Origin of the sequence: Photobacterium sp. NCIMB 13483, assembly GCF_003025475.1 — a bacterium.
Taxonomy (GTDB): Bacteria; Pseudomonadota; Gammaproteobacteria; order Enterobacterales; family Vibrionaceae; genus Photobacterium; species Photobacterium piscicola.
Genome location: NZ_PYLV01000013.1, coordinates 1 through 115,343, shown reverse-complemented (window position 1 = coordinate 115,343; position 115,343 = coordinate 1). Strand labels below are relative to the sequence as shown.

General features: G+C 41.1%; 97 protein-coding genes, 3 tRNA genes and 1 riboswitch (1 of these 101 running past the window's edge). Of the genes, 55 read left to right on the top strand and 45 right to left on the bottom strand.

Translation table 11 applies throughout. The features are described 5' to 3' along the window. Together cadA and C9I86_RS11985 are read left to right on the top strand one after the other, a co-directional pair. A protein-coding gene (gene cadA, locus C9I86_RS11990; RefSeq protein ID WP_080158539.1) for a lysine decarboxylase crosses the window boundary here: on the top strand, window positions 1–1,288 show its 3' portion. The gene continues 845 nt to the left of window position 1, outside the view; 1,288 of the gene's 2,133 nt are visible here — the last part of the coding sequence; the start codon falls outside the window, past its left edge; it ends in the stop codon at window positions 1,286–1,288. Window positions 1,289–1,425: 137 nt separating this feature from the next. Then, complete coding sequence (locus C9I86_RS11985; protein WP_107276444.1) at window positions 1,426–2,118, top strand: 2'-5' RNA ligase family protein; 693 nt, start codon at window positions 1,426–1,428, stop codon at window positions 2,116–2,118. 74 nt (window positions 2,119–2,192) lie between these two features. On the opposite strand, the gene C9I86_RS11980 is transcribed toward C9I86_RS11985, so the two are convergent. Then, window positions 2,193–3,056: a PA4780 family RIO1-like protein kinase gene (locus tag C9I86_RS11980; RefSeq protein ID WP_080158541.1), complete on the bottom strand. Its 864-nt coding sequence runs from the start codon at window positions 3,054–3,056 to the stop codon at window positions 2,193–2,195. A 296-nt stretch (window positions 3,057–3,352) separates the two neighbouring features. On the opposite strand from C9I86_RS11980, the gene C9I86_RS11975 reads away from it, so the two are divergent. Next, window positions 3,353–4,675 carry a porin gene (locus C9I86_RS11975; RefSeq protein ID WP_107276443.1) on the top strand — a complete coding sequence of 441 codons (1,323 nt, stop codon included), beginning with the start codon at window positions 3,353–3,355 and terminating at the stop codon, window positions 4,673–4,675. Window positions 4,676–4,899: 224 nt separating this feature from the next. Here C9I86_RS11975 and C9I86_RS11970 read toward each other — a convergent pair. Further along, window positions 4,900–4,984: transfer RNA gene (locus C9I86_RS11970), tRNA-Leu, on the bottom strand. 241 nt (window positions 4,985–5,225) lie between these two features. Here C9I86_RS11970 and C9I86_RS11965 point away from each other — a divergent pair. Beyond that, window positions 5,226–5,717 carry an RDD family protein gene (locus C9I86_RS11965; protein WP_080158543.1) on the top strand — a complete coding sequence of 164 codons (492 nt, stop codon included), beginning with the start codon at window positions 5,226–5,228 and terminating at the stop codon, window positions 5,715–5,717. Between the two features lie 64 nt (window positions 5,718–5,781). On the opposite strand, the gene lptG is transcribed toward C9I86_RS11965, so the two are convergent. Then, the gene (gene lptG, locus C9I86_RS11960) at window positions 5,782–6,855 is read right to left on the bottom strand and encodes an LPS export ABC transporter permease LptG (RefSeq protein ID WP_080158544.1); all 1,074 of its coding nucleotides are present in this window, start codon (window positions 6,853–6,855) and stop codon (window positions 5,782–5,784) included. Further along, window positions 6,855–7,955 carry an LPS export ABC transporter permease LptF gene (gene lptF, locus C9I86_RS11955; protein WP_045036400.1) on the bottom strand — a complete coding sequence of 367 codons (1,101 nt, stop codon included), beginning with the start codon at window positions 7,953–7,955 and terminating at the stop codon, window positions 6,855–6,857. The genes lptG and lptF overlap by 1 nt, the downstream gene beginning before the upstream one ends. A 194-nt stretch (window positions 7,956–8,149) precedes the next feature. On the opposite strand from lptF, the gene pepA reads away from it, so the two are divergent. The 5 genes from pepA (at window position 8,150) to C9I86_RS11930 (ending at window position 14,675) form a co-directional block, all read left to right on the top strand. Then, window positions 8,150–9,658 (top strand): leucyl aminopeptidase, encoded by a 1,509-nt coding sequence (gene pepA, locus C9I86_RS11950; RefSeq protein ID WP_080158545.1) that lies wholly within the window; start codon window positions 8,150–8,152, stop codon window positions 9,656–9,658. Between the two features lie 48 nt (window positions 9,659–9,706). Then, a complete protein-coding gene (locus C9I86_RS11945) occupies window positions 9,707–10,162 on the top strand; it encodes a DNA polymerase III subunit chi (protein WP_107276442.1) in 456 nt (151 codons plus the stop codon). Window positions 10,163–10,195: 33 nt separating this feature from the next. Then, on the top strand, window positions 10,196–13,057 hold the full coding sequence (locus C9I86_RS11940) for a valine--tRNA ligase (RefSeq protein ID WP_107276441.1): 2,862 nt from the start codon (window positions 10,196–10,198) through the stop codon (window positions 13,055–13,057). Between the two features lie 215 nt (window positions 13,058–13,272). Further along, window positions 13,273–13,686: a DUF2061 domain-containing protein gene (locus tag C9I86_RS11935; RefSeq protein WP_107276440.1), complete on the top strand. Its 414-nt coding sequence runs from the start codon at window positions 13,273–13,275 to the stop codon at window positions 13,684–13,686. Between the two features lie 83 nt (window positions 13,687–13,769). Beyond that, on the top strand, window positions 13,770–14,675 hold the full coding sequence (locus C9I86_RS11930) for a bifunctional helix-turn-helix transcriptional regulator/GNAT family N-acetyltransferase (protein WP_107276439.1): 906 nt from the start codon (window positions 13,770–13,772) through the stop codon (window positions 14,673–14,675). A 56-nt stretch (window positions 14,676–14,731) separates the two neighbouring features. On the opposite strand, the gene C9I86_RS11925 is transcribed toward C9I86_RS11930, so the two are convergent. Continuing rightward, window positions 14,732–17,167 (bottom strand): glycoside hydrolase family 2 protein, encoded by a 2,436-nt coding sequence (locus tag C9I86_RS11925; RefSeq protein WP_107276438.1) that lies wholly within the window; start codon window positions 17,165–17,167, stop codon window positions 14,732–14,734. Window positions 17,168–17,369: 202 nt separating this feature from the next. After that, on the bottom strand, window positions 17,370–17,768 hold the full coding sequence (rraB, locus tag C9I86_RS11920) for a ribonuclease E inhibitor RraB (protein ID WP_080158551.1): 399 nt from the start codon (window positions 17,766–17,768) through the stop codon (window positions 17,370–17,372). 541 nt (window positions 17,769–18,309) lie between these two features. Between rraB and C9I86_RS11915 the strand changes: the two genes are divergently transcribed. The 8 genes from C9I86_RS11915 (at window position 18,310) to C9I86_RS11880 (ending at window position 26,957) form a co-directional block, all read left to right on the top strand. Then, on the top strand, window positions 18,310–19,758 hold the full coding sequence (locus C9I86_RS11915; RefSeq protein ID WP_107276437.1) for a YfcC family protein: 1,449 nt from the start codon (window positions 18,310–18,312) through the stop codon (window positions 19,756–19,758). Between the two features lie 732 nt (window positions 19,759–20,490). Next, window positions 20,491–21,711, top strand: a complete 1,221-nt coding sequence (gene arcA / locus C9I86_RS11910; protein ID WP_107276436.1) for an arginine deiminase — start codon at window positions 20,491–20,493, stop codon at window positions 21,709–21,711. 62 nt (window positions 21,712–21,773) lie between these two features. After that, complete coding sequence (gene arcC, locus C9I86_RS11905; protein WP_107276435.1) at window positions 21,774–22,688, top strand: carbamate kinase; 915 nt, start codon at window positions 21,774–21,776, stop codon at window positions 22,686–22,688. A 125-nt stretch (window positions 22,689–22,813) separates the two neighbouring features. Beyond that, complete coding sequence (locus C9I86_RS11900) at window positions 22,814–23,824, top strand: ornithine carbamoyltransferase (protein ID WP_080158555.1); 1,011 nt, start codon at window positions 22,814–22,816, stop codon at window positions 23,822–23,824. 430 nt (window positions 23,825–24,254) lie between these two features. Then, window positions 24,255–25,184, top strand: a complete 930-nt coding sequence (gene pyrB / locus C9I86_RS11895) for an aspartate carbamoyltransferase (RefSeq protein ID WP_080158556.1) — start codon at window positions 24,255–24,257, stop codon at window positions 25,182–25,184. 15 nt (window positions 25,185–25,199) lie between these two features. After that, on the top strand, window positions 25,200–25,667 hold the full coding sequence (pyrI, locus tag C9I86_RS11890) for an aspartate carbamoyltransferase regulatory subunit (protein ID WP_080158557.1): 468 nt from the start codon (window positions 25,200–25,202) through the stop codon (window positions 25,665–25,667). A gap of 307 nt (window positions 25,668–25,974) precedes the next feature. After that, the gene (locus C9I86_RS11885) at window positions 25,975–26,460 is read left to right on the top strand and encodes an arginine repressor (RefSeq protein ID WP_080158558.1); all 486 of its coding nucleotides are present in this window, start codon (window positions 25,975–25,977) and stop codon (window positions 26,458–26,460) included. 110 nt (window positions 26,461–26,570) lie between these two features. Then, a complete protein-coding gene (locus C9I86_RS11880) occupies window positions 26,571–26,957 on the top strand; it encodes a Rid family detoxifying hydrolase (RefSeq protein WP_107276434.1) in 387 nt (128 codons plus the stop codon). A gap of 55 nt (window positions 26,958–27,012) precedes the next feature. Here the strand turns inward: C9I86_RS11880 and idi are convergent, their stop codons facing one another. The 8 genes from idi to nudF form a co-directional block, all read right to left on the bottom strand. Then, the gene (idi, locus tag C9I86_RS11875) at window positions 27,013–27,546 is read right to left on the bottom strand and encodes an isopentenyl-diphosphate Delta-isomerase (protein ID WP_107276433.1); all 534 of its coding nucleotides are present in this window, start codon (window positions 27,544–27,546) and stop codon (window positions 27,013–27,015) included. A gap of 149 nt (window positions 27,547–27,695) precedes the next feature. Then, on the bottom strand, window positions 27,696–28,421 hold the full coding sequence (locus C9I86_RS11870) for a 1-acylglycerol-3-phosphate O-acyltransferase (RefSeq protein ID WP_107276432.1): 726 nt from the start codon (window positions 28,419–28,421) through the stop codon (window positions 27,696–27,698). A 164-nt stretch (window positions 28,422–28,585) separates the two neighbouring features. Continuing rightward, entirely contained in the window at window positions 28,586–30,865 is a 2,280-nt protein-coding gene (parC, locus tag C9I86_RS11865; protein ID WP_107276431.1) for a DNA topoisomerase IV subunit A, read from the bottom strand. An 80-nt stretch (window positions 30,866–30,945) separates the two neighbouring features. Next, window positions 30,946–32,829: a DNA topoisomerase IV subunit B gene (parE, locus tag C9I86_RS11860; RefSeq protein ID WP_107276430.1), complete on the bottom strand. Its 1,884-nt coding sequence runs from the start codon at window positions 32,827–32,829 to the stop codon at window positions 30,946–30,948. Between the two features lie 215 nt (window positions 32,830–33,044). Then, on the bottom strand, window positions 33,045–33,623 hold the full coding sequence (gene yqiA, locus C9I86_RS11855; protein WP_107276429.1) for an esterase YqiA: 579 nt from the start codon (window positions 33,621–33,623) through the stop codon (window positions 33,045–33,047). After that, window positions 33,623–34,447, bottom strand: coding sequence for a 3',5'-cyclic-AMP phosphodiesterase (gene cpdA, locus C9I86_RS11850; RefSeq protein WP_107276428.1), 825 nt, complete (start codon window positions 34,445–34,447; stop codon window positions 33,623–33,625). Before cpdA ends, yqiA begins: the two co-directional genes overlap by 1 nt. A gap of 40 nt (window positions 34,448–34,487) precedes the next feature. Then, window positions 34,488–34,916, bottom strand: a complete 429-nt coding sequence (locus C9I86_RS11845) for a DUF1249 family protein (RefSeq protein WP_080158566.1) — start codon at window positions 34,914–34,916, stop codon at window positions 34,488–34,490. 32 nt (window positions 34,917–34,948) lie between these two features. Further along, window positions 34,949–35,584 (bottom strand): ADP-ribose diphosphatase, encoded by a 636-nt coding sequence (gene nudF / locus C9I86_RS11840; RefSeq protein WP_080158567.1) that lies wholly within the window; start codon window positions 35,582–35,584, stop codon window positions 34,949–34,951. A 319-nt stretch (window positions 35,585–35,903) separates the two neighbouring features. On the opposite strand from nudF, the gene tolC reads away from it, so the two are divergent. Then, on the top strand, window positions 35,904–37,202 hold the full coding sequence (gene tolC, locus C9I86_RS11835) for an outer membrane channel protein TolC (RefSeq protein WP_080158568.1): 1,299 nt from the start codon (window positions 35,904–35,906) through the stop codon (window positions 37,200–37,202). Window positions 37,203–37,270: 68 nt separating this feature from the next. Here the strand turns inward: tolC and hldE are convergent, their stop codons facing one another. The 4 genes from hldE to C9I86_RS11815 form a co-directional block, all read right to left on the bottom strand. After that, window positions 37,271–38,701, bottom strand: coding sequence for a bifunctional D-glycero-beta-D-manno-heptose-7-phosphate kinase/D-glycero-beta-D-manno-heptose 1-phosphate adenylyltransferase HldE (gene hldE / locus C9I86_RS11830; protein ID WP_080158569.1), 1,431 nt, complete (start codon window positions 38,699–38,701; stop codon window positions 37,271–37,273). A gap of 71 nt (window positions 38,702–38,772) precedes the next feature. Continuing rightward, window positions 38,773–41,661 carry a bifunctional [glutamate--ammonia ligase]-adenylyl-L-tyrosine phosphorylase/[glutamate--ammonia-ligase] adenylyltransferase gene (gene glnE, locus C9I86_RS11825; RefSeq protein WP_107276427.1) on the bottom strand — a complete coding sequence of 963 codons (2,889 nt, stop codon included), beginning with the start codon at window positions 41,659–41,661 and terminating at the stop codon, window positions 38,773–38,775. A 111-nt stretch (window positions 41,662–41,772) separates the two neighbouring features. Beyond that, window positions 41,773–43,365: a methyl-accepting chemotaxis protein gene (locus C9I86_RS11820; RefSeq protein ID WP_107276426.1), complete on the bottom strand. Its 1,593-nt coding sequence runs from the start codon at window positions 43,363–43,365 to the stop codon at window positions 41,773–41,775. A 263-nt stretch (window positions 43,366–43,628) separates the two neighbouring features. Then, window positions 43,629–45,143: an inorganic triphosphatase gene (locus tag C9I86_RS11815; protein WP_107276425.1), complete on the bottom strand. Its 1,515-nt coding sequence runs from the start codon at window positions 45,141–45,143 to the stop codon at window positions 43,629–43,631. Window positions 45,144–45,328: 185 nt separating this feature from the next. Between C9I86_RS11815 and C9I86_RS11810 the strand changes: the two genes are divergently transcribed. From C9I86_RS11810 to C9I86_RS11800, 3 genes are all read left to right on the top strand, one after another. After that, the gene (locus tag C9I86_RS11810) at window positions 45,329–46,009 is read left to right on the top strand and encodes a TIGR00153 family protein (RefSeq protein WP_045027941.1); all 681 of its coding nucleotides are present in this window, start codon (window positions 45,329–45,331) and stop codon (window positions 46,007–46,009) included. A 31-nt stretch (window positions 46,010–46,040) separates the two neighbouring features. Then, complete coding sequence (locus tag C9I86_RS11805) at window positions 46,041–47,306, top strand: inorganic phosphate transporter (protein WP_080158573.1); 1,266 nt, start codon at window positions 46,041–46,043, stop codon at window positions 47,304–47,306. 113 nt (window positions 47,307–47,419) lie between these two features. After that, entirely contained in the window at window positions 47,420–48,031 is a 612-nt protein-coding gene (locus C9I86_RS11800; RefSeq protein WP_107276424.1) for a TIGR04211 family SH3 domain-containing protein, read from the top strand. A 94-nt stretch (window positions 48,032–48,125) separates the two neighbouring features. Here the strand turns inward: C9I86_RS11800 and C9I86_RS11795 are convergent, their stop codons facing one another. Continuing rightward, window positions 48,126–49,088 carry a general secretion pathway protein GspB gene (locus C9I86_RS11795; RefSeq protein WP_080158575.1) on the bottom strand — a complete coding sequence of 321 codons (963 nt, stop codon included), beginning with the start codon at window positions 49,086–49,088 and terminating at the stop codon, window positions 48,126–48,128. Beyond that, on the bottom strand, window positions 49,088–50,704 hold the full coding sequence (locus C9I86_RS11790) for an AAA family ATPase (RefSeq protein WP_199190785.1): 1,617 nt from the start codon (window positions 50,702–50,704) through the stop codon (window positions 49,088–49,090). Before C9I86_RS11790 ends, C9I86_RS11795 begins: the two co-directional genes overlap by 1 nt. A 244-nt stretch (window positions 50,705–50,948) precedes the next feature. Here C9I86_RS11790 and C9I86_RS11785 point away from each other — a divergent pair, with 244 nt between their 5' ends. Next, on the top strand, window positions 50,949–52,178 hold the full coding sequence (locus tag C9I86_RS11785; RefSeq protein ID WP_107276423.1) for a multifunctional CCA addition/repair protein: 1,230 nt from the start codon (window positions 50,949–50,951) through the stop codon (window positions 52,176–52,178). A gap of 60 nt (window positions 52,179–52,238) precedes the next feature. Here C9I86_RS11785 and C9I86_RS11780 read toward each other — a convergent pair whose 3' ends face one another. From C9I86_RS11780 to folB, 3 genes are read right to left on the bottom strand one after another with little or no spacing between them, the layout of a single operon-like run. Then, on the bottom strand, window positions 52,239–53,042 hold the full coding sequence (locus tag C9I86_RS11780; protein ID WP_080158577.1) for an undecaprenyl-diphosphate phosphatase: 804 nt from the start codon (window positions 53,040–53,042) through the stop codon (window positions 52,239–52,241). Window positions 53,043–53,085: 43 nt separating this feature from the next. Beyond that, on the bottom strand, window positions 53,086–53,559 hold the full coding sequence (gene folK, locus C9I86_RS11775) for a 2-amino-4-hydroxy-6-hydroxymethyldihydropteridine diphosphokinase (protein WP_080158578.1): 474 nt from the start codon (window positions 53,557–53,559) through the stop codon (window positions 53,086–53,088). After that, window positions 53,559–53,912, bottom strand: coding sequence for a dihydroneopterin aldolase (folB, locus tag C9I86_RS11770; RefSeq protein ID WP_080158579.1), 354 nt, complete (start codon window positions 53,910–53,912; stop codon window positions 53,559–53,561). Before folB ends, folK begins: the two co-directional genes overlap by 1 nt. Window positions 53,913–54,163: 251 nt before the next feature. On the opposite strand from folB, the gene plsY reads away from it, so the two are divergent. Next, the gene (gene plsY / locus C9I86_RS11765; RefSeq protein ID WP_080158580.1) at window positions 54,164–54,778 is read left to right on the top strand and encodes a glycerol-3-phosphate 1-O-acyltransferase PlsY; all 615 of its coding nucleotides are present in this window, start codon (window positions 54,164–54,166) and stop codon (window positions 54,776–54,778) included. 74 nt (window positions 54,779–54,852) lie between these two features. On the opposite strand, the gene tsaD is transcribed toward plsY, so the two are convergent. Beyond that, window positions 54,853–55,869, bottom strand: coding sequence for a tRNA (adenosine(37)-N6)-threonylcarbamoyltransferase complex transferase subunit TsaD (gene tsaD, locus C9I86_RS11760; protein ID WP_107276422.1), 1,017 nt, complete (start codon window positions 55,867–55,869; stop codon window positions 54,853–54,855). Between the two features lie 249 nt (window positions 55,870–56,118). On the opposite strand from tsaD, the gene rpsU reads away from it, so the two are divergent. The 7 genes from rpsU (at window position 56,119) to C9I86_RS11725 (ending at window position 63,830) form a co-directional block, all read left to right on the top strand. Next, window positions 56,119–56,334: a 30S ribosomal protein S21 gene (gene rpsU / locus C9I86_RS11755; RefSeq protein WP_005301411.1), complete on the top strand. Its 216-nt coding sequence runs from the start codon at window positions 56,119–56,121 to the stop codon at window positions 56,332–56,334. Between the two features lie 31 nt (window positions 56,335–56,365). Further along, window positions 56,366–56,809, top strand: coding sequence for a GatB/YqeY domain-containing protein (locus C9I86_RS11750; RefSeq protein WP_107276421.1), 444 nt, complete (start codon window positions 56,366–56,368; stop codon window positions 56,807–56,809). Between the two features lie 129 nt (window positions 56,810–56,938). Further along, window positions 56,939–58,696 carry a DNA primase gene (gene dnaG, locus C9I86_RS11745; protein ID WP_107276420.1) on the top strand — a complete coding sequence of 586 codons (1,758 nt, stop codon included), beginning with the start codon at window positions 56,939–56,941 and terminating at the stop codon, window positions 58,694–58,696. Between the two features lie 92 nt (window positions 58,697–58,788). Continuing rightward, window positions 58,789–60,648: an RNA polymerase sigma factor RpoD gene (gene rpoD, locus C9I86_RS11740; RefSeq protein WP_080158584.1), complete on the top strand. Its 1,860-nt coding sequence runs from the start codon at window positions 58,789–58,791 to the stop codon at window positions 60,646–60,648. Window positions 60,649–60,829: 181 nt separating this feature from the next. Beyond that, window positions 60,830–60,905: transfer RNA gene (locus C9I86_RS11735), tRNA-Ile, on the top strand. Between the two features lie 510 nt (window positions 60,906–61,415). Continuing rightward, a complete protein-coding gene (pykF, locus tag C9I86_RS11730) occupies window positions 61,416–62,828 on the top strand; it encodes a pyruvate kinase PykF (protein ID WP_080158585.1) in 1,413 nt (470 codons plus the stop codon). Window positions 62,829–63,206: 378 nt separating this feature from the next. After that, a complete protein-coding gene (locus tag C9I86_RS11725) occupies window positions 63,207–63,830 on the top strand; it encodes an FCD domain-containing protein (RefSeq protein WP_080158586.1) in 624 nt (207 codons plus the stop codon). 74 nt (window positions 63,831–63,904) lie between these two features. Here C9I86_RS11725 and ilvN read toward each other — a convergent pair whose 3' ends face one another. The 4 genes from ilvN to leuO all read right to left on the bottom strand — a co-directional run bounded on the left by ilvN (window position 63,905) and on the right by leuO (window position 69,603). Beyond that, window positions 63,905–64,402 (bottom strand): acetolactate synthase small subunit, encoded by a 498-nt coding sequence (gene ilvN / locus C9I86_RS11720; protein ID WP_080158587.1) that lies wholly within the window; start codon window positions 64,400–64,402, stop codon window positions 63,905–63,907. Then, window positions 64,402–66,120, bottom strand: a complete 1,719-nt coding sequence (locus tag C9I86_RS11715; protein ID WP_080158588.1) for an acetolactate synthase 3 large subunit — start codon at window positions 66,118–66,120, stop codon at window positions 64,402–64,404. Before C9I86_RS11715 ends, ilvN begins: the two co-directional genes overlap by 1 nt. A gap of 330 nt (window positions 66,121–66,450) precedes the next feature. After that, window positions 66,451–68,274, bottom strand: a complete 1,824-nt coding sequence (locus C9I86_RS11710) for a long-chain fatty acid--CoA ligase (RefSeq protein ID WP_080158589.1) — start codon at window positions 68,272–68,274, stop codon at window positions 66,451–66,453. Window positions 68,275–68,643: 369 nt separating this feature from the next. Beyond that, window positions 68,644–69,603, bottom strand: coding sequence for a transcriptional regulator LeuO (gene leuO / locus C9I86_RS11705; protein WP_080158590.1), 960 nt, complete (start codon window positions 69,601–69,603; stop codon window positions 68,644–68,646). An 865-nt stretch (window positions 69,604–70,468) separates the two neighbouring features. On the opposite strand from leuO, the gene leuA reads away from it, so the two are divergent. The 8 genes from leuA (at window position 70,469) to thiQ (ending at window position 79,718) form a co-directional block, all read left to right on the top strand. Further along, the gene (gene leuA / locus C9I86_RS11700) at window positions 70,469–72,010 is read left to right on the top strand and encodes a 2-isopropylmalate synthase (protein ID WP_107276419.1); all 1,542 of its coding nucleotides are present in this window, start codon (window positions 70,469–70,471) and stop codon (window positions 72,008–72,010) included. A 58-nt stretch (window positions 72,011–72,068) separates the two neighbouring features. Then, window positions 72,069–73,157 (top strand): 3-isopropylmalate dehydrogenase, encoded by a 1,089-nt coding sequence (gene leuB / locus C9I86_RS11695; protein WP_107276418.1) that lies wholly within the window; start codon window positions 72,069–72,071, stop codon window positions 73,155–73,157. 26 nt (window positions 73,158–73,183) lie between these two features. Further along, window positions 73,184–74,611: a 3-isopropylmalate dehydratase large subunit gene (leuC, locus tag C9I86_RS11690; protein ID WP_107276417.1), complete on the top strand. Its 1,428-nt coding sequence runs from the start codon at window positions 73,184–73,186 to the stop codon at window positions 74,609–74,611. 13 nt (window positions 74,612–74,624) lie between these two features. Beyond that, window positions 74,625–75,227, top strand: a complete 603-nt coding sequence (leuD, locus tag C9I86_RS11685) for a 3-isopropylmalate dehydratase small subunit (protein ID WP_107276416.1) — start codon at window positions 74,625–74,627, stop codon at window positions 75,225–75,227. 121 nt (window positions 75,228–75,348) lie between these two features. Further along, on the top strand, window positions 75,349–76,131 hold the full coding sequence (locus C9I86_RS11680) for a DUF547 domain-containing protein (RefSeq protein ID WP_107276415.1): 783 nt from the start codon (window positions 75,349–75,351) through the stop codon (window positions 76,129–76,131). 28 nt (window positions 76,132–76,159) lie between these two features. After that, window positions 76,160–76,276, top strand: a riboswitch (TPP riboswitch). A 108-nt stretch (window positions 76,277–76,384) separates the two neighbouring features. Next, a complete protein-coding gene (gene thiB, locus C9I86_RS11675) occupies window positions 76,385–77,383 on the top strand; it encodes a thiamine ABC transporter substrate binding subunit (RefSeq protein WP_107276414.1) in 999 nt (332 codons plus the stop codon). A gap of 12 nt (window positions 77,384–77,395) precedes the next feature. Next, on the top strand, window positions 77,396–79,003 hold the full coding sequence (gene thiP, locus C9I86_RS11670; protein WP_080158596.1) for a thiamine/thiamine pyrophosphate ABC transporter permease ThiP: 1,608 nt from the start codon (window positions 77,396–77,398) through the stop codon (window positions 79,001–79,003). Next, a complete protein-coding gene (gene thiQ / locus C9I86_RS11665; RefSeq protein WP_107276413.1) occupies window positions 78,996–79,718 on the top strand; it encodes a thiamine ABC transporter ATP-binding protein in 723 nt (240 codons plus the stop codon). The genes thiP and thiQ overlap by 8 nt, the downstream gene beginning before the upstream one ends. Window positions 79,719–79,795: 77 nt before the next feature. On the opposite strand, the gene C9I86_RS11660 is transcribed toward thiQ, so the two are convergent. Further along, a complete protein-coding gene (locus C9I86_RS11660; RefSeq protein ID WP_080158598.1) occupies window positions 79,796–81,172 on the bottom strand; it encodes a PhoH family protein in 1,377 nt (458 codons plus the stop codon). Window positions 81,173–81,514: 342 nt separating this feature from the next. Here C9I86_RS11660 and rapA point away from each other — a divergent pair, with 342 nt between their 5' ends. The 3 genes from rapA (at window position 81,515) to C9I86_RS11645 (ending at window position 86,313) form a co-directional block, all read left to right on the top strand. Further along, a complete protein-coding gene (gene rapA, locus C9I86_RS11655; RefSeq protein ID WP_107276412.1) occupies window positions 81,515–84,436 on the top strand; it encodes an RNA polymerase-associated protein RapA in 2,922 nt (973 codons plus the stop codon). Window positions 84,437–84,594: 158 nt separating this feature from the next. Beyond that, on the top strand, window positions 84,595–85,293 hold the full coding sequence (gene rluA / locus C9I86_RS11650) for a bifunctional tRNA pseudouridine(32) synthase/23S rRNA pseudouridine(746) synthase RluA (protein ID WP_107276448.1): 699 nt from the start codon (window positions 84,595–84,597) through the stop codon (window positions 85,291–85,293). Window positions 85,294–85,359: 66 nt separating this feature from the next. Beyond that, window positions 85,360–86,313, top strand: coding sequence for a D-2-hydroxyacid dehydrogenase (locus C9I86_RS11645; protein WP_107276411.1), 954 nt, complete (start codon window positions 85,360–85,362; stop codon window positions 86,311–86,313). Window positions 86,314–86,400: 87 nt separating this feature from the next. On the opposite strand, the gene djlA is transcribed toward C9I86_RS11645, so the two are convergent. Further along, window positions 86,401–87,255, bottom strand: a complete 855-nt coding sequence (djlA, locus tag C9I86_RS11640; protein ID WP_080158601.1) for a co-chaperone DjlA — start codon at window positions 87,253–87,255, stop codon at window positions 86,401–86,403. Window positions 87,256–87,425: 170 nt separating this feature from the next. Between djlA and lptD the strand changes: the two genes are divergently transcribed. The 6 genes from lptD to C9I86_RS11610 all read left to right on the top strand — a co-directional run bounded on the left by lptD (window position 87,426) and on the right by C9I86_RS11610 (window position 94,388). Further along, window positions 87,426–89,825 carry an LPS assembly protein LptD gene (gene lptD, locus C9I86_RS11635; RefSeq protein WP_107276410.1) on the top strand — a complete coding sequence of 800 codons (2,400 nt, stop codon included), beginning with the start codon at window positions 87,426–87,428 and terminating at the stop codon, window positions 89,823–89,825. 47 nt (window positions 89,826–89,872) lie between these two features. Beyond that, complete coding sequence (surA, locus tag C9I86_RS11630) at window positions 89,873–91,180, top strand: peptidylprolyl isomerase SurA (RefSeq protein ID WP_107276447.1); 1,308 nt, start codon at window positions 89,873–89,875, stop codon at window positions 91,178–91,180. 10 nt (window positions 91,181–91,190) lie between these two features. Beyond that, window positions 91,191–92,183 carry a 4-hydroxythreonine-4-phosphate dehydrogenase PdxA gene (gene pdxA / locus C9I86_RS11625; RefSeq protein ID WP_080158627.1) on the top strand — a complete coding sequence of 331 codons (993 nt, stop codon included), beginning with the start codon at window positions 91,191–91,193 and terminating at the stop codon, window positions 92,181–92,183. Continuing rightward, on the top strand, window positions 92,180–93,001 hold the full coding sequence (rsmA, locus tag C9I86_RS11620; RefSeq protein WP_080158603.1) for a 16S rRNA (adenine(1518)-N(6)/adenine(1519)-N(6))-dimethyltransferase RsmA: 822 nt from the start codon (window positions 92,180–92,182) through the stop codon (window positions 92,999–93,001). The genes pdxA and rsmA overlap by 4 nt, the downstream gene beginning before the upstream one ends. Before the next feature lie 101 nt (window positions 93,002–93,102). After that, window positions 93,103–93,519, top strand: coding sequence for a Co2+/Mg2+ efflux protein ApaG (apaG, locus tag C9I86_RS11615; protein WP_369925598.1), 417 nt, complete (start codon window positions 93,103–93,105; stop codon window positions 93,517–93,519). A 50-nt stretch (window positions 93,520–93,569) separates the two neighbouring features. Beyond that, entirely contained in the window at window positions 93,570–94,388 is an 819-nt protein-coding gene (locus C9I86_RS11610; RefSeq protein WP_107276409.1) for a symmetrical bis(5'-nucleosyl)-tetraphosphatase, read from the top strand. A 65-nt stretch (window positions 94,389–94,453) separates the two neighbouring features. Here C9I86_RS11610 and folA read toward each other — a convergent pair whose 3' ends face one another. The 7 genes from folA to rplU form a co-directional block, all read right to left on the bottom strand. Next, complete coding sequence (folA, locus tag C9I86_RS11605) at window positions 94,454–94,939, bottom strand: type 3 dihydrofolate reductase (protein ID WP_107276408.1); 486 nt, start codon at window positions 94,937–94,939, stop codon at window positions 94,454–94,456. 51 nt (window positions 94,940–94,990) lie between these two features. After that, entirely contained in the window at window positions 94,991–95,455 is a 465-nt protein-coding gene (locus C9I86_RS11600) for a threonine/serine exporter family protein (RefSeq protein ID WP_107276407.1), read from the bottom strand. After that, complete coding sequence (locus C9I86_RS11595; RefSeq protein ID WP_107276446.1) at window positions 95,452–96,243, bottom strand: threonine/serine exporter ThrE family protein; 792 nt, start codon at window positions 96,241–96,243, stop codon at window positions 95,452–95,454. Before C9I86_RS11595 ends, C9I86_RS11600 begins: the two co-directional genes overlap by 4 nt. 141 nt (window positions 96,244–96,384) lie before the next feature. After that, entirely contained in the window at window positions 96,385–97,557 is a 1,173-nt protein-coding gene (gene cgtA, locus C9I86_RS11590; protein ID WP_080158608.1) for an Obg family GTPase CgtA, read from the bottom strand. Window positions 97,558–97,644: 87 nt separating this feature from the next. After that, the gene (locus C9I86_RS11585; protein WP_080158609.1) at window positions 97,645–98,571 is read right to left on the bottom strand and encodes a DMT family transporter; all 927 of its coding nucleotides are present in this window, start codon (window positions 98,569–98,571) and stop codon (window positions 97,645–97,647) included. A 67-nt stretch (window positions 98,572–98,638) separates the two neighbouring features. Then, window positions 98,639–98,896, bottom strand: a complete 258-nt coding sequence (gene rpmA / locus C9I86_RS11580) for a 50S ribosomal protein L27 (RefSeq protein ID WP_036796188.1) — start codon at window positions 98,894–98,896, stop codon at window positions 98,639–98,641. 18 nt (window positions 98,897–98,914) lie between these two features. Then, the gene (rplU, locus tag C9I86_RS11575; RefSeq protein WP_005369904.1) at window positions 98,915–99,226 is read right to left on the bottom strand and encodes a 50S ribosomal protein L21; all 312 of its coding nucleotides are present in this window, start codon (window positions 99,224–99,226) and stop codon (window positions 98,915–98,917) included. A 278-nt stretch (window positions 99,227–99,504) separates the two neighbouring features. Here rplU and ispB point away from each other — a divergent pair, with 278 nt between their 5' ends. Both ispB and C9I86_RS11565 read left to right on the top strand, forming a co-directional pair. Further along, window positions 99,505–100,476 (top strand): octaprenyl diphosphate synthase, encoded by a 972-nt coding sequence (ispB, locus tag C9I86_RS11570; RefSeq protein ID WP_080158610.1) that lies wholly within the window; start codon window positions 99,505–99,507, stop codon window positions 100,474–100,476. A 144-nt stretch (window positions 100,477–100,620) separates the two neighbouring features. Beyond that, window positions 100,621–100,812, top strand: a complete 192-nt coding sequence (locus tag C9I86_RS11565; protein ID WP_045038638.1) for a hypothetical protein — start codon at window positions 100,621–100,623, stop codon at window positions 100,810–100,812. A gap of 89 nt (window positions 100,813–100,901) precedes the next feature. On the opposite strand, the gene mdh is transcribed toward C9I86_RS11565, so the two are convergent. Then, window positions 100,902–101,840: a malate dehydrogenase gene (gene mdh / locus C9I86_RS11560; protein ID WP_080158611.1), complete on the bottom strand. Its 939-nt coding sequence runs from the start codon at window positions 101,838–101,840 to the stop codon at window positions 100,902–100,904. Window positions 101,841–102,234: 394 nt separating this feature from the next. Here mdh and argR point away from each other — a divergent pair, with 394 nt between their 5' ends. Further along, window positions 102,235–102,705, top strand: a complete 471-nt coding sequence (argR, locus tag C9I86_RS11555) for a transcriptional regulator ArgR (protein WP_080158612.1) — start codon at window positions 102,235–102,237, stop codon at window positions 102,703–102,705. Window positions 102,706–102,820: 115 nt separating this feature from the next. On the opposite strand, the gene C9I86_RS11550 is transcribed toward argR, so the two are convergent. Together C9I86_RS11550 and mpl are read right to left on the bottom strand one after the other, a co-directional pair. Beyond that, window positions 102,821–103,435 (bottom strand): flavin prenyltransferase UbiX, encoded by a 615-nt coding sequence (locus tag C9I86_RS11550; protein WP_107276406.1) that lies wholly within the window; start codon window positions 103,433–103,435, stop codon window positions 102,821–102,823. Window positions 103,436–103,446: 11 nt separating this feature from the next. Next, entirely contained in the window at window positions 103,447–104,802 is a 1,356-nt protein-coding gene (mpl, locus tag C9I86_RS11545) for a UDP-N-acetylmuramate:L-alanyl-gamma-D-glutamyl-meso-diaminopimelate ligase (protein WP_080158614.1), read from the bottom strand. Window positions 104,803–104,998: 196 nt separating this feature from the next. Here mpl and fbp point away from each other — a divergent pair, with 196 nt between their 5' ends. Beyond that, window positions 104,999–106,012: a class 1 fructose-bisphosphatase gene (gene fbp, locus C9I86_RS11540; RefSeq protein ID WP_107276405.1), complete on the top strand. Its 1,014-nt coding sequence runs from the start codon at window positions 104,999–105,001 to the stop codon at window positions 106,010–106,012. Here the strand turns inward: fbp and C9I86_RS20345 are convergent. Beyond that, complete coding sequence (locus C9I86_RS20345) at window positions 105,991–106,125, bottom strand: hypothetical protein (RefSeq protein WP_255418384.1); 135 nt, start codon at window positions 106,123–106,125, stop codon at window positions 105,991–105,993. The genes fbp and C9I86_RS20345 overlap by 22 nt on opposite strands. 48 nt (window positions 106,126–106,173) lie before the next feature. On the opposite strand from C9I86_RS20345, the gene ppa reads away from it, so the two are divergent. Together ppa and C9I86_RS11530 are read left to right on the top strand one after the other, a co-directional pair. Continuing rightward, window positions 106,174–106,695, top strand: coding sequence for an inorganic diphosphatase (gene ppa / locus C9I86_RS11535; RefSeq protein WP_107276404.1), 522 nt, complete (start codon window positions 106,174–106,176; stop codon window positions 106,693–106,695). A gap of 17 nt (window positions 106,696–106,712) precedes the next feature. Next, entirely contained in the window at window positions 106,713–107,093 is a 381-nt protein-coding gene (locus C9I86_RS11530; protein ID WP_107276403.1) for a rhodanese-like domain-containing protein, read from the top strand. 80 nt (window positions 107,094–107,173) lie between these two features. Here C9I86_RS11530 and C9I86_RS11525 read toward each other — a convergent pair whose 3' ends face one another. The 3 genes from C9I86_RS11525 to C9I86_RS11515 all read right to left on the bottom strand — a co-directional run bounded on the left by C9I86_RS11525 (window position 107,174) and on the right by C9I86_RS11515 (window position 113,316). Next, window positions 107,174–110,932: a translocation/assembly module TamB domain-containing protein gene (locus tag C9I86_RS11525; protein ID WP_107276402.1), complete on the bottom strand. Its 3,759-nt coding sequence runs from the start codon at window positions 110,930–110,932 to the stop codon at window positions 107,174–107,176. Continuing rightward, the gene (locus C9I86_RS11520) at window positions 110,929–112,653 is read right to left on the bottom strand and encodes an autotransporter assembly complex family protein (protein ID WP_080158619.1); all 1,725 of its coding nucleotides are present in this window, start codon (window positions 112,651–112,653) and stop codon (window positions 110,929–110,931) included. The genes C9I86_RS11525 and C9I86_RS11520 overlap by 4 nt, the downstream gene beginning before the upstream one ends. Before the next feature lie 453 nt (window positions 112,654–113,106). Next, window positions 113,107–113,316: a DUF1107 domain-containing protein gene (locus C9I86_RS11515; RefSeq protein ID WP_107276401.1), complete on the bottom strand. Its 210-nt coding sequence runs from the start codon at window positions 113,314–113,316 to the stop codon at window positions 113,107–113,109. Window positions 113,317–113,487: 171 nt separating this feature from the next. On the opposite strand from C9I86_RS11515, the gene C9I86_RS11510 reads away from it, so the two are divergent. Both C9I86_RS11510 and C9I86_RS11505 read left to right on the top strand, forming a co-directional pair. Beyond that, window positions 113,488–114,039 carry a YtfJ family protein gene (locus C9I86_RS11510; RefSeq protein ID WP_199190783.1) on the top strand — a complete coding sequence of 184 codons (552 nt, stop codon included), beginning with the start codon at window positions 113,488–113,490 and terminating at the stop codon, window positions 114,037–114,039. A gap of 76 nt (window positions 114,040–114,115) precedes the next feature. Beyond that, the gene (locus tag C9I86_RS11505; RefSeq protein ID WP_107276399.1) at window positions 114,116–114,955 is read left to right on the top strand and encodes a TIGR03899 family protein; all 840 of its coding nucleotides are present in this window, start codon (window positions 114,116–114,118) and stop codon (window positions 114,953–114,955) included. Between the two features lie 306 nt (window positions 114,956–115,261). Here the strand turns inward: C9I86_RS11505 and C9I86_RS11500 are convergent. Further along, window positions 115,262–115,338, bottom strand: a tRNA-Asp gene (locus tag C9I86_RS11500). Window positions 115,339–115,343: the final 5 nt, after the last annotated feature.

Sequence of the window (115,343 nt, the reverse complement as noted above, 5' to 3'; positions counted from 1 at the left end):
TGAAGTGATTGCTGAAAAAGTGGCTAACACTCCTGGTGCAACTAAACCTGGCTATGCGGTTATTACAAACTCAACTTATGACGGTTTGTTCTATAACACCCAATTTATCAAAGAATCATTGGATACTAAGTTTATTCACTTTGACAGTGCTTGGGTGCCTTACACTAACTTTAACCCTATTTACGAAGGTAAGTGTGGTATGAGTGGTGAAGCAATGCCGGGTAAAGTGTTCTATGAAACCCAATCAACCCATAAATTATTAGCGGCATTCTCACAAGCATCAATGATCCATGTAAAAGGCCAATTAGAAGAAGAATCTTTCAACGAAGCCTTTATGATGCATACTTCAACCTCACCACAATACGGTATTGTGGCGTCAGCTGAAATTTCTGCAGCAATGATGCACGGCAACGCTGGTCGTCGTTTAATTCAAGACTCTATTGATCGCGCAATTCGTTTCCGTAAAGAAATCAAAAAACTACGCTCAGAATGTGACGGTTGGTTCTTTGATGTATGGCAACCTGAGAACATCGATACCACTGAATGTTGGAACCTAAAGCCCAATGAAAAATGGCATGGCTTCAAGAATATCGATGAAGATCATATGTTCCTTGATCCAATCAAGATCACCCTACTAACACCGGGAATGAACGAAGATGGTGAGCTGTTAACATCAGGTATTCCAGCGTCTATCGTAGCTAAGTTCCTTGATCAACACGGTATTGTCGTAGAAAAAACGGGTCCATACAGCCTATTATTCTTGTTCTCTATCGGTATAGATAAGCCAAAAGCAATGCAACTATTGCGTGCACTTACTGAGTTTAAACGTGGTTATGATCGTAATATGACCATCAAGTCATTCTTACCATCACTATTTAAAGAAGATCCTCAATTCTACGCTAATATGCGTGTCCAAGATCTGGCTCAAAGTATTCACGATCTAACAGTGAAATACCAATTACCAGAGCTAATGTACAAAGCATTTGATGTGCTACCAGAAATGAAGATGACACCACATGCTGCATGGCAACAAGAGTTACGTGGTGAAGTGCGTGAAATACCATTATCTGAAATGGTAAACGAAATCAGTGCCAATATGATCTTACCTTATCCTCCAGGTGTGCCTGTAGTACTTCCTGGTGAAATGGTAACAGAGCAATCTCGCCCAGTATTAGATTTCCTTGAAATGCTATGTGAAATTGGTAATCACTTCCCAGGCTTTGAAACTGACATTCACGGTGTTTACAACGTTGATGGTGTTTACAAAGTAAAAGTGATCAAACAATAATATCGATTATTGATACGACGATTATTAAGGCATGCTTTGAGCATGCCTTTTTTGATTATTTTGTTATCACTCTAACAAAAATGCACGCCAAAAAGGTATAAAGTGTCATATCACTGACTTTAAAGCAGAACATTGAAATGTTTAAAAAACATCTGTTAGCCTTAGTATGTATCTGTATTAGCCCTGCCGTTATTGCTAACCCCTCAGTACCACAGCCATCAAACACTATTAGCTATAACTTGTTTCTCATTCCTAATCATACCGTTGATAAAACCGTATCGACCATCAGTAACCAACTTAAACAACAGCAATTAGCATCACTTTATAGCCAAGGCTTTCTGCCACATATCACGCTTTATTTAACTGAATACCCAACTAATAATCTCAACTCACTCAAACAACAAGCGCAACAACTGGCAAACCAATGGCACCGTTTTGATTTAACGCTGGATCATATTCAACGGACAAAAGGAAATTGGTTAATGCTGGATGTTAACAATACACCTGAGTTACAACGATTAGCCGATACCGCAGCAATAATGGCGGCCCCACTTCGAACCATGGATCCAAAAATTCCGACATGGGTAAGCCACTATCCTGAAAAATTAGCTGCATTTCAGCGCTATGGCAGTCCAAATGTATTTACTAATTTTGAACCACATATCACCTTATTAGCACAATCTGATCCGCATAAACTGACCCAATTTATGACAAATTATGGTGATCAGTTTCAACCCGTGCATTTTAAAGCACTCGGCATTGGTATCGCCGCGGTTAATAGTAACGGCCAAGCTAAAGCGGTGATTGCAAGTTACTCATTTCCTAAATAGCAGCCATAAAAAAGCTTCAATCGTTAATTGAAGCTTTTTTAATAACAATATTAAACAGTAAACAAAGATAGTGATTACTCACATTCTTCTTCATTGGTATCCATCAATCGAGCTCGGCGTAACTCAGCCTCTGCCATCACAGCATTAATTTCAGCCATTAAGCCATCAATATCAGCATCCATTTCACTTTCAATAAATACACCCGTTAATTCAGTATCAGGATTGAGAGTGCCAGCCTGAAACAATGCCCACATTTCTTTCGCATATTGCGTTTCAAGTAATTCAGGTGCGTATTGGCCATAATAATGCGCCATATTATTTACATCACGCTCAAGCATCCATTTCGCATTATTATTTGCTGAAGCATCTACGGCTTGAGGTAAATCGATAATCACAGGACCTTGACCATCAACAAGCACATTAAATTCAGATAAATCACCGTGAATAATACCAATACATAACATACGGGTGATGTAATTAATCATCACCGCATGATCGCGTAAAGCTTGTTCTTTCGTTAGCGTAATATCATTTAAGCGAGGCGCAACAGCACCATCGGCATCAGTGATCAATTCCATTAACAACACACCGTCAAAACAACCGTAAGGAATAGGTGCGCGTACATCCGCTTTTAGTAATAAAGACAAAGCATCAACTTCAGCTTGTTGCCATACTTTTTCTTGCTCATCTCTACCAAACTTTGAGCCTTTTTCCATCGCGCGAGCACGACGACTATTACGTACCTTACGCCCCTCACGGTAAGTTACCGCTTTCTTAAAGCTGCGTTGATCAATTTCTTTATAGACTTTAGCACAACAAATTTTGCCACCACTGCGAACAACATACACAGAGGCTTCTTTACCGCTCATCAGTTGAGATAAAACGTCATCAATAAGACCATCTTCAACTAGGGGTTGTAATCGTGGAGGAATCTTCATTACACCTACATTTACCAGTAACTAGGAATATACCTGTTTATAATATCGCATTATCGCTAGCTAAAATTTTTTAACAAGTCTTGCGCAAAAGGATTTGTTAATAAACTGACCGCCCACCAGCCAACAACAGTAAATATACGTCACAAAAAAAACATTATTAGCCATTAAAAACAACAACATAAAATTCCATTCTTCAATATAGATTTAGGTTTCAACGACTCGCATTATTAGTGTCAATAAAAAGCTAGCAATTGATAGTCACTAATTAAAAAATAACAATAATAATGAGATCTTATATGAAGAAATGCTTGGCTACGCAAAAAACATTACTCTCCATCGCTATCATTGGAGCAGTAACACTTTCCCCGTTAGCAATTGCTAACACCACACCTCAACATGGCTTTATTAACGGCTCATCACTTAATACAAAACTCATCAGTGATACTCGTGTTCGTAGCAATAATACTCACCCTAACTCTGATTTTCATAGTCGATTAAATTATTCATCTTATAACGCTATCGTTGATTTTAATTCAGGCTATTACAATCAATTTATAGGCGTCGATGTTGCTGGTTATTTAGCAGGAGATATCTATAACAATAGTCTTCAAAATGATAATGATGAATATTTATCAAATGAGATCTCATTATCAAATAACCAAGATTGGGGCGCAGGTGATGGCCCACATTTCAAGCTTTATACTGCTGCGGTTAAATTTCAATACCACGATATTTTTAAGGGTAAGGTCGGCTTAATTCAATCAACGAGTAATGGTACTGTGGGTAACGTCTGGTCATTTGTTCCAGGTACTTATCGCGGTTTAGAAGTTAACGCCTATATTGGTAGTGGCAAGTTAACCTATTTTTGGGCTGATAAATACACTGCGCCTTGGTTACTGAGTGAAGATGATTATATTGGCTGGGCAAACACTAAATGGAATTACTTGCATTCAATAGGCTATGCGAATCAATTCGGTAACTTTAGCTACAACCTTGGTATAGGCCAAGCTATGGATGTGCATTATAGCGACAGTAATCGTAGTGTTAATCCAATATCTTATAAATTCTATACCCAGTATATTGTTAATAGCCAAATAATATTAGCCGCTGATTTTTATGGTGTTAAGGATAAAGTTAAATATAACGGCTTAGGATATATGAGTGGTTTATCTCTAAATATTAATCAAGGCCGCTGGGGCTGGTTATCACAGTTAAGGTACGCTAATAGCCATAACGACATTGAGATTGTGCCACGTACCATCTATACCTATGCGATGAATAATGGTAGCTGGTCGCAATTTTGGGATGCATTATCTGATTGGAACCAATCAGGTGAAACATCATTGTATAACCGCTTATCGTTTAATGCAGGCAATGGCTGGAATTACTACATGGGTGTAGGATATGGCTCAGGAATGGATCAAACTAAAGTCGGCTATAGCAGTGAAGCCGCGGTCAACGGTACGATTGGATACACCTTACAGCAAAGCACATTAAAAGGCAGTGTGGTACAGCTACACACTACATGGTTAACTCGTGATGAAGTTAAATCAGCGACAGTCGGTAAAGATGAAACTGATGTCCGCTTACAAGTCATCATTCCCTATACTGTGTTTTAACAACAAAGATCACTGACATTTAGCCTCAACATCAAGTTGAGGCTTTTGATGAGCTATCACTATAGTGATTACCAAATATAACTAATGGTAAAAAATAACAAGGGGGACTTAAACCCGCTTTCCTTTGATTGATGACAAGGTGAAAAGCGAACTTAAGAAAGTTGGAATAACCATGAGGCAAAAAAAAAGCCTCAATCTTACGATTAAGGCTTTTCTCTGAAATTTGGTGCCCGAGGACGGACTTGAACCGTCACTCCCGAAGGAAACGGATTTTGAATCCGTCGTGTATACCAATTTCACCACTCGGGCTTATGGCGGCTATTATACGTATATCGTATTGATGCGCAAGCGTTAATCCATACAATTTACTATATTAAATGTTAAGCGTTGGTTTTTTGATCCAATATTAATTTATTGATGATAATCAGACCGAAATCAATATGAGTATTAATATATTTTGTAGCAATTTTGTACATTCATTCGCATTTAATTTACTGCTACACTGCCGACAACAAGGACTTGCCCAACCATTATTGATACTGGAACCATCATGCAGAAAAAGAAACAGCTACAAACTACCGTTTCACACCAATATCCTAGTTTATTACGTCGTTTAGGGGCTTGGTTCTACGATACGCTTATCGTCACTGCTATTTTAATGGTTGCAGGCGCACTGGCAATGGCCATTGTTGCCACTTTACTCGCGGTGGGTGTGCTCACTTTAGGTGACTACCAAGATGCCAGTGCTTATTTGATGTCGAATCCTACAGCAAGCATGTTATATAGCGCTTACCTTGCTATCGTTATTATTGGTTTTTATAGCTACTTTTGGACTCAAGCAGGACAAACATTGGGAATGCGAGCATGGAAACTAAAACTTCAAAATGAAGATGGTTCTCATATTAAAATTACTCAAGCTTTTATTCGTATTGCAACATCAGCATTTGGTTTAGGTAACTTACTTGCCTTTAATAATAAGCGCCGTTCAATGCAAGATATTATGGCGGAATGTGAAATGGTCGTAACTGAAAAAGTGCACTAATACATCATCAGTCTTAATAAAAATCAGTAATAAAAAAGGAGCCCTTAGGCTCCTTTTTTAATCACTATAATTTACGTCGAAGTAAATAAATCGTAATAGCTAAAAACACCAGACTAGGCGCAAGAGCACCAATAACAGGGGGTAAGTTATAGACTAAGCTCATCGGGCCAAAGACTTCATTGGAAATATAAAATGCAAATCCAAAGATAACCCCAGATAACACGCGCGCTCCCATCGTCACCGAGCGTAACGGCCCAAAGACAAATGACAATGCTAGCAACATCATTACTCCAATGGAGACAGGTTGCAGTGCTTTACGCCAAAAGGCGAGTTCATAACGCATTGCATCTTGCTTAGATTCTTTTAAATAACCCACATAATCATATAACCCAGACAGTGATAGCTCTTCTGGTTTTACCGTAACCACCGCTAACTTATCAGGGGTTAATGTTGTATCCCATTTCTTAGTATCATAATGAGTATTGGTAATCTGCGCCTTGTTAGTCATATCCGTTACCGTCACATTATGCATCGTCCAGCCAAGCTTCACGTCATAAGTTGCCGTTTTTGCAGATAACACATCCAACAGTTTATCTTGGTTATTAAATTGCCAAATATTGACCACATCGATTTGGTTTTTATCATGCACACGACCAAGATAAATAAAATCATTATCATCTTTTGCCCACACACCACTTTGAACCGATAGCATACTACCGCCACTGATCCATAAAGCTCGCAACTCACGCGCTGACTTTTGCGCTTGCGGTGCGCCCCATTGCCCAAGTAACGTCACAATGATCATTAACGGCACTGCGGTTTTTAAGGTTGATAAACCAATATCTAACTTAGAAAAGCCTGCCGCTTGCATCACCACCAGCTCAGAGCTTGATGCCAACATACCTAGACCAATCAAAGCGCCAAGTAATACCGCCATCGGGAAAAATGTTACGATATCTTGTGGCATGGATAACAACACAAAATACAATGCTTTCAGTAAATCATAACTGCCTTGACCGACTTTACGTAGCTGCTCAACATATTTAATGATGGCAGAGAGTCCGACGAGAGTTGATAAGGTTAATGCCGATGTTGCAATAATAGTTCGGCCAATATACCAGTCGAGAATTTTAAACATTAACCACGTCTCCGTAATTTATCTTTGAGGCGTCGAATCGGTAAACTATCCCAGCTATTTAAAGCGATTGCGATCAATAACGCGCCAATATTAATCGGCCACATTCCCATCCAACCAGGAATAAAACCATCTTCAATCGCAGATTTTGCTGATGATATTGCTAAGAAATACGCTAAATAAATTAATACCGCAGGCGCTAATTTAGCAAAACGTCCCTGACGAGGGTTAACCGCAGATAATGGCACCACAATCATAACTAATAGTGGAATACATAAAATTAACGATAATCGCCATTGCAATTCAGCAGTTGCCGCTAAACTTGGATCTTTTAATAACTCAGCGGTCGTTTTCGCTTCCCAATCACGAGAGCCTTGTTTCACTTTACGCTGACCAATTAACGCTTGGTAATTATCAAACTGTGTAATGGCATAATTAAGTTTAGTAGGCACACCTTCATAACGGGTACCTTGCTGTAAGTCTAACATTTGACGACCGTCAGCTTGTTCGGTGACAAAACCACGATCAGCCACCATTACACTCGGTTGTAATGAATCTTGCGCTTTTAATTGGGCAATAAACACTTTATGTAATTTGGAACCTTTATCGGTAATGTCATTAACAAATACCACCCCTGAGCCATTAGGTGCCATTTGGAATGTTCCTTTGACCAGCATATTTAAACCCGGATCAGCCTTAGCTTGATCGGTAATCTGTTCAATTTTATTTTGAGCCCACGGCGCAACCCATAATGCATTGGCGGTGGCTATCGAGCCGGTAATTAAAGCTAAAGCTAATGCGGCACGAATAAGAAATTTATTTCCCATGCCTGTGGCGCTCATTACGGTAATTTCACTTTCAGCGTACAAACGGCCAAATGTAAGTAAAATACCAATATATAAACTCAGTGGTAACATCAGCAATGCCATTGCCGGAATAGAAAGCCCCATTAAAGTCACAATCAGATCGCTCGGAATCGAACCATCCGTCGCTTGTGCTAAAATGCGAATGAACTTTTGGCTAATAAAGACAAGAAAAAGCACAAAAAGTACTGCTAATTGGCTTTTTACTGTCTCTCTCGTCAAATACCTAACAATAATCACGCGTTATATTCCCATAGAAAACTTGTTTTTTTGATGGAATCACTATAGTTTTTGGTTAAATTAGTTATTTTTTTATCTTTCGGCTGAATGTAAGTCCGCGCTTTAAGCCTATACCGAAATCTCGGCAGAGCAAGCAAGTGTGGTATTATCTAACATTTAGCGTTAATTGTCTTTATAGGATGTTAGGAGTACGCATGGAGTTCAGTGTCAAAAGCGGTAGCCCCGAAAAACAGCGCAGTGCGTGTATTGTCGTGGGCGTATTTGAACCACGTCGCCTCTCTCCAATCGCGGAACAGCTAGACAAAATTAGTGATGGCTATATTAGCTCATTATTACGTCGTGGTGACCTTGAAGGTAAACCAGGACAGATGTTGTTATTACACCATGTTCCCAACGTATTGTCAGAACGAGTACTACTTGTTGGTTGTGGTAAAGAGCGTGAACTTGACGAACGCCAATACAAACAAATCATCAAGAAAACCATTAGCACCTTAAATGAAACTGGCTCAATGGAAGCGGTATGTTTCCTAACCGAGCTACATGTTAAAGGTCGCGATACCTACTGGAAAGTACGTCAAGCAGTAGAAACGACTAAAGATAGCCTTTATACCTTTAACCAGTTTAAAAGTAACAAGCCAGAGACGCGCCGTCCACTACGCAAGTTAGTTTTTAATGTACCCACTCGCCGTGAGCTTTCTTTGGGCGAACGTGCGATTGCACATGGTCTTGCTATTTCATCGGGTGTTAAAGCCAGTAAAGACCTTGGTAATATGCCACCTAACGTTGCCAATCCTGCTTATTTAGCCTCACAGGCACGTCGTTTAGCTGATGATTTTGAAACAGTAAGTACCAAAATTATTGGTGAGCAAGAAATGGCAACTTTAGGTATGACATCATACCTTGCTGTTGGTCAAGGCTCTAAAAACGAAGCCATGATGTCAGTTATTGAATACAAAGGCCATCCTGATCCTGAAACCAAACCCATTGTTCTTGTGGGTAAAGGTTTAACTTTTGATTCAGGTGGTATTTCTATCAAACCTGGCGCACAAATGGATGAGATGAAGTACGACATGTGTGGTGCTGCATCTGTATTTGGTACCATGAAGGCACTGGCAAAACTGAATCTACCGATTAATGTTGTTGGTGTACTGGCGGGTTGTGAAAATATGCCCGGTGGTAACGCTTATCGCCCCGGTGATATTTTAACCACCATGTCAGGTCAGACGGTTGAAGTGCTAAATACCGATGCCGAAGGTCGATTGGTATTATGTGATGCATTAACTTACGTTGAGCGTTTTGAGCCTGAATGTGTGGTTGATGTAGCCACATTAACGGGCGCATGTGTGGTGGCGCTTGGTCATCATATTAGTGGCTTAATGGGTAACCATAATCCATTAGCGCATGAGTTAATTAATGCCTCAGAACAAGCAGGCGATCGTGCTTGGCGTCTACCGATGAGTGATGAGTACCAAGAGCAAATTGCCAGTCCATTTGCAGATATGGCGAACTTAGGCTCACCAGGTGCTGGTACCATTACGGCGGGTTGTTTCTTGTCGCGTTTTACCAAGAAATACAACTGGGCTCACCTTGATATTGCAGGCACAGCTTGGAAAGGCGGTGCTGCAAAAGGCTCAACTGGACGTCCTGTGCCATTGTTGGTCCAATTCCTTCTCAATCGAGCAGGCCAAGAGATTGTCGAATAAGACATTCAGAAAAGGGCCATTGGCCCTTTTCTTTTAGGACATTAATTTATGACTCATGCTACGTTTTATATATTAGATGATAAGCAAGATGGCGCTGATAGTGATTTTCAGTGGCATTTTGCTTGTCGTTGCGCAGCCATGAGTTACCGTCAAGGATTACGTGTTTACTTACTTGCAGCAGATAAACAACAAGCAGAACAAATAGATGAATATCTATGGCAACAAGATCCCGACAACTTTATCCCTCACAATTTACTTGGAGAAGGGCCAAGAGGCGGATCGCCGGTTGAGATTGGTTGGCCCGGTTTACGTTATAGCGGACACCGCGCAGTATTAATTAATTTAGCCGAAATTGTCGCAAATTTTGCGGTTAGCTTTGCACAAGTGGTAGACTTTGTCCCTTGCGATGAAACGCTCAAACAGCAAGCGCGCGAGCGTTACAAGGCTTATCGCCTTGCTGGCATTCAAATTACGACTGCCAATGCTGTTACTGAGACGCCTTAATTCCACATAGAATAGAATCCTTCTAAGAGCGCTATGGAAAAGACATACAACCCACAATCAATTGAACAAGCGCTTTATCAGCGCTGGGAAGAGGCTGGTTACTTTAAGCCTCATGGTGATACATCTAAAGATGCTTACAGCATTATGATCCCGCCACCAAACGTCACAGGCAGCCTACACATGGGCCACGCGTTCCAGGATACCATTATGGATACCCTGATCCGTTGTGAGCGTATGAAAGGTAAAAACACCCTATGGCAGGTTGGTACTGACCACGCAGGTATTGCTACCCAAATGGTTGTGGAGCGTAAGATCGCTGCTGAAGAAGGCAAAACTAAACATGACTACGGTCGTGATGCTTTCATCGATAAGATCTGGGAATGGAAAAACGAATCTGGTGGCACTATCACCAAACAGCTTCGTCGCCTTGGCGCATCTGTAGACTGGGATCGTGAGCGCTTCACGATGGATGATGGTCTATCAAATGCAGTTCAAGAAGTTTTCGTTCGCCTTTACCAAGAAGATCTACTTTACCGTGGTAAGCGTCTGGTTAACTGGGATCCAAAACTACACACAGCAATCTCTGACATCGAAGTTGAAAACAAAGATGTTAAAGGTCACATGTGGCACTTCCGTTACCCACTTGCTGATGGCGTACAAACAGCAGATGGTAAAGACTACATTGTGGTAGCAACAACCCGTCCAGAAACCATGCTGGGTGATACAGGTGTTGCGGTAAACCCTGAAGATCCACGTTATAAAGATCTGATCGGCAAAGAAATCATTCTACCTATCGTTGGCCGTCGCATCCCTATTTTAGGTGATGAGCATGCGGACATGGATAAAGGTACGGGTTGTGTAAAAATCACCCCAGCACACGATTTCAACGACTACGAAGTAGGCAAGCGTCATAGCCTACCGATGATCAACATCCTAACCTTTAATGCTGATATTCGTGATGCGGCTGAAGTCTTCACCACTAACGGCGAAGAAAGTGATGTTTACAGCACTGAAATCCCTGCGAAATACCAAGGTATGGAGCGTTTTGCAGCCCGTAAAGCTATCGTTGCTGAATTTGACGAGCTCGGCCTGTTAGAAGAAATTAAAGATCATGATCTAACCATTCCTTATGGCGATCGTGGTGGCGTGGTTATTGAACCAATGCTAACAGCACAATGGTATGTTCGCGCAGCACCATTAGCGGAACCTGCGATTAAAGCCGTTGAAAATGGCGATATCCAATTTGTTCCTAAGCAGTACGAAAACATGTACTACTCATGGATGCGTGACATTCAAGATTGGTGTATTTCACGTCAGTTGTGGTGGGGTCACCGTATTCCAGCTTGGTACGATAACGACGGTAATGTTTATGTTGGTCGTAACGAAGCTGAAGTACGTGAAAAACATAACCTTGCTCCAGTTGTGGTACTAAACCAAGACAACGACGTACTTGATACATGGTTCTCTTCAGCACTATGGACATTTGGTACTCAAGGCTGGCCAGAAAACACCGCTGATCTTCAAACCTTCCACCCATCTGATGTGTTGGTAACTGGTTTTGATATCATCTTCTTCTGGGTTGCACGTATGATCATGATGACCATGCACTTCTGTAAAGATGAAGACGGCAAAGCACAAGTACCATTTAAAACTGTTTACGTAACCGGTCTTATCCGTGACGAAAACGGCGATAAAATGTCTAAGTCTAAGGGTAACGTAATCGACCCTATCGACATGATCGACGGTATTGATCTTGAGTCTCTAGTAGAGAAGCGTTGTGGCAACATGATGCAACCACAACTTGCAGCGAAGATTGAAAAAGCCACTCGTAAGACATTTGAAGCAGGTATTGAACCATACGGTACCGATGCGCTACGTTTCACTCTTGCTGCTATGGCCTCTACTGGCCGTGACATCAACTGGGACATGAAGCGTCTTGAAGGTTACCGTAACTTCTGTAACAAGCTATGGAACGCAAGCCGTTACGTACTGATGAACACAGAAGATCAAGATTGTGGTTTCGCAGCAGGTAGCGAGCTTGAATACTCAGTTGCTGATAAGTGGATTGAATCACAATTCCAACTAGCGGCAAAAGAATTCAATACCCATATTGATAACTTCCGTCTCGACATGGCAGCAGGTGTACTTTATGAGTTCATCTGGAACCAATTCTGTGACTGGTACTTAGAGCTAACAAAACCTGTTCTATGGAAAGGCACTGAAGCACAACAACGTGCAACGCGTCATACGCTAATCACAGTACTTGAGAAGACATTACGTCTTGCGCACCCAGTTCTTCCTTACATCACTGAATCAATCTGGCAGAGCGTTAAGCCGCTGGTTGACGGTGTTGAAGGTGAAACTATCATGAACCAGGCATTGCCTCAGTTTGATGAAGCGCAATTTGATAAAGCAGCAATCACTGACATTGAGTTTGTTAAAGCGTTTATCACGAGTATTCGTAACCTACGTGCTGAATATGATATCGCGCCAAGCAAGCCATTATCAGTCATGCTAAAAGTCGCTGATGCTGCTGATGCAACACGCGTTGAAGCCAACCTTACTGTACTGAAATCTCTAGCAAAACTAGAAGAAGTGAAAGTATTGGCTGACGGTGAAGCCACCCCAGCTTGTGCAACAGCACTTGTGGGTAAATCTGAATTGATGATCCCAATGGCGGGTCTGATCGATAAAGACGCTGAACTAGCACGTTTAGATAAAGAAATCGCGAAAATGGAAGGCGAAATCAAACGCACTTCTGGCAAGCTAAGCAACGAAGGTTTTGTTGCTAAAGCGCCTGAAATCGTGATCACTAAAGAGCGTGAAAAGCTAGCGGGTTACGAAGAAACACTGGTTAAACTGACTGAGCAAAAAGCAACGATTGCTGCGCTATAACTTATTGTTTACTGACTAAATAAAAAACCGACGCTTTGACGTCGGTTTTTTTATTTCCCTCAACTGCACAATTCCCCCTTCATTTTAAAAACACGGCTCGCTTAGAAATACAGGCAAATGATAGCTTTTATCTATTGGTGATATATAAAATACCAAATTTACCTATTGAAGTAGGTTTGTAATACTCATTACATCAAATTAATGAGATTGACCTTATGAAAAAGACTCTCAGTTTTGCCATTATCCATTTTACCGTTGCTTTTAGTGTGGCATTCCTATTAACGGGCAATCTTTTGATCGGTGGCCTGATTGCTTTAATAGAACCCATGGTTAATACCGTTGCCTTCTACTTCCACGAAAAAGTATGGCAAACTAAAAAGCTCATTCAAACCCAATATTCTTCTCCAAGTAAAAAGACAATCAGTTTCGCTATATTGCATTTTAGTGTCGCTTTTACAGTGGTGTATTTATTAACGGGAGATATTCTTATTGGTAGCACCATGGCAATGATCGAGCCAACAATCAATACCTTGGCTTATTATCTGCACGAACGAGTATGGCAAAAAAAGCAGCATCATCAAAATGCGCCTCAGCAATTAATGTCAATGATGGTGTGTTTGCACCATTAATATCATAATAAGATCCTTATCACTGTTTTTGTTGTTAACCGCAACTATTATTTAGTTGCGGTTAACAACAACAAGGATATGTTATGCAACCTCAACAATTACGCCAACTTTCTCGACACTTAGTACGCCAACTAGGCATGCTTAATAACCAATGTGGTACCTTTGCATTAACCCCAGTGCAAGCTCATACCTTAATTGAACTAGAACAAGGTCCATGTAGCGTTAATCAAATGGCGATACTTTTAAAAGTTGATAAATCAAATGCCAGTCGTAATCTCGCGATGCTACTGAATCAAGATTTAATCACCACGATCTCTCATCCAACCGATCGTCGTAGCCAATTATCACAACTAACAACAACAGGACATCAAGTACTACAACAACTACATCATCAACTTAATCTCAATAGCCAGCAGATTTTAGAACAACTTGATGATGATGAAATACAGTGTTTAGCGAAAAGTTTACATCGTTACTCTCGTGCAATCACAGCGACAGAACAACAACAACAGTATAATGTTCGTAGTATTACGCCATTAGATAACGCTGCCATTGCAACAATTATTCGTAACGTATCAATGGAATATGGTCTTACAAGTGATAAAGGCTATGGTTTTAGTGATCCAACCCTCGATAATATGGCAGAAATATACCAGCCCGAGATGAACTATTATTGGGTTATAGAAAAAGACCATCATATTTTAGGTGGTGGCGGTATAGCGGCACTTGCAGGTCAAGATGGTTGGTGTGAATTGCAGAAAATGTATTTCTTACCAGAACTGCGAGGAAAGGGATTTGCAAGAAAAATAGCTGTACAAGCATTAAAATTTGCACGTCAACAAGGCTATAAAGGCTGTTATCTAGAAACAACTGCAGTGCTTAAAGAAGCGGTAGATTTATATCTATCTCTAGGCTTTGTTGAAATACCGCAACGAATGGGTAACACCGGCCATGGTGGCTGCGAAATTAAAATGATCAAAACATTCTAAAAGTACCCCTGCTTGTTAATGCTATTCAATAACAGGCAGGGGTAATTTCACTGTGACTAATAACTTTGTTTTAGATGGTAGACACGTAACCCTTGCGCCACTTCATCATAGCTTGCTGAGCCAATGTATTTAATTTGACGCTGGTGTTCCGGTACCAGAGTGAAACTTGAGTCTTCAAATCGACCTTCACCCTCAAATTCCAAATGCACAAAGAAAGCGGGCTTACTGCTACTTAGCATTACCACGATATCATTATTGTGCTCTGCAACTTCAAACCGTAAATCAGGACAAGCTAACTCACAGTATTTAGGCCGCGCTGGAAACCACGTGTTTTCAATTAATTGTTGGCCACTATGTAAATGTACATGGAAAAAACCGTCTTGTTCATGGCCGTCTAAATCTTCATTTAGCCATTCCCATACCACTTTAGTTGAGTCAGCTTCTAAATATTGAGAAATGGGCTCACGATAAAGAATTTCCCCTTCCCAACTTTGCCATACCACTTCGCCTTTTAACTCGGTATTTTTACGGCCATCATTAACGAGGTGTAATTTAAGCCCTTGTTGATCACGAGTAAACGTGGCGATTTGCGGCGCAAAGAAGCGCCGCGCATGGTAATGCAATTGTTTCCAACGGCCGCTGTATTCTAATGATGACCATGAGCTCACAGGCCAACAATCATTTAATTGCCAAAACAACATTCCACGGTTAATCGGTTTTTGAGTACGCCAATATTCAGCCGCTGTTTTCACCGCCAATGCCTGTTGCACTTGCGATAAATACAGCATATTGACAAAACCATTTGGAAACCGGAAATAGCGGGTAAACATCTCGGTAATAACCGAATTACCATGGCTACTTTTCTGATGATTTTCAAAACTTGGCGAGCTTATATTCCAATCTTGCTCAGGTAAGAAACTCTTTATCGTTGGCAATGATGGCCAAGATTGAAATCCAAATTCCGAGCAAAAACGTGGCGTTACTTGCAAATAAGTATCAAACTCTTTACCGCTATCCCACACATCCCAACAGTGCATGTCACCCCGTAGAGGATCATGGTGCCATGTATCGATAATATCTAATTCACCATTACATGGTGAACTCGCCCAAAAACGACGTGATGGATCTTCACGTTCAACCACCTCAGCTAAGGTACGATTGAGACGATCGTAATTAAGCAGATGCTTCTCACGATATTGACGCGATTCAGGATCACGATTAATCGCCCCTAGCACTTCATTATCACCGCACCACAACGCTAAACTTGGATGATCTTTTAAACGTCGAACTTGATATTCAACTTCTTGTTCAACTTCTGCAATAAAATCAGGGGTTGATGGGTACAGCGCATTAGCAAACATCAAATCTTGCCAAACAAGCAGCCCCAATTCATCACAGATATTATAAAAAATGTCTTTTTCATACATGCCACCGCCCCACACTCGCAGCATGTTCATGTTGGCCGCTGCGGCATCAGTTAATAAACTACGGTAACGCTGTTCACTCATTCGCGCAGGCATCGCATCCAGAGGGATCCAATTTGCACCACGAGCTGAAATCGGCACATCATTGACCATCACCACCATACTTTGGCCGTGATCATCATCTTCAGTAACTAATTCTAACTTGCGTAAGCCAATTTGCTTGGTAATAGCAACCCCATCAGCTTCTAAAGCTAATTTATATAACCGTTGCTTACCGTAGCCTGCAGGCCACCAATGACGGGGATTATCAATACGGAAAATAACACTGGCTTTGGTTGCTTCACGATCAAGCGTTAGACAAAAGGTTTGTCCATCAAAAGTAACCGACGCATTAGCCAGTCCTTTTTCAGAGACAACTTCATAATGTAAAGTGACCGCTAACTCACACTCTTGTTGGTGCCATTTCTGCTTGGTTGCTAAATGGCTAATGCGTACATGCTCAATCGGCTGCAATACAATATCGCCATAAACACCCAATACAGATAAACAAATACTCCAATCCCAACCACTGTGAAATTGAGGTTTACGCAACGTATTCATGAATGGAATTTGATTATTCCCTTCTGCCCACGGTACTGGGAATGGCAGTTTATCTGCACGACTTTTAGCTTCTAAATCCGCACGATGTAGCACAATTTCAATACGGTTAGTACCGACTTGCAAACAGCTTAATACATCCACCTTATGGCGCATGAACATATTTGTAAAATCAGCAACGGTATGACCATTAATGCGAATCTCAGCTACCGTATCAAGCTGATTTAATACCAAGTCCATGGCATTACACGTCAGTTGTTCGGCCGTTAATTCAAAGTGGCGGCTGACAATCCAGTCGCACTCACCGACCCACTGAACTTTTTTTTCATTGGTTGCCCAATATGGATCAGGGATCTCTTCGGCTGCATATAATGCCGAATGAACATCACCCGGCAAATCAATATGAAGGTCTTGAATTGCAGGACGTTGAATACACGCAAGCAACCACTGGCCATTAAGTGAGATTGTCATCAATCACTCCAATACTGAAGCTATTCAGTATGATTTAAATTTGTGAGGATAAACGGAAAGATTTACACGCGTCGTGATTACAGACAGTGATCACGGGTAAATTTCTATCATATCGTGAATATCAAAATTTGATATCACCGCCAAAAAGTAGAAAAAGCCAGCAAAATGCCGGCTTTTTAGAACAGAGTGGTATTATGACGACTTATTCTTCGTCTTCGCTCTCTTCTTCATCATCTTCGTCAGATTCGAAGTAGGTACCCCAACCGTCATAATCAATGCTGTGTTTTTCAGCTAGTTTGATGAGCTTTTCAGCTTGCTCATCAATAAGATCAGCATTTAGAGCTGACTCCATAACTGCATCAAAACATACAACCTTGCCACCGCCATCTTCAGGATCAAGCTCTAGCTCTTCTGCTTCTAAAACATTAAAACCAAGTTTAAATGCTTCAACCGCTGCAGCTTCTAGTTCTTCAAATGTGTCTGCAGAGAAGTGGTGCTCAATAGTGTAAAGCGCCTCTGGCTCACTGCCATCTTCAAGTAGTGCGGCGATAATTTCGCGCGTTTCTTCTTTTTGCTCTGCAATCAATTCTGCGTAAGACATGGTATCACTCCACCTATGGAATAAATTTGCTGGCAAATATCGCATGGTTTGCACTCAATTACCATATGTTACGCATCCCCCAAGCCTAAATTGATCTTAATCAAGCGTTGATGAATTAACGTTAAACCACTAAATACTCATTGTAATGCATAATATTCCATGCTTATTTCAACATTCATTCAACAATAGCCGCAGCATCAGCCCTTATCCGCCTTTCGTATATTTATTATTCGCATAGCCACCCATTTTTTTTACACTAATATCCCTCATCGAAAAATCATGCCCTGATGCATTAATATTGATGCAAAAAAACTGTGAACAATCGTTGAGTTAGTAACTATATTCCGCTTTAGAATCATGAAGTCCCAAGACCAAATGAGATTGTTTATTAGCGACTTACACCTTATATACTCAGCAACACCCGTTTTGAATAAATTACGTTTATTGTTTGTTCCCTTATTTATCCATAAGTGCTTCTTTATCACTCATGCAGACAAACACACCTTATGGTTATCATTAACCGACGGTGCAGGAGATAACCATGACGACACATACAGAAATTAAACCCGAAAAGAAAAGCTTTTTTTCTCAATTAAAATTCCCATCGGCCTACACCATTTTATTTACGCTTATTGCTTTAGTTGCCGCGCTGACATGGGTTGTACCAGCTGGTCAATATGATCGTGAAATGAATGTAGATCTTGGCAAAGAAGTTCCCATTACAGGTACCTATAAGCCCGTTGATAGTAATCCTCAGGGCGTTATTGATGTCTTACTTGCTCCTATCGATGGCTTCTATAACCATGAGTCTTATGAAGCCGCAGCCATTGATGTGTCATTATTCATTTTAATTATTGGTGGTTTTTTAGGGTTAGTGACAAAAACAGGAGCCATTGATGCAGGTATTGAGCGCGTCACGGCCCGCCTGCATGGTAAAGAAGAATTAATGATCCCGATTCTGATGGGTCTGTTTGCCGCTGGCGGCACCATTTATGGTATGGCAGAAGAATCATTACCTTTTTATACCTTATTAGTTCCGGTAATGATGGCGGCACGGTTTGATCCTCTTGTCGCTGCGGCAACTGTATTACTGGGGGCTGGCATTGGAACATTGGGCTCGACGATAAACCCATTTGCAACAGTTATTGCTTCTAATGCGGCAGGCATACCGTTCACTGATGGCATTATGTTACGGATTATTATTCTAACGGTTGGCTGGTTAATCTGTGTTGGTTACGTCATGCGCTATGCAAAAATGGTGCGCGAAGATAAAACAAAATCAATTGTGTATGACCAATATGAACAAAATAAAGCGCATTTTTTAAGTAATCAATCTGACCAAATGCTGGAATTCACCACCACCCGTAAAATTATTCTGGCGATTTTTGGACTCTCGTTTGCAGTAATGATTTACGGCGTTGCTGTTGCTGGTTGGTGGATGCCACAAATATCTGCCATGTTCCTTGGTGCCTCGATTCTGATTGGCTTTGTATCACGAATGAGCGAGGAAGATTTTTCAACCAGCTTTATTGATGGGGCGCGAGATCTGCTTGGCGTGGCGTTAATTATCGGTATTGCGCGTGGTATTGTGGTGATCATGGATCGCGGCATGATCACAGATACCATTCTAAACTCAGCCGAGCACATCGTCACCGGCCTCTCAGCGGTGGTATTTATCAATGTGATGTATATATTAGAAATACTACTGTCATTTTTAGTGCCATCAACTTCAGGGTTGGCAGTACTCACCATGCCGATTATGGCGCCATTGGCTGATTTTTCAGGGGTCGGACGAGAGCTCGTTGTAACGGCTTACCAATCTGCGTCAGGTGTAGTGAATTTAGTTACTCCCACGTCTGCTGTAGTAATGGGAGGGCTTGCGATTGCACGCGTACCTTATGTTCGATGGTTAAAGTGGGTCGCACCATTATTAGGTATTATTATTGTATTTACGATGGTGGTATTAAGTATTGGCGTAATATTAGTGTAGATCTTTAATTTCCCCATCAAATCATTTTAAATAATTAAAACCGCCCTTGGGCGGTTTTTTATTTTTCAGTCTAAATAGAATTAGATTTTTTTATTATCATTTAATTTATCACTATACTTGTTGTTAATATTTTTATTATTCCTTACGTCCTACTCTTATCTCTACTCTATAACTCTATAACTCTATAACTCTATAACTCTATAACTCTATAACTCTATAACTCTATAACTCTATAACTCTATAACTCTATAATACATATTTAAATAAAAAAAATAACATTAAACTAGTTTAATAAATAATGAATCAGCATCACAAAAAACACTTTAAAAATTAAATACCCAGCGCATAAATACCATTATTTAAAATAGATAATCATATTAGATGAATATTATTCAACAGCATTAAAACTTATTTAAAATAACAAAATGAATAAAATCCCACATTAAAAATAAATACCAATTAAAAACAATAACATAATATAAGAAGAATTCTTAAAAAAACATCAAAACCACATAATAAACCAGGCTGTATTTTTATTTTTTCACTATTATTTTTTGCAAATAACCACCATAACCTAGCTAAGTTATTAATAATTAAAGTGTGATAACGGTCTTATACAAATATAGTTAACCACGTAGAATTAATTGCATAAACAACACGCAATACTTATTTAACGCTTCGTAACTTTAAACATAGCCAATCATTAACAGGCATAAATAGAGAGATACTATCATGAGTAACTTTTATGTGGGTTCTGAAATAGGTCAACTACGCCGCGTACTAATCCATCGTCCAGAGCGTGCTTTAAATAATCTTACACCATCTAATTGCCAAGATTTATTATTTGATGATGTTTTATCCGTTGAAAAAGCGGGTGAAGAACATGATGTATTCGCGAATACTTTACGCCAACAAGGTGTTGAAGTTTTATTATTGCAAACCATGTTAAGTGAAACATTAGCTATTCCTGAAGCCAAAGATTGGTTGCTATCAACGCAAATATCAAATTACCGCTTTGGTGATACCTTTGCGAATGACATTCGCTGTTTCTTAGCTGACTTACCTCACGCAGAACTCGCTTCCATTTTATTAGGCGGTTTAAGTTACGCCGAATTGCCACTGCAATCTTCTTCTATTATGCAAAGAATGCATTCACCTTGTGACTTTATTATTAAGCCATTACCTAATCATCTTTTTACTCGTGATACCTCATGTTGGGTGTATGGCGGTGTTTCTATTAACCCGATGGCTAAAGAAGCGCGTCAACGTGAAACCAACCACTTACGTGCTATTTACCGCTGGCACCCAACGTTTGCAGGCCAAGAGTTCATAAAATACTTTGGCGATGAGCAAAATGCTTATGACAAATCCACTATTGAAGGCGGTGATGTTTTAGTTATAGGTAAAGGCAGCGTGTTAATCGGTATGTCAGAGCGCACCACACCACAAGGTGTTGAAGCATTAGCCGCTAGCTTATTTAAGCACGGCCAAGCCAAACAAGTGATTGCAATGGAATTACCAAAGCATCGTTCATGCATGCACCTTGACACCGTTATGACGCATATGCGTGAAGACACTTTCTCTGTTTACCCTGAAGTTATTCGTAAAGATGTCCAATGCTGGAGCCTAACTGGCGATGCTTACGGCAATGTTAAAGCTAAAGAAGAAAGTTATTTTGTTCACGCTATCGAAAAAGCTTTGGGCGTTGATCAACTTAATTTAATTACCACTGGTGGCGATAACTTTGAAGCTGAACGTGAGCAATGGAACGATGCTAACAACGTATTAACCGTCAGCCCTGGGGTAGTTATTGGTTATGAGCGTAACACTTACACCAATGAAAAATACGATAAAGCAGGCATCACCGTATTACCTATTCCTGGTGATGAACTTGGCCGCGGTCGCGGTGGTGCTCGCTGCATGAGTTGCCCAATTGAGCGTGATGGTATTTAGCCCAATAACAAAGGCTGGTGCGACTACCGACCAGCCACTAATAAATACGGAGAGACACAGCGATGACTAAACAAACTGTTGTGGTTGCCCTTGGTGGCAATGCTTTATTACGCCGCGGTGAGCCTTTAGAAGCCAGCATTCAACGTCAAAACATTGCAACAGCGGCCAAAACTATCGCAGCAATTGCGCAACAATATAACGTGGTATTGGTACATGGTAACGGTCCTCAAGTCGGGTTACTGGCACTGCAAGGATTGGAATATAAAAAAGTCATGCCTTACCCATTAGACGTGTTGGGCTCTGAAACACAAGGCATGATCGGCTATATCTTAATGCAGGAATTAAAGAATTTACTGCCAGAACAAGATGTCTCTTGCATGCTCACTCAAATGCTCGTTGACCCACAAGATCCGGCTTTTGCTGATCCAACCAAGCCTATTGGTCCTGTATATCAAGAAGCTGAAGCGCGTGAGTTAGCGGAGAAGTTCCAATGGACGGTAAAGGCTGACGGTCAATATTACCGCCGCGTGGTACCAAGCCCACAACCGATTGGCATCGTGGAATGTGATGCAATCGAAACCTTAATTAAACGCGATCACTTAGTCATTTGTACTGGTGGCGGTGGTATTCCCGTTAAACGTGAAAATAACAAACTGGTTGGGGTTGAAGCTGTAATTGATAAAGACATGTCAGCGGCTTATCTCGCCAAGCAATTAAACGCCGATGCCTTGCTTATTTTGACTGATGCCGATGCTGTTTATCTTGATTGGGGCAAAGCAACCCAAAAAGCCATTTCCAGCGCCACACCACGTGCATTATCGCAGTACAGCTTTGATGCGGGCTCTATGGGTCCCAAGATTGAAGCTTCCTGCGAATTTATTAAGCAAGGTGGAAAATTAGTCGGTATCGGCGCATTACATGACGGCTTAGAGATTCTAAAAGGGCTTGCAGGAACAAATATTATTGCAGATAAGTAGAATAACTATTCACAAACAATAAAAAATAAGATACACATATTATTAACATTAAATATTTTTGAGTAACTCAACTATAACATAAAAGATTCAGTCGAAGAGATACTGAACCTTAAGAGGGATACATCATGGCTTTTAATCTTCGTAATCGTAACTTCCTAAAATTACTTGATTTCACTCCTCGTGAGATTCAACATTTACTTGAACTATCGGCTGAATTAAAAAAAGCAAAATACAATGGTTATGAGCAACCACGCCTTAAAGGTAAAAACATTGCGCTGATCTTTGAAAAAACCTCAACCCGTACGCGTTGTGCATTTGAAGTTGCCGCTTTTGATCAAGGCGCACAAGTTTCTTACTTAGGTCCTTCTGGCTCTCAGATTGGCCATAAAGAATCAATGAAAGACACCGCTCGTGTATTAGGTCGTATGTACGATGGCATTGAATACCGTGGTTTTGGACAAGCTATTGTTGAAGAACTTGGCGCATACGCAGGAGTGCCAGTATGGAATGGTTTAACTGATGAATTCCACCCAACGCAAATTTTAGCAGACTTCCTAACGATGCAAGAACACGGCCGCGGCAAAGCATTACATCAAATATCATTTGCTTACCTAGGTGATGCACGCAATAACATGGGTAATTCATTAATGGTTGGTGCTGCAAAAATGGGGATGGATATTCGCCTTGTCGCACCAAAAGCTTTTTGGCCTGATGCTGAACTTGTCGCTCAATGTCGTGAGATCTCCGCTGAAACAGGCGCTAAAATCACCATGACAGAAGACGTTCAAGAAGGTGTTCAAGGGTGTGATTTCCTTTATACCGATGTGTGGGTTTCTATGGGTGAAGCCAAAGAAGCATGGGCTGAACGAATCAATTTAATGCTGCCATACCAAGTCAATATGGCAATGTTAAAAGCAACGGGTAATCCACATGTGAAATTTATGCACTGTTTACCTGCTTTCCATGGTGAAGATACCACAGTTGGAAAAGAGCTTGCTCAAGCTTACCCTATGCTGTCTAAAGGGGTAGAAGTAACCGATGAAGTGATTGAATCTGACCACTCAATTGTATTTGATGAAGCAGAAAACCGTATGCATACTATTAAAGCGGTAATGGTAGCAACACTGGGTAACTAAGTGACTATCAACAATAATAATGTTTAATACCCTGCCGTTCGCTTGAACGGCAGTTGCATATTTTTGCAGACATAAAATTCAACACAAAATAAATATCTTTACTTTTCATACAAATAAGAACATAAAACACCAAAAATCACATAACTAAAATTGCATAAAAATCCGTAGATTGAATAGTTAACGCAAACGCTTGCGCCATAAAAAATAGACGGTATAATCCTTGCAATTTGCCTAGCAAGAGATAAAAAATGAACCCTGCAATCAACTCGACATTAACTCGCAGTAATCATCCTTTGATGATGGTTTGTTATTTTATTTTTCCTATTTTTCAAAAAAAAGCCTCCTTTTAATAGGGGGCTTTTTTTTGCCTAAAATTTAGCAAACAACAACCGTATTTCAATTTAATCAAACCATCATAGGGAAAGAAGCCATGGCTAATTCGCTGTTTAAAAAGCATATTATTTCTATACCAGAGCTTAATCGTGCTGAACTAGAGCTTATTATTGATACAGCTGCGAGACTAAAAGCCGAACCTAACCCGACCTTACTTAAAAATAAAGTCGTCGCTAGTTGCTTCTTTGAACCATCGACCCGTACCCGTCTTTCTTTTGAAACCGCTATCCAACGCCTAGGTGGCACAGTGGTCGGTTTTGATTCACCAGGAAATACATCGCTGGCGAATAAAGGCGAAACATTATCTGACTCAGTGCAAGTGATTACTTCTTATGTTGATGCATTTGTTATGCGTCATCCGCAAGAAGGGGCTGCACGTTTAGCGTCTGAGTTTTCTAATGGTGTACCTGTTATCAATGGTGGCGATGGTGCAAACCAACACCCAACCCAAACCTTGTTGGATCTGTTTACTATTCATGAAACCCAAGGTCGACTTGATGGTATTAATATCGCCTTCGTTGGTGATTTAAAATATGGCCGTACCGTACATTCATTAACTCAAGCATTATCAAAGTTTAATGATGTTAAATTCTTCTTTATTGCCCCTGAAGTATTGGCAATGCCGGATTATATTTGTGAAGAATTGGATGATGCAGGTATCAGTTACAGCTTGCACAACAACATGGAAGACGTCATTCCTGAGTTAGATATTCTTTACATGACTCGTGTTCAAAAAGAGCGTTTTGATGAGTCTGAATATGTGCATATGAAAGCCGCTTATATTTTAACCGCCAACATGTTAGAAAGCGCTCGTGACAACCTAAAAGTATTACATCCACTGCCACGGGTTGATGAAATCACTGTCGATGTCGATAAGACTAAATATGCTTACTTCTTCCAACAAGCAGAAAATGGTGTTTATGCGCGTCAAGCGTTACTGGCTCTTGTACTTAATGAAACTTTATAAAAAGGTGTGATGATCATGGTTAAGGAAACCCAACTAAAAGTTGAAGCAATTAAAAACGGTACTGTTATCGATCATATCCCAGCCAATATTGGTATTAAGATTCTTAAATTATTTAATATCGATGGTACAAATGAGCGTGTCACTATCGGGCTTAATTTGCCATCTTCTGCGCTAGGTGCTAAAGATCTAATTAAAATTGAAAATGTGTTTGTCACTGAAGATCAAGCCAATCAATTAGCGCTTTACGCACCAAAGGCAACGGTTAATCAAATTGAAAATTATGAAGTAGTTAAAAAGCTAAATTTATCACTACCTGAATTTATCAGTGCTATCTTCAAATGTCCAAACAGTAACTGTATATCACACGGCGAACCCGTTAACAGTGGCTTTAAAGTGCTGACTAAAAAATCAGATATTCAGCTAAAATGTAAATACTGCGAAAAAGTGTTCTCACGCCAAATCGTCACTGAATGTAATAGCTAATATTACTATTCACTCCTCTTACCCAGTAAATACACTTTCAATAACAAAGCGTAAGCGCTGGGTACTTTTTCCTCTACAAGATCACAGATTTGTTATTAATTAGCCATATTCAATAACGTTAATCAGCATCACATTGCCATTATTCACTACAATAACTCCATCTTACGTTTGTTATTTGGTGATAATGGTCATATCACCACTATATTATAATTGATATTATCCATATGAAATAGCGCGCACATTGCCGTGCCGATAATTTATATCGCCAACCCATTATTGATCCATACATTGCCAAGGAGTGACTTCAATGGATATCCAACCCCCAGCAATCGATCATCATTATTGTAATGATAATATGACATCAGCATGTAAACGTTTATTACAACAACAAAGCTTTACAACGCAAGATGATATTCGGTATCAATTAATTGAATTAGGCTTTCACGATATCAGCCAATCAACAGTATCACGGCTATTACTACGCTTAGGCGTAGCGAAAGTACCCAATGCTGCGGGGAAAAAAATTTATTGCCTTACCACCGAAAATGAACCGATTAAAATTAATGCATCCATTGCATCACAAATAGAATTTGTCAGTCATAACCAACTTGTTGTGGTCATTAAAACTCACCCTGGTAGTGCACAATTAGTGGCACGATTAATTGATATGCAGCCTCATGTGGATATTTTAGGCACCATCGGTGGCAATGATACAGTGATGGTTGCACCAAAAGACATAACACGAATCAACCAATGCCTACAGGTAGTAAAACATTGCTTAGGGTTGAAATAGCGATTGATTACGATGATCATTAGTTGAATATAAGCGTTATTGCCCCCATATTAATTAACACTTAAAGGCGATTACCTGTGCCTTTTTATGATCATTAAATAGGATAAATCATGACAAAAATTCTTCATACAGAGCAAGCACCAGCAGCAATCGGTCCTTACGTACAAGGTGTTGATCTTGGTAGCATGGTGCTAACATCAGGCCAGATCCCTGTTAACCCACTAACAGGTGACGTTGCAGAAGACATTGCCGCTCAAACACGTCAATCATTAGATAACGTTAAAGCAGTTGTAGAAGCATCAGGCTTAGGCGTTGCTGATATCGTGAAGATGACTGTATTTGTTAAAGATCTAAATGATTTTGGTGCAGTAAATGAAGTTTACGGTGCATTTTTCGATGAACACAATGCGCCTTACCCTGCTCGCTCTTGTGTTGAAGTTGCGCGTCTACCTAAAGATGTAAAAATTGAAATTGAAGCGATTGCTGTACGTAAATAATCGTTAAAAAAGCGATCACGAGACTGAAATTAGTGATCGCTTTTTATTATTAGAATTAAGAATAAGACTGTTCAGCCATTGCAAATACCTGCGCAAACCATGCGGTAAATAACTGCGGGGCTTGTTGTAATTGCAACTGCAACTCCGCGATAGACCACCAACGATAAGCCATCACTTCAGCAGTATTAGGCGTAAACACCAAACCATCACCCTCTGCGATCAGCACATGATCTAACTCATGCTCAATTAACTGTTGATCCAATGTCGCGTAATAACAAAAATGACCCACATCGATTAAGTGGGTTGATAGCGTAATACCCATTTCTTCTTGTAAGCGACGAATACCCGCTTGGCTAAATGACTCCCCTTGACGAGGGTGAGAACAACAAGTATTGGTCCACAAACCACCGCTATGATATTTCTCTAGTGCGCGTTGATGTAATAAATACTCACGCCCAGAGGGAGTATCACGATAAAGTAATACTGAAAACGCCAAATGCAATGTGCCATCACGGTGAGCCTGCATTTTTTCTTGTAGACCAAGTTCATGGCCTTGTTCATCTACTAATACTACATATTCTTCAGTCATGATTATCTTCTACTTTTATATCAAAATATTGCTTTTTGTTATTTATTAACAATAAAACAAAACAAGGACATGTTCATAAAACATGTCCTTGTTAATGATGCTCATGTTATATCTTTTAGCTATATTTATTAAGCTTTAAATAGATACAATTAATGTTTATTGCGTTGAGCTACTTCTTGATCTAATTCTGCTAGCTTCACAGCCATTAGATCACGACTTTGGGTTAATAAGTTACGAACATCTTCTTTACCCAAGCCAACCGTCGCAATCGGCTTCATTACCTCAACGATCACAAGGCCATTATCCCAACGGTTTAGTTTTACGTTATCAGTTGAACTACAAACAATGGGTACAACAGGAACTTGAGCACCGATAGCGGCATGAAAAGCGCCTGTTTTAAAAGGCAATAAACCACGTCCACGAGAGCGTGTACCTTCAGGGAACATCCATACTGAGACTTTATTTTTTTTAATTTTATCCACAACCTGACCAATAGTGCCAACCGCTTTACTGCGATTTGCACGATCAATGAGAATGTTACCTGTGATCCAGTATAATTGCCCAAACAATGGGATCCAGACTAAACTTTTTTTACCTACGGTTACTGTTCGCTGCATAATTGCACCAGAAACAGTAAATAAATCATAAGTATTTTGGTGGTTAGCAATATAAACCGCTGGACCTACTTGATCAGCATCTTCAGCATAACGGATTTCAAGTTTAATCCCGACAACCCGCGACATTTTGCTAAAAAGCCGCCCAAAAGTATAAACATGTTTAGGGTTTCGAGGGCTAAATAAGCAATAACCACAGCCAAAGACAAAGGTTACAATCGCAAAGATCGCGACCGCAATCATGCGTAAAATATAAATCATTCAAACACTCCTCAGCGTACAAGTGTGCGCCAGTATACCCACAGCAAAGAAAATTACACCTGTTATATGGATCTATAACGTTATAATCAACAACACAACCTACACACATAAATCATTAAAAAACCCTCAATAAAAAGAGGGCTTTATGGTATCTATCACCGTCATTAACTGTCGGTTAATTGATCATCGGTTGCTGTTTGCGGAGAATCAATTTCAATATCAGTCACACGTTGCAAGCCTCGTGGTAACATTGAGCCTCGACGTCCTCGCTCACCACGGAAGTTCTCAAGATCACTTGGTTTCAGACCTAACTTTCGCTTACCTGCATACAAGGTGACATGACTATCAGCTGTGATCACCATCAAATACGACAAAAACTCTTCACGGGCTTTTGCGCGTGCTGATGGAATATTAATGATCTTATTCCCCTTGCCTTTACCCAACTGTGGTAAATCTTTAATTGGGAATAATAGCATTCGACCTTCATTAGTGATGGCCATGATTTGATCATTATTAATATCAGCAATAGGCTGCGGTGGCAGCACTAAGGACTTTTCAGGTACGGTTAATAAGGCTTTACCGCTCTTATTTTTCGATACCATATCACTGCTCTTACAGATGAAACCATAGCCTGCATCGGATGCCATTAGCCATAATTGATTATCATCAGCCATCATTACCTGTCGCATATTGGTGCCAGGCGTCAGATTTAAACGACCAGTAATCGGCTCACCCTGGCTACGTGCGGATGGTAAACTATGAGACTCAAGCGCATAACTACGACCATCTGAACCTAAGAATATCGCGGGTTGATTACTCTTACCTCGCGCGTGTGCAAGGTAGTTATCACCTGATTTATAATTAAGTGTATTAGGATCAACATCATGCCCTTTCGCATGACGGATCCAGCCTTTTTCAGACAGAACAACCGTGATCACTTCACTTGGCAGTAAATCACGCTCAGTCATGGCTTTTGCTTCTGCTCGTTCAATTAATGGAGAACGACGATCATCACCATACTTTTCAGCATCAGCGATCATTTCTTTTTTAATTAAAGTATTTAAACGACGCTCAGAACCTAATAGCTTTTCAAGTTGTTCGCGTTCTTTGGCTAATTCGTCTAATTCGCCACGGATCTTAATTTCTTCAAGCTTGGCTAACTGACGCAGTTTAATTTCTAGAATTGCATCCGCTTGGGTTGTACTTAAATCAAAGCGTGACATTAATTCAGCTTTGGGATCATCTTCACTACGAATGATCTCAATCACTTCATCAATATTTAAATATGCCGCTAATAAACCTTCCAAAATATGTAAACGGGCGATCACTTTATCTAAACGATACTGCAAACGGCGACGAACAGTACTACGGCGGTACTCAAGCCATTCTTTAATAATCGTCACCAAGCCTTTAACTTGTGGACGACCATCTAAGCCCAACATATTAATGTTCGCACGAAAACTTTTTTCTAAATCTGTTGATGCAAATAAGTGGTTCATTAACTGATCGCAATCAATACGATTAGTACGCGGTACAATCACGATTCGAGTTGGGTTTTCATGATCCGATTCATCACGCAGGTCTTCAACCATTGGCAATTTTTTAGCACGCATTTGCGCCGCAATTTGCTCCAATAATTTGGCCCCTGATGTCTGATGAGGCAACGCGGTAATAACAATATCACCGTTTTCTTTATGCCAAATAGCGCGCATTTTAACGCTACCACGCCCAGTGGCGTACATCTTCTTCAAATCAGATTTTGAGGTAATGATTTCAGCTTCAGTAGGATAATCAGGACCTTGAACAAATTCCATTAATTGCTCAAGATCAGCATTAGGATTATCGATCATGTGTACCGCAGCATTAGCTACTTCACGTACGTTATGCGGGGGAATATCTGTTGCCATACCAACCGCAATACCAGTAATACCATTTAATAGAATATGAGGTAATCGTGCTGGCAACATTTTAGGCTCAAGTATAGTACCGTCAAAGTTAGGTACCCAATCGGCTGTGCCTTGGTTTATTTCAGATAATAGGATTTCTGAAAAACGCGATAAACGTGATTCAGTGTAACGCATTGCAGCAAAAGATTTGGGATCATCAGGCGCACCCCAGTTACCTTGACCGTCGACTAACGGATAACGGTAAGAGAAAGGCTGTGCCATCAGTACCATCGCTTCATAACACGCAGAATCACCGTGTGGATGGAATTTACCTAATACGTCACCAACAGTACGTGCTGATTTTTTATATTTTGCACTCGCACTTAAACCTAACTCTGACATCGCATAAATAATACGACGTTGTACAGGTTTTAAGCCGTCACCAATAAAAGGCAAGGCACGATCCATGATTACATACATGGAATAATTTAAATAAGCGTCTTCAGTAAACTTTCTAAGTGGAAGCTGTTCAACGCCATCCATAGAGACATCAGTCATCGTGAGATAATCCGTCTTAAATAATGCGATTCGGCAAACATAATGTTTGCCGATTTAAAAATGATATACGTGGGGATGAATTATACTTCCGCCATATCGCCTTTACTTTGTAGCCAATGGCGACGATCTTCTGCGCGTTTTTTACCGAGCAACATATCCATCATTTCATTGGTTTCACTATCATCATCAATAGTTAATTGCACCAAACGACGGGTATTCGGATCCATAGTGGTTTCACGTAATTGCAGAGGGTTCATTTCACCCAGACCTTTAAAGCGTTGCACGTTGATCTTACCGCGTTTGCCTTTTAAACGCTCAAGAATGGCATTCTTTTCAGATTCATCCAGTGCATAAAAGACCTCTTTACCCAAATCGATACGGTAAAGGGGAGGCATAGCAATAAAGATATGCCCAGCTCGTACTAAGGCTTCAAAGTGCTTCATAAATAAGGCACACAACAACGTTGCAATGTGTAAGCCATCGGAGTCCGCATCGGCAAGCACACAGATTTTACCGTAGCGTAAACCACTCAAATCATCACTATCAGGATCAATGCCCAATGCGATTGAGATATTATGCACTTCTTCAGATCCCAACACTTGATCCGATGACACTTCCCACGTATTCAAGATCTTACCGCGTAACGGCATGATGGCTTGATACATACGATCACGGGCTTGTTTCGCAGAGCCGCCCGCCGAATCACCTTCCACCAAGAATAATTCAGTACGATTTAAATCTTGTTGAGAACAGTCGGCTAATTTACCCGGTAATGCAGGGCCTGAAGCGATCTTTTTACGAACGACTTTTTTACTGGCTCGCATACGGCGATGGGCATTAGCAATACAAACTTCTGCCAATAATTCAGCCAGTTGTGGCCTTTCATTCAGCCACAAACTAAAGGCATCTTTTACAACACCAGAAACAAATGCCGCACATTGACGCGACGATAAACGTTCTTTAGTTTGACCTGCAAATTGTGGGTCTTGCATTTTGACGGAGAGCACGTACGCACAGCGATCCCAAATATCATCCGCAGTCAGCTTTACACCACGCGGTAACAAATTACGGAACTCACAGAATTCACGCATAGCATCTAGCAAGCCTTGGCGCAAACCATTAACATGCGTACCACCTTGTGCAGTTGGAATCAGGTTAACGTAACTTTCAGTGATTAATTCACCGCCTTCAGGCAACCATAATAGCGCCCAATCAGCCGCTTCTGTTGCACCACTAAAGACACCGGTAAAAGGTTCTTCTGGCAATAAAGTATAGCCTTTAACACCTTCAGCCAAATAATCTTTAAGGCCATCCTCATAGCACCAAGTAACTGTTTCATCAGTTATTTTATTGGTAAATACCACTTCTAAGCCAGGGCATAACACTGCTTTAGCTTTTAAATTATTTTTAAGACGGGTAACTGAAAATTTAGCACTATCAAAATATTTAGGATTCGGCCAAAAATGAACTTTAGTCCCTTTAGCGCGACGACCACAAGTGCCAATCACTTCTAATTCAGAGACTTTATCGCCATTTTCAAATGCGATTTGGTACACTTGACCGTCACGTTTAACCGTCACTTCAACCCGATTAGAAAGGGCGTTAACAACTGAAATACCTACCCCGTGCAAACCACCTGAAAATTGGTAGTTCTTGCCCGAAAATTTACCTCCGGCATGCAATTTACATAGAATAAGTTCAACCCCAGAAACCCCTTCTTCTGGATGGATATCTACCGGCATACCACGGCCATCATCAATCACTTCTAGTGATTGATCGGCATGAAGAATGACTTCAACTTTACGAGCATGTCCAGCCAAGGCTTCATCGACACTGTTATCGATAACTTCTTGACCGAGGTGGTTAGGTCTTACCGTATCGGTATACATACCCGGACGGCGGCGTACTGGCTCAAGGCCATTTAGAACCTCAATGGCTCCAGCGTTATAGCTTTGATCTGTCATATCACGGAAATTTACGGGAAAATTTTACAAACAATAGTCAGTAACCCTCGCGTTGTTGTCAAGCGAGAGTCAGCGGAAAACTCACATTCAGTGAGTAGCGCCTCTTTTTTGGCTTTATTAAAAAGGGGCGTAAACAAGCTATTCATTTATGCTAATGCACAGAACTTGATTTATAGGGTAGCCTATCTCGTTACTCAATGAACAGATAAGTCAGGTTATAACCCTAAGAATTGAATAATGGTGGCGGGAAAACGTTCAAAATCACAAAAACCATGATCACCATCAGCCTCAATTGTTAACCGACAGTGTGCATATTTTAATGCTGCTTGGCGATAATCAAGCACTTCATCACCTTGCTGTAATAATACCCATAATAATTGCGGCTGGGTAATATTGAGCACTTCAAGCGCTTTCAATTGTTCAATATGCTGAGCCTCCAATACATAGTGTTCACCACTATATGGGTTTTGTTGAGGCCCAAGATAATCAACTAACAATTGATAAGGCTTAACCGCGGGATTAACCAATACAGCAGGAAGCTGATAACGCTCACTGAGCCACGCACTTAAATAGCCCCCCAAAGAACTTCCGACAACACCAATGGTATAGTGATCTTGGTACTGCTCAATGAGTTGTGTAAGGTATTGGCTTGCCTCAGCAGGATAGCTTGGTAATTGAGGAGCAACAACCTTTATATCCGGTCGGTGTTCGTCACAATACGCTATCATTTGCTGGGCTTTCAATGATAATGGCGAGCTATTAAAGCCATGTAAGTAAATCAATAATGATGGCATTAGTAACCAGCTGCATCTAGTTTGGGTTTAAATTGATCACCACTAATGCGATGAACGCTGGTGATGATACGTCCATCTTTAGTCAGTTCTAAATAACGCCAACCCGGATTATTATGATCTAATGCAAAATCATCAGAATCTGGCATAAACTGAATACACGTAGATGGTGTCGCCAACACACGCACATCATGGTACATACGATCTAAATCTTGGTGAATATGACCGCACAATACCGCTTTCACTTGCGGGTGGCGATCAATCACATGCCATAAACCACTATTATTATGCAGTTGATGTTGATCAAGCCACGCACTACCCGCTTCTAGTGGATGATGGTGTAATAAAATCAAAGCATGCCGCTCAGGATAGCGGGTCAGAGCGTTCTCTAATAATAGCAATTGCTCCGCACTTAATTCACCATGCGGTACACCTTGTACTTGGCTATCGAGTAAAATCATTTGCCAATAATCACCCACTAATACCTGTTGCTGAGGCTTAATTTGCTCACTCGGTAAAATGGATTGCATTGTCGGCTGAAAATCATGATTTCCAGGTAACCAAAAACACGGTTGCGACCAACGTGAGATACCATCAGCAAAACGCTGATAAGAGTATGGCGTATGGTCTTGAGAAATATCACCCGTGGCTACAATAGCATCAAAATGGCGCGCGGCAATATCTACCCCAGCGAGCACGGCATGAAAACTTTCTTTGGTTGTCACGCCAAGCAAAGAGCCTGAACCATTGGCAAACAAATGAGTGTCAGTAATTTGCAGAAGAACCACACTTTCGGGGTTAGTCTGCGGCAGCGAATAGGTCTGCAAAACGTAAAAAACCTTGTCTATTCTGAGCAATTAAGTTCAATTAACAAACGGATTGTTTACTAAGCCCGTGGCGTAAACAATGCTTCAACCAGTCACCTAAGAAAAGGTTGACTTGATGTTTCTCATTTTTTTGATGCATACGCAAGTTAGGATAATCATATATTGGCTTGAGACGAGAAATCTGTTGAGCAGCACACACTTCTGCTACCTTAGCGTCATGGTATAACCGCACAGTTAATAAGGGGGCTAAATACTCAGCCACTGCCTTACTCTCAACTAAACCTAATGTTACCACTGTGGTGTAACGTGTTGTTTCAATAACTTCTAACTGGTATACATCATCACACACTAGGTATACGTGTTTATCTCCAACAGCATCACTGCGAGGCAATAACGGAAGGAGTTTAGCGTAATTGGTTTCATACAAGCGCATTAGGCTTGTCAAATCAACAGTATACCTTTTATTCAAATCATTCCCCTAGGATTATAAGATAATTTATTTTATGCCTGTCGCAAACGTTGATGATGAAGTTGCAGCCATTGTAATGCGATAATTGTAGCTGCGTTTTCAATTTTACCAGATTCTAGCCATTGATAAGCCTGATTTCTGGAAACAACATGTACACGAATATCTTCTGATTCACTCGCAACCCCGTGTATCCCTTGGGCTAAACGACTATCGACCTCACTAATAAAAATATCAAGTATTTCAGAACAACCACCAGAGCTAGACAAATAACGTGAAATCTTTTCAGTTTTACCAAGCACTAAACCCGATTCTTCAGTTGCTTCTCGACGTACCACTTGTTCTGCTGATTCATCGTCATGATCAAGCATACCAGCCACAATTTCTAACTGCCATGGCTGACAATTAGCCGCTAACGCACCCACGCGAAACTGTTCAATCAATACCACTTGGTCACGCACAGGATCATAGGGTAAAACGGCGGCGGCATGACCACGTTCAAATAATTCACGCTCAAACTCTCCGCTCCAACCACCAGCAAACAGCTTATGCCGTAAACGGTATTTGATCATTTTAAAAAAACCGTCATATACTGTCTTGGTTGATATAACCTCGACATCATTCCGATGAAATGTCTGAGACATAGATAAATTATCTGATCCTTTAGTCATGATTTTCTCCTTTGACGATAAATATCAATTAAAAGTTCATCAACTCCAACCGATATTGTATCAAACTTAAGTAATATTCCTTGTAGTTATACTTTAAGTGTAATATTCCACTTTTAATGTTTAAACAATTAAATATCATGTATCTTTTTGACACGGTGTTTATTAAATCGATTACAATAAGTTTATTATCGAATGTTAGAATACAGTCATTAGGTAAAACTACGTAATGATCAGTTTCAAGCAAGCCTGCTTCAGGTAAACTGGCGCTTGCACTATTTATACATTCCCATTTTTGTCAGCAAGACCAGGAAAGGCATCCATGAAAAAATTGCTTCCAATCATTATTAGCCTTGCAGTTGGCTCAATGAGTCAATCAGCATCGGCTGACGATCTCGCTCAGATTTATCAGCAAGCCAAGCAAAATGATCCACAACTTCTAAAAGCCGCGGCCGATAAAGATGCAGCTTTTGAAGCAATCAATTCTTCACGTAGTACCCTTTTGCCACAAATTAATCTTTCTGCAGGCTACAACACCTACTACCTTGACTCAAAAGAAGGCAAGGATAACGGTTTCAATGCTGGCGTAACATTAAGCCAGTCACTCTATAACCGCGCTAGTTGGGTTGGTCTTGATATTGCAGAAAAGCAAGCTCGTCAAAGTGATGCAGCTTACGCAGTTACGCAACAAGGTCTAATCTTACGTGTCTCTACAGCGTATTTTAATGTGTTAAAAGCGCAAGATGATTTGAAGTTTGGTGAAGCAGAAAAAGCAGCGGTTGGTCGTCAACTAGAGCAAATGAAACAACGCTTTGAAGTAGGTCTATCTGCAATTACAGACGTTTACGATGCACAAGCACAATACGATACTGTATTGGCGTCTATCATCGTTAAGAAAAATACTCTTGCTAATAGCTACGAAGAATTACGTGAAATCACTGGTCATGCTTATTCATCACTAGATCTATTAAATACCGCAAGTTTCTCAGCAAGCAAGCCTAAGCAAGCGGCTGATAATCTAGTTAAAGATGCAGAAACTGAAAACTTGACCTTACTCGCGTCACGCATCGGTCAAGATATTGCTCGTGATAATATTTCATTAGCAGATTCAGGACACTTACCGACCTTATCATTTGAATCTGGTTATCAATACGATGATACAAGTCGACTAATGAGCCCAGATGAAGGCAACCTAAGTGCTGGTATTCGAATTGATCTTCCTGTGTACACGGGCGGTAATACCACATCTCAAGTAAAACAAGCACAATATAAATACGTATCGGCAAGTGAAGATCTAGAAGCACAATACCGTTTAATCGTAAAAGATGTACGTAACTACTATAACAACATTAATGCAACGATTGGTTCAATCAATGCATATAAACAATCTGTTGTTTCTGCAAAATCAGCATTAGAAGCAACAGAAGCTGGTTTTGATGTCGGTACACGTACGATTGTTGATGTATTAGACTCAACCCGTAGCCTATACTCAGCTAACAGTGAACTTGCTAATGCGCGTTATGATTATATCCTGGCGCAATTACAGTTAAAGCAAGCGGTAGGCACACTTAGCGAACAAGACGTGTTAGATATTAATACAGGTTTAATTCAAACTAAATAAGCCATTAATATCAATATAAAAAAAGCGCCTAACGGCGCTTTTTTTGTGCGTGATAAATAATTCGAAAATTAACCACGTCCACCGCGAATAGCTGCAATTATTTTTGAAGTTGAACAACCATCTTCAAAATTAAGCACTAACACTTGGCCTCCCGCCGCAATCACTTCTTTACCACCTGCAATTTGTTCAGGGGTGTAGTCACCACCTTTAACTAAAATGCTCGGTAATACTTCACTGATTAATCGTTGTGGTGTCTCTTCAGTAAACGGTACCACCCAATCCACAGCGCCTAATCCAGCTAATACCGCCATACGACGATCTTCTGGATTCACTGGACGTCCAGGACCTTTTAAGCCTTTAACGGAATCATCAGAGTTTACCGCTACAATAAGTCGATCGCCCAATTTTGCCGCTTCTGTTAAATAGGCAACATGGCCTGCATGCAAAATATCGAAACAACCGTTAGTCATAACAACAGTTTCACCACGTGCACGTGCCGCTTTCACCGCATCAACTAATGCTGATTCAGAAATAACCCCAAAACCGGTATCTTGACTACCATGAATTGCTTCAGTTAATTCAATCGTCGATAACGTTGATGTACCTAACTTCGCTACCACCACGCCCGCAGCCGCATTCGCAAGTTTGCATGAATCAGATAACGATTTACCTGCAGATAATGATGCCGCCAGTACCGAAATAACCGTATCACCGGCACCCGTGACGTCATAAACTTCTTGCGCAAGGGTTGGCATATGTAACGGCTCACACCCTTTTTCAAGTAAGGTCATGCCATGTTCAGAGCGAGTAACCAGTAAGGCTTCAAAATCAAATTGTTCGATCAGTGCCATGCCTTTTTCCACTAATTCTTGATCTGAATTTACACAACCAACAACGGCTTTAAATTCAGATAAATTAGGTGTCAGTAACGTCGCACCACGGTAGCGTTCAAAGTCAGTTCCTTTAGGATCAACTAGCACAGGTAAGTTTGCTGCACGAGCCAATTGAATCATCGCCTGCACATGAACTAACGCACCTTTAGCATAATCAGACAAAATAACCGCTTTTGCATTCGCTAGCGCAGGTTGCATTCGTTCAAGGATCGGGGCTGAATCGATATTTTGAAAACCTTCTTCAAAATCTAATCGAATCAACTGTTGGCCACGGCTCATCACCCGTAATTTGGTGATCGTTGGGTATTGAGCAAGAGCAACGAAATCACTACAAATATTTAATGAGGTTAACTTTTCCGTTAACGCACGCGCTGCTTCATCTACGCCAGTTAGGCCGATCAATTTGGCATTGCCACCTAACGCAGCAATATTCATGGCCACGTTTGCCGCACCACCTGGGCGCTCTTCAATCTGATCAACCTTAACCACAGGCACTGGTGCTTCTGGTGAAATACGTTCAGTGGGACCCGTCCAGTAGCGATCTAACATTACATCGCCAACAATCAATACCTCTGCTTGGTTATAATCAGGCAGCGTCAGTTTCATTTCTTTCTCCGAGAATATGGCAACGTTCGAATACTAGCATAAACTAAAATCAAGGGGCATCGAGATCACACCTAAACCTGACAAGGTTCAAGCCATTGCTGCCATACCTGTTCTACTGTCTGTCGCATTCCAATAAATTGTTGCTGATCAACATAAGCGGGTAACCCCAATAAACTTAATCGGTGAATGGCATTACGCATATCACAATAAGCTTGCTGTAATTGAGCAACAGTGACGCTATCAATGATGTCATAGTTAGCCATTGATTCAAAAATACGCACATTATCAGACCAACGTGTTAAAGCCGGTTGTTGATGAGCATAAGCTAACACTAAATATTGCGCTAAAAATTCAATATCGGTGATACCTCCTTGGTCTTGTTTAAGACCAAACATGCCCACTTTTTGCTTACCAAGATGTGCACGCATTTTATGACGCATCATCACCACATCATTCGCTAACTGCACCGAATCACGAGCGGCAGTTAATACTTGTTGGCGAACATCACTAAATGCAGCTTGTAATTTTGCATCACCATACACCATTCGCGCGCGGACAAGGGCTTGATGCTCCCATGTCCATGCTTGTTGCTGCTGATATTCTCCAAATCCATTGATTGTCGTGACTAATAACCCAGAAGCACCTGAAGGTCGTAAGCGCATATCAACCTCATACAATACTCCCGACGCGGTTCTGGTTGAGAATAAGTGAATGATTCGCTGCGCTAAACGTAAATAAAATTGTCGTCCATCGATTTCTTTACTACCAGTGGTATAAACATTATCAGGACAATCATGGACAAACACTAAATCAAGATCAGAGCCATATCCCAACTCCCAACCACCAACTTTGCCATAGCCAATCACGGCAAAACCTTTGCTTTCACGCTCTAATAAATGGCTTGGCTCACCATATTTAGCCGCAATTTGTAACCATGCTTGATTAACCACCGCCGCAATAATAGCTTCTGCAAGATAGGTTAAGTGATCACTTACTTTCATTATAGGTAATACACCTGCAATATCCGCTGCCGCAATCCGTAATAATTGGGTCTGCTTAAACTGGCGAATCGCCTCCATCTGTTGCTCCATATCCTCTTCAGGAATACGCGCCAGATACTCATGCAATTCATCTTGATAACTGGTGAGTTTTGTTGGCTGATATAAATGCTGAGGATCGAGCAATTCATCAAGTAACAGTGGATATAACGCCAACTGATCAGCCACCATTGGACTGGCTGCACATAATCGAATCAATTGTTTGAGTGCAACAGGGTGTTCAGTTAATAATTCAAGGTAGGTGGTACGAGTAGCAATACGAATGATCAATTTCGTTAATCGCGGCAACAGTTGTACGGCATCATCACGTAACACCACTTGCGCCAAGATTTCAGGCATTAAGGTGGCTAACGCTTCACGTCCACGCGGGCCTAAAGTTCGTTTCGATAATTCATGCTTAAAAGACACCAAGTTCTGTGCTTGTAACGTTTGTTGTGGTGCATCAAGCTCAGCTAAAATAGTGAGTAATACATCTTCATTAGTCACCATCGCCCACATTTCATGGTATTGCGTCGCCACATCTTGCTGACTATCTTGCTCATCATGACCAATAATATCGTCGAAAATGGCATGAATAGCGGTCATATGCTGTTCTGTCGTTACCACCAACGCGGCCCAGTCTGGCTCTATCATGGCACAAGCTAATCGTGCTTGATCAAGGGCTTTATCTGGCAATGTTTGGGTCTGCTTATCATCAATCGCTTGCAATAAATTTTCGAGACGACGTAAATGGCAATACCCTGCTGTTAAAATATCGACATCAACTGGCGGTAATAAAGCTAACTCCTTAATTGCAGCAAGGGTTGGTAATAAGCCCCGTCCACGTAAGCTTGGTTCACGTCCACCACGAATTAATTGAAAAGATTGTGCGATAAATTCAACTTCTCGAATGCCACCCGCCCCCAATTTAATATTATTGGTCAGGCCACGCCGACGCACTTCACTGCCAATCATCGCTTTCATACGGCGTAATGACTGAATGGCACTAAAATCAATGTAACGTCGAAACACAAACGGCCGTAGCATTTGGCGTAAACCTTGATATTGCGTAAAGCTTTCTTTACCCATTACCCGTGCTTTAATCATCGCATAACGTTCCCAATCACGGCCTTGTTCTTGGTAATAATCTTCTAATGCAGCGTAGCTCATCACTAATGGTCCACTGTCGCCAAAAGGGCGTAACCGCATATCCACTCGATAACAAAAGCCATCAAAGGTGATGTGATCTAACGCTTTAATCAACCGTTGTCCTAAACGAGTAAAAAACTGCGCATTAGCCAGACTACGACGGCCACCGATCGTTTCTCCGTTTTCAGGATAAGTGAAAATCAAATCAATATCCGACGAAAAATTAAGTTCCCCACCCCCTAATTTACCCATGCCTAAAATAAGCATCGGTTGTGGTTCACCTTGATCATTCATTGGTGTTCCCCACTCAGTACAGCACTGCTGATAAAGCCAATGATATGCTTCCATGATCAAGGCTTCTGCTAGTTGCGACAAACTCGCGAGGCTATGCTGTAAAGGTGCACGATGACTAAAGTCTTGCCACGCAATTAACGTCATATAACGACGTCTAAAATGACGTAAGCTACGCATTAAGCCCATTTCATCGGTTACTTGTGCGAGTTGCTGGCTTAATAACAGACGATAATCAATATCACCACAATGTTGATATTGGTCGAGTAGCCATTCTAAGAGGGTTGAATCTTGTACTAGAGAGGCACTAATAAAATCACTTAACCCCAACATGGTATGCAATTCCTGCTTGGCTTCTCCTTGCCATAATGCCAATAGTTGCGGGTGCTTATCAGCTAATTTTCCCCAGGCTAAGTCGGCTGCAGCAACGACATCGCTACAACGATCAATGAGTGGATAAGGTTGTGATTTTTCGGTCGCCATGTGCTGTCCCTTGAACAAGTAACTCGATAAAGAACTCTAATTTAGCATATAAAAACGCCCATCAACTGATGGGCGTTATAATTTTATTTTATTCAATATGACGCATTTTATTTACACTTTAAATATGTCTATTTTTGCTTCTAAATCATTAGCTTGATGCTGCATATCAATTGATGTTTGCGCCAATTCAGTCACCACACCAACCGATCCATCAACCAGTTCTCGTACATTTGTCAGGTTAATATTCATTTCATCAGCCACCGCACTTTGCTGTTCAGCTGCGGCTGCAATATGAAAATTCATATCATTAATACCTTGAATCTGCTCAACAATTTTATTTAACTCGCCACCAGCACTGGTAACAAGATCAACCCCTTCATCTGCTTCAATAACACTGCGTTCCATTAAACTCACCGCTTGTTGAGCACTTTGTTGTAATTGAGCGATCATATCTTGAATTTCAACCGTCGCTGTTTGAGTGCGTTGTGCAAGATTACGTACTTCATCAGCCACAACAGCGAACCCACGCCCAGCATCCCCCGCGCGTGCGGCTTCAATTGCTGCATTAAGTGCTAATAAGTTAGTTTGTTCTGAAATACTTTGAATGGTTACAATCACTGAACTTATTTTATCAACCCGAGTTTCCACTTGATTAACGGCGGCGGCTGATTGAGTAATGTCATTCGACAATTGGTTAATCGTCATCATGGTACGACTCACAAATTGTTGTCCTGTTGCTGCTTGTTCTGAGGTATTTAAGGTCGCATTAGATGCATCACGCGCATGACCAGCCACGGTTTGTACTGTTGATGTCATTTCCGCCATAGCTGATGCTAATTGATCAATTTCAGCAAATTCTTCTTGAGAGGATTCTTTAGTTTGCTCCATCATTAATGACATCACTTCCGCGGATTGTGAAAGTGTGGTTGCCGCTTGGCGTTGAGCAATCAATACCGCTTTAAGCTGACAACGGCTTTGTTCAAGCTCACGACTTAACTCACCAAATTCATCACTACACCTCATGGCTATCGGCTGTGACAAATCATTATTGGCGAATGCTTGAATACTTCGCTTTAAGCCACCGATTTGACGCAACATAATCCGCGATGCGAGTAATAACACCACCACAAAAATCACCACCATTAATGATGTTTGCCACACAATTTGTCCCAAATACTGTTGATAATAACCCGCAGCCAATGCATTTGTTTGGTAACTAATAACCGCTAACTGTAACGCAGGTAATTTAACTATATATCCATAGCCATCATTATCTTGTCGCGTAAATGGCTGATTATTTAGCTTCGTATCACGTAGCAACTGACTTAATGTCAATCCTTCTTCCAATGGCTGGTTGATACTAATAACCTGATTTAATTTGGATTCCACCAATACATTATCATTTTTATATTCAACAACATATACACTATGCTTGCTCATTTCAGTGGATAATTGAGAGGAATTTAACGCTGACGATTGAGTGTTGGTAGCGGCTAAGCTTGTTAGCATCAACGCATTTGATTGGGCTAATTGCTGCACTTTGTTTTGTTGAGTCGCGATAACAGATTGATAGAATAATTCCGCATCCCACAATTGTTTGCCAATTAATAACAACGTACTAAACACCATCAGTAAAATAAGTTTAGGGGTTAATTTAAGGTTGGTTAACCACTTTTCCCAAGCTTTAAACTCTAGTGTTGCCATTTACTCTCTCCGTATCGCTAACGTTTACACCCTTCACATTAAAAATGATGTGTTATTCGTAAGCCAGTAATGTCATCAATAAGCACCATTGCTCCACTCTTCTATTGCTTATCGACATTTACGGGTAAATATTTAGTCATCCCTTCAAAAGATACGTCAAAACATGATCTGTCCCACATGTTGTACTCGTAGATACAACAACGCCCCGCATAAAGCGAGGCGTTAATATTTAATACTAACTCATTACATGTAACGCATAACGATTATGGCCAGTAAGGGGTTAGCTCTATACTGATCTGCCGAGTCTGACTCATGGCATGCAATAATGATTCTTCTTGACGTTGTAACCATTTTTGCATTTGCGCTAAGTCATCGCCTTCAAATAGAGGTAATAACTGCCGAATAGGTTCTAATGCGCGTAAGTCTTCTAAGCCTTGTAATAAATCTAACCATGGCATTCTAAAAGAGATTCGACGGTCTTCATCATACAAGCCTGCGAACGCAATTCCACTCATCAAATTACGCAATAAACGTGGTTTTTGATCAAGATAATCAATATGGCTCAGTTCGCGTTCAGCGGGGAAAACATCAAGCAATTCAGACCATGAACGGGTTAGCATATTATCTGCAAATGCTTTCACTGGTGCGGCTAGTTTATCGCGTGATTTATCGTCGAGAAATGGCTGCCAACCTCGACTTAAAATCCAGCGGCTTAAATCTAGCAATAACCCACAGTAACGCGCAGAACGCATTAATTGGATCATATCGTCACTATCTGGAAGCTCTTGGTAACGTAGCTCTAATTGCTGTTGCAACTCTTTACGGGCATTCAGCTTACGTAATACATAGGCTTTATCATCAATCAGCGCTTGAATGCTATTGGCATCTTCTAACCACGTTAGCTCGCCTTCCAACCATTGTAATTCTTGGCGTAATAAGGCACTTGCACGACGCGGAATAATGCCACCAAAGGTTGCAAAAGTTTGGCGTAATAAGCTTAACGCTTGTGATATTTGTACCAGAGCTTGCGGTTCTTGGCGTTCCATATAAATCTGTTCATGGTACAGCCAGTGCTCTAACGCATGTTCAAGTGTATTAATGAACGCAGATTCAACCGAATCTTGAAGTGTAGTATTAACAAAAACTAATGGCTTGATAGGATCGCCTTGATAATCAGCAGCAAGTCGGTAGCCACGAGCAGCCTTGCTAAGATTACCTAACCGCATTCCACCATCAACACATAATTCACGCGCTAAAGTGAATAAAGCGTCTGTCTGACCCGATTTAAGCTCTAGTTCTACTTCACAAATTGGCGAGCGTTTATCATCAACACTCACTTCACCATGATCAAATGCTAATTCAATTTGGCTACCATCTGGCATTGCCACTAACCATTGCTGGCGAGTAAAATCAGTACTAAATAATGGCTGAATTTGCTGCTGAACAGCAACAATATCAAAGTCGTGAGGCCAAGCATCTGCGGGATGAAGCGCTAAACTTGGTGCCGTACTATTCACTTCAACATTGTATTCAGGACGCTGATGTAATCCAGCAACAACACGGCCTGCGGTTTTTAATGTTTGAACAAACACATCATCAAAACGACGAATACGTAAACCGATATCATGCTGGCGCAATACTTGATCGGGAGTGTCAAAGTAAATATTACCCAACTCTCGACGGCTCTGTTGCAGAATTTTAGCTGCGGAAATTTTTTCCACCAGCTGAGTTGAAAATTCTGGTAAGACAAAAAACTTCAGTTCTATCTCGGTTTCCATAGTTATACCTATAAACGGTGGCAAACCAAGGATATTTGCTTATTCACTCAAGGGCAAGTGAGAAATATCAATAAAACCTTGATCAAAACTAGTTCCACTATACTCTTTAATACGTTAAAATGCGCGATTCAATGACCATCGCTCAAGATTTAGCCTTATTCGGGCGCTCTTTAGGTTGATCGGCTATGCCAGTAAATACAATAATGGGGCTCTTTGCAAAATCCCCAATCAAACCACTACAACGCCATGTTATTCGCGTAACTGAGTGTTGTGATCTGCTTATCCCGTTCTTCGAGGCATGTAATGCTGGAGATTGGGAAAAGGCGGCCGTTTTACGCGAACAGATATCGCAACTTGAAAAAGATGCGGATGTACTCAAGCGTGAGATCCGTCTGAAGCTTCCTCGTGGTCTTTTCATGCCAGTAGATCGTACTGATATGTTAGGACTGTTAACCCAGCAGGACAAACTCGCTAACCTCTCTAAAGATATCGCTGGTCGAGTCTTAGGTCGTAAGCTACAAATGCCTGCTATCATGTACCCAGACTTCGTGGCATATATTCAACGTTGCTTAGACGCGGCTGATCAAGCTCGCCGTGTAATCAATGAATTGGATGAATTACTCGAAACTGGTTTCAAAGGCAGAGAAGTGACACTTGTTGCCGAAATGATTAATCAGCTAGATGTTATCGAAGACGATACCGATGCTATGCAGATAGTCTTACGTCAACAATTAATGTCCATCGAAGACCAACACAGCCCGGTGGATGTCATGTTCCTGTACAAAATTCTCGAGTGGGTAGGCGCAATTGCTGATCAAGCACAGCGGGTCGGCTCACGTTTAGAAATTATGCTCTCGCGTTCTTAATAACGGGAATTTAACAAAACAAGGTTTTACAATGGAAATCCTGGCTAACTACGGCACTCTATTAATCGGAGTGGCAGCTTTTTTTGGTCTTTTGATGGCGATTGGTATTGGTGCAAATGATGTTGCCAATGCCATGGGTACTTCAGTTGGTTCAAAAGCACTTACAGTAAAACAAGCGATCATCATCGCGATGATTTTTGAATTTGCAGGTGCTTATCTTGCAGGTGGTGAAGTTACCGATACTATTCGTAAGGGTGTTATCGAAACTTCTCTATATGCAGCCCACCCTGAAACCCTAGTTTTTGGCATGATGTCAGCGCTTCTTGCTGCTGGTACATGGCTACTTGTCGCTTCTTTTATGGGCTGGCCTGTTTCAACAACACACTCAATTATCGGTGCTATCATCGGTTTTGCTTGTGTGTCAGTTGGCACCAATGCAGTGGATTGGCATTCAATCCAAGGTATTGTGGGTAGCTGGTTAATTACACCGTTTATTGCTGGTATATTTGCGTATCTGATATTCATCAGTGCTCAAAGATTAATCTTTGATACTGATAACCCAATGGCAAATGCAAAACGTTTCGTTCCGGTCTATATGTTTATCACAGCGATGGTCATTGCATTGGTAACAATTAAGAAAGGTCTGAAACATATCGGTTTGCATCTAACAACGGGTGAAGCTTGGATTGCATCGATTGCTATTTCATTTGTCGTTATGGTTGTAGGTTACTTCTACATTCAGCGTAAGTATGCTGATGACGATCTTGTAGATAGCAACGGTTATGCCGGTGTTGAAAGTGTATTTAGCGTATTGATGGTTGTTACTGCGTGTGCGATGGCATTTGCCCATGGTTCAAACGACGTAGCAAATGCGATCGGTCCTCTATCAGCAGTTGTTTCAACAATTGAGAATTCTGGACAAATTGCAGCTCAAAGCCAAATCGCATGGTGGATCCTTCCACTAGGTGGTATTGGTATCGTCATCGGTCTAGCTACTCTTGGTCATAAAGTAATGGCTACCGTAGGTACAGGCATCACTGAGTTAACACCGAGCCGTGGTTTTGCTGCTCAGTTAGCAACAGCATCGACTGTTGTACTAGCATCAGGTACGGGTTTACCAATCTCAACTACACAAACACTGGTTGGTGCAGTATTGGGTGTTGGTTTTGCTCGCGGCATTGCTGCTCTTAACCTAGGTGTTGTTCGCAACATCGTTGCTTCGTGGATTGTAACATTGCCAGCAGGTGCATTCCTTGCTGTCATTTTCTTCTACATTATACAAGCACTTTTTAGTTAAATAGTGGCAGAGTTCAAAGAGAGAGGTCTCCCCCTCTCTCTTTTCTTGCTCCCTTTCTTTAAAGCCCTTACTATCCGATCTCTAACCATTTCAGGTTCATCAAGGATTCGATAGTGAAGCACCTCATAAGCTTTTTTTTGTTCTGTTTGACACTAATTAGCCCAATAGCTAATGCTGAACAAGCCCATTATATTTCTGACAACTTATTTACTTATTTATTAAAAGGCCCTGGCAGCCAATACCGTATTGTCGGTAGTGTTAATGCTGGCTCACCCGTTACGCTATTAGAAAAAGATAACGGTTATAGTCGTGTTAAAGATGCGAAAGGTCGTACTGGCTGGGTTGAATCTAAATTCATTTCAACTGATGTTGCACTGCAAGAACGCCTGCCCGTACTTGAAACGGAATTAACCACAGTTAAAGCCAGACTAGCAGAAGCACTGACAACCAATGATAATAAACACAGTGATTTAAATAGTGCCTTAGCTCAGCGTAATAGTCAGATTAATAAATTAGAAACACGTAATACGCAATTACAAAATGAGCTAACAATAGCTCAAGACGAAGTGCGCAGTTTACGAGCAAAAATTGACACTCAAAAAGATGATTTATTAATGAAATGGTTTACCTATGGTGGCGTAGTTGCTGGTATTGGTTTGCTACTAGGATTAATACTACCACATATCACACCGCGTCGTCGTAAGCGGGCTAATGGCTGGGCATAAGTATTCCTAACTCAGTATTTATATTATAAGACAATCAATATCACTAAAAAGGCAGCCAATTGGCTGCCTTTTTTTGATTTTCACTTCACGCTAATTACCATTCAGATAGCGCTGGCATGCTAATTTCATAACCATCAAATGTTAGAATAACATCTCGTGATTCAATCTTGACCAACTTCACGCCAGGAGCAATCATATCTCCCTGATGGCGTTCATTACCGTTGACTTTAACCCAACGTTTAGCTGGCGTAGAAGAGTAAATATGCTGATTAAAATTCATCTTAGGCAGCTGTTGCTGCACTGCTGCAGGTAATAAACCAATCGGAATCACTTTGCTTTTTGGCGTTTTAGTCACTGTTGAGTGAGGCTTGATCGCATTACGATCGGCGTTACTACGATCAACCTCGCTATCTTGATAGTGCTCCCCCGTCGTCGCGACAATAGCTGATTTTAACTTCGCTGCGATGTCTGGTGATAGAGCCGACAAATCAAGGTTATCCAACTTGTAAGGATCATCGTTAGTTGATGTCGCTTTAATAACATGTTGAGCAGTATTGTGTGGCAGATCATCACTTGGGCCAAGATCTCGATCTTGCTCGCGCGGTTCACTATTATGCTCCTCAACATTTGACGGTGACTGATACGCAGGTGAGGCCACATATAAACCATCATTGATGGGCAATGGCTCTGTCACAATATCGGGATACGTCATAAAAATAACCTCAGCATTTACCGCCGCAGAGGGGGTATCTAACGCTTGTAGCTTAGGTGCTTGCAATACCGATGGCGGTAATGCGGCGGTTACTAATGAAGATTGATGTGTTGTAGCTGCCGTTACACCAACAATTTGTTGCTGATAAACTTTATATGCCACAATCGAAGCTGCAGGTAACAATGCAATAATAATCGGCATCACCCACTTCACTCGAGATTGTTGAGCTTTAACTGCCCGCATTGGATGGACAATTTTCACCATCTCTCCATCAGCATGACCAACACTTGATTGGCTAGCATTATTTTTATCTGATTGTTTTAATGCCGTTAATAACTGAGACATTAGGCTTGCTCCGGTTGTAACGTAGGCCCAGGAAGATTAAGTGCGGAATCAAGGATCATTAGCGTCATTGGGCCAGCAATACCATCTGCGGCAATATCTTGTGCCCGTTGAAAACGGCGTAATTTATCAAGGATCGTTTGATTAAAATAACTCACCTGTGGGCCATCATCACCTAAGAAAGCATTTAATTGTTGATTTAACCATGCGACTCGTGCGCCACTTTGACCAAAACGAATCGTGGTTTTATCGCCTAGTGGTGGACGCCATAGCAAACTAAAGTGGCCACTCCAACGCGCTTCAAACCATGCAGGTGTCACTGAAATACGTTGTTTATCTAGCAATAATTCAATTCGATCACTCGTAATTGCATACACAACCGCATAGAAAGGCTGCTGTTGACCATCTTTAAGGGTTACGATCACTGGTCGATTAATTAATCCTAAGCGCGTTAATGTCGTTGAACCAGAAAAACACGTCAATGCGATTCGAGCGCTAGTCGCACACGTTGCTTGATTTAATGCAGTATCAAAACCCCATAATTTATACAGACTTTGCATGGCATTACGTTGATTACGGCTATCATTAATGGCGGTCACTAATCGAATTTCAGTGCTGACGACGGCCTTTTTTAACGGTGCCGTATTCGGTGTTACCGCAGGTGAAGAAGATACCGTAGTTAAAGATAATGCTGATGTGGGTGTTTGAGGCCAATATTGCCACGTCACTGTCGCCATCACGCCACACAGTGCCGCTGCGATTGTCCATGGCAGCCATGCTAAGCTTGAATGTGACGAAGTGACTGATGGTACTTGCCAACTCAATATATCTTCACAGGCTTGAACCGCCATTGCCTTGGTCACACTGTGAGTACCACCCTGACAGGCTAACTGCATCGATTTATCGCACACCAAGTTAATTAACCGAGGCACTCCCTGCGTTTGTTTAGCTATATAACTGACAATACTGGCATTGAATACCGAATATAAACAATCAACCGCATTAAGACGGTAATGAATATATTCACTGACTTCCGTTTCGGTCAATGGCAGCAAATGGTAACGGGAAGTGATCCGCTGTGCTAATTGGCGTAAGCGTTCTTGTTGTAATAGCTGCTGTAATTCAGGCTGGCCAATCAAAACAACTTTTAATAATTTACGGCTATCGGTTTCTAAATTAGTCAATAATCGTAATTGTTCTAGCACATCAGGCATCAAATGTTGGGCTTCATCGACTAACAATAGTGTCTGCCGACCCGCAGCATGATTAGCAATAAGATGCTGATAAATAATATCGGTTAATTGCTTGAAACTGGCTTCGTCGCGATAAGATAGCCCTAATTCATCACAAATAGTGGCCAATAAATCATGTGATGATAACGCCGGATTGAGGATCACCGCCACTTGCGCTTGTTGCGGTAATCGTGAAATCATCGCCCGCAATACCGTTGTTTTTCCTGTCCCCACTTCCCCCGTTAATAAGCCAAAACCACCACCATCGGTGAGTCCTGATAGCATATGCGTTAATGCTTCTCGATGACGCTCACTGAGGTAGAGAAAACGGGCACTTGGCACAATTGAAAATGGTGCTTCATTTATGCCAAAAAAATCTTGGTACATATCTATACTCTAATACTTAAAATTATTTAGGAATAAATTATCGATAACATCATCAACAACATAAAAATACTTAGTACTGACAAACTCTCATTGCTGAGCGATATTTGCTATTATGATGACATCAACAAACCAGTGTATATTGGTTAACAAAATAATACCGATTAACATTATCATGCTGTGATAATGGTGACTTTTTCATTGTGATCTACAACTATTAGCCCCGCGTGGTATTAAGGAGTCTTCATTGCAAACCTATCTTGTCGGTGGTGCTGTTCGCGACACTTTATTAGGCTTACCTATAACAGATCAAGACTGGGTTGTTGTTGGCACCACACCAACGGCCATGCTTGAATTAGGTTATGAGCAAATTGGCAGTGATTTTCCCGTTTTTCTTCATCCTCGAACCAAACAAGAATATGCCCTCGCACGTACCGAGCGTAAATCAGGCCATGGTTACACTGGCTTTAGCTGTTATGCCGCTGCCGATGTTACCCTTGAACAAGATCTATTACGACGTGATTTAACCATCAATGCTATTGCCCAAGATCAACAAGGGCAACTCATCGATCCATACCATGGTCAATATGATCTAGAACATAAGATCTTACGTCATGTTTCACCTGCATTTAGCGAAGATCCATTGCGCGTATTACGCGTCGCCCGTTTTGCCGCTCGTTTTGCTCACTTAGGCTTTACTATTGCTGCCGAAACCATGGCATTAATGCAAGAAATTGTCGTCAGTGGTGAATTAGCCAACCTAACCCCAGAGCGAGTATGGCTTGAGTGGCACAAATCACTTTCAAGCAATGATCCACAGGTCTTTTTAAGCGTATTACGTCAGTGTGGTGCTTTAGCGGTAATTATGCCTGAAATCGATGCGCTATTTGGCATACCACAACCCGTAAAATGGCATCCTGAAATCGATTGTGGTATCCATACGTTGCTTGTCGCAAAACAAGCAGCTGTACTCAGCGATGATACAATCATTCGTTTTGCTGCCCAAGTACATGATCTTGGTAAAGCACTTTCCCCTAAAGATGATTTACCTCACCATAAGACCCATTGCCGTGATGGTATTAAGCCAATCAAACAGTTATGTCAGCGAATAAAAGTACCAAATGATTATCGTGATTTAGCACTGTTAGTTTGTGCTCAACATACCAAGATCCACCATGCTCAAGAAATGCGCGCCAGCACTTTTATTTCGATATTTGATCAAATAGATGCATGGCGAAAACCCCAGCGCATTGAGCAACTGGCCATATGTTGTCGTGCTGATGCTCGCGGTCGCCACGGTTTGGAAGCAACGGTCTATCCACAAGCAGACATCACCATTGCTGCTTTTGATATCGCTCAAGCAGTCCCTGTCGCCCCGATTATTGCCGCAGGGTTCATTGGCGCTGAAATCAAACAGCAATTAACGCAAGCCCGTACCCTCGCTGTTGATGAATATTTACAGCGTACACGCACCTAATCTATAGCAATAAAAAAGCCGACATAAAGTCGGCTTTTTTGTAACACGTTTATTCTAAAATTATTTAGATAATAAAAATAGGAATAAACCAGCACCTAATATTAAACGGTAGATAACAAATGGCGTCATACCTAAACGTGTCACTAATTTTAAGAACACGTGAATACATGCATATGCACTAACAAACGAAACCGCAATACCAATACTTAGATTACTGATATCAATCGGCTCAGTGCCGGTTACCAGTTTAAGACCTAAATACCCGCCCGCAAGCAAAATAATAGGTATCGACATTAAGAATGAGAATCGTGCCGCTGCTTCACGAGTAAAGCCAAGATATAGAGCGGCGGTCATGGTTGCACCAGAGCGAGACGTACCAGGAATGATAGCGGCAGCTTGGGCTAAACCGATTAAGACCGCACTTTTCCATGTGGTTTGATATTCATTGTCAGTCTGCTTAGCATGTTTATCAACCCACCATAACAGCAAGCCGAAAATAATAGTTGTACAAGCAATAACCCACGCAGAACGCAAATACATCTCGATGAAGTCTTTCATCAACAAGCCAAAAATACAGGCTGGAATGGTTGAAATAACAATCATCCATGCTAATTTAGATTCAGCATTATGTTGACGTTTAAAAATTGAAGCTAGCCATGCGCTAAGTAGCGTAACAACTTCTTTACGGAAATAAATCATTACCGCTAATAATGTTCCTACATGCACCGCAACATCAAATGCCAACCCTTGATCTGACCAGCCCAATATTTCTGACGGTAAAATAAGATGGGCAGAACTCGATACAGGTAAAAACTCTGTTAATCCCTGTAACAGGGCAAGCATAATCGCTTCAAAGTGACTCATTCATTATCCTTAATTTAGGTTATATATCGCTATAAGTAATATTTTATTCAACAGGCCATAATGACTGTTGAGGTGAAAATTTTTGCCATAACTCCGCAATCGTCTGTTGCTGTCCGGGAATAACTAACTCAGGACATAATTCACTCATTGGCCAAAGCACAAAGGCAAATTTATACAGATCAGACCGAGGTATTGTAGGTGAGCACTCACAAACTACGTCACCATAAAGTAAAATATCGAGATCAATTGTACGACTTTGATTTTTTTGGGTATTTTCAGGTCGTCCTAATTGCCGTTCAATCTCTTTTAGTGATTGCTGCAGAGTCGCTAATGACAATGACGTTTTTATTTCAATGACACTATTAAAGAAATTATCACCGTTAAAACCAACAGGTTCTGCTTCAAAAATACGTGACATACGCCATGAACTCGCTAACTGCGCCACCGCCTTGACGCCAGCGGGTAAGTAATGTTCGCGATCAATATTGCTGCCAATGCTGATATAAGCGGTGATCACTACTTAATGCCTCGTTCGATCTGAACCCCAACGCCAGCGGCATTAGCAATGGCGCTCGGTTTGGTCACGCGCACTTTAATCCATGGCACTGCAAAGCGCGTCATGATCAAAGTAGCAATATCTTCTGCAACGCGTTCAACTAACAAAAAACGCCCTTGAGTAATATGTTCAGTAACCGCAGTACTAACCATTGAGTAATCTAACGCTAAATTAACATCATCCGCTATGGCTGCAGGACGATTATCGTGAGCCATCTCTAAATCTAATACTAATTTTTGCTTAATTTTTTGTTCCCAGTCATACACTCCAATAGTGGCGATAACTTCAAGTTGTTCTATAAATACCGTGTCCATATTTAATCGCTAATTTTGATAGAGGTCGGATACCTAATACACACAAAAACGCGTATTATCAGGCTATATAAGTTAGCGAAAACACCTGCTAACTGGTCAACAACACATTGAATGCTGACCATAATTATGACTATATCACAGCCATAAACACGCTGATATTTATCAGTACCAATATTGATCAAGATAAGATCCAGCTAACATTTAGCGGCAATAAAGAATGCCACTTATCTTTCAAATAACCGGGATATTGCATGACACCATTAGCGTTACTGATGATCATTGCGGCTTATCTATTAGGATCTATTTCCAGTGCAGTATTAATTTCAAAACTGTACCACTTTCCAGATCCTCGTACCCATGGCTCACTCAATCCGGGCGCAACCAATGTCCTTCGCCTCGGAGGTAAAACGGCCGCAATATTAGTCTTAGTTGCTGATATTTTAAAAGGCATGATTCCTGTTTGGTTAAGCTACTTTTTAGGCTTAAATCCTTTCCTATTAGGCATCATAGGCATCGCAGCTTGCCTTGGTCATATCTACCCTATCTTCTTCCATTTTCAAGGTGGTAAAGGGGTCGCTACCGCACTTGGTGCATTAGCCCCTATCGGCTGGGATCTCAGTGGTGGTTTAATTATTATTTGGATATCAGCACTGACATTAACCGGCTATTCATCTCTCGCATCGTTAATTACCGCCCTTGTTGCACCACTGATGACATGGATGGTCAAACCTGAATACACCATGCCCGTCGCGATGCTGTCTTGCTTAATTATCTTTCGTCATCAAGATAATATTCGTCGTTTACTCGACGGTGACGAAACAAAAATATGGCAGAAATTTGCCCGAAAAAGTAACGAAAAGCAATAAATACACAGAAAAAAACACAAAAAAAGCGAGAACATATGTTCTCGCTTTTTGTTTGAATTAATGCATATTTATTACTAAGCAACAGGCTTCAGTTGATCGATAGGCCAACGTGGATAAACCTTAACACCAAGATCCATCAATTCATTATTCTTTAGACGTTGCATACCAGCATAAGCAATCATCGCACCATTATCGGTACAAAATTCAGTACGTGGATAAAACACTTGGCCATGCATGCCTTTCATCAAGGTTTCAAGCTGTTGACGTAATGATTTATTTGCACTTACGCCGCCAGCAATCACTAGGCGCTTATAGCCCGTTTGCTTTAATGCACGCTTACATTTTATCGCTAACGTATCAACAACAGCGTCTTGGAACGCATACGCAATATCAGCACGTGTTTGTGGATCATCATCATTGCCCCGAATCGTATTCGCCGCAAATGTTTTTAATCCTGAAAAACTAAAATCAAGACCTGGGCGATCTGTCATTGGACGTGGGAACTTAAATCGTCCCGGCGTACCTTGTTCAGCCATTTTAGACAGTAACGGACCACCAGGGTAATCAAGCCCCATCATCTTCGCTGTTTTATCAAAAGCTTCACCCGCGGCGTCATCCACTGACTCACCAAGAATTTTATAATCACCAATACCACGCACATCTACCATCATGGTATGTCCGCCAGAAACCAGCAATGCCACAAAAGGAAATTCAGGTGGATTATCTTCTAACATTGGTGCGAGTAGATGACCTTCCATATGGTGTACGGCAACCGCAGGTAAATCCCATGCATAAGCTAAACTACGACCAATTGTTGCGCCCACTAGTAGCGCGCCAACAAGACCAGGACCAGCAGTGTACGCAACACCGTCAAGATCGTCTTGCGTTAAGCCCGCAGCAGCCAAGGTTGCCGTAATTAAGGGAATGGTTTTTTTAACATGATCACGTGACGCTAACTCAGGAACAACACCACCGTAATCAGCATGTAACTTTACTTGACTGTAAAGTTCATGTGCCAATAAACCTTTTTCATCATCAAAAATTGCGATACCTGTTTCATCACAGGAGGTCTCAATGCCCAATATACGCATAACAGCCTCTATACTATTCTGGGACCTAATCTAAAAAATCAGCCTAGTTTCAACAACAACCGATAATTCATACAGGTTTATAAGGGAGTAATTGGATGCCATGTTACCGCTGTTAACACAAATTAACCAGTTCATAGGCGTAGAATGCTTTACAAATACCCCCAAATCAGATTAGAATTTCGCACCATTTTAATCATCTGACACTTTGAACGTCAGTATTAAACCGAATCACTCTGAGGTGAGTATTACATGCCAGTAATCAAAGTACGTGAAAACGAACCGTTTGACGTAGCACTACGTCGTTTCAAGCGCTCTTGCGAAAAAGCAGGTATCCTTTCTGAAGTTCGTCGTCGTGAGCACTTCGAAAAGCCAACAACTGTACGTAAGCGTGCTAAAGCAGCGGCAGTTAAGCGTCACCTGAAGAAATTGGCTCGCGAAAACGCGCGTCGCGTTCGTCTGTACTAATCGTTAGATTATTAAACAGAAGGATCGCGTAATGACTCTTATTGAACGTCTTAAAGGCGAACAAATAGCGGCGATGAAGGCGAAGGATAAACCTCGTCTTGGTGCTATCCGTTTGGTTCTTGCTGCAATTAAACAACGCGAAGTTGACGAAAAGATCACTCTTTCCGATGATGACGTATTGGTAGTTTTGACCAAAATGGTGAAGCAACGTCGTGACTCTGTAGCGCAGTATGAAGCTGCAGGCCGTCAAGATCTTGCTGATATTGAACATGCTGAAATCAGCGTCTTAGCAGAATTTATGCCTCAACCATTAAGTGAAGATGAAATCTCTGCTTTGATGGATGAAGCTATTGCTGCAACAGGTGCTGCTAGCATGCAAGATATGGGCAAGGTTATGGGCGTACTGAAACCGCAAATTCAGGGTCGTGCCGATATGGGGATTGTTAGCAAGCTGGTGAAAATCAAGCTAGGCTAATCACTCCTCTTATTCTGCAACAAGCCGTGCTATTCTTTCGGAATGCGCGGCTTGTTTGTATCTGACAATCCCCACTTTTAACGGTTCAACCGTTACTCTTTTTGTTTACTCTAGGTTGTTTGCTTTGTTATGGCAGGAAAAATACCGCGTTCATTTATTGATGATTTAATCTCTCGACACGATATTGTCGATGTCATTGACGCGCGCGTAAAACTCAAAAAACAAGGTAAGAACTTTGGTGCCTGTTGTCCTTTCCATAACGAAAAAACACCCTCTTTTTCGGTAAGCCAAGAAAAACAGTTCTATCATTGTTTTGGGTGCGGTGTTCATGGCAACGTACTTGATTTCGTGATGGAGTATGATCGGTTAGAGTTTGTCGATGCTATTGAAGAGCTCGCCTCACAACTAGGTTTAGAAGTACCACGAGAAAACGATGGTACCAATGCACCTCGTGGCCCTAAAGCGGCAGATAAACGTAATTACTATGAACTCATGGGCCAAGTGTCACAGTTTTATCAATCACAACTACGGGCGCAAGATGCTCAGGTTGCGGTTGATTATCTCAAGGGACGTGGTTTATCAGGCGATATTGTAAAAAAATTCAATATCGGTTTTATTCCCGATCAATGGGACATGGTTCGCACTCGCTTTGGGCGTGATAATGAATCGCAAAAAGCACTTGTTAACACTGGAATGCTGATCGAAAATGATCAAGGTCGTCGTTATGACCGCTTCCGTGGACGAGTGATGTTTCCGATCCATGATCGCCGAGGACGCGTGATTGGTTTTGGGGGGCGAGTATTAGGTGATGGTACGCCAAAATACCTTAACTCCCCTGAAACTGATATTTTTCATAAAGGCCGAGAGCTTTATGGATTATATGAAGTACTACAAACCCATCGTGAACCTGAAAAGATCATGGTAGTTGAAGGTTATATGGATGTCGTCGCGTTGGCCCAATTTGGTGTCGATTATGCGGTTGCATCGTTAGGCACCTCAACCACCGGTGATCATATTCAAAGCCTGTTCCGTCAAACCAGCACTGTTGTGTGTTGTTATGATGGTGACCGTGCAGGACGAGAAGCTGCATGGCGAGCAATGGAACAAGCATTGCCTTACCTAACCGATGGTCGTCAGCTAAAGTTCATGTTCTTACCTGATGGCGAAGATCCAGATTCATGTATTCGCGCCGAAGGTAAAACTCAATTTGAACAACGCATTGATGCAGCGACATCGCTATCAGAATTTTTGTTTAATAGCTTAATGCTTCAAATTGATACCAGTAGCCGTGAAGGTAAAGCGAAACTCACCACACTCGCTGTTCCCTTAATTGATAAAGTACCAGGTGGCACTCTGCGACTATACTTGAGAGAGTTACTGGGTAAAAAACTCGGCTTACCTGATGAAGCACAATTACAGCAACTACTCTCAAAGCATGGTCAAATCACTAAACCGGTAGGCCAAGTACAAATTAAGCGTACACCAATGCGAGAAGTTATCGCATTATTGATTCAACACCCACACTTTGTGCAACAGCTTGAATTTGATATGGACGCATTTGCTGTTATTGAGCTCGCCGGATTAAATTTATTGCTATCTATAGTTGATAAATGCCGAAACAATCCCAATATTAGCACTGGACAGCTTTTAGAATATTGGCGTGGCACCAAAAATGAAGCCATGATGGCACGGCTTGCCGCGTGGGAGCTACCGTTGTCAAATGATGAAGACAACAGCCTCGATGTATTTTTAGACGCAATGGATAAAATTATTATTCAATGTGTTAATCAACAAATTGAACAGTTGCAGACTAAATCAAGAACTGTCGGCTTATCAGTCGAAGAAAAGCAGGAATTACAATCCTTATTACTGGATCGTCCTGCCTAATAAGTAGTCAACAATTAAGAAATTTGTTATAATGACTGGTTTGCAACTCTGCATACTAAATTATCACTCAGACCCGAAGTTGGATACCGTCTATGGAGCAAAATCCGCAGTCACAGCTAAAGTTACTTGTTGCTAAAGGCAAGGAACAAGGCTATCTGACCTACGCCGAAGTAAATGACCACCTACCAGAAGACATTGTTGATTCTGATCAGGTTGAAGACATTATTCAAATGATTAATGACATGGGTATCAAGGTAGTTGAAACTGCCCCTGATGCCGATGAACTCATGATGACTGAAGATAATGCCGACGAAGACGCCATTGAAGCAGCGGCGCAAGCATTATCAAGCGTAGAAAGCGAGATCGGTCGCACAACAGACCCAGTACGTATGTACATGCGTGAAATGGGCACGGTTGAACTACTTACTCGCGAAGGCGAAATTGATATCGCAAAACGCATTGAAGATGGTATTAACCAAGTTCAATGCTCTGTTGCTGAATACCCTTCAGCAATCGCTCATTTACTTGAGCAGTTTGACAAAGTTGAAGCCGATGAACTTCGTCTAACTGATATCATTTCAGGCTTTGTTGATCCAAACGAAGAAGCTACTGCAGCGCCAACAGCAACACACATTGGCTCAGAATTAAGCGAAACCGATCTTGCAGATGAAGATAAAGATCTTGAAGACGGTGACGATGACGATGACGAAGATGGCGCTGAAGAAGAAGAAGACGATGGCAGCATCGACCCAGAATTGGCGCGTGAAAAGTTCTTAGAACTTCGCCAATCTTATGAAAAAATGGCTTTAGCCATTAACACTAATGGTCGTCAGCACGCGACAACTGAAGTTGCCGTTGAAGAATTGTCAGAAATCTTCAAGCAATTCCGTCTGATTCCAAAGCAATTTGATCGTCTAGTTAGCTCACTACGTGACTCAATGGATAAAGTACGCACTAATGAGCGTCTTATCATGCGTATGTGTGTTGATAACAGCAAAATGCCAAAGAAAACGTTCATTAGCTTATTTGCAGGCAATGAATCAAACAGTGATTGGATCGACACTGCACTTAACTCAGGTAAGCCTTACGCTGAACGTTTAAAGAATTATGAAGAAGATCTTCGTCGTTCAACGTTAAAGCTACGCATTCTTGAGCAAGAAACAGGTCTTTCAATCGAACGTATTAAAGACATCAGCCGTCGTATGTCTATCGGTGAAGCAAAAGCGCGCCGTGCGAAAAAAGAGATGGTTGAAGCTAACTTACGTCTGGTTATTTCTATCGCGAAGAAGTACACCAACCGTGGTTTGCAGTTCTTGGATCTAATCCAAGAAGGTAACATTGGTCTAATGAAAGCGGTTGATAAATTTGAATACCGTCGTGGTTACAAATTCTCAACTTACGCAACATGGTGGATCCGTCAGGCAATCACACGTTCAATCGCAGACCAGGCACGTACTATTCGTATCCCTGTGCACATGATTGAAACCATCAACAAATTGAACCGCATCTCACGTCAGATGCTACAAGAGATGGGCCGTGAGCCATTACCTGAAGAATTGGCTGAACGCATGCAAATGCCGGAAGACAAAATCCGCAAGGTACTGAAAATTGCGAAAGAGCCAATCTCAATGGAAACCCCTATCGGTGATGATGAAGATTCACACCTAGGTGATTTCATTGAAGATACAACACTTCAACTTCCAATGGATGCAGCAACAGCAACTAACTTGCGTGCCGCAACTAACGACGTACTTGCTGGGCTAACGCCTCGTGAAGCAAAAGTACTTCGTATGCGTTTTGGTATCGATATGAATACCGACCACACGCTAGAAGAAGTGGGTAAGCAATTTGATGTTACTCGTGAGCGTATTCGTCAGATTGAAGCAAAGGCACTACGTAAATTACGTCACCCAAGCCGTTCAGATGTGCTTCGTAGTTTCCTTGATGAATAAGTAAACCCGATAGCATTATCGAAAAAAAGCGAGCCTTGAGCTCGCTTTTTTATTATCGGCAATAGCAACATTGAACTGTGAACAAGTCCATAAAACTTATCTAACTGTTGAAAAAACAAACAAATTTTCGGCGTTAATCGCTAGACAAGTGCGACACCATCCCCTATAATTTGCCGCATATGGCCCCTTAGCTCAGTGGTTAGAGCAGGCGACTCATAATCGCTTGGTCCCCAGTTCAAGTCTGGGAGGGGCCACCAAATTCGAAAAAGCTGAAGTATTTTTACTTCAGCTTTTTTTCGTTTGGGCTTCATGAAAGTTTCAGCCCTCTCCCTATTTTTCTCAGTAACAACACCACAAAAAATTCATAAAACACACCGACACTTGATAAATAGCAAAGCTTTGTTTTTATTTTTCCACATAATCATCATTTTTATGTCACACATGACATTGACAATGAACAGCTATATCTCAGGGTGCCAAATGGTGGAATATCTGCTATAATCCTGCGCTTGAATATTAGGGTTACAATCAATGTTGCAAAGGCATTTATCTACTTGTTCAATAATAACAACAATATATTTGATGCCGCTTAAGATCACCTAGAGATGAACTTTACAAAAGCGCACTAACGCTTTTTTAAAGTAATATTTAAAGCGTTTTTTATTTATTCATTACTCACTATCAGCTCTTAACAACATGTTGATGATCTGATCATGATTAATGTTAATTTTCCCTTGGGTAAAAAGTTCGTCCGGAGAGTATCCTCAATGAAAAAGACCAAGATCGTATGTACGATTGGACCAAAAACTGAATCTGTAGAAATGCTTACTAAACTAGCTAACGCTGGTATGAACGTAATGCGTCTTAACTTCTCACACGGTGACTTCGAAGAACACGGTCAGCGTATCACTAACCTACGTGAAGTTATGGCTAACACAGGCAAAGAACTAGCAATTTTGCTAGATACTAAAGGTCCTGAAATTCGTACTATCAAACTAGAAGGTGGCAATGACTTCACTCTAGTAGCTGGTCAAGATTTCACTTTCACAACAGATACATCTGTAGTCGGTAATCAAGACCGTGTGGCAGTGACTTACCCTGGTTTTGCTAAAGATCTAGCAAAAGGCAACATTATCCTAGTAGACGATGGTCTAATTGAAATGGAAGTGTTGGAAACAACAGAAACTGAAGTTAAGTGTAAAGTACTTAACAGCGGTGACCTAGGCGAAAACAAAGGTGTTAACCTTCCTGGCGTTTCTGTAAAACTTCCAGCTCTTGCTGAAAAAGATAAAGCTGACCTTAAATTTGGTTGTGAGCAAGGCGTTGATTTTGTTGCTGCATCTTTTATCCGTAAGGCTGAAGACGTACTAGAAATCCGCGCGCTACTAGAAGCAAACGGCGGCGCTGACATTCAAATCATCTCTAAGATCGAAAACCAAGAAGGTGTTGATAACTTTGACGCTATTCTTGAAGCATCTGACGGTATCATGGTTGCTCGTGGTGACCTTGGTGTTGAGATTCCAGTTGAAGAAGTTATCTTTGCTCAAAAGATGATGATCGAGAAGTGTAACCGCGCTCGTAAAGTAGTTATCACTGCAACACAAATGCTTGATTCAATGATCAAGAACCCACGTCCAACACGCGCAGAAGCGGGTGACGTTGCTAACGCAATCATGGATGGTACTGATGCAGTAATGCTTTCTGGTGAATCAGCTAAGGGTAAATACCCAATCGAAGCTGTAACTATCATGGCGCAAATCTGTGCACGTACAGATAAAGTACTTAAAGCTGAGCTAGGTTCACGTCTAGATAGCCCACGTCTACGTATTACTGAAGCGGTATGTAAAGGTGCAGTTGACACAGCAGAGAAACTAAATGCTCCGCTAATCATCGTTGCAACTGAAGCAGGTAAATCTGCTCGTTCAATCCGTAAGTACTTCCCAACAGCACGTATCCTTGCTGTAACAACAAATACTAAGACAGCGGCTCAACTATGTCTTTCTAAAGGTGTTACACCTGTTATTGTTGATGCAATCGACAGTACTGATGCATTCTACCTACGCGGTAAAGAGTTAGCTCTTGAAACTGGCCTAGGTGCTAAAGGCGATATCGTTGTTATGGTTTCTGGCGCACTAGTTGCTTCAGGCACAACCAACACTGCATCTGTTCACGTACTATAATTGTTCGTAAATAGACACTAAAAAAGGGAGCTTCGGCTCCCTTTTTATTCATCGGTCATTGTAATTGTAGCGTCCTTCATATTCCGATATTCTTTGTAACACCGTTATTATTTATAAAATAACAACCATAAAACATAGTTCATATCGTTATTTTATAAATCAATACCTAACAATAGTAATATTCCCGCTATCAATCCATTTTAATCATTGTTTATCACCCTCTTTAATGTTTAAGCAACAAACAAAGCCAGTTATACTTCTAATCAATAGACATTCATGCATTAATAACTTTCAACAAAAGTTGTGTTTGGATGCTGTCGAATAAATATAACAACAAAGAGGGAAACCGTGTCCAGTCCTACGCAAACGAATAAAATTATGGAGGTCATACGACAAGATATTTTGCTTGGCAAATTGACGCCAGGACAAAAACTTGTTGTTGCTGATTTGAAAGAACACTATCAAGTCGGTGCATCACCTATTCGTGAAGCCTTAGTCCAATTATCGTGGAAAAAGTATGTTAAATTTGCCCCACAAAAAGGTTGCTGGGTAGCGCCTGTTTCTGTGGAAGAACTAACAGATCTTTTTAATGCTCACCAATTAATTTCACATGAATTATTAAAAAAAGCCATTTTACAAGGTGATGAGGCTTGGGAACTTAATATTCTCACCAGTTACCATAAATTAAGCCGTCTTAATCCAACCTCTGATAACGCTGATCTTTCTGAGTGGGAACAGCGTCATGGTGATTTTCATATTGCTATTTTATCGGGCAGTAATTCTCCGGTATTACTTGATCTTTACCTTGATATTTATGAGCAACTTAAGCGTTATCGTCATATTTGGCTAAGTCAATCTCGTGATAGCGAAAACCGTTATCATGATGGTGGAGAACATGAAGCGTTAATGAAAGCAGTCTTAGATCGTGATGTTGAACTAGCACGAACAATCATGCATGACCACTCAAAAAATGCCGTCAGTTCAGTGAGTCCATATCTCTAGATTTACTCCAATAATTAAACAGCAAAAAACCCATGCCACATTAATGTCATGGGTTTTTTTGTTATCCTCTAAGACTATGCTTTTAAAGCACGCTCACCACGAGCTAAACCAACAATACCACTACGAGCCACTTCAATGATCTCTGTCGCCTCACCCACTGCAGCTAAAAATGCATCTAGCTTACCGCCGGTTCCCACCAATTGGATGGTATAAATCTGACTGGTTACATCAACAATTAAGCCTCTAAAAATATCAGCGGTACGTTTTACCTCTGCTCGCGCAAAACCACTGGCTTTGACTTTTACCAACATTAATTCTCGTTCAATATGATCAGATGCCGTGACATTACTGACCTTTAAAATATCGATAAGTTTGTGCAGCTGTTTTTCAATTTGTTCATACGCGGCTTCATCTTCAACGTGGGTAGTAATATTTAACCGTGATAAGGTAGGATCATCCGTTGGAGCAACAGTTAATGACTCGATGTTATAACCACGTTGGGAAAATAAGCCCACCACCCGTGACAAAGCCCCTGGCTGGTTTTCAAGTAATACTGAAATAATTCTACGCATTATGTACGCTCCGTTTTACTTAACCACATGTCACTCATCGCACCACCACGAATCAACATCGGGTACACATGCTCAGTTTCATCAACACTGATATCAATAAAAACCAATTTATCTTTCAAGGCTAATGCTTGTTCTAATTGCTGATCCAACTGTTTAGGATCGGAAATACGAACCCCAACATGACCATAAGCTTCAGCAATCGCGGCAAAATCAGGCACAGAATCCATATAAGATTGAGAATGGCGACCTTGATAAATCATATCTTGCCATTGCTTTACCATGCCAAGAAAACGATTATTAAGATTGATAATTTTCACGGGAATATCGTATTGCAATGCGGTTGAAAGCTCTTGAATATTCATTTGAATACTGCCATCCCCCGTTACGCACACCACTTCTGCATCAGGTAATGCAAATTTAACCCCCATTGCTGCAGGCAGACCAAATCCCATAGTGCCAAGACCGCCTGAATTGATCCAACGTCGAGGTTTATCAAATGGATAATACAATGCGGCGAACATTTGATGCTGACCTACATCGGAAGAGACATAAGCATCACCATCAGTAAGACGATACAAAGATTCAATTACCTGTTGCGGTTTAATGCGATCTGTTGTGGTGTCATAGCGCAGACATTGACGCTGACGCCATGTCGATATTTGTTGCCACCATGGCTGTAATGCTGCTTGATTATCAATATCGTCTTGCTCATTAACCAATTTAAGCATACACGTCAGCACAGTATCAGCAGAACCTACAATAGGGATATCAACCGCCACCGTTTTTGATATCGATGACGGATCAATATCAATGTGCATAATAGTTGCATTGGGGCAGTACTTTTCAAGATTATTAGTGGTGCGATCATCAAATCTAACCCCGATCCCAAAAATAAGATCTGCATTATGCATCGCCATATTAGCTTCATAGGTTCCATGCATACCCAACATACCCAAACATTGCGCATGTGTTCCCGGAAAAGCACCAAGCCCCATTAGTGTATTAACCACCGGAATATGTAAACTTTCAGCTAATGCTATCAATGGCTCACTACAGTTAGACATCACCGCGCCACCACCAACGTACAGCACAGGTTGTTTGGCGGCTAATAAGGCTTTGACACCCCGCTTAATTTGACCTTTATGACCTTGAGTTGTGGGATTATAAGAACGTAATGCTATCGATTCAGGATACTGGTAGGGATAGGTTTCTGCCGGATTAAGCATATCTTTGGGAATATCAACCACAACCGGCCCTGGACGGCCACTGGCAGCAATATAAAACGCTTTTTTGATAATAGTGGGGATATCTTCCGGTTTTGTTACCAAAAAGCTGTGCTTTACGACAGGGCGGGAAATGCCGACCATATCACACTCTTGAAAGGCATCATTACCAATCAAGTTACTCATTACTTGGCCGGACAATACAACCAGTGGGATCGAGTCCATATAAGCGGTAGCAATACCAGTGATCGCATTGGTTGCACCAGGGCCGGAGGTAACAAGGACAACACCCACGTCTCCTGTTGCTCTAGCATAGCCATCAGCCATGTGCACAGCGGCTTGCTCATGACGTACAAGTACATGTTCAATATCGCTTTTTTCATGTAAAGCATCATAAATATCAAGAACCGAGCCTCCGGGATAACCGAAGATATGCTTAACGCCTTGATCGATCATTGAACGAACGATCATGTCTGCGCCAGACAACATTTCCATATTTTGTCTCCAGATCGATAAAACATAGTTAGGGCTTATTTTTAGCCTAATAAAAAACATGAATACTCATGCTATGTTTATCATGGTTATAATAATAACCACGAATAACCGTAACAACTTTAACGCTTTTGCATCATTCATTGCTAGAGCAAAAGACAAGTTTACGGTTTATATCTATCGGATCTAAAATTGTTAATGTTTTATATAGATCTTAGTAAACTCTATACTACCAACGACTACTATTCGATGCGAACTCAGAATATCCCTCTTTACTCAAATAAAAAAAAGAAGCCTTAAAGGCTTCTTTCTTAAATCTAAGCAAAAAATAGATTAGTCGTCTTTTTGTTGCGCTTTTTTATGGCTTTCTTCGTACATATGTTCAATCTCTTTATGGTAACGATCTTGAATCACTTTACGACGTAATTTTTGCGTTGGTGTTAATTCACCTTTATCCATTGAGAATGATTTAGGTAATAAGGTGAATTTTTTTACTTGCTCAAAACGTGCTAGATCTTTCTGTAACTCAATCACACGTTTCTCAATTAATTCAACAATTTGGCTGTGTTTAACCAATTCCATGCGATCTTGATATTTAATATTGAGCTCACGCGCATGTTCTTCTAGTGTTTCAAAACAAGGTACGATCAATGCTGATACGAATTTACGGGTGTCAGCAATAACCGCAATTTGTTCAATTAGATGATCTTTACCAATCGCACCTTCAATCACTTGTGGTGCAATATACTTACCACCCGATGTTTTCATTAACTCTTTGATACGATCAGTAATAAACAAATTACCTTGTTCATCGATATAACCCGCATCACCGGTTTTAAGAAATCCATCATCAGTAAAATTGTTCGCTGTCTCTTCTGGCATATTGTAATAGCCACGCATAACCATCGGACCGCGTACTAAAATTTCATTATCTTTACCAATTTTAACTTCAGCACCTGGCATTGGCATACCAATTGAATCAGGGTTATAGCAGCGATCATCCCAACAAGACACCGTCGCAGTGGTTTCTGTCATACCATAGCCTAACTTTACGTTAATCCCCATAGCATGGAAAAAACGACCAATGCCCGCATCTAATTTAGCGCCGCCACATGGCATACACTTAATATTGCCACCCAATACTGCACGTAATTTAGACAGCACCATTTTATCGGCTAAGTTATGGCTTTTCTGTAATAACCATGAAGGCTCACGACACTCTTGACGAGCCAACGACATCCTTGCACCCATATTTACAGCCCAAGTAAAAATCATCTTACGATGAAAAGGGGCACGAGCGACTTTTTCATGAACACCTGAATATATTTTTTCATAAACACGAGGCACAGCAGACATGTAATTAGGCTTTACTGTCACTAACGCTTCTTTGAGCTTATTGGTATCTGACAGATAACAATTAATGACGCCACGGTGTAAGACATAAAATGTCCAAGCACGTTCAAAGACATGTGATAACGGTAAGAAACATAATGATGTATCGCCTTCATCTAATGCTAAACGTTCATCATGAGCAATAATTTGTGAAGCAATATTAGCATAATCAAGCATTACCCCTTTAGGTGTACCTGTGGTACCCGAGGTATAGATCAGCGTTAATAAATCATCCATAGCCAAGCTGTCTAAACGGGCATCAAGCTCTGACTGATACTCTGAAGAGGCTGTTTTTAAAAAATCGACGTAATGACAAACTAATGGGTGTTGAGGTAATTCAACATCATCTGTTAGTGCAACAATACGCTCTAAATTCGGACACTGATCAGCAATAGCTACCGCTATATTTAGCTGTGCTTGTCCACCAACAAAGAGGACTTTTACATTGGCATCATTAATGATATATGCAGATTGCTGAGGTGTATTGGTTGGATAAATAGGCACCGTAACACAGCGGTTATATAGCGAAGCAAAATCAGCAACCGTCCAACGAGGCATATTATTAGCAAAAATACCGACTTTATCTTGTACTGCTAAACCTTGATTTAGTAGTGCTAATGCCAATTGTTGAATTTTTTCACCAAAATTATTCCAGCTAATATCTTGCCATTCATCATTAACTTGATGACGTAAAGCAGGCGTGTCGCCTAAGCGCGCAATTTGCTGACGAATACGGTGAACAATATGGAAATCATGTTGTGCCATAAGTACTCTATTTTTTTAGCTTACACTTGTAAGCTGATTTGAGAGATGCAGTCTACAATTCAGTCTTTGAAAAGCCAACTATAATGAATATTAAATTATAGTTTCTGATGACCGAGATCACTCTATACCCGCTTACTTATTGTCTTCAATGACTTTTTAAACAAACAATAAAAGTGTAAGAATCTATAAATAACATGGTCTCATAACAGAAAAAGAACCTAAACAATCTACGTGAAAATAGAAACTTTAAATATCATTACTATAAAATCTCGCCACGCTAACCTATTGCTAATCAAAGCATATGATTTTATTTTTACCATAAAAAAAGCCAGCGTTTAAGCTGGCCTTATAATAACGCTTTATAAACTATTAGCTGGTCAGATCACCACAGATAGCCATTAACTGATCACGCATCCAGATATTACCTTTATCTTTCTGCGTTGATTCATGCCAGCTTAGGTAGCCTGTGATTTTTGCATTAGTAAAAGGCAACGGCAGTACTTTAATTTGTAAGTTTTCAGCAGACGCTTCAGCTAACCAACGCGGGGCAACGGCAATCAATTCAGATTGGCTAACAACAAACATAATGTCGTTCAGACTTGCGCCTTGATAAGCATCCTGACAATTTGTTTCACTGTGATTATAGATATCATCAGCAAACATTTTCACATCTGATACTGATTTTAATACAGCATGCATTTCGTTACTGAATTCATCAGCAGAAATACTGTCACCAATTCGAGGGTGATTATTAGCTGCAATAGCCACTAACTCATCACAAAATAATTCAGTACTACAGAAACCATCTTCATCAAAACGAGTATAGTCAATCACAAAATCAACTTCTTGATAACGCATTTTTTGTGATAATTCGGCATCCACTTCTGCTTCTAATTGCAGTTGAATATGTGGTGCTTGTTCGCGCATGGTCGACAATACTGTCGGTGCGAAACGCATATCTGAAGGGCTACAAATTGCGAGTTTAAAAGTGCGGCTTGATGTTAATGGTGCAAAGATAGAGCAAGGTAATTCGTTTTTTACCAACTGCAATGCTTGACGTAATGGACCAAACAATTGTTTAGCACGTTGCGTTGGTTGAATACCACGACCATGACGAATGAAAAGATCATCATTAAACATCACTTTTAAACGCGCAACCGCATTACTTACTGCGGGTTGCGACATACCTAAATTTTGTGCTGCTCGCGTTATATTTTGCTCTTGCATAACGGCATCAAAAACGGTCAATAGATTAAGGTCAACACTACGAAGTGTGGATTCCATACTGAAATTATCAACTGCAGCAACTGAAGTAGTCGTTCGGCTCATGTATACCTCTAAAAATAATCATTATTGGTGCATCGCAACGCTATACATAAGTTAGACATTAAATTTTTGTCTACAGTGTTTGCTTTGAATGCCCTAGTTGGGATACAGCCAGTATCAACCATATAGATTGATGTAACTAATAATAGAAAATAAGACAATATGAACAACCTCTTATTTAAAAATAATTCAGAAATATGAAACCTTAACAATCAAATACTTAGTCGCCAAATCAATATTCTTTAATTTAATATAAATAAAATAACTATTCATAAAATAAGATAAAATCACGTTTTAATTTCAAAGATTATCATTTATTTTCAAATATAAATTCACAATGGGAATATTATGTACTTATTATATATTTGTATTATGTATATATAAACAACCTTAAGTCATTACACCTATAAATATAACAATCAATAACAATTATTAATTTTAATAATAGTTATTTAAAGCACTTCAATAATCATTATTAATATTTATCATTCTTAATTGAAATATATATTATTTAATACAGTTATTAAGCGTGATTACGATGTCTATTTTTGGTTATCAAACGATAGCCTGTTCTTGAAAGTACAAAAAAAACACAACTTTTGGTTGACCTATAGCCCGTCTATTTGATATTCATTTGTTAACCAAATTTATTGAAGTCTTTAATGAAATGAAAACGTATTTCTATCTCCTCTTAGCCCTCCTCCTTATCGTGACATAATCACGCGGGTTGCTATCGAGTGGAAAACACCACTAAAGATTTCAAAACCCGCGCAAGCAAGCGCGGGTTTTTTCATATTTTGACCAGCGCAAGTGAATGCGGAACTCAGTCTTATTACAGGCTCACATATAAAAGTAAAAGGATGTCACTATGAAAGATCAGGTCATTATTTTTGATACCACTTTGCGTGATGGCGAACAAGCTTTATCCGCCAGTCTAACAGTTAAAGAAAAATTGCAAATTGCTTATGCGCTAGAACGCTTAGGTATCGATGTTATCGAGGCCGGTTTTCCAGTGTCATCCCCTGGTGATTTTGAATCAGTACAAACCATCGCTAAGCACATTAGAAACAGTCGTATATGTGCCTTGTCGCGTGCGGTCGAAAAAGACATTGATGTTGCCGCTGAATCGTTAAAAGCCGCTGAATCATTTCGTATCCATACCTTTATTTCAACCTCAACCGTCCATGTACAAGATAAATTGCGTCGTAGCTATGACGATGTAATTGCGATGGGCATTGCGGCAGTAAAACGGGCGCGTAAATATACCGATGATGTCGAGTTTTCCTGTGAAGATGCCGGACGGACACCAATTGATAATTTATGTCGTATGGTAGAAGCCGCAATTGATGCGGGAGCAACGACCATTAATATTCCCGATACTGTGGGTTACACCCTACCAAGTGAGTTTGGTGGCATTATCACCCAACTGTTTAATCGTGTACCCAATATCGATAAAGCCATCATCTCCGTGCATTGTCATGACGATCTTGGTATGTCAGTCGCAAACTCCATGGCAGCCATTCAAGCGGGCGCCCGCCAAGTAGAAGGCACCATTAACGGTTTAGGTGAACGCGCAGGTAATTGCGCCCTTGAAGAGATAGCGATGATCATTAAAACCCGTCAATCACTATTAGGGGTGCATACCAACCTCAAGCATGATGAAATCCATCGCACCAGTAAAATGGTTAGTCAGTTATGTAATATGCCGATTCAAGCCAATAAAGCTATCGTAGGCAGTAATGCTTTTAGTCACTCTTCAGGCATTCATCAAGACGGCATGCTGAAAAATAAAAATACCTACGAAATCATGACCCCAAATTCGATTGGTCTTAAAAACCAAGCATTGAACCTTACCAGTCGTTCTGGTCGTGCCGCGGTTAAGAGTCATATGGATACTCTTGGCTATACCGAGCATGAATATGACCTTGATAAACTGTATACCGATTTTCTTAGCCTAGCTGATAGAAAAGGCCAGGTATTTGATTATGATCTTGAAGCCTTAATGCATTTTTCTAATCTGCGCGATGAAGATGACTTTTTCAAAATAAACTATTTAAGCGTCCAATCTGGCAGTGTGATGGCAACCACTAGCATAAAACTTCAATGTGGCGATCAGGAAAAGTGTGAAGCCGCTGTCGGTAATGGTCCGGTAGATGCCTTGTATCAATGTATCTACCGCCTAACAGGGTATGAAATTGTACTTGATAAGTTTGATCTTACCGCCAAAGGCGAAGGTGAAGATGGCCTAGGACAAGCCGATATTATCGCTAATTACAAAGGCCGCAAGTACCACGGCACAGGCCTTGCGACAGATATTGTAGAAGCGTCAGGTCAAGCGCTGATCCATGTTATCAATAGTATTTATCGTGCCGATCAAATCGCAACTATCAAACAGCAACATAGCCACTAACGTTATTCATTAACAACAAATTCAATCTATTTTTAGTACATTATGGAGAGCACCCACCATGGCAGGTTCATATAATATAGCAGTACTACCCGGTGACGGTATTGGCCCAGAAGTGATGCAACAAGCACACAAAGTCTTAGCGGCAGTCCAACAAAAATTTGATATTACCCTTAATTGTCATCAGTTCGATGTTGGTGGTATTGCGATTGATAATCATGGCTGCCCCCTACCGTCCATCACTCTAAAAGGTTGTGAAGCTGCAGATGCGGTATTGTTCGGCTCTGTTGGTGGCCCTAAATGGGAACACCTCGCTCCCAATGATCAACCGGAGCGTGGCGCACTCTTACCACTACGTAAGCACTTTGAATTATTTTGTAACTTACGCCCAGCACAAATCCACCGTGGTCTAGAACACTTTTCTCCACTACGGGCTGATATCTCTGAGCGTGGATTTGATATTGCCGTTGTACGTGAACTCACTGGCGGCATTTATTTTGGCGAGCCCAAAGGTCGATCAGGTGAAGGCGCACAAGAAAAAGCCTTTGATACTGAAATTTATCATCGCTATGAAATTGAACGCATTGCTAAAATAGCCTTTGAATCTGCGCGTTTACGCCGTAAAAAAGTCTGTTCAATTGATAAAGCCAATGTACTACAAAGCTCAATTTTATGGCGTCAAGTGGTTGAAGAAGTTGCGGTTGATTACCCCGATGTCAGCTTAACTCACATGTACATTGATAACGCCACTATGCAACTTATCAAAGATCCATCACAATTTGATGTGATGTTATGTTCCAATATTTTTGGCGATATTATTTCCGATGAATGCGCCATGATCACCGGTTCAATGGGCATGTTGCCATCTGCAAGTTTAAACCAACAAAAATTTGGTCTATATGAACCTGCTGGCGGTTCAGCACCTGATATCGCAGGTAAAAATATTGCCAACCCCATAGCCCAGATTCTATCCGCAGCCTTAATGTTGCGTTACAGCCTTGGTGAAGAAAATGCGGCTCGTGCAATAGAAAAAGCGGTGGCACAAGCACTAGAAGCGGGGCAACTAACGGCAGATTTAGCCAGTAATAACACCGCCCTTACCACCAGCGAAATGGGTGACAAAATCGCCGCCTATATTCAACATGCATAAGGAACAGCATGATGTCGAATACAATAATGTCACCCTCAAGCCAAGCCAGAACGCTTTATCAAAAAGTCTATGATGCCCATGTGGTAGTAGCAGCGGCTGGCGAAAACCCAATCTTATATATTGATCGTCATTTAGTGCATGAAGTGACCTCACCACAGGCATTTGATGGGCTGCGCGAACAAGGTCGCCAAGTTCGCCAAGTAAATAAAACCTTTGCCACCATGGATCATAACGTTTCAACTCAAACCAAAGACATTAACGCCAGTGGTGAAATGGCACGAATCCAAATGGAAACCCTAGCAAAAAACTGTGCTGATTTTGGGGTTACCTTGTATGACTTAAACCATAAATATCAGGGTATTGTCCATGTAATGGGACCAGAGTTAGGTATTACCTTACCCGGAATGACTATTGTTTGTGGCGATTCACATACCGCGACTCACGGTGCATTTGGCGCACTGGCTTTCGGTATTGGCACCTCAGAAGTTGAGCACGTATTAGCGACCCAAACTCTTAAACAATCTCGCGCTAAAACCATGAAAATTGAAGTTACAGGAAAAGTAGCAGAGGGTATTACCGCGAAAGATATCGTACTAGCGATTATCGGTAAAACTACCGCTGCTGGCGGAACAGGTTATGTGGTTGAATTTTGTGGCGAAGCTATCACGGATCTGTCGATGGAAGGTCGTATGACAGTGTGTAATATGGCGATAGAGTTAGGTGCAAAAGCAGGCTTAATTGCCCCTGACCAAACTACTTTTGATTATATTAAAGGCCGTAAATTTTCACCTCAAGGTGCTGATTTAGACGCCGCTATCACTTATTGGCAAACCCTCACCAGTGATGACAACGCAGAGTTTGATGCAGTTGTCACCTTAAATGCTACCGAGATCAAACCACAAGTGACATGGGGCACGAATCCCGGTCAAGTGATTGCTGTTGATGAGCCGATCCCTGCACCTGAAAGTTTCAGTGATTTAGTTGAGCAAACATCCGCTAAAAAAGCCTTGGCTTACATGGGACTAGAACCTCATAAATCATTATCTGATTATGCTATCGATAAAGTTTTTATCGGTTCTTGTACCAATTCACGTATCGAAGATATGCGCGCCGCAGCTGCTATTGCTAAAGGCCGTAAAGTGGCCGCTAATGTCCAAGCCTTAGTCGTGCCGGGTTCTGAACAAGTAAAAACTCAAGCAGAGCAAGAAGGCCTAGATAAGATCTTTATTGAAGCGGGGTTTGAATGGCGTTTACCTGGGTGCTCAATGTGCCTTGCAATGAACAACGATCGCTTAGGCCCTCAAGAGCGATGCGCATCCACCAGTAACCGTAATTTTGAAGGACGTCAGGGACGAGATGGTCGTACCCACTTAGTCAGCCCAGCCATGGCGGCGGCGGCGGCATGTGCAGGACACTTTGTCGATATTCGTCAACTTGAACCAGTATCGGCATAATAAGGACATAACTATGACAGGCTTTACTCAACATACAGGGTTAGTGGTACCGTTAAATACCGCCAATATTGATACCGATGCCATTATTCCAAAACAGTTTCTTCAAAAAGTAACCCGTACTGGATTTGGACAACATTTATTTCATGATTGGCGTTTTTTAGACGATGGCGGTCAACAACCTAATCCCGATTTTATAATGAATGCCCCTCGTTACCAAGGTGCAACCATTTTACTGGCTCGCGAAAACTTTGGCTGTGGATCATCGCGTGAACATGCACCATGGGCGTTAGCCGATTACGGCATTAAAGTAATGATCGCCCCTAGTTTTGCTGATATTTTTTATGGCAATTCAATCAATAACCAAATGATCCCTGTTCGTCTTACAACGCCACAGATTGATGCGTTATTTGATTATGTAGCAACCACTGAAGGGGCAAAAATCACCGTAGATCTAGCGGCTATGACAGTAACAGCGAACGGTAACCAATATCCATTTGAAATTGACGAATTTCGACGTCACTGTCTATTAAACGGATTAGATAACATAGGCTTAACCCTGCAATACCAAGCGAAAATTGCTGAATATGAAGCTAATATTCCTACTTATCTCACTTAAATTAACTAATCTTAATACTAATGCCTGTTAATCTCAGGCATTAGTATCGCCCTACTCGGCTGTAATAAATCAGATATCATTACGGTCTTCTGTTGATATCTCTTTTTATAACAGGTTCAGTATGCGTATTGTGTTTAGCTTATTGTTGATTTTCGCTTCTTGGTCTCTATGTGCCGCCCCGAAAGCGGATCTATTACCTTATTGGCAAGATCAGGTGGCCAGCAATCAACGCGATATCAATCATCACCCATGGCAACAATTATTAACTAAATACTTAGTTGTTAGCCCACAACAAACACTGTTTCGTTACAGCGCAGTGACTCCCGCCGATAAACAGCAATTACAGAATTATATTAATCAGTTAGCTAAACTTGATCCGCGCCAATATAATCGTAATGTTCAGTTTGCTTATTGGGTGAATCTTTATAATGCACTCACCGTCCAATTGATCCTTGATAATTATCCGATCACATCAATTACTAAACTCGGTGGTTTTTTCAGTTTTGGCCCTTGGGATCAACCCATTGTGACCATCACAAATAAAACCTTAAGTTTAAATGACATTGAACATCGTATATTACGTCCGATTTGGCGCGATCCTCGCATTCATTATGCGGTTAATTGTGCCAGCTTAGGTTGTCCTGACTTACTGCCTCAAGTATTTGATAGTCATCACCTTGATCGACAACTCAACAATGCTGCCAGCCGTTTTATTAATAGTAATAAAGGGGTACGTACCAACTCAAAACAAACAACTTTATCGTCAATTTATGATTGGTATAGCGTTGATTTTGGTAATCAACAGGCCTTATTGCAGCATATAAACCATTATCGAGTGCATAAAAAAATCAATGGCGATAACATTAAATTTGATTACAACTGGCAGTTAAATCAGAAGCTATAACTTAGTACAAGTTACAGGTACAATGCTCGTGTTCTCATTGGGGAGCCATTAGGCTGAGATTGTTGTTATTATCTTGATTGATATAGCAGAACCCATTGAACCTGAACCAGGTAATGCTGGCGTAGGAATTGAGAAACGCATGGGTATTTTACCCCTGTCTAGCTGCTATTACAGCATGCTGCTACTACCTCTCAAGCCTGTGCCGCTCTCTCTTTTTATTTTGTTCGCAGGATGCTGACATCAGGAGCGCATAGTGAAAATCAGTTACACACTTTTACCGCTAATATCGATAGCGTTACTCTCAAATAACGTCTTGGCGGCCGATAATACCCTTAATGTTTATACCTACAGCTCGTTTTCATCCGAGTGGGGGCCTGGACCTATTATCAAAAAAGCCTTTGAAGCCCAATGCGATGGTTGCAAAGTTAACTTTGTCTCTTTAGAAGATGGCGTATCAATTCTTAATCGAGTTCGTTTAGAAGGCAGCCGTAGCCAAGCGGATATTCTATTGGGGCTTGATAACAACCTGATGACTGAAGCTAAACAAACGGGATTACTGGCAAAACAACATGTTGATCTAAGTAAATTAACCTTACCTAAAGGTTGGCATGACGATACCTTTATTCCTTTTGATTATGGCTATTTTGCGTTTGTTTATGACAGCACCAAATTACCCCATCCACCCACCAGTTTAAAAGCGCTGGTTAACGATCAAAACATCAGTGTCATCTACCAAGATCCGCGCACCTCAACCCCAGGTCAAGGGCTGATGTTATGGATAAAATCAGTGTACGGCGATAAAGCGACTGCCGCATGGCAACAACTTGCTAAACACACAGTAACGGTAACAAAAGGCTGGTCAGAAGCTTACAGCATGTTCCTTGATGGTGAAGCTGATATGGTATTGTCTTACACCACCTCACCGGCTTATCACATTATGGAAGAGCATAAAAATCAGTATAAAGCGGCCAACTTTAAAGAAGGTCATTACATGCAGGTTGAAGTTGCCGCCAAAATGAAAAATAGCCCACATCCTAAACTAGCAGATCAATTTATGCAGTTCATTGTCAGTGATGGGTTTCAATCTCAAATTGCGACCCACAACTGGATGTATCCTGTTACTAAACAACCACTGCCCGCCGCATTTAATCAATTAAGCGTGCCAGATAAAGCATTAGAATTTAGTGCTGATGAAGTGGCTCACAAGCGTAAAGAATGGATTCGAGAATGGCAGCAAGCGCTGACCCAATAATGGCATACCGTTGTGAATAAACGTGTAACTCAACTTCTGCCCGGACTATTAAGTGTCGGGCTTATTTTATTACTGGTGATCGCCGCGATCACCAGCCTTATACTTCATGCTGGGCAATGGCAACTGAGTAGCTTATGGCATGATCCTTATCTACGTCATGTGACGCGATTTAGTTTTTACCAAGCCTTGCTGTCTACTTTACTCAGTATTGTGCCTGCAATTGCGATTGCTTACGCACTATCACGACGCAATTTTATAGGTAAACAACTGTTATTACGTTTGTTTGCGATGACGCTAGTGATGCCTGTATTAGTGGCGGTGTTTGGCTTATTAGCGATCTACGGCAAAAGCGGTATCATTAGCCATGGGTTAAGCTGGCTCGGATTACCCCGACTAAACATTTATGGTTTAAGTGGCATTTTACTGGCACATGTGTTTCTCAACTTACCATTAGCGGTACGCTTTTTACTCCAAAGTCTAGAATCAATTCCCTATGAACAACATCAATTAGCCGCCCATTTAGATCTTCGTGGCTGGTATAAATTCAAACTTGTCGCTTGGCCTCGGTTACGTCAACAATTGCCCCATGTGGCGGGGCTTATTTTCATGCTGTGTTTTACCAGTTTTGCGGTGATCATGTCACTAGGGGGCGGTCCTAAATCAACCACCATTGAACTGGCAATTTACCAAGCGATTCGCTATGACTTCGATCTTGCTACTGGTGCTATTTTAGCACTGTGGCAAATGTTACTTTGTGGAGGATTAGTGTTACTTAGCCATCGCTTTGCCAAACCACTAGCAACCTTTAGTGCCTCTGTGGGTAAAAATGTGGTTAATTATCAAGATAATTGGCGTGCAAAATGGTGGGATTGGAGTTGGATCGTGGCTGCAATATTGCTGGTTATCCCACCAATTATTGCAGTTTTTGTTGCTGGATTAAACCGTCAACTGCCGCAGTTATTACAACAACCGGCACTGTGGCATGCAGTCGCTAATTCACTTGAAATTGCGGTCATGGCATGTAGCTTAGCGTTTGTTTTTGGCATGATGATCTTACTCGCGAGTCGACAATTACGCTTAAATAAACAACGTTTGAGTGCCGATAGTATTGAAATGATCGGCACCATTATTTTAGTTACTCCAGGGCTAGTATTAAGTACCGGTATTTTCTTATTACTGCGTCAATATACCGATGCCTATGGCGCTGCTTTTTGGGTTGTAGTAGGGGTTAATGCTTTAATGGCACTGCCTTATGTGATCAAAACCCTTAGCCAACCCATGCTGCATATTGCTCAACAATACAATACGTTATGTCATAGTTTAGGCATGCGTGGTTGGTCTCGATTACGACTTGTAGAGTGGCGAGCACTGCGTAAACCGATTGCACAGTCATTGGCTATCAGCTTAGTATTGTCACTGGGTGATCTTGGGGCAATTGCTTTATTTGGTAGCCAAGATTTTCAAACGCTACCACTGTATTTATTCCAATTAATGGGTAGCTATCGCATGGATGGTGCTGCTGTGGCGGCATTATTATTGTTATTACTCAGCTTAGGTTTATTCAGCGCGATTGAATATTGTTTCCAGCCTCGGCGTACCAAAGGCAAACACCATGCTTGATATAAACCAATTATGTTATACCTATCAACCTCAACGCCAACATGAACATCCTATGCAGTTAAGCTTTAACTTTAGCCTTCAACAAGGTGATATTGCGGCGTTAATTGGTCCAAGTGGTGCAGGGAAAAGTACCTTATTGGCGCTTATTGCGGGGTTTTTACAGCCACAACATGGTGATATAACCATCCACCAGCAATCAATTATTACGCTTGATCCTGCTCAACGGCCATTATCAATGCTGTTTCAAGAGCATAATTTATTTCCGCATTTAACGGTCTATGAAAACATTGCTCTTGGCGTTGATCCTCGTCTTAAATTGAGTACCCAGCAACGCCAACAGGTACATGATGCAGCAGAAAAAGTGGGATTAACAGCGTATTTACCCCGCCTACCCGAGCAACTATCTGGCGGACAGCGGCAGCGGGTGGCATTAGCGCGCTGTTTAATTCGACAACGGCCTTTATTATTGCTTGATGAACCGTTTTCGGCACTTGATCCTACGTTGCGTAACGACATGCTACAGCTGGTACAGCAACTGGCTCAGCAGCAAGCCATCACCGTATTAATGATCACTCATAGCCCTGATGATGCTAAAAAAATCGCCAATAAATGCATCTTTATTGATAACGGAGAAGTGAAAGCATTTGGGGAGATTGATGCGCTATTAACCCCCCCCCAACAACCAGACTTACGTCATTACTTAGGCTTAGCGTAATAACGGCCATAAACAAAGCCGAGCTCAGTATGTTATCCCTAGAGCTCGGCTTATATTATTAAAACAACAACGATGACTTAAAGATTTTCTTCCGCAAATTCAGCTAAACGACTTCGCACCACACCATTAATATAAATATTGGCGCTACCCTCAAAATGTTTAAACCGTTCAACAATGTAAGTTAATCCTGATGTTACTGGTGATAGATAATTGGAATCAATTTGCGCCAAGTTACCCGAGCACACCAACTTAGTCCCCTCACCACAACGGGTAATAATGGTTTTTATCTGTGATGCAGTTAAATTTTGACACTCATCAAGCAGCACAAAGGCATTTTGAATTGAACGTCCACGCATAAAGTTAATCGATTTAAATTGAATATTGGCTTTATCAAAAATATATTTCATTGAACCATCAGTGCAGACATCATGCTTATGTAATGCTTCCATGGTGTCGGTAACCGCCGCTAACCACGGTAACATTTTCTCTTCTTCAGTACCGGGTAGAAAACCAATAGATTCAGCAATTTCAGGTGTATTACGCGTAACAATTATCTTGTCATACATGCCTTTTTCTATCACCTGCTCTAACGCTGCTGCCATCGCTAAAATAGTTTTACCACAACCAGCAGGACCAGTTAATATCACTAAATCAATACTGGGATCGAGCATGGCGTCCAATGCCATACCTTGATAAATGTTTTTAGGATGAACCCCCCATGCTTGGCGATGCATTAAGCGCTCATAACTGATGTCTTTAATCGTAACCTCTTCACCATCAATCGCTTTGATTCGCGCGGCAAATTCTTCACTGTCATCCAGTAAATATTGATTCATGTACGGATTATCAAATAACGATCGAGGCAAAATATGTAAGGTTGAACTACCGCGATTTTCAGAATGGCATTCAGCGACATTACTCCAAAAATTACCTTGATAACGGTGAAAACCTTTACTGAGTAAAGCGATATCATCAATCAATTGATCGGAGCGATAATCATCAACATTCAGCACCCCAGCCCCTTTGGCTCGTAAACGCATATTGATATCTTTCGTCACTAAGACTACGCTTCTAGGGGTATGTTTTTGTTGTAGAAAAAGAACACTATTAAGAATACGGTTATCACCTGCTTTATCACTAAAAGCATGCACCGTTTGTTTGACTTCATAATCAGCAAAAATAGCAATAGTGCCGTTATGTGGAATCTGATCATTAAAAGGAATTCCCGCTGAAATTTGCTCAGGGGTCGCATCGTGAAAGATATTTTCTAGTGCGCGAATAGCAACCCGCGCATCACGTGAAACATCACGCTTACTGTCTTTAATACGATCTAATTCTTCCAGGACTGTCATCGGAATCACGACATCGTGTTCCTGGAAAGAAAAGATAGCGAGAGGTTCATGAAGCAGAATATTTGTATCAAGTACAAACAGTTTCCGTTCGGCATTGTCCATAAGCACCTCCTTGGTAGGGCGAACAACAATAAACTTGGCTATCACTCTTTTAGCTTACGTCAAAATTAACGTTTGTGTTAATTACAGCATTTATAACGATTAGCAGGCATAACAATTAAAGCATCTATTGATTAAACTAAAATGACATTAAGACTCACGCTTCTTTTGCACACTTTCACCGTGACCTTAATCACATCATGCAGTAACATAACTCCCCCATTTTTGAGTTATGCGTATGCCATATTATTCATCTATGCATTTAGTTTTATTATAGACGATAAATAGACAACGCGAATTATAATATTTTCCTTTATATCAAATAATTAGAAGGTTTCTAGCACTATGCCATTTGCTTTGGGTCAACGTTGGATCAGTGATACAGAAAGTGATTTAGGTTTGGGAACAGTCGTCGCGATTGAGCCTCGCACTGTTAGCTTGATGTTTCCAGCATCAGATGAAAACCGTTTATACGCTCGACATGATGCACCAGTTACCCGTGTAATGTTTAATGTTGGCGATGTGATTGAAAGCCACGAAGGCTGGTCGCTCAAAGTTGAAGCGATCGAAGAAGATAAAGGAATTATCACTTATATCGGTACCCGTATAGATACCGAAGAAAGCGATGTCGCGTTACGTGAAATATTTTTAAGCCATCAAATTCGTTTTAATAAACCGCAAGATAAATTATTTGCAGGTCAAATTGATCGTATGGATCGATTTGCATTACGTTACCGCGCGCTAAAAAATCAATATGAACAACTAAAAAGCCCATTGCGTGGTTTATGTGGCATGCGTGCAGGTTTGATTCCGCACCAGCTTTATATCGCTCATGAAGTCGGTCGTCGTTATGCACCACGCGTACTTTTAGCCGATGAAGTAGGTTTAGGTAAAACCATTGAAGCGGGCATGATCATTCACCAACAAGTGCTATCTGGCCGTGCTGAACGTATTCTGATTTTGGTACCCGAAACGCTACAGCACCAATGGCTTGTAGAAATGATGCGTCGCTTTAACCTTCATTTTTCTATTTTTGATGAAGAGCGTTGTGTTGAGTCTTTAGCGGATGCGGCTAACCCATTTGATACCGCACAATACGTACTGTGTTCACTTGATTTCCTACGCAAAAGCCGCCGTCGATTTGAACAAGCATTAGATGCCGATTGGGATCTATTAATTGTTGATGAAGCGCATCACCTTGAATGGAGTGAAGAGCGTCCAAGCCGTCAATACCAAGTGGTTGAAGCTATTGCTGAAAAAACACCTGGCGTATTACTGCTAACGGCAACCCCTGAACAATTAGGCCGTGAAAGTCACTTTGCCCGCCTACGCTTATTAGACCCGGATCGTTTTTACGATTACGAAGCCTTCGTCGAAGAAGAACGTCAATATGAGCCGGTTGCTGACGCCGTATCAAAGTTACTTGCTGGTGAAAAACTTGATAGCAACGCTAAGCAGACTCTAGTTGATTTACTTGCAGGCCAAAACGTTGAGCCAATGATCACGGCGATTGAAAATGCAACCACAGCAGATGATGCAGAAGCGCTTGAAGCACGTCACGAATTAATCCGTAATCTCATGGATCGTCACGGTACTGGCCGCGTATTATTCCGTAACACCCGTTCAGCAATCAAAGGTTTCCCTAAGCGTCACCTCAATATGTACCCATTACCAATGCCAAATCAGTACAGCACCGCGATGCGTGTAGCTGGCATGATGGCAGGTAAACTAAGCATTAACGAAAAAGCGATTAAACTGCTTTATCCTGAAGATATCTATCAAGAGTTTGAAGGTGAATCAGCGACATGGTGGAACTTTGACCCTCGCATTAACTGGTTGCTAGATATGCTAAAAGCCAACCGTAATGAGAAAGTATTGGTGATCTGTTCTCGTGCTCAAACCGCATTAACGTTAGAGCAAGCCCTACGTGAGCGTGAGGGTATTCGTGCGACCGTGTTCCACGAAGGCATGTCGATCATTGAACGTGATAAAGCGGCGGCGTATTTTGCGCAAGAAGAGAGTGGCGCTCAGGTATTAATCTGTTCAGAGATTGGTTCAGAAGGTCGTAACTTCCAATTTGCTAATCAATTAGTGATGTTCGATTTACCAAGTAACCCTGACTTGTTAGAGCAACGTATTGGTCGTTTAGATCGTATCGGTCAGCAACGTGAAATTGAAATCCACGTACCGCACCTTGAAGGCACCTCACAAGCCTTATTAGCACGTTGGTTTAATGAGGGCTTAAACGCGTTTGAAGAAACCTGCCCAACGGGTCGTCCTGTCTATGAAGCGGTATGTGAAGATTTAATCACACTACTTGCTAGTGATAAGCAAGACAGTGACGCACTGGAAGCGGTGATCACTCAAAGTGCGGCACTACATAACGAACTTAAAGGTAAACTTGAACAAGGCCGTGACCGCTTACTTGAAATCCACTCCAATGGTGGCGAAGCCGCACAACAGTTAGTGGAACAAATTAGCAGCAAAGATGGTGATACCAACTTGGTCTCTTTTGCACTGGGCTTATTTGATACCATTGGTCTTAACCAAGACGACAAGGGTGAAAACGCAATTGTGGTAACACCGTCAGAGCACATGATGGTTGCAAGCTACCCTGGCTTACCTTACGACGGTTGTACCATCACCTTTGATCGTAATACTGCGCTATCACGCGAAGATCTGCATTTTATCAGCTGGGAACACCCAATGATTCAAGGTGGCATTGAATTGCTATTGAGTGAAGGTGTCGGAACAACGGCAGTTTCATTACTGAAAAACAAAGCACTGCCTGTCGGTACTTTGTTATTAGAACTGATTTACGTGGTTGATGCGCAAGCACCAAAACAATCGGGTATTGGTCGTTTCTTACCTAAAACACCTATTCGCATTCTACTTGATAGCAAAGGTAATAATCTGTCTGCCAATGTTGAGTTTGAAAGCTTTAACCGTCAGTTAAGCCCAATTAACCGTCATTTAGGCAGCAAGTTAGTCAACTCAGTACAAAAAGAAATCCATACTCTTATTGCTCATGCTGAACGTGAAATTGACAAAGAGTTAGTTACCGTACGTAGCCAAGCACAAGCCGAGATGGAAGCAACATTACGTGCTGAGCATCAACGTTTACTGGCACTAAAAGCAGTTAACCCTAACATTCGTGATGACGAGTTAGAATTGATTGAATCTCAAATTTTGGATTTAACAGACTACATTGCTAAGGCTCAAATTCAACTGGATTCACTGCGTTTAATTGTTGTTAGCCATAACTAATTACTGACATTATCGGTATAAAAATTTAACCGTCGAGAGTATGTTTACAGCATCTTATCGGCGGTTTTTTTATAGCTAACATACTATAGACATACCAATTGTAAGGCATTCATATTAGTATGCTGACCAATTTTTCACTCTCAATTTGCGAGCGCATCATGAAACCATTGCCAGTGCTAAACTATAATCCCCCCACGGATCCTTGGCTGGATACTCTTTTTATTGATAGCGATATTATAGCGATCAATAAACCAGCGGGTCTGTTATCAAATCCAGGTCGTCAACCTGAGCATCATGACAGTGTATTTGCGCGCGTATTAGCTCAATATCCTCAATCACAAATTGTACATCGGTTAGATATGGGTACCTCTGGCTTGATTGTATTGGCATTAAATAAAGCTGCTGAACGCCACTTCAAAGCACAATTTCGTGAGCGTGAAACCAAAAAAGTGTATTACGCACGAGTCTGGGGACAAATGGAGCATGATACAGGTACGGTTAATTTGCCACTAATTTGTGATTGGCCTAACCGCCCTCGTCAAAAAGTATGTTTTGATGACGGAAAGCCGTCAGTGACCCACTATGAAGTATTAAGTCGCGATGAAAATAGCACTCTAGTTCGCTTATTACCGATTACAGGTCGCTCACATCAGCTACGCGTACATATGCAAGCGCTAGGGCACCCTATTTTAGGTGATAAATTCTATGCCAATGACGAAGCGATTGCGGCATCACCACGACTATTATTGCATGCAGCAGAACTGACCTTTACCCATCCAGGGACTGATGAGCCAATGCACCTGTTTGCGCCGTGTGAATTTTACCCACAAGCACTAACGCAAACAATTTACCCGTAAACGGTAGGCATCTTTTACAATGAATGCTAGCGTACAGCTTGCATTCATTGTTTATTGAGATGACCCATGGAAACTATCGTTTTTCTTGATCATGGCACTATTCCGGCACACATTAGTCTTCCTCGCCCTGATTTTTGTCACCAATGGCATCAATACGACGCAACAACTGCATCACAAGTGGTTGAACGCCTACAACACGCCACGATAGCAATCACCAATAAAGTTGTACTAAATAGTCAGGTACTGGCTCAATTACCTCTCCTCAAATTTATCGCCATTGCTGCAACAGGGACTAACAACGTTGATCTCGATTATTGTCGCACTCACAATATCAAGGTCGCTAACATTCAAGGTTATGCTACTCGCTCAGTGCCAGAACATGTTATTGCGATGATTTTTGCCCTTAAACGCAATCTTGCGGGCTATCAACAAGACATCGCTAACGGTGAATGGCAACGTCAGCAGCAATTTTGTTTTTTCACCCACCCAATTACTGATGTTGCAGGATCAACTTTGGGTATTATTGGTAACGGAGGCTTAGGTCAGGCTGTCGCCACACTGGCACGCGCTATTGGTATTGAGGTGTTATTTGCCGAACATGCAGGGGCAACTCAATGCCGTGATGGCTATCACCCCTTTGAGCAAGTGCTGCGCGAAGCTGATATCATTAGCTTACACTGCCCACTGACACCAACCACCCATAATATGATTGCCGAATCACAATTGGCTCTGATGAAATCAAGCGCAATAATAATTAATACTAGCCGCGGCGGTTTAATTAACGAACAAGCATTAGTTGATGCACTCCTCTCTCACCAAATAGCAGGAGCAGGAATCGATGTTTTTACAACTGAGCCAGCATTGCCGTCAAATCCATTAATTGTTCATAGTCAGTTGTCCAATCTGATTCTAACGCCACATGTAGCATGGGGATCTGATTCCGCCATTCAAACATTGGTTAATCAATTGATAGACAATATTAATAGCTTCCATCAAGGTACCCATAAAAATCAGCTCTAATCTCGATTTTTAGCCACAAAAAAGCGAGCATGGCGCTCGCTTCTTTTTATTGCTAATTGCGGCTCAACTATCGATGCCGTTAACTGACTATTTAAAGCCTTTTTCTTTACGGATCAGATCATAAGCTGCTTGCAGTTCTTGGGTCTTTTGCTTAGCAATTTCCATCATTTCTGGTGGTAAACCTTTTGCCGCTAATTTATCAGGGTGGTGTTCATTCATTTGTTTACGGTAAGCACGTTTCACTTCTTGTGCTGACGCGTCTTCATTAACACCTAGCACTTTAAAGGCATCCGCTAATTGATCACGAGTCGGCGGCGCTTGAAAACCACCCCCTTGTTGTTGGTATTGCTGATGAAAGCCACCTTGTTGAAAACGAAACGCTGCTTCTTGCATCTGTAAGCGTTGTTCTAACTGAGCTTCAGAGAAACCAAGGTAACGTGCAATAACATGCAAGAGTTGACGTTCTTTTGGGTGTAATTGTCCATCCGCAAACGCCGCTTGAATTTGAAGCTCTAAGAAAAACTGTAATAAGTCAGCACGACCGGCGCTATTACGAACGCGATTAAGGGTTTCTTCCAGAGGGAAGTTATCTTCTTTACCTTCACGAAATGCATTTTGCGCTTGGCGGCGAGATTCACCCTGTAGCCCCATTCGATCCATGATCGTACTGGCAACACGAATTTCATTTTCAGTGACACGACCTTTGGCCTTCGCCATGTGTCCCATGGTGGCAAAGCAAGCATTAAAGAACTCAGCTTGGCGCTCTGCATTAGTGGCATTTTTACCACCAAAACCGCCAAAACCACCGTTTCTTTGGCGGGCATACGCTTTATCAAATTGATGACCAATAAATAAGCCAATTAGAAGACCTATATATTTAGGGCCAAGCAATATTCCCAGTAGAGCACCGAAAATTTTTCCCCATATACCCGTTCTCTGCATTCTATACTCTCTGGTAGTTCGTTAATTTTTTCACTGTTTACCCAACAGCATGCGCTGAAAAGATGCCGTCGCGTTAAATTTGCATTATGATAGCTGTCATTTGTCGGGAATGCTTGTAAAAAGCGCAACAATTCGCCTTGCACCAAATTGATACAGGAATGTTGAATTAGATGTCACTTACCTCTCACAGTTTACTAGCCACAATGATTAGCTTAGCCCTATATGGCCCAGCAATGGCTGCTGACATTACCCCTACAAGCGGTGATAGTCACAACCAAAAAAACATTGCCGATCCTGCTAATAATGCAATTAATGGTAACAAAAATCCAATTGCGATGGTACGTGGTGTCTGCATCCCGGAAAAAGATCGCAAACAAGATACCAATAACGAACCTATCCATATCAGTGCTAACCGTGTGGAAGCACAACAAAATACAGCAGCAGTGTATTCTGGCGATGTGGTAGTAAAACAAGGCACGCGGACGATTGTTGCTGATAAAGCGACCTTACAACAACCTACCAACATTGTGACCGCTAACGGCAATGTTTTCTATCAAGATGGTGGCATGGACATTGATGCCAAAAGCTTAACCAGTGATCTTAATACTAAAGATGCGCAAATGAATGATGCGGTCTATCAAATGACCTGTCAGGCTGGCCGCGGTGACGCTAAATTAATTGAACGTCGCAATGTGGATGGCACTCAATTTTACAAGATGACAGATGGTACTTATACCACCTGTCCTGAGAACGATAAAAGCTGGCGCTTTGCAGCAGGTAGTCTAGATCGTGATGGTGATTCACCATTTGCCGATTTGTACAACGCCCGTTTTGAAGTCCTTGATGTACCAGTTTTTTATCTACCATGGTTACGTGTTCCTGTTACTGATCAACGTCTTACTGGTTTTTTATACCCGTCAATTAGCTACGGTTCGAAAAACGGTATGGAGCTAGAAACACCTTTTTACTGGAACATAGCTCCCAATTACGATTTAACCTTCACCCCTAAGTATATGAACCACAGAGGATTACAGTTAACCTCTGAATTCCGTTACTTGTCTGATTTTGGTCAAGGTAAAGTAATCGGTGAATATTTAGGCCACGATAAAAAATACCGTGACTATGATAAACGTTGGGGCCTCCAATGGACGCATAGCGGCATTATCGATAAAAACTGGTTGCTGAACATCGATTACAGCAAAGTCAGTGATGCGCAATATTTTGATGACGTCGACTCAATTATTGGTCAACGTGAAGATAATAACCTTCTTCAAACGGCATCGTTGGCTTATCGTAATGATAATTGGGACACCAGCTTAATGGTACGTGACTTCCAACCACTGACTGAAAGTGGCGAAGGCACCCAGTATCGTTTAATGCCCCAACTATCGAGCACCTACTATAAATCTGATCTGCCTTACGGGTTAGATTTTAGTTTACCGATGAGTATCAGTAAATTTGATACCGATGACAGATCCAAACCAACAGCAGATCGAGTCACAGTAGAACCTACATTAACCTTGCCGTATGCGACCCCTTGGTGGTCTGTTACTACGCAAGCTAAATTAATGTATGCCCATTACAATCAGCAGTTTGATGTTCAGGCAAACCCCGAACTCAACACTCTCGACAAAACTGCAGATCGTACGGTGCCCGAATTTAGAGTTAACAGTAGCCTCTATTTTGAACGTGATACCTCGATCATGGGTGAGCATTACACCCAAAGTTTAGAGCCACAACTGCAATATTTATACGTTAAGGATGTTGATCAAAGTGGCATCTATAACCCGGTTAATTATAACGGTGGCGGCTATGATTCAACGCGTCTACAACAAGACTATTACGGCCTATTTAGCGATAGAACTTATAGTGGTCATGATTATATCGCACCGGCCAACCAATTTACGGTTGGTGCAACCACGCGTTATTATGATGCAAACTTTAAGGAACGTTTTACCCTTTCATTGGGTCAAATTTTCTATATTGATAAACCCGTCGCTGATGGCACAGATGCAAAGAGCTATTCTGCAACCGCATTAGAGACTGAATTCAACCTTGATGATAATTTATTCTTCAAGAGTGCAATGCAATATGATTCAAGTGAAAATGAAGTTCAGCAAGGCAGTACCGCGGTTGAATACCGTAATGGACGTGTGTTTGTGCAACCAAGTTATCGCTATGTATCCAGTAGTTACTTAACCAAATATGTTGATAACCCTAATATTGAAGTTAATGGCAAACGCGATGGTATTTCACAATTAGGTTTATCGGCAGGTTTCCCTATTAATGACAACATTGATGTTACTGCGGATTATTTCCAAGATATGAACGTCAATAAAATGTTAGAGAGTCGTGTAGGTTTAGTTTACCGCTCGGCATGTTGGATGATAGGTTTAAGCTATAATCGCTATGCAAAAGATCCATTGAACCAAGATTTTACCGAATACGACAGCAATGTTAGTTTCTCGTTTAGTCTACTTGGTCTTCAAGGTGCACGACCATTTGGTCAAACATCAGATGATGGCGGCAATATTCTGGGTTATGCAGACCCATTTACACTTAAAAATTAATGATCGTGGCGGTAATTAATATCGCCACTCAACATGACGGACTATCAATGAAAAAGTGGAAGTATTCGGCGCTAAGCGTAATGCTCATGGGTATGACAGCAACAGCGGTTGCAGCACCTCAACTACAAGAATTAAATCAAATTGTCACCACAGTAAATGACGGCGTGATTTTACAAAGTGACGTCAATGCAATGTTGAAAACGGTTCATCTCAATGCTGCAGCAGAAGGTCAGCAACTGCCTCCGAACAATATTTTACGTCAGCAAGTGATGGATAAATTGATCATGGAGAATTTGCAGATTCAACAAGCCAAGCAGCTGGGTTTACGCATTGATGATAGCCAGTTAGATCAAGCCGTTGCCGATGTCGCTAAACAGCGCAAGATGACGGTGACTCAACTGCGTCAAGATTTAGCAAGCGCAGGTATTAGCTACCCAATGTTCCGTGAGCAATTACGTAACGACATGCTAGCCTCTGAAGCACGCACCATTATTGTGCGTAAACGCGTTAACATTCTTCCTCAAGAAGTGGATAACCTTGCAGCACAATTAGCAAAACAAACCCAACAAAACGTGCAATACAATATCAGCCAAATTCAAATTGCCGTTAATGACGACGCTGATAAAGCGACCCGAGAAAAAGCCAAGCAAGAAGCAGACAAAATTTATGCTGAGATTAAACAAGGCGCTAATTTTGCCGAATTGGCTTACCGTTACTCAAAAGGCCCTAAAGCTCTAAAAGGTGGCGAATGGGGTTGGATGAGCAAAGAAGAAATGCCGACAATTTTTGCTGACCAAATCAAAACCAACAGCAAAGACAGTGTCATCGGTCCTTTCCGTAGTGGCGTTGGTTACCATATTTTAAAAATTAATGATGTTAAAGGCATGCCAACCGTTTCAGTGGTTGAAGTGAAAGCTCGTCATATTTTAATTAAAACATCTGTTATTTTAAGTGATGCCGCCGCTAAAAAAGAATTACAACAAATTCGCCAAAAGATCATCAGTGGTAAAGAAACCTTTGCTGCCGCTGCAAAACAATACAGTGCAGATCCCGGTTCTGCGGCTAACGGTGGTCAGCTAGGTTGGCAGGTACCATCAATCTATGCGCCTGCTTTTGAAAAAGAAGTAGAAACATTACCTGTCGATCAAATTAGCCAACCGTTTAAATCTCAATTTGGCTGGCACATTGTTGAAGTTGAAGGCCGTCGTAATGTCGATCGCACCGAAGCTGCATTAAAAAATCGTGCAGCTCAAATCCTATTTAACCGTAAGTTTAATGAAGAAGCACAAACATGGTTACAAGACCTTCGTGCTGGCGCATATATCGAACAAATGAATAAGGTAAATAATGGCTAATAACAAGCATATGACTAACACACAACGGATTGTTATCACCCCAGGTGAACCGGCCGGGATTGGCCCTGATTTAGTCATAGCCTTGTGCCAACAACCTTGGCCGCACCAACTTGTCATTTGTGCTGATGCGCAGGTTATGGTAGAACGTGCGGCTCAATTAGGTTTACCTTTAACCATTTTGCCTTATCAACCTGAGTTAGCAGCACAACCGCATCAAGCGGGAACCATGACTGTTATACAGATTAATAGTACCACTGAGGTTGTCTGCGGACAGCTTAACGAGCAAAATGGTCTCTATGTATTAGCAACACTAGAGCGTGCAGCTGCAGGCTGTATGAGTGGTGAATTTGCTGCGGTTATAACCGGCCCTGTTCATAAAGGGGTTATTAACCGCGCTGGGGTTTCTTTTAGTGGCCACACTGAGTTTTTTGCACAGCAGTCAGATACCGCGCAAGTTGTTATGATGCTTGCAACAGAAGGATTACGGGTTGCTTTAGTGACAACCCATATTCCGTTAAACTGTGTCGCAAAAGCCATTACAGAACCTCGGCTAAAGCAAGTTATTCGTATCTTGCATGCTGATCTAGTGACTAAATTTGGTATTGCGTCTCCCAAAATTTATGTTTGTGGGCTCAATCCTCATGCCGGTGAAGATGGCTGTTTGGGCATGGAAGAAATTGATACCATTGCTCCAACATTAGAACAACTACGTCAACAAGAAGGCATGGATCTTATCGGACCGTTACCGGCTGATACCATCTTTCAAGAAAAATATTTAGCTGATGCCGATACGGTGTTAGCCATGTATCACGATCAAGGGTTACCGGTGCTGAAATACAAAGGCTTCGGTAAGTCAGTCAACATTACGTTGGGACTTCCCTTTATCAGAACTTCAGTAGATCATGGTACCGCACTGGAACTCGCAGGTACTGGGCAAGCAGACATAGGTAGCCTTCGGACAGCGCTATCCCACGCCCTCGAATTGGTAGAAAAACAAGCATGAGCAGCGATCAAGTCCACTTAGGTCACCGCGCGCGTAAGCGCTTTGGCCAAAACTTTTTAAAAGACCCATATATTATTGATGGCATTGTGTCAGCGATTAACCCTTTACCAGGCCAAAATCTGGTAGAAATTGGCCCCGGCCTTGGTGCGATCACTGAATATGTTGGTAAGTTAGTTGATAAATTTACAGTTATCGAACTTGACCGAGATTTGGCTGAGCGTTTACGTAATCACCCTGATCTAGCGTCAAAACTTACCATCCACGAAGGCGATGCAATGCGTTTCGACTTTACGCAACTTATTAAAGAAAATAATAAGTTACGTATCTTCGGCAACTTGCCTTACAACATCTCAACCCCGTTGATGTTCCACATTTTTGAATTTCATAAAGACGTACTAGATATGCACTTTATGCTTCAAAAAGAAGTGGTTAATCGTCTTGCTGCAGGCCCTGGTAGTAAAGCTTATGGCCGTCTAACAGTAATGGCGCAATACTACTGTAAAGTGATGCCAGTACTAGAAGTACCGCCAGAATCTTTTGTACCTGCACCAAAAGTAGATTCAGCAGTAGTACGTTTAACGCCGTATGAAGTGCTACCATTCCCATGTACTAACCTTAAATGGCTAGATCGTGTGTGTCGTGAAGGCTTCAACCAACGTCGTAAAACAATTCGTAACTGTTACAAAGGCTTGTTGACACCAGAACAACTAGAAGCGCTTGGTATTAACCCAGGCCACCGCCCAGAAAACATTACGGTAGAACAATTTGTTGCTATGGCTAATTGGCTTGACGTTAATTTCCAAAAAGAAGAGCAATAATGGTATAGCGCATTAACAACTGCGCCTATAACATAATAACCCTGTGTAACGTATCACGTGTTATGCAGGGTTTTCTTTATTTATCAGCCAACAATACTAAAATGAGAATAAATCATCAGCAAAGGATATTGCCTGTGAGTATCTCATCTCCTCCAACGATCAAATGCCATGTTGTCAGTCATTATCTAGCAGAACAATCGCAACCTGATCAGCAACGTTATGTATTTTCATACACTATCACCATTAAAAATCTAGGCCGCGGTAGCGCTCACTTACTAACACGCTATTGGTTAATTACTGATGCTAATGGCAAAAAATTGGTTATTGAAGGTGAAGGCGTCGTCGGACAACAACCGCATATCAACGCTGCTGATGAATTCACTTATACCAGCGGCACTATCATTGAAACCCCTGTCGGTGTTATGCAAGGTCAATACACCATGGAAGATGAAGCAGGTAATCGCTTTAAAGTTGAAGTGACACCATTTCGACTAGCAATGCCGAACATTCTTCATTAACCTAATGCGATTAATTTCATGTTAATTAACGCATTGATAATGGGAGCACCATGGCGACTTATCTTGTCGGTGATATTCAAGGCTGTTTACCCGACTTAAAAAAATTACTGGCCCAAGCAAATTTCGATCCTCATCATGATCATTTATGGCTTGCTGGCGATCTGGTTGCTCGCGGCCCAGAATCGTTAGAAACATTACGCTTTGTAAAAGCATTGGGCGATCATGCTACGGTCATTTTAGGCAATCATGATCTGCATTTATTAGCGGTATCTCATCAACTGGCGCGCGCTAAAAAAAGCGATAATATCCATCAAATTTTTACCGCTGAAGATGGCCCAGAACTCCTTAATTGGTTACGCCACCAGCCATTATTAGCGGAACATCCTCATTACCCATTGGTTATGGTACATGCGGGTATTACGCCACAATGGACGCTTGAACAGGCGCGTCAACATGCACGAGAAGTCGAGGCTCTGCTTCAGTCTGATGATTACTTGTGGTTATTAAAAAACATGTATGGTGAGGGCCCTGATTGGTGGCAAGACGATCTTTCTCAAATAGAACGGTTACGATTTACGATCAACAGTTTTACGCGAATGCGATTTTGCGATCCTCAAGGACGATTGGATATGCACTGTAAAGTACAACCCAATGATCCAAGTGCTGGTAACTTGATCCCTTGGTTTGATGTTAAGCGCACACAACCATTAGCAAAGACGATTATCTTTGGTCATTGGGCTGCCTTAATGGGTCATCAAGATGAACACTGTATTGGATTAGATACTGGCTGTGTATGGGGCAATAGCTTAACTATGCTGCGTTGGGAAGATGGGCAGCGATTCGTTACAGAGTGCCCGCTTTACGCATGATCGAGACACATAAAAATGCCGACAGTTATTGTCGGCATTCTTGATATTAACGTCTGCAACTTTGGTTATGATCGCTCTAAGATCACAAACTCCATCGCATAAGCATTTTTATCATCGGCATCATAATGCTGACTTTCAACGCGATGCCAATGATCACCCCACTCAGGAAATTGGGTATCCCCGCCCTCAATATCAGCATCAATAAAGGTTAAATATAATCTATCCGCTATCGGTAAACACGCTTGATAAATACTGCCGCCACCAATGATCATTAGCTCAGGTGCATCACCTGCGGCTAATTTTGCAGCCGCCATATCACTAACGACAGTGATCCCTTCTGCATAAAAATCAGGATTACGGCTAATAACAATGTTTAATCGTCCCGGTAATGGTCGTCCAATTGATTCAAAGGTTTTACGTCCCATCACTATCGGTTTACCTAGCGTGCAATGCTTAAACCATGCAAAATCAGCGGGTAAATGCCATGGCATGCTATTCTCTTTACCAATGATCCGTTGGTGAGCCATTGCAGCGATCATACTGATCTTCATTTTTGCATCTCCATTTACGTTGCCAGTATTCATCTTGTCATTCTGTCGTAGTTATACCACAGGACGGCGACGATAAAATAATAACCCTGGCATAGCTAACCCAATCGCTAGTGCAGCAACAATAAATACCGCTTTTAGCACGTTATCGATCATCAATCCCCATAAGGCTAACGAAAAACCCCGATGGTTAATTTCAACGATAGCAATCATCGCTTTAAAGGCAAACACTCCAGGCACCATAGGGATCAATGCCGCCACCGTAAACACTTTAGGGTGGGCTAAAAAGCGGTGCGACCAATGCACACCAATCATGCCAACTAAGGTTGCCGCCGCAAGCGTCGACCATTCAATCGAAAGCCCCCAATGCATTAATAGAAACCGTGTTCCATGGCCAATTGCGCCACCAATAGCGCAATATTTTAACGCTTTTTGAGGTACATTAAACACCAATGCAAATCCCAAAGCAGGAATCATCGCCAGTAACATATCATTCAGTAATGCCACCATTAATGTCATAGTAACCACCCCCATACTCCCAAGACATTCATCGCAGCGATGATGCCCATGCAGGTCGATAAGGTTAATAAACTTGCCATGGTCCAACGGGCTAACCCCATACTTGGAAAGCCTTTTACCATATCAGCCACAGCATTAATTAATGGAAAACCAGGCACTAACATCAATACCGATGAAGCCATAGCTAAAAACGGTTGAGCACCAATATTATACACTTCACCAAGGCCTGAAATGAGCGTGGTTACAAACGCTGTCACCCCAAAATTAAGCAGTGGATTAAAATGGTAACTGGCGATTTGTTGGCGAACATACATTCCGACAGAAGAGGCACAAAAAGTCAGTAAAAATACTGGCCAATCACCACCAGCTAAACGGCTAAATGCGGCGCAAGATAGACCTATCATAACCACCACTAACCAGCGATTATAACGTTGAATTTTGAGGTTTTCTAAACGATGTTGAACGTCATTGTCATCCAATAACCCCCGCTCAACAAGAATACAAATTCGTTGAATATCGGTCACTATTTGCATGTTGATCCCGCCGTCTTGGCAACGTCGAGTAGTGGTAATACAACAACCTAAATGGCGAGTACTGATCACCATCGAACTGGCCGATAATGACACCTCAACATGCTCGACACCAAGCGCTAATCCCAATCGACGGGTAACATCCATAATTACGGTACTCTCAGCGCCATGTTGTAATAACCGCTGTCCCGCCTCTATTGCCAACCGAGTCACTTTCCGTTGCTGGGTTTCGCTCAACGGTAGCAAGACCCTCTCCATGTTGATATCCATTTACAATCCATTATAAAAATCATTTCAGAATAACTAGCATACCTAACCCACTACCACGCGTGTTGATTAAGCACAAAAAAAAGCCACACCTCAACGGTATGGCTTCTTATGCATGTCGCCGATAATGGCTTATGGCTTATAGATGATTTCTACATCGTAATCATCTTCATTCCAGTCATCCCAATCATCATCGTCGTCTTCATCCTGAACTTTCTTAATTTGTTCAGCGTGGTAATCATCCCACTTAAAGTCGACTTTATCTTCTTTCTGCTCTTCAATTTCATACTTAACACGAGGTAGAGCCTCGATAGCAGCCATCAGATCATAAGTCAGCTCTTTAGTACCAATGCGGTTTAACGCTGAGATACTATAGTGTTTGCCTTCCCATGCTAATGCTTCAAGCACTTCAGTGATCTTTTCTTGTGCTTGTTCTTCATCAAGAAGATCTGCTTTGTTAAATACGATCCAACGAGGCTTATTACCAAGTTTATCGCTGTATTGCTCAAGTTCATTGATGATAGTAAAGGCATTCTCTACTGGATCAGAACCGTCGGCAGGAAGCAGATCAACCATGTGTAATAACACACGACAACGCTCAAGGTGCTTCAAGAAGCGAATACCCAAGCCAGCACCGTCAGCAGCACCTTCGATTAGACCTGGAATATCGGCAACAACAAAACTACGCTCTGCATCGACACGTACCACACCCAAGCTTGGAACAAGGGTAGTGAACGGGTAATCAGCTACTTTTGGCTTAGCAGACGATACAGCGCGAATAAAGGTAGATTTACCCGCATTAGGCAAACCTAGCATACCCACATCAGCTAAAAGTAGCAGTTCTAGGCGTAAGTGACGAATTTCACCTTTACTGCCCATACTCTTTTGACGTGGTGCACGGTTTACAGATGATTTAAAGCGGGTGTTACCTAGGCCGTGGAAACCGCCTTTAGCAACCATCACTTTCATACCATGCTCAGTAAGATCGGCAATCACTTCGCCCGTATCTTCATCGATAGCACGTGTACCTACAGGTACTGTTAATACTTCATCCGCACCGCGTTTACCAGTACAGTTACCGCCACGGCCGTTTTCACCACGCTCAGCGGCATGAAAACGTTCAAAACGGTAATCAATCAGTGTATTGAAGTTTTCATCAGCGTATAGGTAAACATCACCACCATCGCCGCCGTCACCGCCGTCAGGGCCGCCACGAGGAATGTACTTTTCAGTACGAAAACTTACTACACCATTACCGCCATCACCGGCATCGGCGCGAATAACCGCTTCATCTATAAACTTCATTTTTTTCTCCGCACTGTGGCGTTTAACATACTGCGATGAAGGCATTTAGCACATATCACCGCGTAGTAATTATTTCATGGACCTTGGCTATTTGCTTGGGCTAATAAACTTATGGCCTATAGCACAACAAACAGCGCCACCTACCACAACTATAGCACCGAGATAGCCCCATATATTTAAAGAGACCGTCGCAACATATTGTGGCCAAGCCAAACTCGCAAGATCGACAAATAATATCGTAAACAAGGGCGTCAGTGTAATCACCGCACTCACTTGTGATGCTTGCCAACGTGACATTGCTTCTGCAAATGCACCATAGCCAACAAGCGTATTAATACAACAGAATAACAACATCCCTAATTGGCGGTTATCCATTGCGAAAATTTGTTGTGGTTGTGCCATTGGGGTCAGTATTACAGCACATATGATATAAATCATCAGTAATATTTGTGCTGATGAAAATTGCCGTAATAGCCACTTCTGAGCTAGGCCATAAACAACCCATACTAACGCTGCGGTAACAGCAAGGCTAACACCTACAGTATAGCCAGAAAAACTGGTAAACAGCTCAATAAGCCGTTCATTAAAGAATAGGATCAAACCACCAATGAGAGCAATGACTCCCACAACTTGATGCCGACCTAATTTCTCTTTAAACACCCAAGCACTTGATACTAATAGCATCACCGGCGCTAATTGGATAATAACTTGTACAACGTGAGGGTTTAAATATTTCAATGAGCTGTTATACAGCACAAAGTTCCCTGCAAGACCCAAGCTGCCGATGGCAAGCACCACACAACTCATTCTCCCAAGATTTGATATAATCGGTAGTTGCTTGCGCCACATTAAAAAAAGGCCAAGGCCAAATGCTGCAACAAGAAAGCGATACCAAACGATCGTAAAAGGATCCATCACTTCTACGGCTTGTTTCATTGCAATGGGTAATGCGCCCCAAAAAACGGCGGTTGTCATTGCGAGAAAAAAACCAATCATGGGGTTGCTATTAATCATAAACCCTCCAGATATAAAAAGCCCCGCCAAAAAGGCAGGGCTTTAATATTCGTGTCGATTCTGAAAATTATTCAGCGTCGATAGATACGAATTTACGGTTTTTAGGACCTTTAACTTCAAACTTCACTTTACCGTCAGATAGAGCGAATAGAGTGTGGTCTTTACCTAGGCCAACGTTTGTGCCAGCGTGGAACTTAGTACCACGTTGACGAACGATGATGTTGCCTGCTAATACAGACTCGCCACCAAAACGCTTAACACCTAGGCGTTTGCTTTCTGAATCACGGCCGTTATTAGTAGAACCGCCAGCTTTTTTATGTGCCATCTTTAAATTCTCCTGTTATTAAGCGCTGATGCCAGTAATTTTGACTTCAGTGAACCACTGACGGTGGCCCATTTGCTTACGAGAGTGCTTACGACGACGGAACTTAACGATTTTTACTTTATCGCCACGACCGTGAGTAACAACTTCAGCAGTTACTTTACCGCCAGCTACAAAAGGTGCGCCTACAGATACTTCTTCGCCATTAGCTACTAAAAGTACTGAGTCAAATTCAATGCTAGCGCCAGTTTCAGCGTCTAGTTTTTCTAAGCGTAAGGTTTGGCCTTCGCTTACACGGTGTTGTTTACCACCACTTTGGAAAACAGCGTACATGTCTTACTCCGCTTCTCCGCATAGGCCATTTGCCACGTCTAAAATGGGCAATGGGTATGCGCTTAATCTTGTCATCAATAGGGCGCGAATGTTACGCGAAAAGAGACTTTGTGGCAAGCCATTCTCGAAAGAAAATTGGTGAAAAGCTACCCAGCACAAAAACTGTTTGAAATAGCTGTATTTGAGGTTATGACGATATGGTTATTTTAGTGTAAGATTCACGTATCAATTCGAAATATTTTCCGCCCTACGCGGCTAACAATCTTGCTGGACGTATAATGGATTTTAAAGCTATCCAAGCGCTCACCGCCAACGATATGGCGGAAGTCGACGCGAAGATACAGGCGCAACTGAACTCAGATGTAGCCCTGATTAATCAACTCGGATTCTACATTGTAAACAGTGGTGGAAAACGTATTCGCCCTATGCTGGCTGTATTAACAGCCCGCGCACTTGGCTATGACGGTGATAAACACACCACAGCCGCTGCTTTTGTTGAATTTATTCACACTGCCACATTGCTTCATGATGATGTGGTTGATGAATCAGATATGCGTCGTGGTAAAGAAACCGCCAACGCAGCTTTCGGAAATGCGGCCAGTGTGTTAGTTGGTGATTACATCTATACGCGCTCTTTTCAAATGATGACAAGCCTAAGATCATTAAGGATCCTTGACATCATGAGTGAAGCAACTAATGTGATCGCCGAAGGTGAAGTGCTGCAGTTAATGAACTGTAATGATCCCGACACCACAGAAACAAGCTACATGCAGGTGATCTACTCAAAAACAGCACGTTTATTTGAAGCATCAACTCAAATTGCAGCGATCATCGCTGATGCATCTGCGGAAGTTGAAATCGCATTGCAAGAGTATGGTCGTTATTTAGGGACGGCTTTCCAATTAATTGATGATGTTCTTGACTATGTTGCCGATGGCAAAGAAATGGGTAAGAACGTTGGCGATGATCTTGCAGAAGGTAAACCCACATTGCCATTATTGCATGCTATGCATCATGGCGATCAAGCGCAATCAGCAATGATTAGAGACGCTATTGTGCATGCTAATGGTATGGATAAGCTTGATGCAATTCTGGCTTGTATGCGTCAACACGGCTCGTTGGAGTATACCCAACAACGTGCAGAACAAGAAGCCCAGAAAGCCATTGCCGCACTAGCCCCTATTGCTGAGTCAGATTATAAACAAGCACTGATTACGCTTGCTCATATGGCTGTGCAACGTAAAAAATAATCTATTCCCCCCTATCTTATTCAAACCTGTCTTTTTAAAGGCAGGTTTTTTTATACCTCGCGTTCAATACCAAGGACACGATCAATCATGATCTATACTATAGCTATCACATCATTTTATGAGCTGTAGACCAAGAAGGCGATCATGGATATTAATCATTTAACAACGGGTATGTGGGTAGAATCTCATCACGGGGTAGGAAAAGTGATCGGCATCGATCATCAATATCATTCAGCGATCATTGAACACGGTCAGGATCATCAATTACAGTCGATTGACGTCGCCGATCTTATCGAACAGCCTCAATTACATAATGGCTGTGAACGCTATTATTAACATTCACACTCTTTAGAACACAAAAAAGCGGCTTTTTAATTAAGCCGCTTTTTTTATGTCTACTTTTTTAAGCTTAGTAGAACTGTGACTTATTTAGCCGCAAACTCTTCACCAAGCGCGATATCTGCACGTAATGTTTCAAGCATGCTTTCTAAGGCATTTTGTTCAAACGCACTTAAGTTGCCGTAATCCATTACTTCCTCAATACCTTCTTTACCCAATAGCACAGGTTGAGCGAAGAAACGTGTATGCTGACCATCGCCTTCAACGTAAGCGCATTCAACCACACCTTGCTCGCCTTGTAGTGCACGTACCATGGCTAAGCCAAAGCGACATGCCGCTTGACCCATAGATAACGTTGCAGAGCCACCACCCGCTTTAGCTTCCACAACTTCCGTACCTGCGTTTTGAATACGTGGGGTTAATGCTTTAACTTCGTCTTCAGAAAAACTCACACCTTTAACTTGTGATAACAATGGTAAAATTGTCACACCCGAGTGGCCGCCAATAACAGGAACACGAATATCACACGGAGAAATACCTTTAAGCTCTGCTACAAATGTTTCAGAACGAATCACATCTAATGTTGTGATACCAAATAACTTACGCTTATCGTATACACCCGCTTTTTTGAGTACATCAGCAGCAATTGCAACTGTGGTATTGACCGGATTTGTAATAATACCAACACAAGCTGTTGGACATACTACCGCTATTTTTTCAGCCAATGATTTAACAATACCAGCATTAACATTGAACAAATCGGCACGATCCATTCCAGGTTTACGTGCCACACCCGCAGAAATAAGCACAACATCAGCCCCTTCCAATGCTGGTGTTGGATCGTCCCCACAATACCCTTTAATTGCTACAGGTGTTGGGATATGACTTAAATCAGCCGCAACACCGGGTGTTACTGGAGCTATATCATATAAAGCAAGATCTGAGCCTGCAGGTAAACGGTTTTTCAATAGCAACGCTAATGCTTGACCAATACCACCAGCCGCACCAATTACAGCAACTTTCATATTCGTTCTCCTTTACGATAGAAGTATATTTATTGACGTGGGTACAATCTGATCCAGTTAATAATCGTAATAACTGAATAACAATCTATGGACGTTATATTAAGCAAAAAAAAAATACAATCATCTCCGACTCGCTTTGCGAAGTAACGCAGAATCCCATAAAAATGCACTCAAACGCTTTTATCAGACAAATAAATTATAAATTTAATCGTGACTCGCCTTTCGTGGGTTTCATCTAATAAGTCATGACAAAACAATGACAAGAGTCACAATAAAAAATTTTATATACGCTAAAAATGCGATTTCACATATTTATTTTGATGCACTTTGTTTGCCAGTGAGTCACAGGTTATGCAAAAATGGCTCACCTCGTCCCTGTAGATAATATTTACTTATGCGAAATTCAGATAAGCAAGAACGTTTAGTTAAAGCGTTTAAATTAATTTTAAAAGAAGAAAAGTTCAGTTCTCAAGGTGAGATTGTTGATGCATTGAAAGCACAGGGTTTTGATAATATTAACCAATCAAAAGTCTCTCGCATGCTAACAAAATTTGGTGCAGTACGTACTCGCAATGCCAAAATGGAAATGGTGTATTGTTTACCGATTGAACTTGGCGTACCAACAATTACAAGCCCATTAAAAGAACTAGTAATGGAAGTTGGCTTTAACAGCGCATTAGTTGTGATCCACACCGGTCCTGGTGCTGCACAAGTCATTGCGCGTCTATTAGATTCTTTAGGTAGAGCAGAAGGGATCCTTGGTGTTGTTGCGGGTGATGATACTATCTTTATCACACCGACCAATAACATCACCACTGATGAACTTTATGAATCAGTGTGTGAGCTATTTGATTACAGCAACTGATTGACCGACGATTAGGGTCTATCTAACTTTATATGGCATCAGCATAATTGCTCAAGAAATATAGACCCTTCGTTTTTATTGTGCTTAACTCATGTTAATCGCGACATGCTCACGGTTAACGTTGATCATATCCCCAACGCGGCACCAAACCCTGCTCAATATTTAAATGATCTAATATTCGAGCCACCATAAAATCAACCAAATCATCAATGGTTTGCGGTTGATGATAAAACCCCGGAGCCGCAGGCATAATCGTCACCCCCAGTTGCGATAACTTAAGCATATTTTCTAAATGAATACTTGAAAATGGCGTTTCTCGAATCACCAGCAGTAACTGACCACGCTCCTTAATAACCACATCCGCAGCCCGCTCAAGCAAGTTATTAGACATTCCATAAGCCACGGATGCCAATGTTGATGCTGAACACGGACAAATTACCATTTGTTTTGGCGCCGCCGATCCCGATGCTACCGGTGAAAACCAATCTTCTTTACCACACACCACCAGCTGTTCAGCAGGACACTGTAAATGTGCCACTAACTGTTGCTGTGCCGTTGCTGGTGCCGCCGATAATTTAAGTCCATGTTCGGTCGCTAATACCACTCGAGCAGCAGATGAAATCAACAGATAAACCTGATAATCTGCAGCTAACAAGCATTCAAGTAAACGCAAACCATAAGGTGCACCAGACGCGCCCGTCCATGCTAATGTTATCTGTTTATTTGTCATTATCTCTCACTTTATTTTGCAGTTAATGCCGCTAATAGTTTGTCATGAATACCACTAAAACCACCATTACTCATCACTAAAATCGTATCACCAACTTGTGCTGATTCAACAATATTCGCCACCAGCGTATCAATGTTATCACTACAAAATGCAGGTTGAGGACATTGATCGGCAATTTCCTGCACTGACCATGGAATGTTATCAGGCTGAAATAAAAACACTTCATTTGCGGCAGCTAAGGCTGGCGCTAAATCATGCTTATGCACCCCTAATTTCATGGTATTTGAACGCGGTTCAAGTACAGCAAGAATACGAGACTGAGGTAATTTAGCTCTTAATCCACCTAATGTTAATTCAATCGCCGTTGGATGATGAGCAAAATCATCATAAACCGTAATACCATTTACCTCACCTTTATACTCTAATCGACGCTTAGTATTGATAAATTTAGCTAATGCATCACACGCTAAATTCGCGGTAACTCCAACGTGTCGAGCCGCAGCAATGGCCATTAAGGCATTATTGACATTATGGTCGCCCACTAATGCCCAATCGACAGTGCCGACTAATTGATCATCAAGATAAACATCAAACACACTGCCATCAGCTAACTTTTTATCTGCACGCCAATGACCATCATCACCGATATATTCCAGCTCACTCCAGCAACCCATTGCTAATGTCTCATCAATATTTTTCACGCCATGCGGCGCTAAAATACGTCCATTACCAGGTACTGTACGTACTAAATGATGGAATTGGCGTTGAATGGCTTTTAAGTCATCAAAAATATCAGCGTGATCAAACTCAAGGTTATTCATGATCAATGTGCGAGGATGGTAATGAACAAACTTCGAACGTTTATCAAAAAAAGCACTGTCATATTCATCAGCTTCAACAACGAAGAACATACTTTCGCCAAGACGAGCAGAAACACCAAAGTTTCCAAGCACTCCCCCAACAAGAAAACCGGGTTGATAACCACAATCATCTAAGATCCACGCTAACATACTCGCGGTTGTGGTTTTACCATGGGTGCCAGCCACTGCCATAACCCAGCGATCATGCAATAAATAATCCTGTAGCCATTGTGGGCCCGAGGTATAACGTAAATTATTATTAAGCACATATTCAACACATGGATTACCACGGCTCATGGCGTTACCAATGACCACTAAATCAGGCGCTGGCTTTAATTGTTCTGGGTCATATCCTTGAATTATTTCAATACCTTGAGACTCAAGCATCGTACTCATCGGCGGATATACATTGGCATCAGAACCAGTCACTTTATGGCCCAGCTTAGTTGCCAATGTGGCAGCGCCTCCCATAAATGTTCCACAAATACCTAAAATATGAATATGCATAACTGCTGTTTCCATCCTTAAATTTTATTAATGTCACGCTTTGACGTTACTTCGTTACCATAAAAAAGATCTTTATATACAATTCTTTATATAACAAAAAATACTGTGAGGCATTCGCTCTCATTACAAGTTGAGATCCAACAAGTATACAACTGAACCTACATCTTCTTATGACAACATAATGCAAGGATTGTTTATGACCGATATTAGAACGCTTGGTGAATTTATTGTCGAGAAACAGAGTGATTTTCCTCATGCCAGTGGCGAACTATCCTCACTGCTCGGCTCGATAAAACTGGCGGCTAAAATCGTAAATCGCGAAATCAATAAAGCCGGATTAGCTGATATAACAGGAGCCGTAGGCACAGAAAACATACAAGGTGAAGAACAACAAAAACTTGATCTTTATGCTAATGACAAATTTAAAGCCGCATTAGAAGCACGCGATCAAGTGTGCGGTATTGCCAGTGAAGAAGAAGATCAAGCAGTTAGCTTTAATCGACAGTTAAACCGAGATGCTAAATATGTGGTACTAATGGATCCTCTTGATGGTTCATCTAACATCGATGTTAATGTCTCTGTCGGTACAATTTTCTCTATTTATCGCCGTATATCTCCCGTTGGCTCCCCCGCAACAGAGGTTGATTTTCTGCAACCAGGGCATCGCCAAGTAGCTGCCGGTTATGTTATCTACGGTTCATCCACCATGCTAGTTTACACCACAGGTAATGGTGTACATGGTTTTACTTATGATCCCTCACTCGGTGTATTTTGCCTCTCTCATGAAAATATGCAAATTCCTGTTGATGGCAATATCTATTCCATCAATGAAGGTAACTATATTCGCTTTCCATTAGGTGTTAAAAAATACATCAAATTCTGCCAAGAATATGCACCACAAGATAACCGTCCTTATACATCACGTTACATTGGGTCGTTAGTCGCTGATTTCCATCGTAATCTATTAAAAGGTGGCATCTACCTTTACCCAAGTACTGCCAGTTATCCAAATGGAAAGTTACGGTTACTGTATGAATGTAATCCGATGGCATTATTAATTGAACAAGCAGGAGGACGGGCAACTGATGGCCAACAACGTATTTTAGATCTCGTGCCAACAGAATTGCATCAACGGGTACCTTTTTTTGTTGGCTCAACCAACATGGTCAACAAAGTAGAAGCCTTCCTTCATGAAGTCGATGAATCATAATCACTAATGTTCAAGGTGGTCTTAACCACCTTGATAGTGTCAGCAATATATTCAGCTGTCGTTTGTACCTCAACAGCTGCGCCATGACGACGGTTGTTTTTAATATCAATCATGATAACCTCAACACCATTAACATTTAATTAACAACAAAGAGGTCAGTCATGAGTTTAAATAAAGTAACAGCAGGTCAAGATATTCCTCACGATATCAATGTGATTATTGAAATTCCCGCCAATGCCGATCCAATTAAGTACGAAGTCGATAAAGCCAGTGGGGCTATTTTTGTTGATAGATTTACATCAACACCAATGTTTTATCCATGTAACTATGGCTATATTAACCATACTCTTTCTCTTGATGGCGATCCTGTCGATGTCTTAGTGCCAACACCATATCCATTACTGACAGGATCCGTGATTCGTTGTCGTCCAATTGGGGTATTAAAAATGACTGATGAATCAGGTGAAGATGCCAAAATTGTCGCAGTTCCTCATAGTAAACTCAGCTCTGAATATGATCATATTCAGAATATCGATGATCTACCAAGCTTATTGAAAGCACAAATAGTTCACTTTTTTGAACATTACAAAGAATTAGAAGCCAATAAGTGGGTCAAAATTGATGGTTGGGAAAATGTAACGGCAGCAAAAGAAGAAATCATCACCTCATTTGAACGTGCATAAAAATAGCGATCAACGCCATGAAACACACTCTACAATATAAATTGTTGATAACCATATTTAGTCTTACCGCTATCGTTCCAATAACTTATGCCCAGAATGTTTCTGTCCAACAATTTTGGCAACTACAGCAACAACAACCGCATGTCATTATCGACGTTAGAACACCAAATGAATTTTCACAAGGCCATCTAACTTCAGCAATTAATGTCCCTTACCAAGATATTGCAGCCATAGTGACGACCTATAAAGATAAAGAGCAACCAATCTTACTTTATTGTAAATCAGGTCGACGAGCAGAAATAGCAGCAACAAGCTTACAAGAGCTAGGATACACCGCAGTATATAATGGGCGTAATTATCAAGATCTCAAAGCAACACAACCACATCCAATCCCATAATAACATGATAAAAAAAGCCCGATTATTACTAATCGGGCCTTTCATTATCAGGATACTGACGCTAAAGCATCAGGTTGTGATTAATTAAATTCAAATTGGTAAAGTAAATCCACAGTCTGATCAAGACCAGAAACTGCTTCAACATACAAATTCCGCAATAATCGGTAGCGCAAAGTAAATTCATCCACTTGATTAAAAATACCCACCCCGTACTTCACTTGTAACCCTGGAGCAATATAACCACTGATCGTCACTTGCGAATCATCACCCGCACCAGATGTTGATAAGCTAAGATCTTTAACGCCCACGGCCTCGCCAACATCACCGACTAATTGGCCACTTTGTGCCAAGCCCATACCAATCAATGCCGTTGTCATTGCACTATTATCGCCCGAGTTTTCAGAATCAAGATTCTTACCGGTTAGAATATATGACAAGGCATTTTGTTGTGGCATTGCTGGATCAGAGAAGATATTTACTTCAGGTTTATCAGCAGGGCCAGTAACACGTACACCAGCAATCACATCATCTTCAACATTATCAGGATCTCGAATCGCCTCGATAGAAAGATAAGGCTGTTCTGCTGGGCCATTAAACAAAATTTGCCCTTTACGAATCGATAGCTCTTGTCCTAATGCACGGTAATACGATCCCTTGGCAATATTAACTTCACCATAAATCATCGGCCCTTTACCTGCTTGGCGAACGTTTAAATCACCTAACAGGCCAGCTTTTAAACCAAAAGCAGACAATTTAACATCATCACCAATATGTACAAAAATATTGGTCTTAATATCAAATGGTACTTCTGATTTTTCTTTTAATGGCTGCATGTCATCTTTTAAGATCACTTGATCTTTTGAGACTCTCACCGCTGATTTAGGTAACTGATTAACCGTGATACGTCCCCACGGAATACCAATTTTTCCGGTAATTTCAGCCATTGTTGGCGAAGCTTCAATGGTTAAATCTGGTGATACCTTCAATGCAACCATTGGCGGTACACTTACCTTTAACTCTTTACCATTAATATTCAGCTTTGTTTTCCAAGCTTTCATATCCTGCCAATCACCAGTACCTCGTAGCAATAACTGTCCATCTGGCGTATAAATATTACCCATTAGAGTGGCGTTATAACCATTAAAGGCCAGTTTGATATCTGCATTTTTAATATCTAATGGTACTTTACGTCCCGTTGCCTCTAGTTTAGACACTTGTAATAAGCCATTAACCGCAGGATGCAAGATAGGTCCGGTCACTGTTAAGTTCGTATCAACTTGACCATCAAACTTATGATAATCTTTGATCATCGGCTCAAGGAACCCTAAGGTAAAACGATCAAGCTTAACATTGGCATTAATCTGTTTATCACCTTGCAGATTGGTGATCCTTGCGCGACCACTTAGATCACCATTATTCTTAATCGCAACTAACCAATTTGCATTTAATACGTTATCTTGCATATCCGCATTAACGGTTACTTTATCCCAGCCCAACGTTAGCGGCTGCTCGTCACTACTCATCTGTTGACGAATGCCGCCAGCAGGCATAATGATATTCGCTTTTAGATAAGGGGGAGCTTTGGGTGCCCATTTGGCATCAACATTTGCACCAAGCTCACCCGTCAGTTTTAATTCTGGCGGTAGGAACGGTTTTAACAAATCAAAGTTAAATTTACGAATAGCTAACTGTGCTTGGCCTGATGCTCCAGCGCTAAGATCGTTAGTTAAACAAATCCCCGCTTGCCCTTGTTGCCAACAATGCGCACCAACATTTGCCATTGCGGTTTTAAGATCATAGCTAATCAAGGTCGAATGATTAAGTACCCAGTTACCAACAGGTGTACTAATATCACCTTTAACTAACGTACCTTTCCAGCCAGTTTTTTTATTAAAGTCACCATTGATCAATAAATTAGCACCAACAGGATCACCTTTCGCATTAACACTTAGACTATGCTGTTGCTCAGTGCCTTTAAATAGAATATTAAGATCATCAAGGGATGTTGTGCCATATTTACCTTTTGCAGCAGTCAAACTGACATTCGCTTTCATATTAGGTAAAGGCGTCACATTACCTTTAAGGTTAAACGAAGCTAAGCTTGCTAACTGTTGCCAACCTAAATCATTCCCTTGCAAATCAAGCTTAATATCAGGAGTTGCCATACTGCCAGATAACATAACATCACCATTAACAGCACCATGAAGGCCTTTTAATGATTTAGATAAATTTGGCGCATCAATATTAGCTACCATGTTCCAAGTCTTATCAAGTTGACCTTTTACCATCATCCCATTAGGACCATGTTTTAAAGTTAACCCTGGAGTATTAACCTGTAATAGATCCCCTTTGCCATTAATATCAGAAGCATCTAACTTACCAACCAATGTTAAAGCTTGTTTCATGATGGTGCCGTTAACAGCCAACTGTGGCAATTTAACAAACCAACCACCTTGTTTGGTTAAACCACCAGAAGTGGCGAGCTTACCACTAACATTGCCTTGTGCCGCAGGCCACTGTAAACCCGGTTGAATATCAGCAAATTGTAGTTGCCCACTCCAATTGACTAAATCTTTCCAGCTTGCTTTTGCATTGCCCGTGATAACACCACCTAAGGTATTAATTTTTAATGATGAAAGGTCGACCTTATTTAGGTCACCTTTACCATTAAGAGCAAACTTCACTGCCGGCATTGGTTTACCATCAATGTTACTTTTCGCATTAAATGTAAACCCGTTTAAACTACCTTTCGCATCAATATTAGTCTTATCAACAGTAAACTCAGCCGACTTATCGATTGGCCATTGTAAATGTTGACTAGAGATTGCCACATCAAATGGAAAATCCGCCTTTAATGGTGATAACTTGCCTTTAACAATAGCGTCTAATTTGCCTTTAAGTTGCGCATCAACAACGAGCTTTTGTAATGAACCACTCGCTTTTAACGTCAGTGTTTGACCACTAACCGGCTTCATTGCGATATTAGCATCAGCATTTAACGTTAAAGGATAATCACCGGCTAATGTTACTTGTGCCTGCGCTTTAAAATTCGCTTGTGGTGCATCAAGCTGTAACTTTTTAAGGTTAATTTCACTCCCTTTTCCTGATGCTATCACCTCAAGTAAAGATACTTTTTGTGGTGTTTTACCTTCTAATTCGAAATTTTTAATAGTAAAACGTTCAATATCAAACGACATTGGTAATACGACATCAGGCAACGTGATAATAGTAGCATCAGATTTAGCCTTAACCTTTACTTTTGGCTTTGCTTTCGATTTTACAGGATTTTTCGCAGGAGCAAGTGCTAACTTAATATTATCCCAGTCGGTTGGCTTTAATATGACATGGCTGCCAATAACCGTCGCGGCAGTAGAAAAATGTTGCCAATTCACCTTATTCGATAAGATATCAAGATCAATATTATCTAAAGTAACGTGATCAACTTTAATAGGAATAGGCAGACTGATTTCAGTTACCGGTTTTGATGGTTGTTCAGGCTCAGTTGTTGGCGGTAATGTTGGCATTGAAAACTTAACGCCATTAACCCCTACATTTGAAATACAAATTTCAGGCGTCAATAAACAGCGATCATCCAAGGTTAGATTCAACCGATTAACAGCTAAGTTCATATTGCTATCTTGATAACGTACATTATCAACTTGAAAGCCGCGTAATAGAGAGCCTGAAGTTTCACCTATAGATAATGTAGGTAACGCTTTTTGCGCTCCCCAGCTAGCAAATTTTAACCCTGCAGGGGTATATAAGATCACCGCAATGGCGATCACTAAAAACAATAAAATTGCTAAAAGAGTCAGGGATATGCGCTTCACCCAGATCATAATTCAGGTCCTAAAGAAAAGTGAAGTTGAAACTTGTCCTTGTCGGGTTTATCAAGCCCCCAAGCAAAGTCAATACGAACCGGCCCCACTGGAGATGCCCAACGAACACCGAAACCAGTACCTCGCATCCAATCTGGTTTGTTGTCATTCCATGTCGAACCATAATCATAAAATAATGCACCCCACCAATCGTTATATAAACGGTATTGGTATTCAATACTGCTGGTCGCCATATATTGACCACCGACCATACGACCTAAATCGTTACGTGGTGAAATAGACTCATAACCATAGCCTCGAATACTATTATCACCACCAATAAAGTAGCGTAATGATGGTGGAATATCACGAATGTTATCTGCTAGTACAGCTCCCCCCGCAATACGGAAAAGGCCTCGTTGGTTTTCACTTAAGGTGCGAATCCATGCCGATTTTGCTTGTATACGGATTAAGCTCGTATTGGAACCTAACGACTTATCTGCAAATTCAACGGAAAAATTATACTTACTACCAGACGTTGGGAATACACCACCAGTAAAGTGACTCTTACTGTAAGAAAGCCCTGGCAAGAAGACATTGAAAGTACCGCTCTCATCACCACCTTGCTTATACTTTTCATTAAGCCAATGCAGTGAAACAGTGCGTTCCCACCCAGAGCTTAACTTCCAGTGTCGTTCAACACCTAACCCTAGTTGTGTGCTGATTGTATCGTGGCTATCAACATAACGAATGCCACCAACAATTTGATAGTAATTATTTAAAACATCATCTAATGGGATTTTATAAGCAGCTTCAAGCTTTGGCTGTTCTTTCGATATCTCAGATTTAAGGTAAAAACTGTGACCATTACTGGTGATCCATGGTTTTTTCCAATTAAATTTTAGGCGTGGACCCGTATCAGTTGAAAAACCAATACCTGTTTCAATTTGGTTTCTAACTTGAGGAGTTAAAGCAACCTCAATCGGAATTTTATCATCCTTACGTTTAGTAACATCACCACCGACATAAATAGATGAAAACCAGCCAACATTAGATAAGCGTTCATTATACAGCCCTAATTTAGAGGCTAAATAAGGTTCATCTTCAGTATAAGGAATCATTGAACGAAGGCGTTCATCTTTGATTTGACTCCCGGTAAAGTTGGTATCACCAAAGGTATAACGACGCCCAGAATCAAAATCTATCGTAATGATCGCTTCATTACGGGTAGGAATAACACCTAATTCACTTTTCTTTAGCTCAGCATCAAAGTAACCGCGACGCACTGCCAGGCTTTGTAACGCTGATTTTAAGGCTTCATATTTACCCTGATTAAGCGCCATTCCAACGCCTAATCCGCTATTTTTCAATAATGAAATAAAAGCAGGATCATCTTTCGCATCCCCAGTAATAATGATATTACTTTGGCTAATATGAGTACGAGGGCCAGCATCAACGGTTACAATTATATCCGTCTTTTTGCCACTCCCTTTAACCTGATAATCATATGTCGGCTGGTAATAACCCAATGCTTGTAATGCTTGACTGATTTCAGATTTAACCTGCTCTTGAAAACGTAAGGTATTACTATAATCACTTTTAGAAATAGCCGATAAATAAGCATCGACATTATCTTCAAGGCTACTGTTTAATCCCTTAACTTTAAGAGATGCCGCCATAGCCGGACTTGATAATACTAAGGCAAAAGATGCAACACCCAGCCACTGATAAACTTTATTCATTCGAATTATGCTTCTTGGAAAAAATTAGATTCATTCACACGGTCTATTTTGGCAAATGGTGTAGATCTATACCAACAATAGCTACAAATATTATTGACAATAAACCACTCAATTCATATATGTGTCATTAATAACGCATCCTATTAGTCTTATTTGTTTAACGCCCAACAACTCTTACAATAATAATCAGAGCGCCTTAAATGACTACAATCCTACATAGCAACTCAATAGATCTAGAGTAATTATTCTCATTTTAGCTGAAAATTATAGCCTAATAGTGCACTGAATATTATCAACAAGCATTGCAAAATGAAAATGGCAATTATCTTACCATCAAATTTTTATTTGCCATTTATTGATATACGCATAAAAAATAATCATTAACAATAAAGTATAATAGGTATAATTTTTCAATACATAAAACATCATTATTTGTCACCACGATTGTATAATTTAAACAATGGTCACAGAAAGTATCTTAATTTCTCTATTCACTTCAGATATTACGCTCAATACTTTAAGATCAGCCGATAAAGGTGGGATCAATCGACCATTTTCAAATTCAAAACCGCCAATTCCAATAATAAAAAGCCGTCCTCGAAAGAAATTCTTAACATGCTTAGCAATTTGAATAGGGCGATATACTTGAAATATTCTTAACATAAATCCTCACATCATAATTAATAAAACGCAGTGATTCTTATTAAAAATTAAACATGCAAACAATCTGCCATATAAAATATGGCATAAATAATTAGCAATAAAAATTAGAATAATAATGCGGAAATAAAGCTCACGAGACACGAATAACATCATAAATAAACAGGGATAATTATGTATAAGACACTATTAACTATAATATTTATTGCTTCAATGCCAATGATCGTTCAAGCGAATAATCTTGAAAAAGGTAAAGTAGTAACGCCTGTTACAGTAACAAATAAAGGTGAACTCATACTGAACAATGGCAGCATTAATTATCAATCTTGGCGCAGTACACAACTAACAGGAAAAGTTCGTATCATAATGGCAATCGCTGGAAGAAGTTCTGCAAAAAAGATCAATGCAAACTTAATCAAAGCGATCAGTGACGCACATTTTCCAGAATCAAAATACCAAACAACAACAATCATCAACCAAGATGATGCTATCTGGGGAACATCTGGTTTTGTCAAAAGTGCTTCAGAAGACAGCAAGAAACAGTATCCATGGTCATCAATAGTGTTAGATAGCAATGGCATCGTTCAAAGAACATGGTCTCTACAAAAAGAAAACTCTGCCATCATTGTGCTTAATCAAAAAGGACAAATATTGTTCCAATTTGAAGGACAATTAAACCACCAACAAATCAAACAAGTCATCACAATAGTAAAGAAAAACCTATAACGACTATTTACCGCTTAAGAAATATTAATGTAGGCCGTTATTAGTAACGGCCTAATAGTTAATAGATTATTTGATAATGACAACAACACAACCACCGTCAAAAAACATACCTGTAAAGCGATTACGAACAAATAGTAAGAATCGTATTCATGCTTTAGCACAACATTTTGGTTATGATGGGTTAATAAGCTCTCATAATAAGCGCTCATTAACTGAAAGATATGCTAATAGCCAACAACTACACCATCAGCGCGAACAATATAATATTGAAACCATCTTTAAGCTGACTTACGAGCAATGCAATAATGAAACGACAACAGAACCAGATCCTGATTGGTTAGCACGCTTTATTAAAATGGCTAAACAAGTTTATAGTTCATCAATGCAAAATTTATGGGCTCAAATTCTCAAAAAAGAGCTAGTACATCCAGGAACAACATCATTAAGAGCTCTTACTATTTTAATCTCGATGACTCATAAAGAAGCATTGTTATTTCAATATATTATGAGCGTAAGCTGTCAGATTAATAACACTAAAGATAGAAAGATCGTTACAAATATAAAGACAATAGATAAATTAATGTTTTTTTTGGTAAAAAATAAAAACTATCCTATTGAATATAATCAATATTCTATACCATATTCAAGTATTGTTATTTTAATGGACTTAGGACTAATATTAAAAACAGAATTTGAATCAAGTAAAATTAATCATACACAAACCATACAATTACATTTTAAAAATATCAGTTACAGCTTGAATTGTTATAATAAAAACACATCTTTTACCTATTACCGTATATCTCCTATCGGAGAAGAACTTGTTACATTAATAGACTATAGCTGTAATACTAAATATCAAAACTATCTATTAAATATTCTCACACAAATATTCACAATTACAACAGAGCAATAAAGTATTATTTAAATAATATAATCAATCAGCACATCGTAATAATCTCAGAATAAAAGTCGTCAAAGTAACCACATAAAATGACTATTTCTACAGACTAAAAAAAACAAATCTTTCGATCCATGTTTCTTTAATAATGTGAAGTGGACGGGACTTGCAATACCTAATATCGACGCGTCCCCCAACGTGACAGACCACAAAACTACCGAATAACAGACCACTGCCACTCCACGATATCTATTCTGCATTATTTCACATTTATACAGACGAAAAAAAACCTGAATCTTTCGATTCAGGTTTCTTCAATAATGGCGGAGTGGACGGGACTCGAACCCGCGACCCCCGGCGTGACAGGCCGGTATTCTAACCAACTGAACTACCACTCCGCAGT

What these genes read in the sequence shown, in the direction of transcription:
- parE (WP_107276430.1), bottom strand. Translation starts at nt 32,829, where the DNA reads ATGACAGATCAAAGCTATAACGCTGGAGCCATTGAGGTTCTAAATGGC.
- C9I86_RS11790 (WP_199190785.1), bottom strand. Translation starts at nt 50,704, where the DNA reads ATGTACCAAGATTTTTTTGGCATAAATGAAGCACCATTTTCAATTGTG.
- plsY (WP_080158580.1), top strand. Translation starts at nt 54,164, where the DNA reads ATGACACCATTAGCGTTACTGATGATCATTGCGGCTTATCTATTAGGA.
- C9I86_RS11975 (WP_107276443.1), top strand. Translation starts at nt 3,353, where the DNA reads ATGAAGAAATGCTTGGCTACGCAAAAAACATTACTCTCCATCGCTATC.
- C9I86_RS11610 (WP_107276409.1), top strand. Translation starts at nt 93,570, where the DNA reads ATGGCGACTTATCTTGTCGGTGATATTCAAGGCTGTTTACCCGACTTA.
- leuD (WP_107276416.1), top strand. Translation starts at nt 74,625, where the DNA reads ATGACAGGCTTTACTCAACATACAGGGTTAGTGGTACCGTTAAATACC.
- C9I86_RS11525 (WP_107276402.1), bottom strand. Translation starts at nt 110,932, where the DNA reads ATGATCTGGGTGAAGCGCATATCCCTGACTCTTTTAGCAATTTTATTG.
- C9I86_RS11985 (WP_107276444.1), top strand. Translation starts at nt 1,426, where the DNA reads ATGTTTAAAAAACATCTGTTAGCCTTAGTATGTATCTGTATTAGCCCT.
- C9I86_RS11595 (WP_107276446.1), bottom strand. Translation starts at nt 96,243, where the DNA reads ATGGAGAGGGTCTTGCTACCGTTGAGCGAAACCCAGCAACGGAAAGTG.
- idi (WP_107276433.1), bottom strand. Translation starts at nt 27,546, where the DNA reads ATGACTGAAGAATATGTAGTATTAGTAGATGAACAAGGCCATGAACTT.
- C9I86_RS11820 (WP_107276426.1), bottom strand. Translation starts at nt 43,365, where the DNA reads ATGGCAACACTAGAGTTTAAAGCTTGGGAAAAGTGGTTAACCAACCTT.
- mdh (WP_080158611.1), bottom strand. Translation starts at nt 101,840, where the DNA reads ATGAAAGTTGCTGTAATTGGTGCGGCTGGTGGTATTGGTCAAGCATTA.
- rapA (WP_107276412.1), top strand. Translation starts at nt 81,515, where the DNA reads ATGCCATTTGCTTTGGGTCAACGTTGGATCAGTGATACAGAAAGTGAT.
- fbp (WP_107276405.1), top strand. Translation starts at nt 104,999, where the DNA reads ATGACCGATATTAGAACGCTTGGTGAATTTATTGTCGAGAAACAGAGT.
- rpsU (WP_005301411.1), top strand. Translation starts at nt 56,119, where the DNA reads ATGCCAGTAATCAAAGTACGTGAAAACGAACCGTTTGACGTAGCACTA.
- parC (WP_107276431.1), bottom strand. Translation starts at nt 30,865, where the DNA reads ATGACTGATGTCTCTATGGATGGCGTTGAACAGCTTCCACTTAGAAAG.
- argR (WP_080158612.1), top strand. Translation starts at nt 102,235, where the DNA reads ATGCGAAATTCAGATAAGCAAGAACGTTTAGTTAAAGCGTTTAAATTA.
- C9I86_RS11585 (WP_080158609.1), bottom strand. Translation starts at nt 98,571, where the DNA reads ATGATTAATAGCAACCCCATGATTGGTTTTTTTCTCGCAATGACAACC.
- tsaD (WP_107276422.1), bottom strand. Translation starts at nt 55,869, where the DNA reads ATGCGTATATTGGGCATTGAGACCTCCTGTGATGAAACAGGTATCGCA.
- pepA (WP_080158545.1), top strand. Translation starts at nt 8,150, where the DNA reads ATGGAGTTCAGTGTCAAAAGCGGTAGCCCCGAAAAACAGCGCAGTGCG.
- nudF (WP_080158567.1), bottom strand. Translation starts at nt 35,584, where the DNA reads ATGACTAAAGGATCAGATAATTTATCTATGTCTCAGACATTTCATCGG.
- C9I86_RS11915 (WP_107276437.1), top strand. Translation starts at nt 18,310, where the DNA reads ATGACGACACATACAGAAATTAAACCCGAAAAGAAAAGCTTTTTTTCT.
- tolC (WP_080158568.1), top strand. Translation starts at nt 35,904, where the DNA reads ATGAAAAAATTGCTTCCAATCATTATTAGCCTTGCAGTTGGCTCAATG.
- C9I86_RS11645 (WP_107276411.1), top strand. Translation starts at nt 85,360, where the DNA reads ATGGAAACTATCGTTTTTCTTGATCATGGCACTATTCCGGCACACATT.
- C9I86_RS11805 (WP_080158573.1), top strand. Translation starts at nt 46,041, where the DNA reads ATGGAAATCCTGGCTAACTACGGCACTCTATTAATCGGAGTGGCAGCT.
- C9I86_RS11815 (WP_107276425.1), bottom strand. Translation starts at nt 45,143, where the DNA reads ATGGAAACCGAGATAGAACTGAAGTTTTTTGTCTTACCAGAATTTTCA.
- C9I86_RS11660 (WP_080158598.1), bottom strand. Translation starts at nt 81,172, where the DNA reads ATGGACAATGCCGAACGGAAACTGTTTGTACTTGATACAAATATTCTG.
- rpoD (WP_080158584.1), top strand. Translation starts at nt 58,789, where the DNA reads ATGGAGCAAAATCCGCAGTCACAGCTAAAGTTACTTGTTGCTAAAGGC.
- C9I86_RS11725 (WP_080158586.1), top strand. Translation starts at nt 63,207, where the DNA reads ATGGAGGTCATACGACAAGATATTTTGCTTGGCAAATTGACGCCAGGA.
- C9I86_RS11810 (WP_045027941.1), top strand. Translation starts at nt 45,329, where the DNA reads ATGCCAGTAAATACAATAATGGGGCTCTTTGCAAAATCCCCAATCAAA.
- rraB (WP_080158551.1), bottom strand. Translation starts at nt 17,768, where the DNA reads ATGTCTTACGCAGAATTGATTGCAGAGCAAAAAGAAGAAACGCGCGAA.
- mpl (WP_080158614.1), bottom strand. Translation starts at nt 104,802, where the DNA reads ATGCATATTCATATTTTAGGTATTTGTGGAACATTTATGGGAGGCGCT.
- leuA (WP_107276419.1), top strand. Translation starts at nt 70,469, where the DNA reads ATGAAAGATCAGGTCATTATTTTTGATACCACTTTGCGTGATGGCGAA.
- leuB (WP_107276418.1), top strand. Translation starts at nt 72,069, where the DNA reads ATGGCAGGTTCATATAATATAGCAGTACTACCCGGTGACGGTATTGGC.
- pykF (WP_080158585.1), top strand. Translation starts at nt 61,416, where the DNA reads ATGAAAAAGACCAAGATCGTATGTACGATTGGACCAAAAACTGAATCT.
- rluA (WP_107276448.1), top strand. Translation starts at nt 84,595, where the DNA reads ATGAAACCATTGCCAGTGCTAAACTATAATCCCCCCACGGATCCTTGG.
- C9I86_RS11795 (WP_080158575.1), bottom strand. Translation starts at nt 49,088, where the DNA reads ATGTCTCAGTTATTAACGGCATTAAAACAATCAGATAAAAATAATGCT.
- folA (WP_107276408.1), bottom strand. Translation starts at nt 94,939, where the DNA reads ATGAAGATCAGTATGATCGCTGCAATGGCTCACCAACGGATCATTGGT.
- C9I86_RS11965 (WP_080158543.1), top strand. Translation starts at nt 5,226, where the DNA reads ATGCAGAAAAAGAAACAGCTACAAACTACCGTTTCACACCAATATCCT.
- C9I86_RS11515 (WP_107276401.1), bottom strand. Translation starts at nt 113,316, where the DNA reads ATGTTAAGAATATTTCAAGTATATCGCCCTATTCAAATTGCTAAGCAT.
- pyrB (WP_080158556.1), top strand. Translation starts at nt 24,255, where the DNA reads ATGGCTAATTCGCTGTTTAAAAAGCATATTATTTCTATACCAGAGCTT.
- C9I86_RS11900 (WP_080158555.1), top strand. Translation starts at nt 22,814, where the DNA reads ATGGCTTTTAATCTTCGTAATCGTAACTTCCTAAAATTACTTGATTTC.
- C9I86_RS11565 (WP_045038638.1), top strand. Translation starts at nt 100,621, where the DNA reads ATGGATATTAATCATTTAACAACGGGTATGTGGGTAGAATCTCATCAC.
- arcC (WP_107276435.1), top strand. Translation starts at nt 21,774, where the DNA reads ATGACTAAACAAACTGTTGTGGTTGCCCTTGGTGGCAATGCTTTATTA.
- rpmA (WP_036796188.1), bottom strand. Translation starts at nt 98,896, where the DNA reads ATGGCACATAAAAAAGCTGGCGGTTCTACTAATAACGGCCGTGATTCA.
- ppa (WP_107276404.1), top strand. Translation starts at nt 106,174, where the DNA reads ATGAGTTTAAATAAAGTAACAGCAGGTCAAGATATTCCTCACGATATC.
- C9I86_RS11940 (WP_107276441.1), top strand. Translation starts at nt 10,196, where the DNA reads ATGGAAAAGACATACAACCCACAATCAATTGAACAAGCGCTTTATCAG.
- C9I86_RS11945 (WP_107276442.1), top strand. Translation starts at nt 9,707, where the DNA reads ATGACTCATGCTACGTTTTATATATTAGATGATAAGCAAGATGGCGCT.
- pyrI (WP_080158557.1), top strand. Translation starts at nt 25,200, where the DNA reads ATGGTTAAGGAAACCCAACTAAAAGTTGAAGCAATTAAAAACGGTACT.
- C9I86_RS11550 (WP_107276406.1), bottom strand. Translation starts at nt 103,435, where the DNA reads ATGACAAATAAACAGATAACATTAGCATGGACGGGCGCGTCTGGTGCA.
- rplU (WP_005369904.1), bottom strand. Translation starts at nt 99,226, where the DNA reads ATGTACGCTGTTTTCCAAAGTGGTGGTAAACAACACCGTGTAAGCGAA.
- arcA (WP_107276436.1), top strand. Translation starts at nt 20,491, where the DNA reads ATGAGTAACTTTTATGTGGGTTCTGAAATAGGTCAACTACGCCGCGTA.
- C9I86_RS11600 (WP_107276407.1), bottom strand. Translation starts at nt 95,455, where the DNA reads ATGACATTAATGGTGGCATTACTGAATGATATGTTACTGGCGATGATT.
- leuO (WP_080158590.1), bottom strand. Translation starts at nt 69,603, where the DNA reads ATGAGCCGAACGACTACTTCAGTTGCTGCAGTTGATAATTTCAGTATG.
- djlA (WP_080158601.1), bottom strand. Translation starts at nt 87,255, where the DNA reads ATGCAGAGAACGGGTATATGGGGAAAAATTTTCGGTGCTCTACTGGGA.
- C9I86_RS11980 (WP_080158541.1), bottom strand. Translation starts at nt 3,056, where the DNA reads ATGAAGATTCCTCCACGATTACAACCCCTAGTTGAAGATGGTCTTATT.
- C9I86_RS11925 (WP_107276438.1), bottom strand. Translation starts at nt 17,167, where the DNA reads ATGACAATCTCACTTAATGGCCAGTGGTTGCTTGCGTGTATTCAACGT.
- C9I86_RS11935 (WP_107276440.1), top strand. Translation starts at nt 13,273, where the DNA reads ATGAAAAAGACTCTCAGTTTTGCCATTATCCATTTTACCGTTGCTTTT.
- hldE (WP_080158569.1), bottom strand. Translation starts at nt 38,701, where the DNA reads ATGAAACTGACGCTGCCTGATTATAACCAAGCAGAGGTATTGATTGTT.
- folB (WP_080158579.1), bottom strand. Translation starts at nt 53,912, where the DNA reads ATGGACACGGTATTTATAGAACAACTTGAAGTTATCGCCACTATTGGA.
- C9I86_RS11530 (WP_107276403.1), top strand. Translation starts at nt 106,713, where the DNA reads ATGAAACACACTCTACAATATAAATTGTTGATAACCATATTTAGTCTT.
- C9I86_RS11520 (WP_080158619.1), bottom strand. Translation starts at nt 112,653, where the DNA reads ATGAATAAAGTTTATCAGTGGCTGGGTGTTGCATCTTTTGCCTTAGTA.
- cgtA (WP_080158608.1), bottom strand. Translation starts at nt 97,557, where the DNA reads ATGAAGTTTATAGATGAAGCGGTTATTCGCGCCGATGCCGGTGATGGC.
- C9I86_RS11715 (WP_080158588.1), bottom strand. Translation starts at nt 66,120, where the DNA reads ATGGAAATGTTGTCTGGCGCAGACATGATCGTTCGTTCAATGATCGAT.
- apaG (WP_369925598.1), top strand. Translation starts at nt 93,103, where the DNA reads ATGAGAATAAATCATCAGCAAAGGATATTGCCTGTGAGTATCTCATCT.
- lptD (WP_107276410.1), top strand. Translation starts at nt 87,426, where the DNA reads ATGTCACTTACCTCTCACAGTTTACTAGCCACAATGATTAGCTTAGCC.
- glnE (WP_107276427.1), bottom strand. Translation starts at nt 41,661, where the DNA reads ATGGCGACCGAAAAATCACAACCTTATCCACTCATTGATCGTTGTAGC.
- yqiA (WP_107276429.1), bottom strand. Translation starts at nt 33,623, where the DNA reads ATGCCATCATTATTGATTTACTTACATGGCTTTAATAGCTCGCCATTA.
- C9I86_RS11930 (WP_107276439.1), top strand. Translation starts at nt 13,770, where the DNA reads ATGCAACCTCAACAATTACGCCAACTTTCTCGACACTTAGTACGCCAA.
- C9I86_RS20345 (WP_255418384.1), bottom strand. Translation starts at nt 106,125, where the DNA reads ATGATTGATATTAAAAACAACCGTCGTCATGGCGCAGCTGTTGAGGTA.
- lptG (WP_080158544.1), bottom strand. Translation starts at nt 6,855, where the DNA reads ATGTTTAAAATTCTCGACTGGTATATTGGCCGAACTATTATTGCAACA.
- pdxA (WP_080158627.1), top strand. Translation starts at nt 91,191, where the DNA reads ATGACTAACACACAACGGATTGTTATCACCCCAGGTGAACCGGCCGGG.
- ispB (WP_080158610.1), top strand. Translation starts at nt 99,505, where the DNA reads ATGGATTTTAAAGCTATCCAAGCGCTCACCGCCAACGATATGGCGGAA.
- C9I86_RS11880 (WP_107276434.1), top strand. Translation starts at nt 26,571, where the DNA reads ATGACAAAAATTCTTCATACAGAGCAAGCACCAGCAGCAATCGGTCCT.
- C9I86_RS11505 (WP_107276399.1), top strand. Translation starts at nt 114,116, where the DNA reads ATGACAACAACACAACCACCGTCAAAAAACATACCTGTAAAGCGATTA.
- rsmA (WP_080158603.1), top strand. Translation starts at nt 92,180, where the DNA reads ATGAGCAGCGATCAAGTCCACTTAGGTCACCGCGCGCGTAAGCGCTTT.
- leuC (WP_107276417.1), top strand. Translation starts at nt 73,184, where the DNA reads ATGTCACCCTCAAGCCAAGCCAGAACGCTTTATCAAAAAGTCTATGAT.
- C9I86_RS11510 (WP_199190783.1), top strand. Translation starts at nt 113,488, where the DNA reads ATGTATAAGACACTATTAACTATAATATTTATTGCTTCAATGCCAATG.
- C9I86_RS11870 (WP_107276432.1), bottom strand. Translation starts at nt 28,421, where the DNA reads ATGATTTATATTTTACGCATGATTGCGGTCGCGATCTTTGCGATTGTA.
- C9I86_RS11780 (WP_080158577.1), bottom strand. Translation starts at nt 53,042, where the DNA reads ATGAGTCACTTTGAAGCGATTATGCTTGCCCTGTTACAGGGATTAACA.
- thiQ (WP_107276413.1), top strand. Translation starts at nt 78,996, where the DNA reads ATGCTTGATATAAACCAATTATGTTATACCTATCAACCTCAACGCCAA.
- dnaG (WP_107276420.1), top strand. Translation starts at nt 56,939, where the DNA reads ATGGCAGGAAAAATACCGCGTTCATTTATTGATGATTTAATCTCTCGA.
- ilvN (WP_080158587.1), bottom strand. Translation starts at nt 64,402, where the DNA reads ATGCGTAGAATTATTTCAGTATTACTTGAAAACCAGCCAGGGGCTTTG.
- surA (WP_107276447.1), top strand. Translation starts at nt 89,873, where the DNA reads ATGAAAAAGTGGAAGTATTCGGCGCTAAGCGTAATGCTCATGGGTATG.
- C9I86_RS11750 (WP_107276421.1), top strand. Translation starts at nt 56,366, where the DNA reads ATGACTCTTATTGAACGTCTTAAAGGCGAACAAATAGCGGCGATGAAG.
- C9I86_RS11885 (WP_080158558.1), top strand. Translation starts at nt 25,975, where the DNA reads ATGGATATCCAACCCCCAGCAATCGATCATCATTATTGTAATGATAAT.
- C9I86_RS11680 (WP_107276415.1), top strand. Translation starts at nt 75,349, where the DNA reads ATGCGTATTGTGTTTAGCTTATTGTTGATTTTCGCTTCTTGGTCTCTA.
- C9I86_RS11710 (WP_080158589.1), bottom strand. Translation starts at nt 68,274, where the DNA reads ATGGCACAACATGATTTCCATATTGTTCACCGTATTCGTCAGCAAATT.